We start from the raw sequence: 115,343 nt of genomic DNA on the forward strand, positions 1-115,343 counted from the left end.
ACTCGAAACTGGGATATCTGCCACCGACCGTCTATGAGCGGGCGATGGCGTCAAAACCACCTATCGAGGTGTCCGGAATTAGTTGACCACTGCAATCAAGGCGATGCGGGCGAGTAATCGGCGGGAGATGGCGTTGAGGAGTGGGGAGACGTCTTCCTGGTGATTGTGGTTTAACCATCAAAAGCCCCTCACCCTAACCCTCTCCCGGAGGGAGAGGGGACTGATTGGGGGATATTGAGGAAGTGCGCCGACTTGCAAGATTGTCTTTGAATCCATAATCGACGCGGTATTTCAGGTCGATGAACCTCGCCCGACAACTCGGTCAGTCCCCTCTCCCTCGGGAGAGGGCTAGGGTGAGGGGACGACATTTTCCAGCCAATCACTTAAGCGCCGGATCCCCCATATTCATCTTCTTCCACCCCTGCAACAACACCTGCGCCTTAGGCTCCTGGCCGCTGTCGAGGTAGTACTGGATCAACGACAGCCGCGCATTACGATTCGCCGGTTGCACTTTGAGCAAGCCTTCAAGAATCGCGCACGCTTCATCGACCTTGCCGCCCTCGTGCAACGCCACCGCCAGCACATAACCGTACTGGGCGTTCTGCGGCTCCAGTTGCGCAGCTTTGTGCAGCGCAACCATCGCTTCAGTCGTCTTGCCGGCGCGGATCAATGACAAGCCCCGAGTGTGCTGCAACAGCGCCGCGTCCGGGTGTTCCTTGATGCTGTCTGCGAGCAGTGTCTGCGCTTTCTGACTGCGGCCGCTGGCCTCCAGCCATTGCACCAGTGTCACCAGCGCCGGGTAGAAGTCCGGATCACGTTTGAGCGCATCTCGCAGCAACGCTTCAACTTCCGAACTGCGCCCACTGGCCTGATAGAGCATGGCCAGATTGAGGTTCGCTTCGGCGCGTTCCAGCAGACTCTTCTGCACCGCCTCGTACTCGCCAATCGCGGCTTCCCAATTGGCTTGCGCCGCACCGAGACCGCTGCTGCGAGCGACGCTGAGCAAATCCCGCGCGACCACAATGCGCACGGCTTTCACAGGATCGCTTAATAGCGGCGACAGCAACGGTGCACGTTCAGGCGGAGGCAGAAACGCACTGATTGCCCGCGCTGCGCTTTCACGCACTTGCGGCTCAGGATTTTTCAGATCCTGCGTGGCCAGTTTCAACGCCTGTTCGCTTGGATACAGCGGCAGTTCCGCCAGCAGGGTGGCGCGCTGGATTGCCGGCAGATTGCTGCGTTGCAGTTGCGTAAACAGCACGTCGGCGGCGCCCGGTTGACCATTGCGGATCAGCCACAGGCTTTCGTCATAACGCGGTGCTTGCGGCGCGGTGGAAGCGCTCCACAGCTTGAACTGCGCGGTGACTTTATCGCCAGCCTTGCCTTGATGGCAGGTCAGACACGCGTCCGGCGTGCCGAGCTTCTGCGCCCGTTCCGGGTTGGGAATGCTGAAGCTGTGGTCATGACGGAAGTCGTTGCCCATGTAGAATTTGCCGGGCATGTGGCAATCCACGCACTGCGAACCCGGCTGACCCATGGTGTGGCGCGTGTGTTCGATGGAGTCGTAATTCTTCGCTTGCAGGCCTTTGCCGTCGACCCCTTCAACCGAGGTCTTGCCGGCGGTGTTGTGGCATTGCAGGCACACCGCGTTGCCCGGCGCTTTCAGTTCGTTGCTGTGCGGGTTGTGGCAATTGCTGCAGCGCACACCTTTGTCGAACATTTTGCTTTGCAGGAACGAGCCGTGTTCGAACACCTCGTCCTTGATCTTGCCGTCCAGCGCATACAGCTCGCGGGTGAGGGTGCTCGGCAGGTAATCGTCCATCAGCCGTTTGCCGACGGTATAGCCATCGCCCAGCGGCGCACGACGCGCATGGCAACGGGCGCAGGTTTCGATCTCGACCGTGGCGTTCTTGTCCTTGAGGTCGACGTCGAAACCTTGATGGATCAGGTCGCCCTTTTTCTGCGTCCATTCCAGGTGATTGGAGGCCGGGCCATGGCAGGCCTGACAACCGACGCCGAGGCTGTTCCACTGACTGTTGAAGGTATTGCTGGCCGCATCGAAGTTGCGCTTGAAACCGGTGGTGTGGCACTCGACGCACATGAAGTTGGCGTTCTGGCTCGGCTTGCTCCAATGCAGCGGATTCTTGAAGTTCACGCCTTGGCCGGGATAGAGATGAAACCAGCGGTTTTTCTGGGTATCCCAAGCCACGCCAAGCGCCTGCAAACGGCCTTCGCCAACCTCGATCAGGTACTGCTGCAGCGGCGCGATGCCGAAGGTGTAGGCCACTTTGAAATCGGCGTTCTTGCCGTCGATGCCCGGCGTATTGACCCAGAACTCGTCGCCGTTGCGGGTGAACTTCGTGGTCTCTTTTTCAGCCTTGAACGTGACGTTATTGAAGTCACCGAGCATGGTCTCGGCGTTCGCCGGTTGCATCGCCAACTGGTGGTGCGAGCCTTGCCAGTCTTTGACTTGCTCGGTGTGGCAGCCTTGGCATTGTTGCTCGTCGACCATGCTCGCCGGTTTCAGCGCGACCGCTTGCGGCTTGGGCGCGGCAGGCGCGGGCGCCGGCGCACTGATCGGTGGCACCGTGAGCGGCGCGGTAACGGGCGCAGGGCTGAACAGAAACCAGCCGATCCCCGCCACGGCTGCCAGCAGCACGCCGATGGAGACAGGGAACAGGTAACGTGAAAGTGAAGATTGAGACGAATCAGGGTCAGGTTGTACCGCTTTATTTTTATGCTTGGGCATTACGACTTCCGTGGTCCAGGTGCATTTACCGTCTGGTGTGCATTCAAGCTCGGTGCAGCTTTGCCGGATGGCCGGCGTCTGTCAAATGACCATTGTGATCGGGCGCGCAGCCTTGTGTGAATTTTCTGCTTTTACATCGCAAAAGTTGAGGTTTTAGCTATACCTGTAACTCCCCTTATGCAAATCTTTCGGCTTTCTGACAGGAGTTACAGCATGAAGCTAGCAGTAATGATGGGCACGCTGTGCATCGCCACCCTTGGCGTGGTGGGTTGCTCGAGCAAAACCGTCGCTCCAGATGAGTACTCCGGGTTTCTCAAGGATTACAGTCAGCTCAAGGAAGCCAAGTCACCGTCGGGTGCCGAGGTGATGCGCTGGATGGATCCGAAACTCGACATCAATAAATTCACCAGCGTTTATGTCGAGCCAAGCCAGCTCTATCCGAAGCCGCAACCGACCGCAAAAATCTCTCAGCAAACCCTCAATGGCATCACCAGCTATTACGATCAGGCGCTCAAGCGTGAGCTGGGCAAATCGCTGCCACTGGCCACCGGGCCTGGGCCGGGTGTGATCGTACTGCGTCCGGCCATCACCGCCGTCAGCAGCAAAACCGAAGGGCTGCACGCGTATGAAGTGATCCCCATTGCTTTGGTAGCAGCGGCGGTCAGCACGGCCACCGGCATCCGTGATCAGGAAACCACCCTGGCCACTGAAGCGGTGTTCATGGACGGCGGCAGCAATAAGGTCGTGGCGCAAGTTGTGCGCAAAGGCACCGGCAAACCGCTGGAAAATGATTCCCAGGCGCTGAAAGCCGAGGACGTTAAAGCCGTGATCGATGGCTGGGCGTCTGATATGCACCAGACCTATCTGAAACTGAAATCCGAATCCAAGTAACCGCAAAACCTTGTAGGAGCTGCCGAAGGCTGCGATCTTTTGATCTTATAAACAGCAAGATCAAAAGATCGCAGCCTTCGGCAGCTCCTACATTCGGCAGCATTACTGCCCGGTAAACCAGCGGTAATACGGATTCGCGCCATCCCACTGCATCACCTCGCGCATGTCCCGCCCCCACGCATCCCGATCGCCGTCATACGCATGCAGGCTGGCACGATAAAACTGCATCAGCCGTTGACGATGGGTTTCCATGCGCTCAGTGAAAGCGGCATCGGCATTCACCAGTGGCGGTGGCTGATACAGATCCAGCAGCGCCGGCAACACGCGAGTGATTTCCTTGCTGCGCACCCATGGCGCGTATTCAATGCGCGGCTGATCATCGGTCACCGCCGGTGCATCGGCGGCAAAGCGCTCAAGGCCGGCGCGATCGGTCACCCACGTCGCCAGCAACGCCGCCGCTGAACCGATGCCGACATCCTGTAAGGTGCTGCGCACACTGTCCTGCTGGAAACGTTCGGTGATTTTCGCGGCGTCCAGTTCCATCGGCTCCATGGAGCCCACCAGCAGCATCTCGTGGAATTCGCTGGTCCATAGCGAGGCATACGGGAACACATCAAGGAAGCTGCGCACCAGCGAGCGCGAGTCATCGATGTTTTGCGTCGGCAGCGGCAGCCATTGCGCGACGATGCCGTTTTTCTGCAGACGACTCGCGGCCAATTGGTAGAAGTCGCGCGAATACAGATTGACCACGCCGGCCGCGGAGGGCGGTGGCGGCTCCAGTGTGACCAGGTCGTAGGTCTGCGCACTGCGCAGCAATTCCTGACGACCATCACGCAGACGCACTTCCACACCCGGATCACTGGCAGCATTGAAGTTGCCCTTGAACAACGGCGCCGCTTTCACCACCGACGGCAGCAACTCGGCGACCACGCGGTGCTCCAACCCCGGATAGCGCAGCATAGCGCCCGCAGTGATGCCGGTGCCGAAACCGATCACCAGGGTCGAGCGCGGTTCGCCGTTGTGGATCAACAGCGGTAGCAGCGCCTGAATGCGCATGTAGCGCAGCGACGGCATGGCATCGCCGGTGTTCGAGACGCCCTGAATGTACAGACGATGGAAATTGTTCTCGCCGCGACCTTGGGCGACCACCGCGACCGTGCCGCCGCGACCTTCTTCATAAAACGCCAACGTACCGTTGCGTGCACCGGGCAGTAGGCCGGCGATTTTGTCGACCGGCGTCAGCACCGCCAATGCGACCGAGACCAGACTCAGTGCGACCACTGCCTGACGCCGGCCTTTCTTCACACCATGGCCCTTGCGCACGGCGAGGTAGCCGATGCCTGCCGCGATGATCGCCAGCAGGCCCAGCGTGCGCACCAGCCCCAGCAGCGGGATCAGCAGGAAGCCGCAGAGCATCACCCCGACAATCCCGCCCAAGGTGTTGAATGCCACCACTGCGCCGACATCGCGGCCGACGCGCTCATGGCCGACACTCAAACGCAGCGCCAAGGGAAACGCCGCCCCCAGCAGCAATGTCGGCAAAAACACAATGCTCAACGCCGCGACGGCAAAGCGAGCACTCATGCCGACCAGCTCACTGGCGCCCAGACTCAGCAACCACATCTCGGTCTGGGTCTGGGCGTAAATCAGCCAACGACCGAGCAGGGCGATTTCCAGCAGCGCGATCAGGCCGGCGCCGGCAATCAACAAACCGAACATACCCCACGGATCACGAATGCGATCAACGCGACGGGCGAGCAGGGCACTGCCGATAAACAGGCCGGTCAGGTACGTCGCCAATACCACGGCAAACGCATAGGTGCGGGTGCTCATAAACTGCACGATCGATTGCGACCAGACCACTTCATAACCCAGCGCCACACCGCCGGCGATGGAATACAGCCACAGCGCCGTGCGATCCGCAGCTTTTTCCGGGTGGTGATGGATCGGGGTAACAACAGGGGCCGGATGCTGACGGGCGAACCACAAGGCGCCAGCCGCCGCCAACAGATTGAGCATCGCTGCTGCCAGCGAGCTGCCTCGTACACCGAGGGTGGCGATCAAAAAGAACGCGGCGAGCAACGTGCCGACAATCGCGCCCAAGGTGTTCGCGGCGTACAACTGACCGCCAGCCTTGCCCGGATCAGCCGCGAGCGAACGCACCAGCACCGGCAGCGTGCCGCCCATCAACACCGCCGGAATGCCCACGAGGGCGAACGGCAGCAACCATGCGAACACACCGACGTGATCTTGCAGCCAGGCGAACGGACTGGCCGCCATGCTCATGGCCACGGTCGCGCCAACGCCCAATATCGCCACCAATACTTCCAGCCCGGCATACAGCAGCACCGGTTGCTGCAAGCGATCCGCCCAGCGTCCGAACAGCCAGCCACCGATGGCCAGACCGGCGAAGAATGCGCTGATGCCCGTGGTGATCGCGTACACCTCAACGCCGACCACCAGCGACAGTTGCTTGATCCACAGCACCTGATAGACCAGTGCTGCGGCGCCGGAGATGCACAGCAGCAGGGCGGGGATCAGCAGTGAAGGGGAGGCGGTGTGCGAGGCGGGTATGGCCGACGGCTTGCTGGCGATACGTGAGGACATGCGGATTGCCTTATTTCAATTCAATAAAAACGGCGACTGTGCTGATCGTTCCCACGCTCTGCGTGGGAATGCCTCACTGGACGCTCCGCGTCCGCTTTGGCATGGGACGCAGAGCATCCCGGGATGCGTTACCACGCAGAGCGTGGGAACGATCAACACAAATGATCGGCCGTGCTCCCTGTAGGAGCTGCCGAAGGCTGCGATCTTTTGATCTTTATGTTTATCAATGGAGATCAAAAGATCGCAGCCTTCGGCAGCTCCTACAAGGGGGATATCCGACTAAAAATAAGTCCGCCCGCCGGTGAAGGCGGGCGGCAGTCTTGCGGTCTTACTGTGCAGCTTTCATTTTTTCAGCGATTTTCGCATCTACCGCAGCACGGATCTGGTCAACACTGAAGCTGGCCGGTTTCTGGCTTGGTGGATACTCGATGAAGGTCTGCAGGAACGCAGCGGACTTCATCACCGCCATTTCGGTCAGATAAACGTTTTTGGTCGTCCAGTCGTAGTACTGGTCGGAAACGATATCGGCACGTTCATACGGATCCATGCGCAGGTTGAAAATTTTCGGTACGCGCAGGCACACGAACGGTTCGCTCCAGACTTTGAAACCACCCGGTGCACGCTGTTCGCAGAACACGGCTTTCCAGTTGCCGAAACGCATTGACACCAGCACGCCATCGTCGTTGAAGTAGTAGAACTCCTTACGCTCGCTCTTCGGGGTCTGGCCGGTCAGGTACGGCAGTTGGTTGAAACCGTCCAGGTGCACTTTGAAGCTGGTGCCGCCGGAAGTCGGCGCCCAGCCTTTGAGCAGCTTGTTGGCGACATCGGTATCACCTGCGGCGGCGAGCAGTGTCGGGAACCAGTCAAGACCCGAGAACAGCTCGTTGGAAACTTCACCCGGTTTGATCTTGCCCGGCCAGCGGATCATCGCAGGCACACGGTACGCGCCTTCCCAGTTGGAGTTCTTCTCGTTGCGGAACGGCGTGGTCGCCGCGTCCGGCCAGGAGAACTGGTTAGGGCCGTTGTCGGTGGTGTAGACGACGATGGTGTTGTCGGTGATTTTCAGGTCATCGAGGGTTTTCAGCAGTTTGCCGACATCGCCGTCGTGCTCGATCATGCCGTCCGCATATTCGTTGCCGGGCATGCCGCTCTGGCCCTTCATCGAATCACGCACGTGAGTGAACAAGTGCATGCGCGTAGTGTTCATCCAGACGAAGAACGGTTTGTCCGCTTTGGCCTGTTTCTCGATGAACGCTTGCGCCGCCGCGGTGGTTTCGTCGTCGATGGTTTCCATGCGCTTGGTGGTCAGCGCGCCGGTGTCTTCGATCTTGCCGTCGGCGAAGCTGTGGATCACACCACGAGGGGAAACAGCCTTGACGAAATCGGCATCTTCTTTTGGCCAGTACGGACGTTCGGGTTCTTCTTCAGCATTGAGGTGATACAGGTTGCCGAAGAACTCGTCGAAACCGTGGTTGGTCGGCAGGTATTCATCCTTGTCGCCCAAGTGGTTCTTGCCGAATTGACCGGTCGCATAACCCTGAGATTTGAGTGCCTGAGCAATGGTGATGTCACGCTTTTGCAGGCCTACCGGAGCGCCGGGGATGCCGACTTTCGACAGACCGGTACGCAGTGGCGTCTGACCGGTGATGAACGAGGATCGACCCGCAGTGCAGCTGTTCTCCGCGTAGTAATCGGTGAACATCATGCCTTCTTTGGCAATCCGGTCGATGTTCGGCGTTTTGTAACCGACAACACCCATTGAATAGGCACTGATGTTGGTCTGGCCGATGTCGTCGCCGAAGATCACCAGGATGTTGGGTTTTTCAGCCGCTGTGGCGGTTGCCGACAGCGCCATCACCGAGGTCGCAACCAAGGCGAATTTCGGTAGCCACTTGCGTATGCGAGTCATCTGACTTGCTCCTTTTCGCGGGGGGTCATTTATTGCTGATAACGTTTATTGCAGTCCTGCAGCACGCTTTTTTTATTGCACCTGCTCGTTTACCGGCGGATCGAACGGGTAGATCCGGCGCCATTCGGTCGCCATGTCCACCACGGTCCAGCCGCGGGAATTTGCTTCATCGAGAGCTTTGTCGAGCTTGCCGATGTCTGATTTGCGGTCGTAGGCCCACTCGCGCTTGGCGTCGGTGTGGTGCACCAAACCCATGAAACGTTTGCCGGTACCGGCGGCCGTCCACTGCAGCATTTGCAGGTCGCCGTCGGAGTTGCCGAAGGCGAGAATCGGCCGCTTGCCGATCACCGCATCAATGCTTTCCGGTTTGCCCGGGCCGTCGTCGTTGTGCGCCAGTTTTGGCGTGCGCACGATCGAGGCCTTGCCATCCTTGTATTCGAAAGAAGTGACAAATGTGGTGCCGATCACCTGTTCCGGTGGAATGCCGTAAACCTTCTCGGCGAAGGCGCGCATGAAACCGGTGTCGCCGCCGGAGACGATGTAGGTCTTGAAGTCCTGGCTGCGCAGGTAGTCGAGCATTTCCAGCATCGGCTGGAAGATCATCTCGCTGTACGGCTTGCCGGTTTTCGGATGACGGGCCTGGCTCAGCCAGGTTTTCGCGTAATCATCAAACGCTTCGGTGGTCATGCCGCTGTGGGTGGCGCCGACGATTTTCAGCAGGCCTTCCATGCCTGACGCCGCGAGGGCCTTGTGGTCGTTTTCGATCACCGCTTTGAAAGGCTGCGTGGTTTTCCATTCCGGGTGCTGATCGGCGGTGCGCTTGACCTCGTCGAAAGCGAACAGCAATTCGAAGTACGCCGGTTGCTCGCTCCACAGCGTGCCGTCGTTATCGAACACGGCGATGCGGTCGGCGGGTTTGACGAAGTCCTTGCTCGTCTGATCGGTCACGGTCTGCACGAATTCGATGATGCTTTTCTTCGCCGGGCCGTCGTTCCACGAAGGCAGCGGCTCATTGGCCTGGGCCAGCAGCGGCAGGGCCAGACCGAACAGCAGAGCCAGGCCAAAACGTTGGCGGTGCAGCAACGGGTGCGTCATGGGAAATCCTTCTCGTGTACAGGGTTGAGCGGGCGCAGCGCCGAGGCCGGTTTCGCGTGCTGCTGTTCGGCCTGACTGTGAAGCGTAGTCAAGGATTGGCGCAGTTGGACAAGTGTCTGCTCGGTGGCCGGTTCGCGACCGTAAAGCCCACGCAACAGGCCTTGCAGGCGCGGGCCGGCATCGACGAGCTTCAGACCCATTCGACTGCGGCGCAGCCACAGATACAGCGCACTGAGTTGCGCTGGTTTGGCTTCAAGTTGCGGATTGATTTGTTGCCAGGCGTAATCGGCTGACTGCAACCACGCTGCGTGCCGCGCTTGTTTGCGCGCTTGCAGGGTGCGGTAGCCGCGAGTCAGGGCCGGGCGGCTCAAATAGCCGAGGCCGATAATCGCGATGAGCGCCACGAGCCAGATCAGCCATTGTGTGGAAAACCGCAGGCGATTCTGGCCGAGTTGCTTGAGGTCTTCGGCGATGGAGAACACAGGTTTGTAGGCGCTGTTGGCGGCGGCAGCGAACGTCACTGCCGGCACTTGCGCGGTGCGCGTTTGATTGCTGCTCGCGTCCCACCATTTCACTTCGATGGCCGGCAGTGTGTGCGAACCGGCGCGGTCGATGCGATAGGTGACGCTGTCGATACGCTGGCCGCCGAGAATGTCGCCACGGCCGTCATCGAGGCTGGTGACTTGCGGGGTTTTCGCATAGCGGCTGAGGCCGTCGATATCGCCCAGTGCCGGGATCGGCAGGGACATGGCCAGTGCGCCATCGGCCTTCAAGGTGAGTTGCCGGGTAATGCTGTCGCCGACTTTGAGCGGTGTGGCCGAGTTGATCACGTTCTGGCTGAAGGTCAGTCCGGTGGCAACCAGTGGCGTTTCCCCGGGATTGAAACCGGGCGGCCGGGCGGCGCTGAATTGCAGCGGTTCGCTGTGTGCGCTGATTTCGCTTTCAGCCTGACCGGGGGTGGCGCTGACGGTGAGGGCCGGGATATCGAACGATCGCGCGACGTTGGGTGTGATCAGGTAGGTGTAGCGCAAACCGTTGAAGGATTGTCCGTCGATGGTCTGGTTCAGGTGCTGGGCCTGACCGTCCGGGGGCATGACCAGAGCGCCGTCGAGTTTCAGATCGGGCAGGGTGGCGGCGCTGGTGAACCAGGTGTCGGTGAGGACGTCGACTTGCAGCTCGATCAGGCCACCGACCATGGCGCCTTCGGCGGGTTGCAGATGAGCCTGGACTTTGAGTTGTGGGGCGGCTGCGAGGGCATTGAGGCTCAGCAGGCCTGTCAGGAACAAAATGCTGAGTTTGGTAGTGATTGCTCTGGCCTCATCGCGAGCAGGCTCACTCCTACAGGGGATCTTTGCCGTACACAAAATCAATGTAGGAGTGAGCCTGCTCGCGATGGCCGCAACTCGGTTCCGGAGATTCATGGCTTAACCCCCGCCTGATCCTGCAAGCTGAATTTCTGCTTGAGAAACTTCGCCGGCGATGTCGTCAGGTTCTGCAACCACAGCGCATCCGAAGCCGCCTGCTCCGACTCGACCTTCTTGCTCTGACCCTTGCCCTTCGCCTTGTCGAATTTCACTTCATCCGGTTTGGTCTCAGGCGCGTTTTTCTCGGCACTTTCGGTGTCTTTGAGCAACGCCTGCGCCAACGCCAGATTGGCCGTGGCCTCCGGGAATTGCGGCTGCAGTTTCAAGGCTTGGGTGTACGCGGCAATCGCCTCATCAAACTTGAAACGGCGCACGTAAATATTGCCCAGATAGAAGTACGCCTGTGGCGTGTCCAGCCGCGCGAAAGTCGCCAGCGCCAAGTCATAGTCAGACGCGTGATACGCCGCGACCCCTTTCCAGTACGGATCGACAAACAGCGCTGCTGCCTGAGGCAGGTGCCCGTGCTCAAAGGCCCAGCGACCTTGCTGATCGCGAGTGAAGAAGGCGTCGGTCAGTGCATTCGCTTGCGCCGGAGCCGGCATGCCACCCAGTCCCACGGCCAGCACCAACGCCGCCATCCAGTTCACGCTCCAGCCTTTGCGCACGCCGAAAAATGCCAGCAACAGCAACGGCCAGCACAGCCAATAACCGGCGTCTTTCCAGTGCAATTCACGCTGTTCGGCGCTGGCGCTTTGGAAGTGCTGTTGCGCGTGCAGTTCGATCCAGTCCAGATCATCGTCATTCAGGGTCAGGCTGCCGAGGGGCGCGTCGACAGCAGAAGCCAATTGTTTGATTGCCGCTTGATCAAAACTGCCCAGTTCCGGGCGCCCGTTGGCATCGGTGCGCGGCTGCCCGCTGGCGTCGTGGATCATGCCGCCGTCCTCGCTGCCCACCGCCAGCACTAACACTTGCAACTGACTGCCGCTCAGCTGCTTGTCGAGGCCATCAAGTTGCGCGGTATCGGCGCCATCGGTGATCAGCAGCAGGCTGCCCGGCGTCTTTTCTGCGCTGAGCAAGCGTTTCGCCTGCTCAATCACCGCGGCGACGTTTTTCCCCGGTTTGTCGATCAACCCGGTGCCCAACGCCTGAATAAATGAGTCGAGCAGGGCGGGGTCGTCGGTCGGCGGCAACACCAGGTGCGCGCTGCCGGCGTAGGCGATCAGTGCCGTACGGGCACCGGCGCGACGCTGAATCAGGTCATGCAGTTTGTGCTTGGCCGCTTCCAGTCGCGTCGGTTGCACATCGCTGGCGTCCATCGACGGTGACAGATCGACAGCGACGATCAGCGGTGCACGGTTTTCGAGAAAGTCCGGACGATCTTGTTCCCAGGTCGGCCCGGCCGCCGCGATGGCGCCGAGAATCAACAGCGCACAGAGCAGATGCACCGGGCGCAGGCGTTGATTGTCTTGTGGCGTGATCAACAGGTGCGGCAGCAAATGCTCGGCGATGTTGCCGCGCAGCTGTCGTTGCAGATCACGGCTGCGGCGCCAGATCAACGGCAACAACGCGCCGAACAGCGCGAGCAGGAGCCAGAACGGGCGCAGGAAATGGAAGTCGCTGAGGTTGATGTCCATCTCAGACCTCCTGCCGCTGACGGGCGAATGACAACCGTGGCAGCAGCATCGCGGCAAGGTGATACAGGCCCAGCAACAACATCGCCGCCCCCAGCGGCCAATAGAACAACTCGCGTTGCGGCTGATGACTGAGGGTTTTCACCTGATGCGGCGTGAGACGGTCGAGGGTGCTGTAAACCTGATCGAGCGCGGTGCGGTCTTCAGCGCGGAAGAACTGGCCGCCGGTGGTTTTCGCGATCTGCTCCAGACCCGGCAGATTGACTTTGGCCTCGCCCGAAGCACTCGGGTCGCCGATGCCGATGGTGTGGATGATCACGCCTTTGTTGGCGGCCATTTCGGCGGCGTGATCGGGAGTGATCGCGCTGCTGGTGTCGTTGCCATCGGTGAGCAGAATCAGCACTTTTTCCTGCTCATGGGCTTTATCCAACAGCTTCAGGCTGAGGCCGATGGCATCGCCGATCGCGGTGTTCGGCCCGGCCATGCCGATGCCGGTGTCGGCCAGTAACAGCGACAGACTCGCATGATCGAGGGTCAGCGGTGCCTGCGGATAAGCGCCGCTGCCGAAGACGATCAGGCCGAGGCGGTCGTCCTTGCGCTTGTCGATAAAGCCTTGCACCACGTCTTTGACGGCGGCGAGGCGATTGATTTTTTCGCCGTTGGCGTTGGTGAAATCTTCGGTTTCCATCGACTGCGAAATATCGATGGCGAGCATCAGGTCGCGCACCGGTTGCTGACGTTCGATGGGTTTTTCAACGAACACCGGACGTGCCACGGCGAGCAAAATCAGCGCCCAGACCAACAGGTTCAAGACTAATTGCCAGACGTTGCGCCGAGTGCCGGCATGGGTGGGCGCTTCGCCGACAGCGCGGCTCATCGCCGCAAAAAACGGTACGCGCACGGCGCTGCGCGCTTCGTTGTAGGCCGGCAGGTAGCGGTACGCCAGCCACGGCAGCGGCAGCAGAAGCAACAACCATGGGTAATCAAGCTGCCACATGATGATGCTCCACCCAGTCCTGGCACGTGTCGAACAACGCCTGACGCTGCGGCGCGGGGAGGGCGCGCAGGGTGTCGTCGGGGGCGTAGGCGAGTTGCGCGAGTTGTGCGCTGAAATCCGCCGGGAGCGGCTTCTTGCTGTGCGCTTGCAAGAAGCGCTGCCAATCCTCCCTCCCCAACGCCGCAACCCCCTGTAGGAGTGAGCCTGCTCGCGATGGCGTCGCATCAGTCGATGAAACTGTTGAATGTACTGGCCCCTTCGCGAGCAGGCTCACTCCTACAGGAATCGCAGTGCGTTTGAGAGATTGGCCAGGCATTGAAAGCGCCACTCGCTTGAGCAGCTCGGGCAGTTCGCGCAGCGCATTGAGGTCGTCACTGCGGCTACGCAGTTGCGCCAGTCGCGCCAAGCCTTCACGGCGGTATTCATCGCGGCGCCATTGCAGGTAACGGCGCACGCCAATCACGATTGCCAATACGATCAGCAGCCCAAGCAACACCCACCAACCCCACGTCTGCGGCGCATAACTGACCGGCGCGGGCGGGGCCAACTCTTTGAGTTGATCGATGCTCGGGATATTCGGATTCATCGCCGTGCCCCGGCGCTTTTGCCCAGTTCGGCACGCAGTTGCGCGTGGGCTTCTTCGGCGGTGCTGAACATCATCAGCGGCACCTGACTGCGGCGCAGCAGGGTGGCGACGTCTTTCAAGCGACCACCGAGAAAATCCCCCAGCGGTTGATGCACATTGCGTTTTTCGATGGCCAGTTCGACCTGCAACTGGCCTTGGGTAATCAGCAGGCGGCCATTGTTCGGCAGCTTCAGTGCCAGCGGATCGTAGACTTGCAGGGCGATCACGTCGTTGTGCGCCGACAGTTGACGCATCAGTTGCAACGTACGTTCACCGGCCCCGGCGAAGTCGCTGACGATACAGATCAAATGGTCGTGACCGGCCAGCGCCAGGCAACGCTGCAAGACTTTGTCGAGCTGGTCTTCACCTTCGGCATCCGGGTTAGCCGCGTCGAGCGCCTGATTCTGTTCGGCGATACGGCTGAGCAGCGCTTCAACGCGTTTACGGCTGCGCAACGGCGCGATGCTGTCGATACGTTGATCGTTGAACACCAGCCCACCAACCCGGTCGCCGGCGTTGAACACCATCCACGCGGCCAATGCGCCGAGTTCGGCGGCTATCGCGGATTTGAAGCTGCGTTGCGAACCGAAAAACATCGACATGCGCTGATCAACCACGATCAACGCCGGACGATCACGCTCTTCAGTAAAGGTGCGCACCACCGGTTTGCCGGTGAGCAGCGAAGCACGCCAGTCGAGGTGACGCAGGTCGTCGCCCGGCTGGTAACGGCGCAGTTCATCGAAATTCAAGCCACGGCCACGCAGGCGCGAGGCATGGTTGCCGGCAAGGATGCTGCCTTGCGGCTGACGCGCGAGAAAACTCAGGTCACGGGCCTTGAACTCCAGCGCCATCAACTGCGCGAGAGAAACATAGACCAGGCCGTCGCTGCTCTTCGTATTTGACATCAGGCCGGAATCGCTACTTTATCGAGAATCCGATCGAGCACTTGATCGGCATTGACGCCGTCAGCCACCGCGTCATAGCTCAATTGCAAACGATGACGCAGCACCGGGTGCACCACCGCGCGCACATTGTCCGGCGAAACAAAATCCTGCCCCTGCAGCCATGCATCGGCGCGGGCGCAACGATCCAGACCAATGCCGCCACGCGGGCTGGCACCAATCGAAATCCAGCGCGCGAGGTCTTCGTCGTAGTCGGCGGGATGGCGCGTGGCGTTGATGATGTCGATCAGATAACTGTCGATGGCCGGTGACACATGCACCGCGCTGACTTCCTTGCGTGCCGCGAAAATCACCTCCTGCGACAGGCTGAAACCCTTGCTCGGCGCGGTGTTGGCGCCTTGTGCGAATTCTTCGGCGCGCAGCAGGCGCAGCACCTGGCTTTCGTTATCGGCGCTCGGATAATCGAGCAGCACTTTCATCAGGAAACGATCCATCTGTGCTTCCGGCAGCGGATACGTGCCTTCCTGTTCAATCGGGTTTTGTGTGGCGACCACAATGAACAAATCCGGCAACGGATGGCTGGTGCCGGCCACGGTGATCTGGCGTTCTTCCATCGCTTCCAGCAGCGCCGCCTGAACCTTGGCCGGAGCGCGGTTGATCTCGTCAGCGAGAATCAGATTGCCGAACAGCGGGCCGGGCTGGAAACGGATCTCGTTTTTGCCTTCAACCTGATGCAGCACTTCGGCACCGGTGATGTCCGAAGGCAGCAAATCCGGGGTGAACTGGATACGGCTCATCTTCGCGTCGAGGTGTTTGGCCAGAGCCTTGACCGTGCGCGTCTTGGCCAGTCCCGGCAGACTTTCCAACAGTAAATGGCCGTTGGCCAACAGGCCCAGCAGGATCTGCCGAATCACTTGATCCTGACCGAGCACCGATTCGGCGATGCTGGCTTGCAGGGCATTGAGGTCGGTAAGTGCAGTCATGGGGCAGTCCTTTGTGTCCGGGTCTAGAAAAATGCCAGGGTCATGTTGACGCTGAAGCCGTTGCCTTCAGGACGATTTTTGGTGTCGAACTCCGGTACCCAACGGGCGCTGATATTGGCTTGGGCGTCGGCAAATTTACCCGACCAGCCAACCACCGGGCCGGCGCCAACGGAACGGCCGCGATAACCGTTGAACGTATCGGCAGTCTGGCCTTTGTCGTCGGTCAGTTGCTGGATATAACCCGCCGCAACGCCGGCGCTCCAGCCATTGCCGAAACCGTGGGTCCACAGGGCATCGAGGGTGAAGATGTTGCCGTTGCGATAATCGGTGGCGTCGTTCTCGGTGTAGAACTCCAGACCGCTGGACAGCGTCAGCTCGCCGCCCTTGCCGTCGAGGTGGGTGAACGCCACGGTCGGCATGAACGTGTAATTGTTCTGCCCCGGGTTGGCCAGTCGATCGTCGTTATAGGCACCGGTCGGCACGTAGATCGGCAGGGACAACGAGATGTGGTTCAACTCGTCGAAGTGGTAACCGGCGGCGATGGGCGTGATCAGGGCGTCGGCGAATTGGGTGCCGGAGTCGCTGTCACCCAGCGTGCGCCCGCGCGGGCCGGTGATGCTGGCTTTGATGTCGGTGTACTGCACGGGAATGCCAACGGCCGAGGCGTAGTTCCAGCGACCTTTGCCGGTGTCCCAGACGTGGGTGAAGTTGGCCATGGTGTACGACACTTTCATGTCGATCCCGCCGCTGACCGCGCCAGAAATCGGCGCCCCGTTGCTGCCTTTTAGTGAGCCGTCGTACCAAATGCTGGTCAACGACATGACCCAGCCCGGCTCAGGCGGCACGATACCGGCGTTGGAAAACACCTGCTGACCGGTAATTGGCCGGCCAACACCGCCCTCGGCGGCGTACAGCAGCGGACTGCCGATCATGCACAGCGCCAGTAACGGGCGCACAACGTAAGGCTTGACCATCAACGACTCCGCTTAAAGTTCTGGCTGTATAAATATTCGAATAATGGCGCCGCCGGGCGCTCGGTCGCTGCGTAGACAGCGCTCCGATCAGTTTGCGGGCTGGCGATGAATTCCTGGGCGCCGACGCCACAGCTGACAAACATCGTCATCAAGCTGTAGCCGACGGCCTTGAGGGTAACCTGCATAGCGTCTTCCTTACTTGCCGAAGGTCAAGTTAATGCCGGTATACACAACGAATTGCGGCAGGCCGTCGCCTTTGCGGTCGACGGTCCACTGCGGTTCGATGAAGGCGTTGACGATGTTGCTGCCGGACTTCCAGGCTTTGCCCACACCCAGGCCGAGCGGGATGTAGTGGGTGTCGTTTTTCAGGTCGAACGTCCAGGTGCCGGTGGAGCGCAGGTACCAGCCTTTTTCCAGGTTATGGATGATGAACGGCTGCATGGTCGCGCTTTCAACGTGGGCGCGGTCGCTGTCGCCAGCGAAGGAACTTTGATACTGCACCAGTGCGCCGAGCAATCCGCGCGGGGAGGCGTCGATCGCGACAGCCGCGAGGCCTCCTTGCCATTTGCCGGTGCCGAGCTCGTCCTGTTCGGCGGTCGGCGCGGTGATCAACGGGCCAATGCCCAACTGAACGCCTTCGGTTTTTAGAATAAAGATGTCGAACAGGTTCAGATCGCCCATCCCGGTGCTGTAGCCGTTATGCGGATCGGGGCGGGTGCTGATGGGCAGCGTCGCGCGTACCAGTTGTGGCACACCGATAAAATCGTTCGGGGCGATCGGCAACGTGCCGCGCAGCAGGACGTCATTGGTATGAGCGTTGCTGTCGTAGAGTTTGGGGGTGTAGTAGTCCTGCAGGTTGGCGCCCGGCGCCACGTTCAGCGGGTTGTTACTTTTATTGGAGTCTTCGGCGTTGTCTGCTTGCGCGAACGGCATAGCCGCCAGCGCACTTGCCAGAAAAAGAGTCTTCCCCACTCGATTGAACTTCATCCCCGATTCCCTGGTGGCTCAATGGACAACTCGGCACTTGTCGGCCGTACGGCGTAATCCCTTTCTTTTCAAGCCTCTAGGACACGTCTTGTTTACGCTAGCAGCTTATCCAAAGTCTGCCAGTCGAATGTATTAATTCTTTGGTTTTGTGTACTTGTTCACCATTCGGTTGTGTACTAATTGGATAGTAACGAAATGTTTTCATGGCGAGGGAGCTAGCTTCCGCTGGGGCGCGAAGCGGCCATTTGCTTGATCAAAAGAGCGGCCAGCTGCGCAGTCCAGCGTAGTAAGTTGTCAGGGTTTTTTGGCTTGCTTGCGAAAGTGGCGAGTCAATCAACACGCACGTGGGAGATGATGAGAAACCTGTGAATGTGTTCCTTGATCATTTCCAAGCTCCGCTTGGGTATGCAGCCCTCGACGTTCTGCGTCAATTCAATAGTTCGAATGCAGAGCGTCCCCTGAGGGGAGCAGTCGATCAAAATCCAAGCCTCTGCATTCCGCGTGAACAGGTATTGGCAGAGATCAAGCCTCTAATGAAAGCAATGCACGGCAAGCGCGAAGCAATCAAGGTGTTTGGCAATGATGGGGGCCGGTCGTTCAGGAGGCATTAAAGATCAGGTAACATCCGTAGATCGTGATATTCAAAGGAGAGAAACGATGGCAGGAAAGCCGGTCGCAAGACTTGGAGATCCAGGGAGTCACGGCGGAAATATCACCACTGGATCCAGTCCTATTTTTGTTAATTCAATGCCCGTGGCTTTGGTAGGAGATATTTATTCCTGCCCAGTTCACGGGAGCAATCCCATAACGACGGGGGCTCCTCATGTTTTCGGGTTGGGTAAAGACGTTGCCCACGTCGGCTCCCAAACGGCATGCGGAGCGACGATTACTGCTGGATCCCCCGACACCTTTGTTGGTGCGTCTGGCGGTGGCGCCCCCACCAGCTTCTTTTCGCAGTTTTTGAAAGAAAAAACCTTTGTCGAGTTTCAGTTGCTGAACGAAAGAGATGAGCCTATCGCTTACGAGGCATATGAATTGACCCTGCCCGATGGAGCCTTGATGACTGGCGTCCTTGACGAAAATGGCTTTGTGCATGTTGCAAATATTCCTAGAGGAAGCTGCAGCATAAAGTTTCCGAAACTTGAAGATACGGAACATCTTTAATGGTTCAGTCGATTAAAACTACCAGCACAACACAGGCAGCAAAGAGTACAGGCACATCAGGGAAAACCACAAAGAGCAACCGGGTAGTCGTGTCCGGTGCTTACATGGAAGTACTAGTGGGTGGTCCCTACGTCCGCGATAAAGAAGAGCATCCTTTCGGTCACGCAGCTTTACATGTGGTAGTGGGGAGCAAAGACATTACCTATGACTTTGGCCGCTATGGGAAGACATGGGGCACATTCGATAGCGAGGGCGAAGGCGTGCTGAACGTTTGGTTATCCTTCAAAGCATATATCTCGGGTGAGAACAGTTTGGGGCGTACAACAACAGGGTTTGTTTATTTTTTGGATAATGCAAAAGCTGAGGCTGTGATCGCTCATTTTGACGGTATTGTCGCTCAGCAAAAAGAGCAGAGAAAAAAGACGGCATCATCAGCAAGGTATGTGTTGCCATCCAACTATCATCCGACCACGAATAACTGCACAACCGTGACAATTGCAGGAGCAAAGATTTCGGGTAAGTCCATTGTGCAGAATCCAGCGAAATTTAATGAGATGCGAGGTCTCTCTTTCATCGAGAGACAGGCAGCGCGCACGCAAAGTAGCCCGCAGGACGGGATCTTCATGCCAGCGGATTTACAAGCCATGCTCGAAGCGAATACTGAGGCCCCCTATGATAAGAAAAATGTTTACAAATAGGCGACTGGGCCTATGGCTGGTGGTAATTCTATCCGTCAATGCGATTTTTTTGGCTTCTCTGATTTTTGGCGATATTACGAAGGGACATGATATGAAGATGATCAAAACTAAAGAACCGTTGTTGATTGAGGGGCCAGAGGGTGATGAAAACTACTATGTCCTGCCTATAGGGGCTACGCTATATCACGATAAAAGTTTTCCTGAAGGGCATGATCGTTATGTGGTGTATCTTAATCATAAAGGTGCTATTGCTCACGAAGAAGTACCCATGAAGCCTGAATACGGCGGTTCCTTTATCGATCCTCTTTGGTTGGCCAATGTCGATCCGGAAGCATTGAAAGAAATTTTCAAACGCTTCCCTCTTTCAAAAAAGGATGTCGCCGCAGCAATTAAAGCCAATGAAATAACCAAGGACGATCTGGCTGACATAATCCGCTCAATGCCCGACTGACCGATTGTCAGTATTCGAGTGAAACAAGGCTGCGGACTTTTTTGCTTCTAAAGCAATCGATGGTCGCAGCCTTCAGCAGTTCTTAATCCAGTTTTTCGGTTATGCGTTTTTCTTTGCTTGCTCGCGGATTCGCTCTTCTTGCTCACGCGCTTGCGGCGTCAATTCCGGGCCAAAGTCTTCAGCGGAAAATATTTGGCGAATCTCGATGTCGGAATCGGTGCCCGGCATAGGGTTCGGGCAGCGTTTGACCCATTCGATGGCTTCTTCCTTGGATTTAACGTCCCAGATCCAGTACCCGGCGACCAATTCCTTGGTTTCGATGAAAGGGCCATCAGTCACCGTACGTTTGTCGCCGGAGAAGCGCACACGGGCGCCTTTGCTACTCGGGTGTAAACCGTCTGCTTCGACGAGGATGCCGGCCTTGGCCAGCTCCTCGTTGAAATTGCCCATCGCGGTGAGCAGTTCTTCACTGGGCATGACGCCGGCTTCCGAATCGGCGCTGGCTTTTACGAGGATCATGAATCGCATGGCGGTTACTCCGAAAAGTGTGGGGTTCACTGCTTAATCGAACGGGCCGAACATGAATCGACAGCATGGTTGAAAAAATCAGGATCGCCCGCATCCCCGTGTAGGAGCTGCGGCACGCTGCGATCTTTTGATTTTGTTTCGAGGATCAAAAGATCGCAGCCTTCGGCAGCTCCTACCGGGATCTCGGGTTGTATACAATTTCGTGCACCGGCACCTGACAATTTCATTTTGGGCATAGGTCGTCGGACAATTTCGTGGTTAACTTCCGCTTCTTGCATGCTCTCCAACCACAACGTTAGAAGGACTCAAGTCATGGCTCAAGTCACCCTTAAAGGCAATCCGGTTCAAGTCAACGGCCAGTTGCCACAAGCCGGTTCCAAGGCGCCAGCCTTTTCCCTGGTTGCCGGCAATCTGTCCGACGTCACCCTGAAAGACTTCGCCGGCAAGCGCAAAGTCCTCAACATCTTCCCAAGCGTTGACACCCCGACCTGCGCCACTTCCGTGCGCAAATTCAACGCTCAGGCCAACGAAGTCGCCAACACTGTCGTGCTGTGCATCTCCGCTGACCTGCCGTTCGCTCAAGCACGCTTCTGCGGCGCCGAAGGTCTGGAAAACGTTCAGAACCTGTCGACCCTGCGCGGTGCCGAGTTCATCGAAAACTACGGCGTGGCTATTGCTGACGGCCCGTTGAAAGGCCTGACCGCCCGTGCCGTCGTGGTGCTGGACGAGAACGACAACGTGCTGCACAGCGAACTGGTCAAGGAAATCGCTGAAGAGCCGAACTACGACGCTGCTCTGGCCGTCCTGAAGTAAGCTCTGCCACAGCGCTTTACAATTGTTAACGGCCTGGCCCTGTCCAGGCCGTTTTCATTTGTGTATCAGTGTTTTGCCTCACACCTTGAAACGTAAGATGAAGGTAAATTGCCGGTAAAGCTGCTTTGCTTAATCGTCACCAGTGCTTATCGTTCAGCCTCCCGTAAAAGAAGCCCACGCGCCCAATGGTTAATCACTCCATGCAATCGTCCCCCCGCAACACCCGTCGCTGGCTGATCAGCCTGCTTGTCTTGTTGGTTATCGCTGTCCTGTGCTGGAAATTCTGGCCGGCCGGTTCAGCCCACAAGGAGGGCGGTGATAAGGCGGCGGCCGGTCATGCCGGGCGTTCGGGGATGATGAGGCCAGGCTTCGGCGGCGGTACCGGGCCGATTCCGGTGCGCGTGGCGCCGGCGGTCACCGGTGACTTTCCGCTGTATTACAAAGCGCTGGGCACGGTAACGGCGCTCAACACCATCAATGTGCGCAGCCGGGTGGGCGGCGAATTGGTGAAGATCAATTTCGAAGAAGGGCAGAGGGTCAAGGCGGGCGACTTGCTGGCAGAGATCGATCCGCGTCCTTACCAAAATGCCTTGCTGCAGGCCGAAGGCACTTTGCTGCAGAATCAGGCGCAATTGAAGAACGCTCAGGTCGACGTCGAGCGTTATCGCGGTCTGTTCAAGGAAGACAGTATTGCCAAGCAGACACTGGACACCGCCGAAGCGCTGGTCGGCCAGTATCTGGGCACGGTAAAAACCAATCAGGCGGCGGTCAACGACGCCAAGCTCAATCTTGAATTCACCAAGATCCGTGCACCGATTGCCGGTCGCGTCGGTCTGCGTCAGGTCGACGTCGGCAACCTTGTGGCGGCCAACGACACCACATTCCTCGCGGTGATCACCCAGACCCAACCGATCAGCGTCGCCTTCACGCTGCCGGAAAACAGCCTCGAAACCGTCCTCGCCCGCTACCGCAGCGGCGCCAAACTGCCGGCCGAAGCGTGGGATCGTGGCGACACCAAACTGCAAGCCACTGGCGTATTGCAAAGCCTCGACAACCAGATCGACGTCGCTACCGGCACCCTGAAATTCAAGGCCCGTTACGACAACCGCGATCAAGCGCTGTTTCCGAATCAGTTCGTCAACGTGCACTTGCTGGCCGACACCCTCAAAGGCGTGGTACTGGCGCCTTCTGCCGCTATCCAGTTCGGCACCAACGGCACCTTTGTTTATGCACTCGACGGTGACAAGAAAGTCACCATCCGCCAACTGAAAATCGGTGCCAGTGATGGTAATAACACCGTGATCACCGAAGGCCTGGCCGCCGGCGACCGTGTGGTGCTGGAAGGCACCGACCGCCTGAAAGAGGGCAGTGAGGTGGAAGTGGTCAACGACAGCAATGCCGTGCCGACCACCCCAACCGAACACTTGCAGGGCAAATCCGCTGCCGCCGCGCCAGACGCTGCTGTGACTGACAAGGCCAAGAAGGGCGCATGAACATTTCGCGGCTGTTCATCCTCCGTCCGGTAGCCACCACCCTGAGCATGCTGGCCATTGTTCTGGCCGGCCTGATCGCATATCGCCTGCTGCCGGTCTCGGCGTTGCCGCAGGTCGATTACCCGACCATCCGCGTCATGACCCTGTATCCCGGCGCCAGCCCGGACGTAATGACCAGCGCCGTGACCGCGCCACTTGAACGTCAGTTCGGGCAGATGCCAGGTCTGACGCAAATGGCCTCGACCAGCTCCGGCGGCGCGTCGGTGCTGACCCTGCGTTTCAGCCTCGACATCAACATGGATGTTGCCGAACAACAGGTGCAGGCCGCGATCAACGCTGCGACCAATCTGCTGCCAACCGACTTGCCGGCACCGCCGGTGTACAACAAGGTCAACCCGGCAGACACCCCGGTGCTGACCCTGGCCATTACCTCGAAAACCATGTTGCTGCCCAAACTCAATGATCTGGTCGATACGCGCATGGCGCAGAAAATCGCCCAGATCAGCGGCGTCGGCATGGTCAGCATCGCCGGCGGTCAGCGTCAGGCGGTGCGGATCAAGGTCAACCCGGAAGCCTTGGCGGCCAACAGTCTCAATCTGTCTGACGTGCGCACCTTGATCGGTGCCTCCAACGTCAACCAGCCGAAAGGTAACTTCGACGGCCCGACCCGGGTGTCGATGCTCGACGCCAACGATCAACTGACGTCGCCCAAGGATTACGCCAACCTGATCCTCGCCTACAAAAACGGCGCGCCGTTGCGACTCAAGGATGTTGCGGAAATCGTCGATGGTGCCGAGAACGAACGTCTCGCCGCGTGGGCCAACCAGAATCAGGCAGTGTTGCTGAACATTCAGCGTCAGCCGGGCGCCAACGTCATTGAAGTGGTCGACCGGATCAAGGCGCTGCTGCCAAGCATCACCGACAACCTGCCGGCCGGCCTCGATGTCACGGTACTGACCGACCGTACGCAAACCATTCGCGCCTCGGTAACCGATGTTCAGCACGAACTGCTGATCGCCATCGCGCTGGTGGTCATGGTCACGTTCCTGTTCTTGCGTCGTGCCAGCGCCACGATCATTCCATCGGTGGCGGTGCCGTTGTCGCTGATCGGCACCTTTGGCGTGATGTACCTCGCCGGTTTCTCGGTGAACAACCTGACGCTGATGGCGTTGACCATCGCCACCGGTTTTGTGGTCGACGATGCCATCGTCATGCTGGAAAACATCTCTCGATTTATCGAAGAGGGCGACAGCCCCATGCAGGCAGCGCTCAAGGGCGCCAAGCAAATTGGCTTCACCTTGATTTCCCTGACCCTGTCGTTGATCGCCGTACTGATTCCGCTGCTGTTCATGGCGGATGTGGTCGGGCGCTTGTTCCGTGAATTTGCCATCACCCTCGCGGTAGCGATCCTGATTTCCCTGGTGGTCTCGCTGACCCTGACGCCAATGATGTGCGCACGTTTGCTCAAGCGTGAACCGGAGGCGCATGAGCAAGGCCGCTTCTACCGCGCCAGTGGCGCGGTGATCGACTGGATGATCGCCGAGTACGGGCGGATGCTGCGTTGGGTGCTCAAGCACCAACCGCTGACCTTGCTGGTCGCTATCGGCACTTTGGCGTTGACCGTGTTCCTTTACATGATCGTGCCGAAGGGCTTCTTTCCGGTGCAGGACACCGGGGTGATTCAGGGCATTTCCGAGGCGCCGCAGTCGATTTCCTTCGCCGCCATGGGCGAGCGCCAGCAAGAACTGGCGAAGATCATTCTTGAAGACCCGGCGGTACAAAGCCTGTCGTCCTACATCGGTGTCGACGGCGATAACTCGACACTGAATAGCGGCCGCTTGCTGATCAACCTCAAACCGCACAATCAACGGGATCTCACCGCCACGGAAGTGATTGCCCGTCTGCAACCAAACCTGGACAAACTGGTCGGCATCCGTCTGTTTATGCAGCCGGTGCAGGATCTGACTATCGAAGACCGCGTCAGCCGCACGCAATACCAGTTCAGCATGTCGTCGCCAGACTCGGAGTTGCTCAGTGAATGGAGCGGGCGTTTGGTCGAGGCATTGGCGCAACGCCCGGAACTGACCGACGTCGCCAGTGATTTGCAGGACAAAGGCTTGCAGGTGTACCTGGTGATTGACCGCGATGCGGCCTCGCGCCTGGGTGTGTCGGTGGCGAATATCACCGATGCACTGTACGACGCGTTCGGTCAGCGGCAGATTTCGACCATCTACACCCAGGCCAGCCAATACCGCGTGGTGCTGCAAGCGCAGTCCGGCGAGAAAATCGGCCCGCAGGCACTGGACCAGATCCACGTGAAAACCACGGATGGCGCGCAGGTGCGCCTGTCGAGTCTGGCCCACGTCGAGGAGCGTCAGGCACAACTGGCGATCACCCACATCGGCCAGTTCCCGGCGGTGATGATGTCGTTCAACCTTGCCCCGGGCGTGGCGCTGGGGCATGCGGTGGACATCATCGATCAGGTGCAGAAAGACATCGGTATGCCGGTCGGCGTGCAGACGCAGTTCCAGGGCGCGGCCGAAGCATTCCAGGCGTCGCTGTCGAGCACCTTGCTGCTGATTCTGGCGGCGGTGGTGACCATGTACATCGTGCTCGGCGTGCTCTACGAGAGCTACATCCACCCGATCACCATTCTCTCGACCTTGCCGTCGGCGGCGGTCGGTGCCTTGCTGGCACTGCTGCTCAGCGGCAATGATCTGGGGATGATCGCGATCATCGGCATCATTTTGCTGATCGGTATCGTGAAGAAAAACGCGATCATGATGATCGACTTCGCCCTTGATGCTGAACGCAATCAGGGCATGGCGCCCGAGCAGGCGATCTATCAAGCCGCGCTGTTGCGTTTCCGGCCGATCCTGATGACCACGCTGGCGGCGCTGTTCGGCGCGGTGCCGCTGATGCTCGCCACCGGCTCTGGCGCGGAATTGCGTCAGCCGCTGGGTCTGGTGATGGTTGGCGGGTTGCTGGTGAGCCAGGTACTGACGTTGTTCACCACGCCCGTGATCTACCTGTACTTCGACCGCCTCGGTCGCCGGTTTGGCAAAACCAATGCCGACAGCGCAGAGGTGCCGGTATGACTGTCTGCACGCATTCCCGATGTAGGAGTGAGCCTGCTCGCGATGAGGCCGGCACATCCAACATTTATGTGAGCAGACAAATTGCTATCGCGAGCAGGCTCACTCCTACAGGGGTGTGCGGTGAAGCTGGGGATTGCGGTCAATGAATCTGTCCGGCCCTTTCATCAAGCGCCCGGTCGCGACCATGTTGCTGAGCCTGGCGATCATGCTGCTGGGCGGTGTCAGCTTCGGCCTGCTGCCGGTGGCGCCGTTGCCGCAAATGGATTTCCCGGTGATTGTCGTACAGGCCAGCCTGCCCGGTGCCAGTCCGGAGGTCATGGCGTCCACCGTGGCCACGCCGCTGGAGCGCTCATTTGGCGCCATCGCCGGCGTCAACACCATGAGCAGCCGCTCCAGCCAGGGTTCGACGCGGGTCATTCTGCAATTTGACCTCGACCGCGACATCAACGGTGCGGCGCGGGAAGTGCAGGCGGCGATCAACGCCTCGCGCAATCTGTTGCCGAGCGGGATGCGCAGCATGCCGACCTATAAAAAGGTCAACCCGTCGCAGGCGCCGATCATGGTGCTGTCGCTGACCTCGGATGTGCTGGAAAAAGGCCAGCTCTACGATTTGGCCTCGACGATTCTGTCGCAGAGCCTGTCGCAGGTGCAGGGCGTCGGCGAAGTGCAGATCGGCGGCAGTTCGTTGCCGGCAGTGCGCATCGAACTCGAACCGCAGGCGCTGAATCAGTACGGCGTGGCGCTGGATGACGTGCGTAAAACCATTGCTGACGCCAACGTACGCCGGCCCAAAGGTTCGGTCGAGGACGGCCAGCGGTTGTGGCAGATTCAGGCCAACGATCAACTGGAGAAAGCCAAGGATTACGAGTCGCTGATCATCCACTACGCCGATGGCGCCGCATTGCGCCTCAAAGACGTGGCCAAAGTCAGCGACGGTGTCGAAGACCGCTACAACAGCGGTTTCTTCAACGATGACGCCGCGGTGTTGCTGGTGATCAACCGTCAGGCAGGCGCCAACATCATCGAGACGGTAAACGAAATCAAGGCGCAACTGCCGGCACTGCAAGCGGTATTGCCAGCCAGCGTGAAGCTTAATCTGGCGATGGATCGCTCGCCGGTCATTAAGGCGACGTTGCACGAAGCGGAAATGACCCTGCTGATCGCCGTGGCGCTGGTGATTCTGGTGGTGTTCCTGTTCCTCGGTAACTTCCGCGCCTCGCTGATCCCGACGTTGGCGGTACCGGTGTCGCTGGTCGGCACCTTTGCGGTGATGTACCTCTATGGATTCTCGCTGAACAACCTGTCGCTGATGGCGCTGATTCTGGCCACCGGTCTGGTGGTGGACGACGCCATCGTGGTGCTGGAGAACATTTCCCGGCACATCGACGAAGGCGTCAAACCGATGGAGGCTGCTTACCTCGGGGCCAAGGAAGTCGGTTTTACCTTGCTGTCGATGAACGTCTCGCTGGTGGCGGTGTTCCTGTCGATCCTGTTTATGGGCGGGATCATCGAGAGCCTGTTCCGCGAATTCTCCATCACCCTGGCGGCGTCGATTGTGGTATCGCTGGTGGTGTCCCTGACGCTGACGCCGATGCTCTGCGCGCGCTGGCTCAAACCGCACACGCCGGGGCAGGAAAACCGTCTGCAACGTTTCAGCCGCCGCACCAACGACTGGATGGTTGGCAAATACGCTACCAGCCTCGATTGGGTGCTGCGTCATCGCCGCCTGACCTTGCTCAGTCTGTTGATCACGGTCGGCGTTAACGTTGCCTTGTATGTGGTCGTGCCGAAAACCTTCATGCCGCAGCAGGACACCGGCCAGTTGATCGGTTTCGTGCGCGGCGACGATGGTCTGTCGTTCAGCGTTATGCAGCCGAAAATGGAGACCTTCCGTCGTGCTGTGCTCAAGGACGAAGCGGTGGAAAGCGTCGCCGGGTTTATCGGCGGTACCAACGGCACCAACAACGCCTTCATGCTCGTGCGTTTGAAACCGATCAAGGATCGTCAGATATCGGCGCAAAAAGTCATCGAGCGGCTGCGCAAGGAAATGCCCAAGGTGGCTGGCGCGCAATTGATGCTGATGGCGGATCAGGATCTGCAGTTCGGCGGTGGCCGTGAACAGACCACCTCGCAGTACAGTTACATCCTGCAAAGTGCAGACCTCGGTTCGCTGCGCGAGTGGTACCCGAAAGTGGTGACCGCGTTGCGTGCGCTGCCAGAGTTGACCGCAATTGATGCCCGCGAAGGCCGAGGCGCGCAACAGGTGACGCTGATTGTCGACCGTGATCAGGCCAAGCGTCTGGGCATCGATATGGACATGGTCACTTCGGTGCTGAACAACGCCTACAGCCAGCGGCAGATTTCGACGATCTACGACAGCCTCAACCAGTATCAGGTGGTGATGGAGGTCAGCCCGAAATATGCGCAGGATCCGGTGACGCTCAAGCAAGTACAGGTAATTACCGCCGACGGTGCGCGCGTGCCGTTGTCGACCTTTGCTCACTATGAAAGCAGTCTGGAAGACGACCGCGTCAGCCACGAAGGGCAGTTCGCCTCCGAGGACATTTCCTTCGATATGGCCGAAGGCGTGACGGTGGAGCAGGGCAGTGCCGCCATCGAACGGGCGATTGCCAAACTTGGCTTGCCAGAAGACGTGATCGCAAAAATGGCCGGTACCGCCGATGCTTTCGCCGCCACGCAGAAGAGCCAGCCGTTCATGATTCTTGGCGCGTTGCTCGCGGTGTATCTGGTGTTGGGTGTGCTGTATGAAAGCTACATTCACCCGCTGACGATTCTGTCGACGTTGCCGTCGGCCGGGGTCGGCGCGTTGCTGTCGATCTATGCGCTGGGTGGCGAGTTCAGCCTGATCTCGCTGCTCGGCCTGTTCCTGTTGATTGGCGTGGTAAAGAAAAACGCGATTCTGATGATCGACCTGGCGCTGCAACTTGAACGCCACCAAGGCATGACTCCGCTGGAGTCGATCCGCAGTGCTTGCCTGCAACGTCTGCGGCCGATTCTGATGACCACGCTGGCAGCGATTCTCGGCGCCTTGCCGTTGCTGCTCAGCCGCGCGGAAGGTGCGGAAATGCGCCAGCCACTGGGCCTGACCATCATCGGCGGGCTGGTTTTCAGCCAGGTGCTGACGCTTTACACCACACCTGTGGTTTACCTCTATCTCGACAAGCTGCGCCATCGTTTCAACAAATGGCGTGGCGTGCGTACTGACGCCGCTCTGGAAACTCCGCTATGACTGATCGTTCGCTTATCCATATGGCCACTGTGCGCGGATCGCGTCTGTTAAGCCTGTCGCTGTGCGTGGCGATGCTCAGTGCCTGCGCTGTCGGCCCGGACTACCAGCGCCCGCAGACCGCCGAAATCGCTCAGTACAAAGAAGCCGAGGGCTGGCGTCAGGCCAATCCGAGCGACTCGCTGGCCCGTGGCGCCTGGTGGGAGCTGTACGGTGATCAGCAGCTCAATGGCCTGATCGAAAAACTCAACAGCTCCAACCAGACCGTCGCGCAATCGGAAGCGCAGTTCCGTCAGGCGCAGGCCCTGGTACGCAGTGCGCGCGGCGCGTTCTATCCGAGCGTTGACCTGAGCGTGGGCAAAACCCGCTCCAGCCAGGGCACCGGCAGCAGCAGTTCGAGTTTGAGCAGTTCTTCCAGCGGTATTCGCGACACCTATAACGCGCAGTTGGGCGTCAGTTGGGAAGCCGATATCTGGGGCAAACTGCGCCGTGGCCTTGAGGCCGATCAGGCCAGCGCTCAGGCGAGTTACGCCGATCTGGCGGCGATGCGCCTGAGCCAGCAGTCGGAACTGGTGCAGAACTACCTGCAATTACGGGTGATCGATCAGCAGAAACGTTTGCTCGAAGCCACGGTGGCGGCGTACGAGCGTTCGCTGAAAATGACTCAGAACCAATATCGCGCCGGTGTGTCCGGACGTGACGCGGTAGCGCAGGCGCAAACCCAGCTGAAAAGCACTCAGGCCGATCTTGTCGATCTGATCTGGCAACGCGCGCAATTCGAAAACGCCATTGCCGTGCTGACCGGGCAGGCGCCGGCCGAATTCAATATTGCCGAAACCCAGAACATCCCGAACCTGCCGCAAGTGCCGTTGAGCTTGCCGTCGCAACTGCTGGAACGTCGCCCGGACATCGCCTCGGCCGAACGCTCGGTGATTGCGGCCAACGCGAATATTGGCGTGGCGAAAGCGGCGTATTACCCGGATCTGTCGCTGAGTCTGAGCGGTGGTTACAGCAGCAGTACCTCGCAAGACCTGGTCAGCTTGCCGAACCGCTTCTGGTCGGTCGGGCCGAAACTGGATCTGCCACTGTTTGACGGCGGCATCCGTTCCGCCGAAGTCGATCGCACTGAAGCTGTGTACGATCAGACTGTGGCCAAATACCGCCAGACCGTGCTCGACGGTTTCCGCGAAGTGGAAAACTATCTGGTGCAGCTCAAGGTGTATCAGGACGAAGCCGCCGTGCGCCAGGAAGCGCTGGATGCGGCGCGCGACTCTCTGCGCCTGACGGAAAACCAGTACAAGGCCGGGCTGATCGCCTATATCGACGTCGTGGTGGTGCAAGCCACGGCACTGAGCAACGAGCGCAGCGTGCTGAACATCCTGCAAAGCCGCCTGATCGCCAGCGTGCAACTGATCGCCGCGCTGGGTGGTGGCTGGGATGGCCAACTGGATGTAACCGACAGCAAATAAGCCCGCTCCCCCCTGTAGGAGCTGCCGAAGGCTGCGATCTTTTGATCTTGAAAACCAAATCAAAAGATCGCAGCCTGCGGCAGCTCCTACAGGGGGAAAGGCGCTTTCCAGAGCCTTGTAGGACGATCAAACAAGCGTTTCATCGGCTTGATGGCAATTTGCTTACTTTGTCAGTGCGTTCTTCCGCGCAATCAGTACAATCGCCGCATTTGCCCAGCCGAGAATGGACGCAGTACGGTTTGGGTGGTCACGAGAACTTTCATGCTCACTGGTAGCTATTCCTCCACCCTCGTACTCATCTCGTTGTGCGTGGCGATTCTCGCCTCGTACACCGCGCTCGATCTCAGCGGGCGCATTGCCACCGCCAGGGGCCGCGCCGTGTATTTCTGGACGGCGGGTGGCGCATTGGCCATGGGGGTCGGCGTCTGGTCGATGCACTTCATTGGCATGCTCGCCTTCAAACTGCCGATTGATCTGGGTTACGACATTGGCATCACCGCGCTGTCGCTGCTGATCGCCGTGCTGTCGTGCGGCTTTGCGCTATGGCTGGTCAGTCAGCCGAAGCTACCAATCTGGCAACTGGCCTTCGGTGCGCTGATCATGGGCGCCGGTATCAGCACCATGCATTACACCGGCATGGCCGCGATGCGCATGACCCCAGGCATCGATTACGACCCGACACTGTTCAGCGCATCGTTGCTGATCGCGGTCGGCGCCTCGGCCGCCGCGCTGTGGATTGCCTTTCGCCTGCGCCAGCATTCGCCGTATGTACGGCTGATTCGCGGCGGTGCGGCGGTGATCATGGGCATCGCCATTGTCGGCATGCATTACACCGGCATGGCCGCTGCGAAGTTTCCTGACGGCAGCTTCTGCGGCGCGACCATCGATGGCCTGAAGGGCAATGGCCTCGACAGTCTGGTGCTGATCACCACGTTGGCGGTGCTGTCGATCGCCTTGCTCACCTCGATTCTTGATGCCCGCCTCGAAGCGCGCACCGCTGATCTGGCGCACTCGCTGACCGCAGCCAACCGCGAACTGACGCAACTGGCCCTGCACGACACGCTGACCGGTTTGCCGAACCGCATGTTGCTCGATGACCGCATCAATCAGGCGATGAAAAAGGTGCATGAACAGGGCGGCTGTTTCGCCTTGATGTTCATCGATCTGGATGGCTTCAAACCAGTCAACGATGCGTTCGGCCATCACATGGGCGACCAGTTGCTGCGCGAAGTGGCGCAACGCCTGCGCGAAGATCTGCGCAGCCAGGACACGCTCGCGCGCATCGGCGGCGACGAATTTGTTTTGCTGGTGCGCCTCGCCGAAACGAACGATGCATTGAGTCTGGCGGCGCGTCAGGTTGGCCTGATCGCACGCTCGTTCCGCGTGGCTGAACACGATTTGCAGATCTCTGCCAGCGTCGGCATCGCCCTGTATCCGGGCAATGGCCAGACCACGCAGGAACTGCTGATGAACGCCGACGCGGCGATGTACCACGCCAAAGGTGGCGGCAAAAACGGTTACAGCTTCTTCGACGCGTCGATGAACAGCAATGCGCGCAAGCAACTGCAACTGCTGCAGGATTTGCGTGCGGCGCTGGAGCACAGCCAGTTCAGCCTGCATTACCAACCTAAATTCGACGCAGCCAACGGTCGCCCGGTCGGTGCCGAGGCGCTGCTGCGCTGGGAGCATCCGCTGCACGGCATGCTGATGCCGGACAAGTTTATTGATCTGGCGGAAAAAACTGGCTTGATCATTCCGATCGGCGAGTGGGTGCTCAATGAAGCCTGCCGCCAGATGCGCGAATGGTACGTGCTCGGTTACACCGACTGGCGCATCGCCGTGAACCTGTCGGCGTTGCAGTTCTGTCATGCCGGGTTGGTGCAGAGCGTGGCCAAAGCTTTGGCGACTCATCGTCTGCCGGCCAACAGCCTGACCCTGGAAATCACCGAAACCACCGCCATGAGCGACGCTGATGCGAGCATGACGGTGTTGCAGGAGTTGTCAGACATGGGCGTCGATTTATCGATCGACGACTTTGGTACCGGTTATTCGAGCCTGATGTACCTCAAGCGTCTGCCGGCCAATGAACTGAAGATTGATCGTGGGTTTGTGCGTGATCTGGAGCATGACAGCGATGATGCGGCGATCGTTTCGGCGATTGTCGCGCTGGGCCAGGCGCTGGGTTTGCGCATTGTTGCTGAAGGCGTGGAGACCGGCGTGCAGCAGGATTTTCTGACTCAGTTGGGTTGTGATTCGTTGCAAGGGTATCTGCTCGGGCATCCGATGCCGGCGGAGCGGTTTATGCAGGACATCGTGCGCGGCGAACAACTCGCTCAAGTCTGAGATTCCTTGTGGTGAGGGGATTTATCCCCGATGGGCTGCGAAGCGGCCCCTCATACCTGCACCCAGTTCTTGCTGACACACCGCACTGGCTGATTTTGGGGCTGCTTCGCAACCCATCGGGGATAAATCCCCTCACCACAAGGGATGTGTGTTTTCAGGATGACTGTGTTCACTGTTAATTGTGTTCACAGGGGTGAAGGGTCTGCCCCCAACACAACCCATGCAAAACCCGGCAATGGCGGTTATTCTTTCCCCCGACTGTTATGGGTGCATTCGGGGGAAGGGCCAGCATGGATAAAGTCATTGTGATCACCGGTGGCGGGCGCGGGATTGGCGCTGCTACGGCGTTGTTGGCGGCCGAACAAGGCTATCGGATCTGCATCAACTATCAGTCGGATGAACAGGCCGCGCATAGCGTGCTGGAGCAAGTCCGTGCATTGGGCGCACAAGCCATCGCGGTTCGCGCTGACGTCAGCATCGAGGACGAAGTGGTCGCGCTGTTTCAGCGCGTCGACACCGAACTGGGCCGTGTCACCGCCTTGGTGAACAACGCCGGCACCGTCGGGCACAAATCGCGGGTCGACGAAATGTCCGAATTTCGCATCCTCAAAATCATGAAAACCAATGTTTTGGCACCGATTCTCTGTGCCAAGCACGCGATCCTGCGCATGTCGCCCAAGCATGGCGGGCAGGGCGGCAGCATCGTCAACGTCTCATCGGTGGCTTCGCGATTGGGTTCCCCGAATGAATACGTCGATTACGCCGCCTCCAAAGGCGCGCTCGATACGTTCACCATCGGCCTGTCCAAGGAAGTCGCGGGCGAGGGCATTCGTGTCAACGCGGTGCGCCCGGGTTACATCTACACCGATTTCCACGCGCTGAGCGGCGATCCGGATCGGGTCAGCAAGCTTGAGTCAGCGATTCCGATGGCTCGTGGGGGGCGACCGGATGAAGTGGCGGAGGCGATTGTCTGGCTGTTGTCGGACAAGGCTTCGTATGCGACGGGGACGTTTGTTGATTTGGGTGGTGGGCGTTAAACCAGAAAATTGAGTTGTCTGGTTGGGCCTCATCGCTAGCAGGCTAGCTCCCACAGGGTTTGTGGTTGTTCACACAAATGTGTTTCAACGCAATCCACTGTGGGAGCTAGCCTGCTGGCGATAGCAAAAATCGCGGCAACATCAACCTGTCAGAACGACCGCACAATCCGCCCCAACGTCTCCATCGCCTTCTCCGAATCCTCCGTCCACGGGCTGCCATAGTTCAGGCGGATGCAATTTCTGAAGCGTTGCGTCGGCGAAAAAATCGGCCCTGGGGCGATGCTGATGCCTTGTGCCAGCGCCATCTGAAACAACTTCAACGAATCCATCTGCTCTGGCAGTTCCAGCCACAAAAAGTAGCCGCCGGCGGGTTGGCTGACGCGTGTCTGGGCCGGGAAGTAACGGGCGATGGCGGCGAGCATGGCGCTTTGCTGCTCTTCCAGGGCATAGCGCAACTTGCGCAGGTGGCGGTCGTAGCCGCCGTGTTGCAGGTAGTCGGCAATCGCTGCTTGCGCGGGCATCGAGGCGCACAGCGAGGTCATCAGCTTGAGCCGCTCGATTTTCTGCGCGTAGCGCCCGGCAGCGACCCAGCCGATGCGGTAGCCGGGGGCCAGACTCTTGGCGAACGAGCCGCAATGCATGACCAGACCTTCCGTGTCGAAGGCTTTCGCCGGTTTCGGTGCTTGCTGGCCGTAATAGAGTTCGGCGTAGACGTCGTCTTCGATCAGCGGCACTTGGTGACGGCGCAGCAGTTCGACCAGTTCCTGTTTTTTCGCCTCGGGCATGGTTGCGCCCATCGGGTTCTGGAAACTGGTCATGCACCAGCAGGCTTTGATCGGGTGACGTTCGAGCGTCTGCGCGAGCACGTTGAGGTCGATGCCGTCGCGCGGGTGCACGGGGATTTCCACGGCTTTGAGTTTCAGGCGTTCAAGTACTTGCAGGCTCGCATAGAACGCCGGGGCTTCGATGGCCACCAGATCGCCGGGTTCGGTCACCGCTTGCAGGCACAGGTTCAGCGCTTCGAGGGCGCCGTTGGTGATCAGCAACTCTTCCATTGGCAGCATCAGGCCGCCGACCATGTAACGCAGGGCGATCTGGCGGCGCAGTTGCGGGTTGCCTGGCGACATATCGGTGACGACCATGCGCGGATCCATCTCTCGCGCGGCGCTGGCCAGCGACCGGGACAGGCGTTGCAGCGGGAACAGGGTCGGGCTGGGGAAGGCTGAGCCGAAGGGCACGGTGTTTGGATCTTTGATCGAATCGAGTACCGAGAACACCAGTTCACTGACGTCGACTTCGGTGGATTCGTTGACCTGATGGCTGATCACCGGCTCCGAGAACGGGCTCGGCGCATGCGTGTTAACGAAGTAGCCGGAGCGCGGCCGGGCGCGGATCAGGCCACGGCGTTCGAGCAGGTAGTAGGCCTGGAACACGGTGGAGGGGCTGACGCCGTAGGTCTGGCTGGCGTAGCGCACCGAAGGCACGCGCTGGCCGGGGCCGAGGACGCCGGAGCGGATCAGTTCAGCGATGTCGTCGGCGAATTTTTCGTAGCGTTTCATCGAGGAGCCTTGGTGCTTGTTGATTGATGGGTGTCTGGGGGAAAGCCCCTCACCCTAGCCCTCTCCCGGAGGGAGAGGGGACTGATTGGGGGATGCTGGCGAATTGCACCGACCTGGAATTGCTTTGCTGAATCCATAATCGACCAGGTCTTTCAGGTCGATGTGTAACGCCAGACACCTCGGTCGGCTCCCTCTACCTCCGGGAGAGGGCTGGGGTGAGGGGCCGAAATTGCAAAGGCTTAGCGATTCATCGGCGCCACAAACCGGCTCTTCGCCACGCTGTAAACCTCAGGCTCATCGCTATCGCCCACTTTGAAATTCAACGTCTGCGAACTACTCGCGGGCCGTTCCGTGGTCATCGCCACCGACACCGGCACATCGACAATCTCGCCCGGTGCAAGACTCAACTCAGTCTTACCCTGCAACTGAAAGCCGTCGCCATCCAAAAGGCTCAGATTGTAAACCTGACGCTGCTGGGTTTTGTTGATGACTTTGAGACTGTAGATGTTTTCGATCTGGCCCTGAGCGTTCTCCCGGAACAGCCCGCGATCCTTTGTGATGTCCAGCGAGACCATCGGCCGTTCAACCAACGCGAGGGCGAGTGCGCCGATCATCAGCAGCAACACCACCGTGTAACCGATCAGCCGAGGTCGCAGCAGGTGGGTTTTACCGCCCTGCAGTTCGCGTTCAGAGCTATAGCGAATCAGCCCGCGCGGGTAATTCATTTTGTCCATGATCGAATCACAGGCGTCGATACACGCCGCGCAACCGATGCATTCCATCTGCAAGCCGTCGCGGATGTCGATGCCGGTCGGACATACCTGCACACACAGTTGGCAGTCGATGCAGTCGCCCAAACCGGCTTCGGCGGGTTTCACATCGCGTTTGCGCGGGCCACGGTTTTCGCCGCGCGCCACGTCGTAGGCAATCGTCAGGGTGTCTTTGTCGAACATCACGCTCTGGAATCGCGCATACGGGCACATGTGCATGCACACCGCTTCGCGCAGCCAGCCGGCGTTGATGTAGGTGGCGGCGGTAAAGAACAGCACCCAGAACAGACTGACCCCGCCGATTTGCAACGTCAGCAACTCTTCAGCGAGCGGACGAATCGGCGTGAAGTAGCCGACAAAAGTCAGCCCGGTCAGCACGCTGATCGCCAGCCACAAAGTGTGTTTGGCGGCACGGCGCGCCAGTTTGTTCAGGCTCCACGGCGCCGCTTGCAGTTTGATCCGCTGGTTGCGTTCGCCTTCAGTGAGCTTCTCGCACCACATGAAAATCCACGTCCACGAACTCTGCGGGCAGGTGTAACCGCACCAGACCCGGCCGGCAAACACGGTGATGGCGAACAGGCCGAACGCGGCGATGATCAGTAGTGCCGACAGCAAGATGAAATCCTGTGGCCAGAAGGTCGCGCCGAAGATGTGGAATTTGCTTTCCGACAGATCCCAGAGCACGGCCTGACGCCCGCCCCAGTTCAGCCACACCGTGCCGAAAAACAACAAAAACAGAAACCCCGCGCCGCTCATACGCAAGGTGCGGAACAGGCCGGTGAAGCTGCGGGTGTGGATTTGATTGTCGCTGGATTTTGCCGTCGCCTTCATTGGGCGTGCGGGAATGCTTTTTATGGTTGGAGATGCTTCTACGGTTCGGACGGGGATTTGTTCGCTCATGGTCGTTCGCTCATCAGCCTCCATCAGGCCAGCGAACTATGGGCGTCGATCTGTTTGCATAACAGACTCAGGTATTTCAATAAAAAGCGTATCAGATACGCTTTCGGAGTTGTCCTGCGACAACTTGAAGCAGCCCGCAGGCAAAGGCGCAAACGCCTATCTCAGGCGTCTGCGCCGAGTGTTGACCAAGGTCAGTCAAATCACCGAATCACTCTCGTCAGCCTTGAGATGCTTACGACCGTCCTTGGCACCTGCTACGGTCAAGGCGTCGGCTTCTGCTTCGGTGATGTACACGCGCTTGCCTTCTATCTCAACGAAAGACATGGCTTTTTCACTGTCCGTTTTGACTTCCAGGGTGTCGCAGATGCGAATTTCTTCGCCATGTTCGACGGTAAAGAAACACACTTTTTGCTCGGGATTGGATTCATCGACGCGCAGGGGCATGGGGCTGTCCTTTTTCCGGGGGTGTCTGAAACGTTAGGGCGCATGCTTTGCCGATCGTTCGGCGCAACCGATTAATGGTCGCCGCTGTCCATCATCTATCGACTCATAAAAAGGACGACACGATGAACGCCTGGTGGCATGAAGTGTGGGTGACGCTGCAAGCGGAATTTGCCGATATCGGCGATGCGTCGCAGCTGACGCGAATCACCGTACGGCTGGTGATGGCGGCGGTATTGGGCGGGATTCTCGGGTTCGAACGCGAGCACAAAGGCAAGGCGGCCGGGGTGCGCACGCACATGTTGGTAGCGTTGGGGGCGGCGCTGTTTGTGCTGGTGCCGCAGACGTCAGGGGCGGAGTCCGATGCGATGAGCCGGGTGCTGCAGGGGGTTATTGCCGGGATCGGCTTCCTTGGTGCGGGCACTATTTTGAAGAACAAGGAAGGTGATGAAGGTCACGTCCAAGGCCTGACCACGGCAGCGGGGCTGTGGATGACGGCGGCGATTGGGGTGGCGGCGGGGTTGGGCAAGGAGGCGACGGCGCTGTTGAGTACCTTGTTGGCGTTGGGGATTTTCAGCGTGATGCCACGGATCGTGCGTTTGTTTGAGAAGGATGAACAGAAAAACGATCTCCTCTAATTCATCGCTTCCCGCGTGCAATGGGACGCGGAGCGTCCCCGGCGGCATTCCCACGCAGAGCGTGGGAACGATCGGTGGCCGGGTCAGACGATCACGGGCGGCATCGTCGTTGGTGGTTCTTCTTTCGGTGGAGGCGTGGTGCCTGGCGGCTCTTGCTCTGGAATCGGTTGCGGTTCGGTTTCCGGAAGAGTGGGTTTGTCGATGTTCGGATCAGGTGTTTCGGCCGGGATCGGGATGTTCATCTGTAGACCTCCGTGTGGCACATGGCGTGAGAAGTGCTTAAGTGGATTGACCACCTCGTGGCGAATTCGATCCGCTTTTCTGTAACGGCAATTTCATCTGAACTTTTCCCGGCACCGGTCGCTCGGAACCTAAGTGAGTTCATTCCGGACGGGCGCTCGATTGCGAGCGCTGAACCGGCACAAGAGCGTCCTTTGGGCGTTAAGGAGAGATGCTCAATGACTGCTGAAAACCCCTCAGAACTAAGCTACAACCCGCACATTCCGCTGTCGCAGGCTTTGTTGCTGCCACGCATCGCCATTGAAGACACCATGCCGACCCTCGATGGCGGGCAGTTCGCCGTGAAGTCGATTGCCGGCCGTGAAGTGGTGGTCACCAGCAAAGTCTTCGCCGACGGTCACGACAAGTTGGCGGTGCGCATTCGCTGGCGCGAGGAAGGCGAGGAGACCTGGCAAAGCGAGGTCATGTCCGACCAGGGCAATAATGGCTGGAAGGGTCAGTTCCGCCCCGAGCATCAGGGCCGTTTCCTCTATTGCATCGAAGCGTGGATCGATCATTTCGCCAGTTTCCAGTACGAACTGGAAAAGAAACACACTGCCGCCGTGCCGGTCTCGCTGGAGTTGCAGGAAGGCCGGACGATGGTGCAACAAGCTGCCGAACGCAGCGAAGGTCAGCTCAGCGAACAGCTCGCTGCGCTGCACCATGAACTGTCCGGGCTGCTCGAAACCGAGCAGGTCGCGCTGTTTCTGCACTCGCGCAGTGCGCAATTGATGGCCGAGGCCGATCACCGCGCCTACCTGAGCGTCAGTGCTGAATTCCCGATGGACGTCGAACGCGAGCTGGCCGAGTTCGCCAGTTGGTACGAGCTGTTTCCGCGCTCGATCACCGACAACCCCAAACGTCACGGCACCTTTAATGACGTGCACTCGCGCTTGCCGATGATTCAGGACATGGGTTTCGACGTGTTGTACTTCACGCCGATCCACCCGATTGGCCGCGCGCATCGCAAGGGCCGCAATAACTCGCTGACGGCGGGGCCGGACGATCCGGGCAGTCCGTACGCGATTGGCAGCGAGGATGGCGGTCACGAGGCGATTCACTCGCAGCTTGGCACTCGTGAAGATTTCCGTCGACTGGTCGCAGCCGCTGCTGATCATGGTTTGGAAATTGCCCTCGATTTCGCTATTCAGTGCTCACAGGATCACCCGTGGCTCAAGCAGCATCCGGGCTGGTTCAACTGGCGCCCGGACGGCACGATCAAATACGCTGAAAACCCGCCGAAGAAATATCAGGACATCGTCAACGTCGATTTCTACGCGCCGGATGCGATTCCGAGTCTGTGGGTCGAGTTGCGTGACATCGTCGTCGGTTGGGTCAATGAAGGCGTGAAGATTTTCCGCGTCGACAACCCGCACACCAAACCGCTGCCGTTCTGGCAGTGGCTGATTGCCGATGTGCGCGCGCTGCACCCGGAAGTGATCTTCCTCGCCGAGGCGTTTACCACGCCGGCGATGATGGCGCGGCTGGGCAAGGTTGGGTACACGCAGAGTTACACCTATTTCACCTGGCGCAACACCAAGGCTGAGTTGGCGACGTACCTCACCGAGCTGAATGAATCGCCGTGGCGCGAGTGCTACCGGCCGAATTTCTTCGTCAACACGCCCGACATCAATCCGGCGTTCCTGCATGAGTCCGGGCGTCCGGGGTTCTTGATCCGCGCCGCGCTGGCCACCATGGGCTCGGGCCTGTGGGGCATGTATTCGGGGTATGAACTGTGCGAAGCGGCGCCGGTGCCGGGCAAGGAGGAATACCTTGATTCGGAGAAGTACGAGATCCGCGTCCGCGACTTCACCGCGCCCGGCAACATCATTGCCGAGATCGCCCAGCTCAACCGCATCCGCCGGCAGAACCCGGCGCTGCACACGCATTTGGGGCTGAAGGTCTACAACGCCTGGAACGACAACATTCTCTATTTCGGCAAGCGCAGCGCCGATGGCAGCAATTTCATTCTGGTCGCGGTCAGCCTCGATCCGCATAACGTGCAGGAAGCGAATTTCGAACTGCCGTTGTGGGAAATGGGCCTGCCGGACGACGCGACGACCCACGGTGAGGATTTGATGAACGGGCATCGCTGGGACTGGCATGGCAAATACCAGTTCATGCGGATTGACCCGGCATATCAGCCGTTCGGGATTTGGCGGATTACCGCTAGTTGATACGTAATGATCGTTCCCACGCTCTGCGTGGGAATGTATCCCGGGACGCTCCGCGTCCCAAAATCGGACGCAGAGCGTCCATGGCGGCGTTCCCACGCAGAGCGTGGGAACGATCATTGTGGGGCGTTGCTAAAGAATTCAGCAGGAGTTTCACATGGCGAAGAAACCCAATGCAGCCACCTTCATCAAAGACCCGCTCTGGTACAAGGATGCGGTGATTTACCAGGTTCACGTCAAATCGTTTTTCGACTCCAACAACGACGGGATCGGCGACTTTCCCGGCCTGATCGCCAAACTCGATTACATCGCCGAACTCGGCGTCAACACCATCTGGCTGCTGCCGTTCTACCCGTCGCCACGTCGCGATGATGGCTACGACATTGCCGAATACCGTGGCGTGCACAGCGACTACGGCACCATGGCCGACGCCAAGCGCTTTATCGCCGAGGCGCACAAACGCGGCTTGCGGGTGATCACTGAGCTGGTCATCAACCACACCTCCGACCAACACCCGTGGTTCCAGCGTGCCCGCAAAGCCAAACCCGGCTCGGCAGCGCGCGACTTTTACGTGTGGTCGGATGACGATCAGAAATACGACGGCACTCGGATCATTTTCCTCGACACCGAAAAGTCCAACTGGACGTGGGATCCGGTCGCCGGCCAGTACTTCTGGCACCGCTTCTATTCGCACCAGCCCGACCTGAATTTTGATAACCCGCAAGTGATGAAAGCCGTGCTCTCGGTGATGCGTTACTGGCTGGACATGGGTATCGACGGTCTGCGCCTCGACGCCATTCCGTACCTGATCGAGCGCGACGGCACCAACAACGAAAACCTCCCTGAGACCCATGACGTTCTCAAGCAGATTCGCGCAGAGATCGACGCCAATTACCCCGACCGAATGCTGCTCGCCGAAGCCAATCAGTGGCCGGAAGACACCCAGCTGTATTTCGGCGATACCGACGCCAAAGGCCTGAATGGCGACGAATGCCACATGGCCTTTCATTTTCCGCTGATGCCGCGCATGTACATGGCGCTGGCTCAGGAAGACCGTTTCCCGATCACCGATATTTTGCGTCAGACCCCGGAAATTCCGGCGAACTGCCAATGGGCGATTTTCCTGCGCAACCACGATGAACTGACGCTGGAAATGGTCACCGACAAAGAACGTGACTACCTGTGGAATTACTACGCCGCTGACCGTCGCGCGCGGATCAACCTTGGTATTCGTCGACGTCTGGCGCCGTTGATGGAACGCGATCGTCGTCGCGTTGAATTGCTCAACAGCCTGCTGCTGTCGATGCCGGGCACGCCGACTCTGTATTACGGCGATGAAATCGGCATGGGCGACAACATCTATCTGGGCGACCGCGACGGCGTGCGTACGCCGATGCAATGGTCGATCGACCGCAACGGCGGTTTTTCCCGCGCCGCCCCGGCCAGTCTGGTGCTGCCGCCGATCATGGATCCGCAGTACGGTTATCTGTCGGTCAACGTCGAAACCCAGGCGGGCGATCCGCATTCGTTGCTCAACTGGACGCGGCGCATGCTTGCCGTGCGCAAACAGTCGAAAGCCTTTGGTCGCGGCACGTTGAAAATGCTCTCGCCAAGCAACCGCCGCATTCTCGCTTACACCCGTGAATTCACCGACGCCGACGGCAAACACGAGATCATTCTTTGCGTGGCGAACGTCTCGCGCAGTGCGCAAGCGGCGGAGCTGGATTTGTCGGCCTACGTCGGCATGGTGCCGGTGGAAATGTTGGGCGGTAATGCCTTCCCACCGATTGGCCAACTGAATTTCCTCCTGACCCTCGCGCCGTACGGCTTCTACTGGTTTGCCTTGGCCTCGGAAAACCAGATGCCGAGCTGGCACGTCGAGCCCGCGCAGAGCCTGCCGGACTTCACCACGCTGGTGCTGAAAAAGCGCATGGAAGAGCTGCTGGAAGCGCCGTCCCGCGCGACGCTGGAGCAAAACATCCTGCCGAACTGGCTGCAAAACCGTCGCTGGTTCGCCGGCAAAGGTGCGGCCATCGACAACGTGCAAATGGCTTACGGCGTGCGCTTCGGCGATGCCCAGCACCCGGTGTTGCTCAGCGAAATCGAGGTCACCAGCGCTGGCCACACCAGCCGTTATCAACTGCCGTTCGGTTTCATTGCTGAAGATCAGGTCGGCCCGGCACTGCCGCAGCAACTGGCGTTGGCTCGGGTTCGACGCGTGCGTCAGGTCGGCTTGATCACCGATGCGTTCAGCCTCGAAGCGTTTATTCGCGCCGTGCTGCAAGGCATGCAGAACAACACCGTGCTCGAGTCGAGCGAGGGCGAAATTCGCTTCGCACCAACCGCGCAACTGGAAAAACTCGGCCTCGGTGCCGAGTCGGAAGTGCGCTACCTGTCGGCGGAGCAATCGAACAGTTCAGTGGTGATCGGCAACAGCCTGGTGTTGAAACTGATCCGCAAAGTCGCCTCGGGCGTGCACCCGGAACTGGAGATGAGCGCGTACCTGACCGAGGCCGGTTTTGAAAATATCTCGCCGCTGCTTGGTTCGGTGATTCGCCGCGACGCCAAGGGTCAAGACAATCTGTTGATGATCGCCCAAGGCTATCTGAGCAATCAGGGCGATGCCTGGGAATGGACGCAGAACAACCTCGAACGGGCGCTGCGCGACGAACTCGCCGATGCCATGTCCGAGCAGGAACAGCATTACAACGCACTCGGCGAGTTGAAGGACTTCGCCGGCATGCTCGGTCAGCGTTTGGGCGAGATGCACAAAGTGCTCGCCGCGCCGACTGACAACGTCGATTTTGCGCCGCAGGTGTCGACGGCCAAGGATGCGCAGGCCACGGGCAAAGATATCGCCGCGCAAGTCGAGCACGCGCTGAAACTGCTCAAGCAGCATCAGGGCGAACTCAGTGCGGAGGATCAGCAACTGGTCAAACGCTTGCTCGACGAGAAGAAAACCATTCTGGCCCACGTCCAGGATCTGGCGAAAAAAGCTGTCGGCGGTTTGCAGATTCGTGTTCACGGCGACCTGCATTTGGGTCAGGTGCTGGTGATCAAGGGCGATGCCTATCTGATCGACTTCGAAGGCGAACCGGCGCGGCCATTGAGCGAACGCCGCGGCAAACACAGTCCGTACAAAGATGTCAGCGGCGTGCTGCGTTCGTTCGATTACGCCGCGGCGATGACCATCAATGTGCAGAACGTTGATCACAGCGCGGAGTCTGAAGACGCACGTCGTCGTGTCGCGCAACGTTATTTGAATGAAGCGCGAGCGGCATTTGTTCAGGCATATCGCCGAGCGGCAGCTAGTCTTGATCATGCTTGGCAAGATCCTGAAGGGGCCGACGCTGCGCTGGCATTGTTCGGTCTGGAGAAGGCGGCCTATGAAGTGGCCTATGAAGCCGAAAATCGCCCGACGTGGCTGCCCGTGCCGTTGCACGGTTTGTATGGGTTATTGACAGGGCTTAAACCCTTTTCCGATCTTGGTGGAGAGTAGTCATGAGTTTCTCGAACAAGGAACAGGGTCAGAAAGAAGCATTGTTGCCGGCGGCGAAGGACATCGACGCGCTGGTACGTGCTGAACATCACGATCCGTTTTCGATTCTGGGGCCCCACGGCGATGGCGCCGGCGGGCAGTTTATCCGTGCGTATTTACCCGGTGCGTTGAGCGTTGTCGTGCTGGACAAGGACTCCGGCGAAGAACGCGGGCCGCTGGAACAGACCGAAACACCGGGGCTGTTTGTCGGCCATTTCGATCAGGCGCGACCGTATCAGTTGCGCACGCGTTGGGCCGGTGGCGAGCAAGTGGCGGAAGATCCGTACAGCTTCGGCCAGTTACTCGGTGAAATGGATTTGTATCTGTTTGCCGAGGGCAATCATCGTGATCTCAGTAGCTGCCTCGGCGCGCAACTGACAAGCGTTGATGGTGTCGACGGCGTGCGCTTTGCCGTGTGGGCGCCGAATGCCCGACGTGTTTCGGTGGTCGGTGATTTCAACGTCTGGGACGGCCGTCGTCATCCGATGCGTTTGCGCCATCCGTCCGGGGTCTGGGAGTTGTTCATTCCGCGCCTGCAAGCGGGCGAGTTGTACAAATACGAGATTCTCGGCGCGCACGGGATTCTGCCGCTCAAGGCTGACCCGATGGCGCTGGCCACCAGCCTGCCGCCGGACACCGCGTCGAAAGTCGCCGCGCCGCTGCAAGTCAATTGGCAGGATCAGGACTGGATGAACAGCCGTCATGATCGGCAAAAACATTCAGCGCCACTGTCGATTTACGAGCTGCACGCCGGTTCGTGGCAATGTGAACTGGATGATCTTGGCGAAGTCGCGCGCCAGTACACCTGGCCGGAACTGGCTGAGCGGCTGATTCCGTACGTGAAAGAACTTGGCTTCACCCACATCGAATTGATGCCGATCATGGAGCACCCGTTCGGCGGTTCCTGGGGCTATCAGTTGCTCTCGCAATTCGCCCCGAGTGCGCGCTACGGCACGCCGGAACAGTTCGGCGACTTCGTCAACGCCTGCCACCAGGCGGATATCGGCGTGATCCTCGACTGGGTGCCGGCGCATTTCCCTACCGATACCCACGGTCTGGCGCAGTTCGACGGCACCGCGCTGTACGAATACGGCAATCCGCTGGAAGGTTTCCATCAGGATTGGGACACGCTGATTTACAACCTCGGGCGCACTGAAGTGCATGGCTACATGCTCGCTTCGGCGTTGCATTGGCTGAAGCATTTCCATATTGACGGTCTGCGCGTCGATGCCGTGGCTTCGATGTTGTATCGCGACTATTCGCGCAAGGCTGGCGAATGGGTGCCGAACCGCCATGGCGGTCGCGAGAATCTGGAAGCCATCGACTTCCTCCGTCATTTGAACGACGTGGTTGAGCTGGAAGCACCGGGCGCGCTGGTAATCGCCGAAGAATCGACCGCGTGGCCGGGCGTCAGCCAGAGCACGCAGCAGGGCGGTTTGGGCTTTGCCTACAAATGGAACATGGGCTGGATGCACGATTCGCTGCATTACATTCAGCAGGATCCGGTGTACCGCGCCCATCATCACAATGAGCTGAGTTTCGGTCTGGTTTACGCGTGGTCCGAACGTTTTATCCTGCCGATTTCCCACGATGAAGTGGTGCACGGCAAACATTCGCTGATCGACAAGATGCCCGGCGATCGCTGGCAGAAATTTGCGAATCTGCGTGCTTATCTGAGTTTCATGTGGACGCACCCGGGCAAGAAGCTGCTGTTCATGGGCTGCGAGTTTGGTCAGTGGCGCGAGTGGAATCACGATCAGCAGCTGGATTGGTATCTGCTGCAGTATTCCGAGCACAAAGGTGTGCAGAAACTGGTTGGCGACCTTAATCGGCTGTACCGCGAAGAACCGGCGCTGCACGATCAGGACGACGCGCCACAGGGTTTCCAGTGGTTGATTGGTGATGATGCGATCAACAGCGTTTATGCCTGGTTGCGCTGGAGCAAGGACGGTAAACCGGTGCTGGTGGTGGCGAACTTCACGCCGGTGCCGCGTCAGGCGTATCGGGTCGGCGTGCCGTTTGCCGGGCGCTGGACGGAGTTGCTCAACAGTGATGCTGACACTTACGCGGGTTCCAACTATGGCAATGGTGGCGGGGCGTTTACCGAAGAAGTGCCGAGCCATGGGCAGTCGATGTCGCTGGAATTGAACCTGCCGCCGTTGGCGGTGTTGATCCTTAAACCTGAGGGTTGATCCGGAACCGCGTCGCGGCCTTCGCGAGCAGGCTCACTCCTACATTTGGAACGCGTTCCCCTGTAGGAGTGAGCCTGCTCGCGAAGACGTCGGCGCAAACACCATCACTCTCAACCCGAACACTCACCCACGCGTCTGATCCTGCCGCCGTTGGCGGTGTTGATCCTTAAACCGGAGGGTTGATCCGGAGCCGCGTCGCGGCCTTCGCGAGCAGGCTCGCTCCCACATTTGGAACGCGTTCCCCTGTAGGAGTGAGCCTGCTCGCGATGGCGCCAGTTCAGGCGCCCCCAAAATTCGGTATTACCACCGCATCCGCACCCCCAAGCTACCAATAATCCCGTTCAGATCATTGTCATCCACATCACTGCTGTAATCCGCGCTCACGTACAAACTCACCGACGGCGTCACCCGCGCCACCAGGCCCAAGCCCAACTCGACAAACGACGAGTTGCGGCTGCTGCTGATCTTGTCGACCTGATCCAGCGTCACCGTGTTGCCGGTGTACACCGTGTGCCAGAGGTTGGTGCGCACATAAGGCTCGACTGGCAGACCGCTCAAATCGTAGCTGCCTTTCAACCGTGCGCCGACCCGGCCGCTCCACGAAGTGATGTCGCTGGACGAGGCGTTGCCATTGCCGGCATACGGCGTGTCGAGGGTGATGCGCTGGTTGATCAGTTGTGCCTGCGGTTCGACCACCCAGTTTTCGCTCAGACCAATCGGGTAGCCACCCTCAACGGAAAAGGTCATCGCGCTGCCCTCGGTCAACTGCCGCGCGCCTTGTTCGTTACGGCTAAAGCCGTTGACCCGGCCACCGCTGGCCGTCAGATCAACGTGCCAGCCTTGCGGCCCGGTCAGGCTGTAATAGGCGCCGAGGCTCTGGCCTTGCAGGTTGAGGGTGTCAGTAGCCGGGTCGGCGAGGGCGCGGCTGGTGATTAAACCATTGCCGTTGCCTTGAATCTGGTTGACCCCGCCGATCAGTCCGATGGTTTGCGTATGGCCGCTGCCGCTTTGCAGGGTCAGAACCGCCGGGCCTTTCAGATCGCCGCTGCCGGGCATCGCGAAACCTGCCGATTGCACATCGATTTGCGCCTGTCGGGCGCTTTTGCCGTAGAGCTGATCCCAGGCAGAAGGGGAAATGTCTTCGGTGATCAGCTTGGCGCCCTGCACATCCGGGTGTGGACTGAAATACTGTTGATCCGGGGTGATCACCGTTGCGGGCAAGGTCATCACCGGAACATCCTGGCGATACCACGCCGCCGTCTCATCCGCCGCAGGTCCGGCCTGCGCCTCCATGGATGAACACAGCAAGATAGAACTCGACACTGTGCAAAAAGTAACTTTGATCTCTGCTGAGGTGAATGAAGTTTTCATGGAGGTCTACCTTGCTATCGCATGCGCTGTCTCTACGTGGCGTCTCTCCTACCCCGAACGAGGGGCGACCGAATGGAGCGGGGCGAACCGTGGCCGCTCGATTTCGCGAGTGTCCGAAGGCTCGCCCCGGACAGTGTTTCCGGGGGTAGTAAGGTTGAGCTAAGAAGACTGAGGGGCTTGCGTCAAGAAACCGTGCGATGAGTGGTAGGAGAGATATCAGACGACGCAACTGTCTGTTTTTCAGAACATATCTAAGGTGTTGTTTATTGGGAAGAACGCCGCAAAACCTGCGGCGTGGATGTTTTACGCCTCAGGCATAGGATTACAAATGCACTTCAACGGCGAGCGGCAAGTGATCGGACAGATGTGTCCACGGCTTGTTGCCGAGGATTCGCGGGTCATGGCTGCTGGCATTGCGCAGGTAGATCCGGTCAAGGCGCAGCAACGGGAATCGCGCCGGATAGGTCTTGGCCGGGCGGCCGTGATGACGTTCGAAGGCCTCGTGCAAGTAATCGCGGCGGGCGAGGGCGGCGTTGCCCTGGAGCTGCCAGTCATTGAAATCGCCGGCGATAATCACCGGTGCATCTTCGGGCAACGATTCGAGCAACTGACAGAGGAGTTGCAGCTGTAATTGGCGATGGCTTTCGAGCAGGCTCAAATGCACGCAGATCGCGTGTACTTCTGCATGGCCCGGGACATCCAGCACGCAGTGCAACAACCCTCGGCGTTCGGGGCCGGTAATCGAAACGTCGAGATTGCGGTATTCGCGGATCGGGTATTTCGACAGCAGCGCATTGCCGTGGTGGCCATCGGGATAAACCGCGTTGCGCCCGTAGGCAAAGTCACTCCACATGCTGTCGGCGAGAAATTCATACTGCGAGGTCTGCGGCCATTCGTTGTAGCGACTGGAATGCCGCTCGTGTTCGCCGACCACTTCCTGCAAAAACACCAGATCCGCCGAGGTGCTGCGCACCGCTTCACGCAGTTCCGGCAGAATGAAGCGCCGATTCAGCGCGGTAAAACCCTTGTGCGTATTCACCGTCAGCACGCGCAAGCGATGAATGACTGGCGCGTCGACCACATGACGCTTGAGATCGCTGGACACGTTTACTCCTCTGAATCCTGACTGCCTATTCATGCGACTGATGCGTGGGGGCGGCAGTTCCTTTGAACACCCATCAATATCTGCGTTGCCTGGCATACCGCTTTCGCGAGCAAGCTTTGCTCCTACAGGGCGTGCAGGTTTTGAATCAGGTGGAGATCAAAATGTAGGAGCAAAGCTTGCGCGCGAAAGCGTCGGCCCGTTCTGCATGGTCGTGGCAGGCACACCGCGTGCGCGTTAGACAAACACGATTTCATACGGCAGGCGCATCCGCTCAAGGATCACTGGCGGGAGCATTGGCGCGATGCCGATTGCCGGTTCGCCCTTGAGTTGGCTGGCATAGGCGTGGGTGGCGTGGCTTTTTCGCGCGACTGTCCAGGTGTCGAGCCTTAACTTGCGCGCGCGCTCCCAAGGAATCAGTTTCTGTTCGCGCTCGGGCCAGTGCCAGGCCCAGACCGGCACGTCGTGAAAGGTCGCCCCGGCCTGTTCTGCCGCTTCAGCGGCGGCACGGCCAACCGCTTCATGGTCGTCAATGCCATCGCCGCGCCAGGTGCTGAACACCACATCGCCAGGGCGCAGGTAGCGGCTGATGAACTCCGTCAGTTGGCGTTCCTGGTCGAGCAGGGCGTTGTGGGTAAACCCGCCGCGCACCCACTTCAGGCTGTGCATCGGCAGGCCGAGGCGGCGCAGGGCTTCAACGCTTTCTTGCGGACGAAACACGCTCAAGCGCTTTTCCGACCACTGTCGCGAGCCAGGGTGACTGGCGCTGCCGTCGGTAATCGAGAGCAATTGCAATGGATGACCCAGACCGGAAAACAATTGCAGCAGGCCGCCGCACATCACCACTTCATCCCCCGGATGCGGGGCGATGATCACAGCGCGCGCACCAGCGGGCACCAGGCTTCGGGTATTAATGACGGGAATATTGTCGAGTTGCGGGGCGCTGTTCCAGATCTGTGCGGTCGAACTGCTTTCACTGAGGGATAACGGTTTCATGTGGCGACGTCCTTGTTGGTTTCGCCCTCAGTCGTGCGCCTGGCAACGTTGCTCAACGTGTCCGACGCTTGAAGGCTGGTTGATTGCTACACGACGCTCCGAACCCTGGATTGCCGCGCAACAGAGTATTGCTCATGAACAACGATTCGTCTCGAAACCTCGCAAACTGATACGCTTTTTTTTAGCCTATCTGTACCAAATTCCGCAAATAGTCACCAAACCCGCCGCGTGCTCGGCTGTCGAGCCGCGCGCTGGTGTGCACCAACGGCCGATGACTCCACGCAATATTGGCGCCGGTCAGCTCCAGTTGCCGCACCAGTTGTACATCTTCATCACAGGCCAGCGGTTCGAAACCACCGGCCAAAAGGTATGCGTCAGCACTGATGCCGAGGTTAGCGCCATGGATATGCCGATGGCCCTCACACGCCCGATAGTGGCTGTGATAACGAATCTGCGCCGCCTCGTCGAGCGACTCGTGCCAGCGCTCAACCGTCACCGTGCCGCACACAGCATCGGCGCCTAATCCCAGTTGCGACACCAGCCAGTCGTCGGCGACCCGACTGTCGGCATCGGAGCAGGATATCCACCGCGCCCCTCGCTCCAGCAACATCCGCGCGCCGGTCGCTCGCGCCTGACCTACATTGCGCGCTTTTATATTCAAGCTCAAAACTGGATATTTGCTGACAATCTGTTCCGAGCGGTCGGTGCAACTGTCGAGTACCACCAATACGTCGACCCGTTCGCCGGCGAGCAGTCCGTGCTTGCTGGCGCGTAAGGCGGCACTCAGGCACTCGTCGAGCAAGTCTTCCTCGTTGTGCGCCGGAATCAGGATGCCAATCATCGCAAGCCCTCCAGCGTTGCCACCGAGCGCGGTTCGCGGCTCCACACTTCCAGAATGAAGTCCGCTTCCTGATGCAAAACCAGACGTGGCAGGTGCAAATGTTCGTGGAGCAAATCGTGCACCTGCCGCGCATTCAACGGGCAGTCGTCAATCGGCGGGCGCCAGTGACAGGCGAGCACTTGCCCGTCTGCAGCCAAGGACTGGCCCATGCGTTGGGCAACGGCTGTCAGATCATCGCGGTCGAGGTAGTAGCCGATTTCGCTAAATACAATCAGGTCGAATTTTTCCTCCGGCCAGTCCCCCGGCAGACGACTTTGGCGAACTTCGGCGTGGTCGAACAGACTTAATCGGGTTCGCGCCAGACGCACCGCTGCGTCGGCGGTGTCGCAGCACAACAGACGATCACAACGACTGGCCAACTCGGCGCTCAGCTCACCGTTGGCGCAGCCCGGTTCGAAGATCGCCCGGTAGTGCGGACGCGGCAGGGCGGCGAGGGTGATCGCGCGTTTGCGCTGCTCGTACCAGCGTTCGCGAAACGCCCAAGGGTCGTCACTGCCGGCGAACAGGCCGTCGAAATAGCGATCATCGACACTCATAAAAACACCACTTCAAAAGGCTGCAGCAGGCGATCGATCACGTATGGCGCCAACACCGGTGCAAGCCCGGCTTGAGCGTCGCCTTCCAATTGACTGGCAAAAGCGTGCACCGCGTGACGTTTGCGCGCGACTTGCGCCGGCGTCAGGAGAATCTTGCGCGCACGTTGCCACGGCACGAAGGCGTCTTCGGGGGTTGCCCAGTGCCACGTCCACACCGGCAGCTCATGGCAGGTCGCGCCGACCTGACGCGCGGCCTCGGCACTGGCACGGCCGACGGCTTCGTGATCGCAATGGCCGTCTTCGCGCCACGTGGTAAACACCACATCGTTGGGGCGCAGATGGCTTTCGATGAAGGCGCGCAATTGCTGTTCCTGAGCGGCCACTTGAGTATCGGTGAACCCACCGCGCAGCCATTTCAACCGATGCATTGGCAGGCCGAGGCGGCGCAACGCTTCAGCGGATTCTTGCGGCCGAATCACGCTCAAGCGTTCAACCGGCCAGCGTTCGGAACCGGGATGACTGGCGCTGCCGTCGGTGACCGAAATCAGTTGCAACGGGCGCCCGGCAGCGGCGAGCAGTTGCAGCAAACCGCCGCAACCCAGCACTTCATCGTCCGGGTGCGGTGCAATAATCACCGCGCGCGATCCGGGTGGTACCAGGCTCAGCACGTCGATGCTTTGCAGCTCCGCCAAATGCCGCGAGCCTTGCCATTGATGCAGGGTCGTTCCTTGGCCGACGATTGGATTGGCTCTCATAGCGACCAGACCTCATCGGGTTGTTGGGCAATCAGTTGGCCGAGGGCGGCGAGGTCGCGCTCGGCATGGCTTTGCCGGAGGAACACCGGCAGGTCAGCGATCAGTCGGGCGAAGTGGCGATCCTTGCAGTAAGGCCCGGCGCCCAATGCGCGGCCGACTTCACGGATCACCTGTTCGGCAGACTGCTCGACCACTGCGCGGGCGCGACGGGCGAGCAGTTCGGCGTTGTCGTCAGGATTTGCATCAATATGCAAAGCGCTGAAGCGCAAAACATCCGCCGCCGCTTGCAAGGCACTGTCAACGGCGCCGAGATGGGCGAGGGCATGTGGTTCTTCACGCTGACCACACTGCTTGCGCAACCGCTCGGCAATCTGCTGCGCCGCGCCGTACCAACAGGCGGCAATACCAATGCCGCCCTGCCAGAAACCCGGCCGTTGCAAGTAGTCGCCGGGATTGCCGATGGCCTGACCTTCAGCGCCATCGAACAACACTTCGACGCTGCCAGTCGCGCCCATGCCCACGGCGCGCCAGCCTTCATCAGTGACCGTCACACCCGGTTGATCGAGCGCCACCGCGACCAATTGCTGTTGATCATCGGCGTCCCACGCCGTCAGTAGCGCATGACTGAGTACCGCCGCGCCGGAACACCAGGCTTTGCGTCCATTCAATGCGACCATATGCCCGGCCGGACTGACCTTCACCCGGGCTTGCGGCGGTTCCGCTGCCCACATGCCCCACGTGCTGCCGGGCGTTGGCGTACCACCGAGTTGTTCGATGATCGCCAGTGCATCGGTGTGCCCCTCATAGAGCTTGCATAAACCCAGATCATGCCCGCCGACAGCGGCTAAATGCTGAAAGCGCTCCAGCGTCAGACCGCTGCCGGGTAACGGCAAGCGGTCAAGCCCGGCCTCGACCATCGCTCGCAGGCACTGGCCGAGGGCGTGGGTGTCGGCATAATCCGGCGGTTTGCGGGCGAGATAACAGTGCAGATCCATATCAATCTTCTTCTTCGTGTTGCAGTTCAAACAGCAGCAACGAACGGCCGGTCACTGAATATTCATGGCCGAAATCGAAGCGCTCCTGGCCACGAATCGAAGGCTGATTGGTATCGATCATGCACGTCCAGAAACCGCCATCTGGCACTTCCGGCAAGGTGAAGTTGACGATGTCGTGGTGCGCGTTGACCACAAGCAACAAAGTCGCATCGGCACCTTTGCGGCGGATCCCGGTTTCCTGTGCGCGGCCGTCAAGCAGCATGCCGAGGCAACGATTGTGTGCATCGTGCCAGTGCTCGGTGGTCATCTCGGTGGCGTCCGGCGCCAGCCAAGTGACGTCTTTGACGCCGATGTCCTCGTTGTACTCGCCGACCAGGAAACGTCCGCGACGCAAAATCGGATAAGCCAGGCGCAGCTTGATCAGGCGTTTGACGAATTTAAGCAAGCCTTTGCCGTCTTCGCTCAGATCCCAATTGACCCAACCGATCTCGCTGTCCTGGCAATACGCGTTGTTGTTGCCATCTTGCGTGCGGGCGAATTCGTCGCCGGCGACGATCATCGGCGTGCCTTGCGACAGCAGCAGCGTGGCGAAGAAATTGCGCATCTGCCGATGGCGCAGTTCATTGATTTCCGGGTCGTCGGTCGGACCTTCAACGCCGTGGTTCCACGACAGGTTGTTGTTGCTGCCGTCCTGATTGTTCTCGTCGTTGGCTTCGTTGTGCTTGTCGTTGTACGAGACCAGATCGTTGAGGGTGAAGCCGTCGTGCGCGGTAATGAAGTTCACCGACGAATACGGCCGACGTCCGCGCTGGTTGAACATCTCGCCGGACGCGGTCATGCGACTGGCGAAATCGGCAACCTGGCCGTCATCACCTTTCCAGAAGGCCCGCACGGTGTCGCGGAACTTGTCGTTCCACTCGACCCAGCCCGGCGGGAAGTTGCCGACCTGATAGCCACCGGGGCCGCAGTCCCACGGCTCGGCGATCATTTTCACCTGACGCAGCACCGGATCCTGACGGCAGGCCACGAGGAAGCTGTGACGTTCGTCGAAACCATCGTGATAACGGCCAAGAATCGTCGCCAGGTCGAAGCGGAAACCGTCGACGTGCATTTCCGTGGCCCAGTAACGCAGCGAATCGGTGACCATTTGCAAAACGCACGGATGACTCAAATCCAGTGTGTTGCCGGTGCCGGAATCGTTGATGTAGTAGCGTTTGTCATCGGGCATCAAGCGGTAGTACGAGGCGTTGTCGATCCCGCGCATCGACAGGGTCGGGCCCTGTTCGTTGCCTTCAGCAGTGTGGTTGTAGACCACATCGAGAATCACTTCGAGATTGGCCTCGTGCAGGTGCGCGACCATCTCTTTGAATTCGGCGATCTTGCCGCTGGCCAGATAACGCGGATCCGGGGCGAAAAACGCGATGCTGTTGTAGCCCCAATAATTGGTCATGCCCTTGTGCAGCAAGTGCTGGTCGTTGACGAAGGCGTGGATCGGCAACAGCTCGACCGACGAAACCCCGACGCTGCGAATGTGTTTGAGCACATCGTCATTCATCAGACCGGCGAAGGTGCCTCGCACGTTTTCCGGCACCGAGGGGTGACGCATGCTGATGCCGCGCACGTGGGTTTCGTAAATGATGGTTTTGTCCCACGGCACACTGACACGCTGGTCGTTGCCCCAGGTGTGTGCCGGGTCGATGACCTTGCACTTGGGCACGAACGGCGCGCTGTCGCGTTCATCGAAACTGAGGTCGGCGTCGGGGTGGCCGATGGTGTAGCCGAACAGCGCTTCCGACCATTTCAGTTCGCCAACCAGTTGCTTGGCGTACGGGTCGATAAGCAGTTTGTTGTGGTTGAAACGGTGGCCGTTGGCTGGATCGTAAGGGCCGTACACGCGGTAGCCGTAGATCAGCCCCGGGTGCGCATCGGGCAAGTAGCCGTGGTAAATCTCGTCGGTGTATTCCGGCAGTTCGATGCGTTCGAGTTCGACTTCGCCGGCATCGTCGAAGATGCACAGTTCCACTTTGGTGGCATTGGCGGAGAACAGCGCAAAGTTCACCCCCAGACCATCCCAGGTCGCACCGAGCGGGAAGGGCAGGCCTTCACGAATTCTCGAAGGCTCAGCGTGCGCGGCGGGCTCGGCTTTTTTTGGACGGGTCATGATTGCTCCTGCAAAAAACGGGGACAGTTCAGTTGAAACCGGTTCCCGGTAGGAGCGAGATTTTGTGGTGAGGGGATTTATCCCCGTTCGGCTGCGCAGCAGTCGCAAAACCATTGCACGCGGTATGTCTGACACTCCGCAAGTGCAGCATTTGGGGCTGCTTCGCAACCCAACGGGGATAAATCCCCTCGCCACAAAAATCCATTCACCACAGAAGCCGGTTTAAACAAGGGATTTGTGTATTTCTTGAGGACGAACGCGTCCTCGGTGGCGAGCAAGCCCGCCACACGGTCATTCAGTTCAATTCAATCGTCGGTAAAGCGTTAGATCGCTGAAGGCTTGCGCGGCGCTCGTGGCTTTTTCTCGGCGGGTTTTTCGCCGGGTGGAATCACCTTGGCGGCGCTGTTTGGCTTGGCCTTGGCCGCTGCCTTCGGTTTGGCAGCAGGTGCTTTCACTTCAGCGTCCTTGCCAGCGGTTTTGCTGCCCGCCGCTTTCGGGGCTTTCTTCGGTGCCAAGGCTTCAGCTTCAGCCAGTTTGCGCGCCATCTCCCAGTGGCGCTCCTCATGACCTTCAGGTTTCCCTTCCGATTCCCAGATTTGATAGGCGAATTCGCGAATGCGTTTATCGTCGGTACTCATCGCAATGCTCCTGAACTGAACTCATGCTTACGTTAAGTGTTGGATAAAGAGATTGACCGGGACATCCCCCAGCGCGTCGCTGATTTTCAGCTCCCTGTTTTTTGTGACTGCGCTGCTTTGAAAAAGTCCCTTCAGGTTTGTGTCAGAGGCGTCGAACGGTAAAACCACCCGGGTATCGCCCCAGTGCAGCGCATCGACCTGAGGTACAGCACTGTTTTCCAGCAGCGTCGCGCAACGGATCGGAACGATCACGATGGCGTGTTTCCCCTCGTGTTCGCGGGCAAACGCGAGCACGTTGTGCGCCTGCTCGCCCAGCACCTCCAAGGCCTGGTACGAGCCATGCCGAAACAGTTCGGCATGCTCGGCGCGCAAGTTCAGCACCTGCGCAATCAAGGCTTGCTTGATGCGCCCGTCACGCCAGTGCGTCAGCAGTTGCACAGGTGGCAGAGTCCCCTGCAAGGACTGCTCGCGAGCGGCGTAATCCACCGGCCGGCGATTGTCCGGATCGACCAGGCTGAAGTCCCAGAACTCGTTGCCTTGATACAGATCCGGCACCCCCGGCACGGTCATGCGCAGCAAGGTTTGCGCCAAACCATTGAGCGCGCCGGCAGCAGCGATACTGCTGACCGTCTTGGCCAGCGCCGCACGCAGCAACTCGCCGTCTTCACCGGTCAGGAGTTTTTCGGTGAAGGCCTGGGTCGCATTTTCATAGGCTTCGTTCGGCGCGCTCCAACTGCTTTGCAGCTTGGCTTCGCGCAAGGCTTTTTGTTGCCACTGCCAGATGCGCTTGGCGTAGTCGGCGAACCCGGCGTGATCGTCGTCGCGCAAATCCAGCGGCCAGCTACCGAGCAAGGCTTGATAGAGGATCAGCTCATCACCGGCCGACGGCACTTGGTCGTCAACCCGAACCGGGCGGGCGAGGGCGCGCCACAATTCGATCTGCTCGGCGTACCAGTGACTGCGCTCGCTGAGCACGGCCAGACGCGCGCGGGTGTCTTCGCCGCGTTTGTGATCGTGGGTCGCGGTGGCGAGCAGGTTGTCCGGAAATTCCGCCAGGCGCCGCTGATTGACCTCGTGGAAATCACTGACCGGGGCGCTGAATTGTTCGGTGTTGTAGCCGACGTCATTGCGCGACAGCAGCACCGCCGAGCGATACAGCGCGGTATCTTCCACGGCTTTCGCCGCTGCCGGCGAAGTCAGTTGTTGAAAGCGTACGCAGGCGTGCTTGAGGATTTTCCGCGAGCGGCCAAGCGGTTTGCGCCGCCACGGTGTGCCACCGAGCCATGCCGCCACGCAATCGAGCACCGGCCAGTCAGCTTCGCTGAGCGTTGGCCGCGCACCGTCCATGGCTTGCTGGAAAAACACATCGTCCTGCGCCGAGCGGCCCGTCGCGCTGATGTAAGTGCGGTACACCGGGAAATGTATGATCAGCGCCTGCAATACGCGGCGGATGGCGCCGAGGGTCAGGTCGCGGGTCATCAGGTCGTCGCGGGCGACTTGCAGCAAGGCCTGCGCAACGCTTTCGCAATCGCTGGCCAGTGAACCGTTGAGGATCTGCTGACGCGCCAATTGCGCCTCTTCAATAAACGCGGCGGGGCGTTCCGTGCGGCGTTGCCAGAGCTCACCGAGCACATGTTCGCCGTCCGGATCGTGTTGCAGCAGCGACAGTTGATTCATGAATTCGTAGCCGGTGGTGCCGTCCACTGCCCAATCGCGATGCAGGGTTTCGCCGGCGCCGAGGATCTTCTCGACGTAGATCGGCAGGTGTCGATCCGGCGCGATCAGGTCAAGACGCCGACGCAATTTGCGGCAGTAACCCCTTGGATCGGCGAGGCCGTCGATGTGGTCGATACGCAAGCCGTCGACCAGACCTTCAGCGACCAACTGGAAGATTTTGCCGTGAGTCGCTTCAAACACCGCCGGACGCTCGACGCGCAAACCACCGAGTTCATTGATGTCGAAGAAGCGCCGCCAATTGATGTCATCCGCGGCGGTGCGCCAACTGGCCAGGCGATAGCTCTGCCGCTCGAGCAATTGATGTAGTGCGTGGAAACCATCCTCGGTGGTCGAGTCGTAATGCTTGAGGTTGTTTTCAATCGCTTGCAGCACCTGCGGATCGCTCGCCAGTTGCCGCAATTCTTCCTTCAAAGGAACCGCCAGCGAATGCGCATCGGTCTGGTAGCTGAGGGCACTGAACCGATCAGCGAGGGGCTTCAGCGTTTCTTCGTGCTTGAGAATCTCGCCGTAATCATTCGGGCAGATCGGGAAGTGATGGTCGTAATGCTCGACGAAAAAGCTGCCGGTCTGCGCGTTGAAATGCAGCTTCAACGTGCCGTCCTGCAAGGCCACGCCGTAGTCACTGCCGAGGAACGGCAGCAACAACTGGCCTTCCATCAGCGGATCGGGCGAATGCCATTGGATATCGAAAAACTCGCCATACGGGCTCAGCCGGCCCCATTCCAGCAAGTCCAGCCACCACGGGTTGTCGTTACCGCCGACGGCCATGTGGTTGGAAACGATGTCGAGGATCAGCCCCATGTTGTGTTCGCGCAGGGTGCTGACCAGACGCCGCAATGCCGGTTCGCCACCGAGTTCCGGGTTGACTTGCGTCGGGTCGACCACGTCGTAGCCGTGCATCGAACCGGCGCGGGCGGCGAGCAATGGCGAGGCGTAAATGTGGCTGATGCCCAGTTGAGCGAAGTACGGCACCAGTGGCACCGCTTGTTCGAGGGTAAAACCTTTATGGAATTGCAGGCGCAACGTCGCGCGCAGTGGCTGGATAAGCGTTTGGTTCATTGGTCACGCTCGGCAGCCTGAAGACGCGCGCAAGCCAGCAGTTCCAGACGTCGTGCGGCATCGACGCCGTCGAGCAACGCTTCGCTGGGGCCGGGCAAGCGACGCGACCAGTTAGGGTGGGTATCGATGGTGCCGGGCAGGTTCGCCTGTTCGTTGATGCCCAGCGCATCTTCCAGTGGCAGCAATACCAGCGGCGCACGGGTGTGGCCGAGGAAGCGTACGGCGGCATCAACGACTTGATCGGCCTCGTGGGACTCTTCGCGGAAGTTCTGCGGATCCTGGCTCAGTGCACTGCGCAAGCCTTCGCGCTCACGCTGACGATGCTGGCGCCATTCGATTTCGCCGTTGGCATCGACAAAACCCAGGCGTGCATTCCAGTCGATGTCGCGGCCGTGCCACCAGCCATTCAGGGTGGGCAGATCGTGGGTGCTGGTGGTCGCCAGTGCGTTATCCGGCCAGTCGAGAATTGGTTTGAAATGCGTGTTGTCTTGTTCGAACAACAGCACGCGCATGCCGAGCATCGAGCGGGCGATGAGTTTTTCGCGCAGGCCGTCCGGCACGGTGCCAAGGTCTTCGCCAAGAACGATGGCTTGATGACGATGGGACTCCAGTGTCAGCAAACGCAGCAGGTCATCCACCGGGTAATACAGGTAAGCGCCATCCGCCGGTGCCGAGCCGTTAGGGATCACCCATAAACGTTGCAGGCCCATGACGTGGTCGATGCGCAAACCGCCGGCATGGGCGAAGTTGGCGCGGAGCATGTCGATAAAGGCGCGGAAGCCGTTGCGAATCAGACCTTCCGGCGAAAACGCGGAAATCCCCCAGCCTTGTCCGGAGCGATTGAGAATGTCCGGCGGCGCCCCAACGGTCAGCGAGGCGAGCAACTCATCCTGAAAACTCCAGGCCTGACTGCCGGCGCCATCGGCACCCACCGCCAAATCAGCAATCAGACCAATGCCCATGCCGGCGCTGCGAGCAGCGGTTTGCGCACGCTCGAGGCAGCGGTGGATCAGCCATTGGCAGAAGGCGAAGTAGCCGATGCGATCGACATATTCTTCGGCGAACGCTTCGAGCGCAGCGCCGCGTGGGTCGTGCCAGTGTTCCGGCCATTGCCGCCAGTCGAGGTTCTCGCCACGGGCGGCGCGCATTTCCTGAATCGCTTCGAAGCGGCAGTGATTTTCCAGCGCTTCGCCGCCGGCGTGACGGAAACTGGCGAAGTCCGGGTGCAACGGGTGATCGCCAGCGACGAAGCCTTCGTACAACGCTTGCAGCAGTTTCTGCTTGGCATCTGCGGCGGCGGGCCAGTCGACCAGTTTCAAGTCTTCCAGTTGCGCAAACTGCTCGGCCAGGCCGGTGGCGTCGATGGCATCACGCAGGGCACGTTCGCCGAGAATCGCGCCCGGTGCCGCGTACAGCGAATTAAGGAACAAGCGACTGGACGGCGAATAAGGGCTATAGCGGCCGGTGTCGGCGCTGAACATCGCGTGCAACGGGCTGATCGCCAAGGCTTCGGCACCGCGTTCGCCAGCGACTCGGGCCAGTTCTTCCAGCGCTTGAGTATCACCGAAACCGCCATCGCCGGAGCGCCGCAACGAATATAGCTGCACGCTCAGGCCCCAGGCGCGGGGGATCGGATTATCCACCGCATCACCGACGCTGAAGCAGCGTTCCGGCGCGACGGCGAGGGTGAAAAATTGATCGGCGATGTGCACCTGCTGATAACCGACCGGCACCAGACCGGGCAGCACTGCCTCGGAGTCAAGTTTCAGGTTCAGTCGCGAGCCGTCTTCAAGAACGATTTCACACGGGGTCTCCGGCGCGAAGTAACGCGCCAGATCGACGCCGACGCCGACATCGCTGGTCAGCAGCGGCGGCAAATGACGGTCTTGTTGCACGGCTTGCAATTCCAGCAGGCTGGCGTCGATTTCCTGTGCGGTGCTGGCGGGGTGGCCGAGGCCGATCAGGACATTACGCAGTACCGCCGGGGCGACTTTCTGCGGGCGGCCGTTCGCGTCGATCCAGTCGACAGCAAGGCCGGCTCGGCTGGCGAGAATTTCCAGTTGCGCATCGCTCATAGGCGCTCTCCATCCAGAGGTTGCAAAGGGGTTGCGGCCGTGAGGCTGACAAGCGCGCAATACGCGGGCAGTTGGCCCGATTCCGATAGATCGACGGTGGGTGGCTGTTGAAACAACCACACGGCCTCGGTCTGTGGAGGGTTGACCACTGGCGTGTCGCTGAGGTTCAGGTCAATTCGCAGCTCACTGCCATTGCCCAATCGCCAGCGTGCACTGACCGCCGCGTGACCGAGCATGTGCGCGCCGAGTGCCTGGGTGCCGGACAGATGCGGAATGATGTATTGATGGCGAAATTGCAGCAGCTTTTGGTACAGCGCGAGGGTTTCCTGCTGTTTGACGCTGCCATTGCCGATCAACCTTGGCTGTGAATCGTGGAAGGTTTTTTCGGCATTCGGGTCGGGGATTTGCTCGCGTTTGTGCGGATCGGCGAAGGCGCTGAACGCGGCGAATTCATTGCGTCGGCCTTCGCGCACCAGTTCGGCCAGTTCGCCATGGTGGCTGGTGAAAAACTGGAAGGGCTGTTCGGCGGCGAATTCATCGCCCATGAACATCAGCGGAATCATCGGTGACAGCAGCAACAGCACGGTCGCTGCCTGCACGGCGCGCGGGTCGGCCAGATGATGCAGGCGTTCGCCGAATGCGCGGTTACCGATCTGATCGTGGTTTTGCAGGAACAGCACGAACGCGGTGGACGGCAGGTGTTCGCTGGGTTCGCCGCGCGGCTCGCCATGGCGGGTGATGTGGCCCTGGAAGACAAAACCCTGACTCAGGCACCGCACCAATTGCTCGGTGGGTTGCGCGGCGTAGTCGGCGTAATAGGCGTCGGTTTCACCGGTGAGCAAAACATGCAGGGCGTTGTGGCCGTCGTCATTCCACTGCGCGTCGTAGTCGTATTCGAGCAGGCTTGATTGGTTGAGTTCGTTTTCAACGGTCAGCCAGACATGGCGGGTCGGGTCGATCTGCGCGCGGATGCGCTGGGCCATTTCCGTGAGGAAATCCGGGTCTTCGATGGCATGCACTGCATCGAGGCGTAAACCGTCGAAGTGGTATTCGAGCAACCACATCAGGGCGTTTTCGATAAAGAACTCGCGCACTTCGCTGCGTCGAAAATCGATCGCCGCGCCCCATGGCGTGTGTTTGTCTTCGCGGAAAAAGCCTTTAGCGTAACGGTGCAGGTAATTGCCGTCAGGGCCGAAGTGGTTGTAGACCACGTCGAGAATCACCGCCAGCCCGTGGCCGTGGGCGCTGTCGATCAAATGTTTGAGTTGTTCCGGGGTGCCGTAGGAGGCTTGCGGGGCGTAGGGCAAAACCCCGTCGTAACCCCAATTGCGCTCGCCGGGGAATTGCGCCAGCGGCATCAGTTCGATGGCGGTAATGCCCAAACCTGCGAGGCGCGCCAGATGTTGTTCGACTTCAGCAAAACCACCGAGCGCACCGACATGCAACTCGTAGATCACTGCTTCACTCCACGGGCGACCGTGCCAGGCACTGTGTCGCCATTGATAGGCCAGCGGATCGACCACCACGCTGTGGCGGTCGAGGCCACCGTCCTGCGCGCGGGAGGCCGGGTCGGGCACCTCCAGTTCGCCGTCGATGTTGTAGCGGTAGCGGGTACCCGCCGCACAGCGTGCCTTGATCACAAACCAGCCGTCTGCCTGAGGCAGCATTGGCAGGGACTGGCCGTCTTCGAGTTCGACACTGACGTAAAAAGCATCCGGCGCCCACAGCGCAAATTGCGTGTGTTCGGCATCCAGCATGATCGCGCCGTGGGGCCAGGTTTCAATAGACCGGAACGGCATCGTTTACAACCTCCTTGTTCCTTGTGGATCGGTTACTTGTGGATTGCTTTACCCAAGGCCTTGGCCACCAGTTGTTCGTAGAGTTCGGCGTACGGTTCAACCGCTTTGCACCAGTTGAACGGTGCCGCCATTGCCCGGCAACGCATGGCATTGAGCAAATCAGGATAGGCGAAGACTTTGAACGCACGGCTCAAGGCTTCTTGATAGCTTTCAACAGTGGATTCGTCGAAGAGGAAACCGGTAATGCCATTTTCAATGGTGTCGGCCAGCCCGCCGGTGTTGCGCGCAACCGGCAATGAGCCGAAGCGCTGGGCGTACATCTGGCTCAGACCGCAGGGTTCATAACGCGAAGGCATCAACAGGAAATCGCTGCCGGCGAACATGCGACGGGCGTCGGTTTCGTTGAAGCCGATGCGCACACCGATCTGGCCCGGGAAGCGCAAGGCCAGTTCGCGCATGGCTTGCTCTTCTTCCGGCTCGCCACGACCGATGATTGCGATCTGGCCGCCGTTCTGCACGATGTACTCGGACACCGCTTCAGTCAGATCCAGACCTTTCTGATACACCAGCCGCGACACCACGGCGAACAGCGGGCCTTCAGAGTCATTCAGTTCAAACAGCTCGCGGACATGGGCGGCGTTGACGGCTTTGCCTTCCCAGTCACCAATGGCGAACGGCGCGAACAGGTGCGGATCCGTGGCGGCGTCCCAGCTTTCATCGATACCGTTAGGGATACCGCTGAGCAAGCCTTGCTGGGTCTTGGCGGCAAGAAAGCCGTCGAGGCCGCAGCCGAAATCCGGGGTGGTGATTTCCTGCGCGTAGGTGGCGCTGACCGTGGTGATGTGGCTCGAGTAGGCCATGCCGGCCTTGAGAAACGACATCTTGCCGTAGAACTCCATACCTTCCTGTTGCAGGGCATGGTTGGGAATGCCCAGTTCAGGGCACGAGCCGAGGCTGGTCACGCCTTGATACGCGAGGTTGTGAATGGTGAACAGGGTCGGCGTGCGCTGCCCGCGCCAGTGCATATAAGCAGGGGCCAGACCAGCCGGCCAGTCGTGGGCGTGCACTAGATCCGGGCACCAGTGAATTTGTGCGAGGTTGGCGGCGATGTCGGCAGCGGCCAGACCGAGACGGGCGAAGCGGATATGGTTGTCCGGCCAGTCGCGACCGTTGTTGGCGCCATACGGCGAGCCTTCGCGCTCGTACAGTTCCGGGCAGATCAACACGTAGATCACCAGACCGTCAGGCATGTCCATGCGCCCGATCTTGCACGGAGGCAGCGCAGCATGACCGCCGAGTTCGCCGATGATGTGGATCGGGTTCTCGCTGTGCATGACTTGCGGGTAACCGGGGATCAACACGCGCACATCGTGCAAATGGGCCATGGCACGGGGCAGGGCGGCAGACACGTCACCCAGACCGCCGGTTTTCACCAGGTCGGCGATTTCCGAGGTCACAAACAACACTTTCTTCTTGTTGGGATTCTGACTTGCTACTGGCGTCAGCGTTTTGGTGCCGGGGACGTTGATCTGTCGGCTGCCGGGAACGCTGATGGTGCTCGATTCACCCATGGATTGGTGAGCACGCTCTCCCTGAATATCCAATGCCGCACTGATCATATGAATCTCCCGTGTTGTTGATCTGATTCTTGTGTTCTCTCTGTAGGGGCTGCCGAAGGCTGCGATCATTGGCTTTTAAAGGATCAAAAGATCGCAGCCTTTGGCAGCTCCTACGTACGGCAAGCGCAAACGCGCCACGCATCGGTGAGCAAACGCTACCCAACACGCGCAAGCAGAATGGGTGTTTGGGCTATTGCAAGGATTGCACCAGCCGCTTCGGCCCTACCTTTGTGATGACCCGCCGCGTCGTGCAAAAGTTTCGACTTTTTTTCCGGAATGTGACCAACCGGTTTCGTGCCCCGAAAACCAGTCTAGGCCAGATCCTAGAGCGGGCGAGGGCAAATGGGTAAATTGTTCGACAATCGGTTTGCATTAATCGGTAACCGGAGTTTTCAGGGGTAAACGCACCGACGAATTGCAGGTTTTTTTGAGGCGGGGGGCTAAAACGGTGACTGAACAGTCACAATTTTGTGCTGGGGAAGGAGAGGGTTGCACTGTTGTGGTGCGGGCAGTTTGTTGTTGGACTGCACAGAAACCAAGTGTAGGAGCTGCCGAAGGCTGCGATCTTTTGATGTTGTCGTTTGAGATCAAGATCGAAAGATCGCAGCCTTCGGCAGCTCCTACATGGGGAGGTTAATTCAGCGGGCGGATGGGATTGCCCGCAGCCCAGCCCTGAATATCCTCGATCATCTGCGAAAAGAACTGCTCATAATTCTGCCGACTCACGTACCCGACATGCGGCGTCGCCAGCACATTGTCCAACGTGCGAAACGGGTGCATGTCCGGCAACGGCTCCTGTTCGTACACGTCCAGCGCCGCTCCGGCGATCTGCTGTTTCTGCAACGCCTTGATCAGCGCCGCTTCATCAACAATCGGCCCGCGCGCGGTATTCACCAGCAACGCGGTCGGTTTCATCCAGCCCAGCGCCTGCGCATCGACCAAGCCGCGACTGCGCTCACTGAGCACCAGATGCACCGACAACACATCGGCCTGCTCGAACAGCGCTTGCTTGCTGACGTACGTCACGCCGACCTGTTCCGCCCGCTCAGCCGTGAGATTCTCGCTCCAGGCAATCACGCGCATGCCAAACACCTGACCAAACTGCGCGACACGCTGGCCAATGCTGCCGAGGCCGAGAATGCCCAGCGTCTTGCCATGAAGATCGCCACCCAAACCCTGCTGCCATTGCCCGGCGCGCAGGGAATTGGCTTCGTTCACCAGATTGCGTGTGGCCGCCATGATCAGCGCCCAGGCCAATTCCGGCGCTGCATGTTTGTAGCTATCAGTGCCGCAGACCTTGATCCCGAGTTTGGCTGCGGCTGGCATGTCCAGCGCCGCATTGCGCATGCCGCCGGTGACCAGCAGCTTCAGATTGGGCAGACGCTTGAGTAAATCCTCATCGAAACGCGTGCGCTCGCGCATCACGCAAATCACCTGATAGCGGCCCAGACGTTGCGCCAAAGTGGCGTTGTCCGCCGGGTAATCATGTTCAAACGTGACTTCGCCGATGCCGTCCAGCACAGACCAGTCGACCACGTCGCGGGCCACGTCTTGCCAGTCATCGATTACCGCAATCTGCACCGCCATCAGCCTTACCTCATCAATGAACGGGATTGGTTTTGCTCAGCCAGCCCAGCAGCGCTTTGTGGAACTGCTCGGGTTCTTCCATTTGTGGCGCGTGGCCCATGCCGGGGAATTCCACCAGCGTCGACTGCGGGATCAGTTTCGCCACTTGTTTGCCGAGCACGTCGTAGTGACCGATCTTCGCCTTCACTTCCGGTGGCGCAATGTCCTTGCCGATGGCCGTGGTGTCGGAGGTACCGATCAACAACAGCGTCGGCATTTTCAGGTTCTTGAACTCGTAGTACACCGGCTGGGTGAAAATCATGTCGTAGATCAGCGCCGAGTTCCAGGCGACTTGGGTCTTGCCCGGGCCTTTGCTGAGGCCGGCGAGCATGTCGACCCAGCGATCGAATTCAGGCTTCCAGCGGCCATCGTAATAAGTCGTGCGTTCGTAGTCGCGAATGCCTTGGGCGGTGACTTTCAGTTCGCGCTCATACCACTGATCGACGCTGCGGTAGGGCACGCCAAGGGCTTTCCAGTCTTCCAGACCGATCGGGTTGACCAGCGCCAGTTGATCGACTTGTTCCGGGTACAACAACGCATAGCGGGTGGCCAGCATGCCGCCGGTGGAGTGGCCGAGCAGGGTGGCTTTCTGGATGCCCAGCGCTTTCAGCAGTTGCTGGGTGTTGGTCGCCAGTTGCTGGAAGCTGTACTGATAGTTGTCGGGTTTGCTGGAGGAGCAGAAACCAATCTGATCCGGCGCGATCACCCGGTAACCGGCCTCGCTCAGGGCTTTGATCGAACTGTCCCAGGTCGCGCCGCAAAAATTCTTGCCGTGCATCAACACCACGGTGCGGCCATTGGCCTTGCCGTGAGCGGCGACGTCCATGTAACCCATTTGCAGGGATTTGCCTTGGGACTGGAAAGCGAAGTGTTTAAGCGTGTAAGGGTATTCGAAGCCCTGCAGTTCCGGGCCATACGCCGGGCCTTCGGCGGGCGCGGTTTCAGTGGCGGCATGGGCAAACAGGGGCAGGGCGGCGCTGAGGAACAGGCCGGGCAACCAGCGGTTTAACGAGTTGGACATAGGGACAAACTCCATGGAAATCGGCCGATGCTGGAATGGCCGCATTACGGCGACGTTAAACACACAGGCAATGTCGGAGGCTGATGGTTCAACCGAGCCAGCCGAGGGTTAACAGGGCCAGCACGCCATAGCGCGCGCCTTTGGCGAGTGTGACGATCAGCAGAAAGCGTCCGAGGGGTTCGCGCATGACGCCGGCGATCAGGGTCAGTGGGTCACCGATAATCGGCAACCAACTGAGCAGCAACGACCAATGGCCGTAACGCTCATAGTGCTTGCGCGCCGTGGCCATGTGTTTGGCGCTGACCGGAAACCAGCGGCGTTCCTGAAATTGCTCGATCCCGCACCCCAGCCACCAGTTGACCAGCGAGCCGAGCACATTGCCCAGCGTCGCTACCGCCAACAACCCCCACAGCCAGTAACGTTCGCTGACGATCAACCCGACCAGTAACGCTTCGGACTGCAACGGCAATAACGTTGCCGCCCCGAACGCGGCAAAGAACAGCCCGACGTATGCTGCACCCATCAATGAGCCGGGTAGTCCGCCACCACGACGTCAGCGCCGTTCTTTTTCAAACCGATCACTTGATAAGCATCGCTCATGCCATCCATTTCCATGCCCGGCGAGCCCATCGGCATGCCCGGCGCGGCGACACCGAGCAGATCATCGCGCTTGGTCAGGGCCAGCACTTGATCGGCCGGCACATGGCCTTCGACGAATTTGCCATTGATGATCGCGGTGTGGCACGACGCCAGACGCGGTGGCACGCCGTGTTGTTGTTTGAAGCTGCTCATGTCGCTCTCGACATGGTCTTCAACTTTAAAGCCGTTGGCTTCGAGGTGGCTGATCCACTTCTTGCAGCAGCCGCAATTGGCGTCGCGGTGAACTTCGATCGGGATCAGATCGGCGGCTTGCGCCAGGGAAGAAATGAACAGAGCGCTCAGGGTGAGCAGACGCAGAGAGGTTCGCATGACGGGTTCTCGAGTCGAGTGGCGGTCAAAAAAGAACGTATTTTGACCGGTTTTTCCTGCCCGGCTTCAACGGAGTGTTTCCAGTTGCTACAAGACCGGAACGCCTCGCTCCCTGTAGGAGCTGCCGCAGGCTGCGATCTTTTGATCTTGCCCCTTAAAAGCCAAATCAAAAGATCGCAGCCTGCGGCAGCTCCTACAGGGGTGTCACTTTGGTGGTTCAGCTGACTTTAAAGCGCCCCATGATCGCACTCACCCGGCTATTAGCCTCCAGCAATTGCTGCGTATTCAACTCGCTGGCCTGGCCGCTGTGTACCAGTTCCTCAACCATGTGGCGGATTTGCACCATGCTGCGGTTGATCTCTTCGGTCACGGCGCTTTGCTGTTCGGCGGCGGTGGCGATTTGTGTGCTCAGGCTGTTGATGTGGCTGACCGAACCGGCCATTTCATCAAGACCGGTGTTGACCCGCGCCGTGGCGTCGGCCGCCGACTGGCAACTGGCCTGGGTGTTTTCCATCGCCGCCACCGACGAGCTCACGCCTTGTGTAAGGCGGGTCAACATTTCGTTGATTTCCGAGGTGCTGGCTTGAGTGCGAGCAGCGAGGGCGCGGACTTCGTCAGCTACCACGGCAAAACCACGGCCCTGTTCACCGGCGCGAGCGGCCTCGATGGCAGCGTTAAGCGCCAACAGGTTGGTCTGGCCGGCAATCGCGCCAATCACCCCGAGAATCTCGGTGATGCGCTGAGCGTCCTGCTGCATGTTTTCAACTTTGTGCGTGGCGCTGGCCACTTCGTCGATCAGCGCTACAACGCTGTTGGTCGCTTCACCGACCACCACCCGCGAGCGGTCGGCGTTTTCGTTGGCTTTTTGGGTGAACGCGGCGGTTTCAGCGGCATTTTGCGCGACGCTTTCGGCGGTCGAGCTCATTTCGGTGATCGCGGTAACCGTCTGATCGGTTTCCGAGGCATGGCGCAAGAGAATCTGACTGGTATGCGCCGAGGTGCGTTGCAGGTTGTCGAGGCTCGAGGCCATGGCACCAGTGGCGTGAGTCACTTCGCCGATCATGTTTTGCAGATACGCGATAAACGCGTTGATCGAATGGCCGATCGCGCCCAGTTCATCTTCGGCGCGAATGGTGATGCGCTTGGTCAGGTCGGCATCGCCGCTGGAAAGCAAATCAATGTTGGCCTTCAACGCCTTCATGCGCGCGATCAACTGACGAATCGCGTAGACCTGCAGCAGCACCAACAGAATCACCAACGGAATCTGCAACAGGCTCAAGGTGCTGAGCACGTCATCACGCTGGGCGGTAAGCATTTTGGTCGGCAGGGCGGTGGCGAGGAACCACGGCGTGCCTTCGATCGGACGCATAAAGAAGGTGCTGTCCTGACCGTTGTTGTCGAACTCGATGCGTTGCGATTGCTCGCGGTTTTGCAGACCAGCGTTGACCTGCTTGGCGAACGGCAGGTTGCCCGCCAGCTCGCTGATGTTCTTCAGCACGATCGGGCCGCTGATCCGCGAGCTGTTGCTGATGATCTTGCCGTCTGCCTCGACGATGAGCATTTCGGCGTTGAGGTCTTTTTCCTTGCGCGCCACCAGATCATTGAAAAAGCCGAGGGTCACGTCGATGGTCGACACGCCCCACGCTACGCCGTTTTTCTGGATGGCCATGGCGCAGTTGGTGCGCGGTTCGGCACTGGCGTCGTCTTTATAGGCAGCGGCCCAGGCACATTGGCCGCGCGGGGTTTGCATGCCGCCCTTGTACCAGCTCTGGTCGTAGTAATTGGGCGCGGCGTCGCTGTTCCAGAAGGTGTTTACCGCCAGTTTTCCCGAGGCGTCGCGGTGCCAGAAAGTGCTGAACTTGTTGCGTCCGGCTTCACGTTGGCCGGGCAGCGGCCAGATACCGCCGCCGAACACTTTCAATTCGCCGTACTGGTCAACCAGTCCCGGCAACACGGTGTCGATTGCCGCGCTGTCGAGCAGTGGGATGGTTTGAGTGATGCTGCGTTGCTGTGCCTGAACCTTGTTCAATTCGCCCTGAATCTGTTCAGCAACTTCGGCGATGCGGTTGAGCACGACTTGCTCTTCGGTATGGCGCAATTTGGGCGCGACCAATTGGCTGATGCCGACCACGGTCAGCACTGACAACAGCAGAATGAACAGAACCAGAAACAGCGTGTAGCGAGCCTGAATGGTGCGGAATGCGGGCATGGAAACCGGTCCTTGAGCTGCGATTGTAGTTATGGCGCGGGGATTCGAAACAGTGCGGGTATCCCTACGTATCGTCGCGGCAAAGGGAAGCTTTAGGTACTTTCGTACTGGATTTCGAATTGTCGATCAAAGGCACGTATCGGCATTGATACATTCAAACTAACCAGTCTGTTCATTAGTGCTATAAATCTATTCTCGGCGCTCTAACAATATCGCTGTAAGCCTTTATTTAGGAGGCTTTGCAGATTTGTATCTGAAATGTACGAAATGTGTAAAAAGACCATAAATAAGTTGGAGTCACTGGTGTGCCGGCCGATACTCTCGGGCATACAAGTCGCTCAACAAGGACATTTCATGGCCATTTTTCAAGGAGTTTTCGCATGACTATCGGCATTACCGGTACCTGGCAGAGCAAGGCCGGCATTCTGGTTCGCGACACGGGTGCGAAGAAACAAGTGGCTCAGAGCGTCAAGGTGCAGCAGATGCTCACTTTGGTCGGCAACGATCCCAACGCTTTGAATGTGGCCGAAATGGACAAGCAAGGCCTGCGCAAACAGATCAAGGGTTTTGACCCGGCCAACGTGTCGGTCAAGCAATTGGGCAACCTGAGTGAGTTCTTGCGTGGCCGGGGACTGATTTCTGAAGTCACCTCCATCACACTGCTCAATGCTGGCGATAAGTTCGACCGTTTCGGCGTGCAGAAAGACCCTGACGCGCGCTTCAATGCGCTGGAGTATTTCGCGACCCAACTGGACACCATCCAGAGCAACAGCCTTAACGGCAATTTCTACGGGAAGAGCTTGATCCCCGAATTCAAGAAAGCCATCTACGTGCTGCAGAATCTGAAGACCTATGGTGACGGTAACGCCCCTTTGCCGCCTTCGGACAAGGGTGTTAAAGCCAAGGCCTAAACGCCGCAATCCTGTGGTCTGCTGAGTTTTCATCAGACCACAGGCCATCGCTCCCGCTAACGATCAATCTGTGTGGCTGCCTGCGTTTGCGTCAGTTCGTGCAAGCGTTGCATGTGCGGACAGTGGAGATGCAGCGTCCGCTGACACATTCCCCGATGAAACAACGCCAACCATCCCTCGTATTTGCCGTGCCCCGGCGCCAGTCCCGTAAAGACAAAACCGATATCGGCGAGCCGGCTCAGATCCACGGCAAAGTGCCTGGACAGTCTGAGCTTTATCGACACCAGCCAATGCGCTGGCAATTCTCGCAACTGCCTGATCAAGCCCGGACCGATCTTTTTCACAAGCATGTCGTAACGGTTCGCCTGCTTTTCCAGCTGAACCGGTACGCCGCTCCAACGAGACGTTTGATCATCGACACCGAACACGTTGCTGAGGTGGAGCATGAATGCCGCGCAACGGGTCGGCCAGCGTTGGCTCGGCAACGGTTGTTGATAGCCTGGAATGACCCGGCAACCAATGACAATCGATTCCGGCGTGCTGGCGCCGAACGGCGAGGGTACGTAGTCCGGCAGCAGCCCTGTGTTATGAAAGCCAAGGCTGGCGGCCATCCGCTGCGTGTAGGGGTGATGGGTGACTTGCTTGATTGTGACATTGCGACACCCCAACGCCTGCGCATGAGTCAGTAACTGCTCGCCCAGACGCGTGGCGATTTGTTGGCCACGGGTTTGCGGGTGGACGACGCTCAGCGCCAGTTCGGCACTGTGCGAGGCGGTTTCGCGAAACAGTGTGGCGTGGCCGAGGATCTGTTCATCGACTTCGGCAACCAGCGAATGCCATCGATGATCCGCGTGGTTCTGGCTAATCATGTGCGGCAGGTACACATGCGGTTGCACATAGTGATCACCGTAGACCTGCCTGAACAGTTGGCTGACCGCCGTTGCGTCGGAATTGCGGTAGTTGCGTAAAATCAGTGTTTCCATCACGTAAGCCCCGCAGCAGGGGGCGAGTACACGCGCCGATCGAGTACGCGCAAGCATTTTCCGGAGCGCGGATGACGTTGCAGGTCTTCGGATGTGCAACGCTGAATGCGCAGTTCCAGCAATTGGTCAGCCTGCAGTTTTTTGATCAGCGGATAGCACTCGACCAAGCGCGATTCAAGTTGCCGGCAAGCGTTCTCATCGGACGGCGGCGGGGTGGTCGCTCGCCACTTCAGACTCAATACATCCTTGTGCGCTGTCTGTTCGATCATCAGTTGCCAGTCGTCACTGCCAACGGTGTGCTGGACGATGGCGCCGATTTCGCTCGGAATCAGCGAAAGCAGGCCCACGCGCACCCGTTGGCTGCTGGCGCTGCGTCCTTTTAGGGCAAATTTACGCCGGGCGGTGCCGGCGGGCTCACGCCAGCAGGCGCGATCGCCGACCGGGTAGCGAATCAGCGGCATCAAGGTTCGATTCAGGTTGGTCAGCACTACCAGTCCCGGCTGATCACAGTCATCGATCACCGCTCCGGACACCTCGTCAATGATCTCGATAATGGCGTGCTCATCCTGCATTCGATGCTCGCCGTCATCACAGTCCAGTGTACTGGCGCCGATAAAACCGGCATCGACGCTGGCGTAGCCAATGGAGGTGATGCGGGCGTTGGGGAAAACTTGGCCGAGTACCTGCCGCTGCGAAGCAAACAAGCTTTCGCCGCCGTAAAGGATTGTCTCGACGCCCTGCAGAATCTGCCCATGACGGCTCAGCCAGGCGGCAAATGCCAACAAGTGCGCAGGCACTCCTGCCAGAACATTGATCCGATGCTGAACGATCGCTTCCGCCAATACACTGGAATCGACGTCGCCGGTGAAAGGGAATTCGGTAATCGACGTATCGACATGCGCGAGCGCGTCATGAATAAACAGAAAGCTGGCATACAAGTCGCCGGCGAAAAACAGATTGGCCACGCGATCGTCGGGCTTGAACTGCATTGTCAGACTATGACCGAAGTCTCTGACGAGCGCGTGCCATTCACTGCGGCTGTAAACGGACAACTTGCCTGCGCTGGTCGAGCCGCCTGTTTTGAACACCAGCGCCTGACTCGGTGAACCTGTCAGCACAGGCCAACGATCAAGGTCATGACTTTGATTCCAGTAGTCGACTGGATCGGTCAGTGGCAGTTGGGCCAAAGCCGTGATCGGTTGATTAACAGGGCCCAGCGTTTCTGTGTAAAAACCCGAGTGTTGACGAGCGTAGGTGATCAGCTCGTTGAGTTGATGAATAGTTTTCACGGTGTTTTCTCTTGTAATAAGTCGGCTGTTAACGCCGTGAGTCGATGAATATCGGCGTCTTGCCGCTGTGTTTGTGGCGAGTGAAGTGTTCGACGGAACAGGCTTCAACTTCGAGCACCAACAATCCGCTCTGCACGACGGTCGCGAGCGTCAAATAGCTGGCCAGGCGGGTCAGGGCCTCCTCTGATGAGAGTTCCGAGCGCAGGTGCATGCGTTCGACGCCGTCGGGTGCGTGGTCAAGCAACAGTTGGAAAGGGCTTTGCAGGCGCTCGGCCAGTTCGCTCAGGGAAATGAAATCGGTGCCGATACGAATCAGTTTTCCGTGGCGTTGCATCAGTTCGAAACGCGGCGAGAGCAGCCCGCAAGCACAATGCCCGGGCACCCAGCGACCACTGTCGCCGATGTCATAACGCTCGACGAACTGGCCCTCCCGGGCGGTTGAGGTAAAGATCAGTCGGCCGACGCCATCACCGCTCACCGCGACGTCGTCATCGAACCCGATAATTTCCAGGTGCTGGATATCGCTTAGCAGATGGAACACGCCATCGCCGGTCGCCTGGCATGCGTGGCCCAGCGGGCCCGCGTCAACGCTGCCATAGATGGCCGAACGGATGTGGGAAACGCCGCAACTTTGCAGCAGATCGCGACTTTGCTCACTGACGTGCTCACCTCCGAGAAAGACTTTTTCGATGTTGCCGTACGCTTGCAGTCGCTCTTTCTCTTTAAGGAACAAGCGGTGCAGGGTGCTCGGCATGCCAATCAGCACGTTGACGCGTTGATCGACGATCAGTTGCGCGATTTCAGCGTATTCATCATCGGCGGGGGCACCCATCGGCAGGTGGCTAACGTCGAGCAGCTCAAGCACTTTGGCGAAGCTGAAGAACCCCCCGTACAACCCGCCACTGAAGAACAGATTCATGACCCGGTCACGGCGCGGATCCAGACCAGCCGCAAATAGTCCATCGGCCGTTGCACGCATCTGCCGCTCGAAGTCGCGGTAGCTGAAACCCGCCAACGCCGGCAGGCCGCTGCTGCCGCCGGAGCGAAAATACAGTTGCGCTGCCGGATTGATGGGCTGCGAGACGAAGGCGTCTTTACTCATGATCGGCTGACCGTTGCGGACGGGCGCCAGTGGCAGTGGGTCAAGGGTTGCGTGGGTCGGCAGTGTGGTTGCGGACAGGCTGACCGACACTCGACGGCTAAGCCGTTGCAGCGCATAGACGCCGTCGTGGGGTTCGCCGTCATAGCCGTCGTGAATGACATTGACCGGCGCCAGACGGGTGACGCCGGCGCTGATCAGCGTTTGCGTCAGCTCACTGATTTGGCTGTCCTCGCACACCAGCGCGCAGCTTTGCAGGACGTTTCGCCAATTCAGCAAGGTTTCACTGATTCGCGCGCGAGGCACCGGGAAGAGCAGCAAGCTGCGAAACAACGGTGAGGGGCTCAATTGGCGGGTATGCGCCCAAATTACACGCCAGCCTGATCCGCTCCAGACGTGCCCCATCTGCCCGGCAAAACTCTGCGCCAAGCGGGTCATCTGCGTTTGGGTGGTGATTTGCGAGGCTTCTTGCAGCGTGGGTTGCAACGCTGGCCATTGCCCGGCGCGACGTTCAAAGGCCTCGGCCACTTTGTCAGCGATGTCGCGCAGAGCCGCAGGGTCATCGCTGTCCACCAGCAGCCATTGCGGGCTGGAGCACGCCTGCTGATCCAGACGACAGACCTCATCGACCACGGCATCCAGCGCCTGCGCTGATGCCGCCTCCGGTGTCATGTAAACGAAGCTGATGCGATGGCCCCAATCGATCCAGCGGCAACCGGGCGGCAGCTGTTGGCGGATGGCCCGCAACGCGGACTCTCCACCCCAGGCGGCGACGCCGTTGGCCTTTTTGCACAGCTGACCGATGTGCGCAGTGGTCACCGGTAATACGGCGATGTAGCCGGCGAGTTGTCCGCTGGCATCGCATTGCACCAGCGCTTGAAGCAGACGCGCGGTCAATCCTTGATCGCTGCTGCTGGGGCGCAGCCAATTGACGTTGCCGGCCAGCAAACCTTCAAGCACCGCGCAGAATGCCAGCAACGGCGCGTTGCCCGGCGTGATGTGCACGACCAGTCCCAATGCGCGCCAGCTTTCGAAACGTGGCTGACGGTAATCAATACGCCGCAGTGAGGTTGGTTGATCGCCGAGTTCGCGCGCAAGTTTGTGGCGTAAAACATCGTCCTGGCAGAAGTTGATCAACGCTTGGCATTGCTCGGCGTCGAGCGCGAGTGTGCTGCCGTCGCGCAATTGTTCGGCGAACCGGATTGCTGCGCTGATCACCGTTTCTGCGCGCAAGGGCATGCTCAAGCGCTGTGGCAGATCCGCATAAAGAGTGTGCAGTGCGTCATCGAGGCTACGTTGGGGATTCAGCTGTCCATTAATCAAAAACATGTCAGTGATCCCCCAGCAGTTCGGCGGCGGCCATGGCGCAACTGCGTCCGGCACTGGTGCCGGCGCGGCCATGCAGTTCAAACCAGTCACTTTCCAGGCCGCAGTTGCAGCTTTCGCCGGGGTGTAACGTGGCCAGGTCACTCATCACTACCGCATGCGCAGGACTCGACGAGATGTAGGGCGAGACGAATCCCAACAAGCCTTGCCTGCCATAGGGCAACACGCGAAAGTCACCGGGATCGCGTATGTAGACGCGTGAATACACCGGCACATGAAAGTGATGCTCAGCGCATTCGACGTAAGGCACTGCGTGCTCGACGGCTCCATAACCATCGCGACAATTCGACGGCTCAATCCCCAGTTGCCGGTGGATTTGCGCATATAACTGCGCTTTTGGGATTTCCTGCTCGGCCTGGGTTTTCCAGCCACCACCGAAAAACACCAGCGAATTCGGCGGTAACTGTAAATCCGCTACACCGGTCGCCTGCATTCGCTGCAGGGCCTGCCAGAGAAATGCGGGAAAGCCGAATATCCTCACCGGCAGGCCTTTTTCAGCGAAGGATTGCAGAGCAGCGATCACGCCAAATACATCGAACTGATGACCGTCGCCCGTATTGCGAAGGGCGTAGATCACGCGATTTTTTGGCGCAAAACGGCAGAGAAACTGATCGGTATACGCGGTTCCCAAGGTAATGCGATCTTTTGGCTCGTAGCTCAGAAGCAAGTAGTTGCATGGGGTTTCGGGAGTGTTCCAGCCGTAATGATCGAATATTCGTTCGACCATGAACTGGGCGCCAGCCAGGCTGCGTGTGTCATAGCGCATACGGCTTTGTTCGCCGCTGGTGCCCGAAGACGTCAGTTCCAGTGCGTGCTCACCGGTGCTGCTGAGCAGCAGGTGACGCTTGAAAAAACTGGCGAAGATCGGCGGCAATGTTGACCAGTCGTCCAGGCTGTCGAGGTCATGCACATTTATTCCATGACTGTTCAGCCAGTGCTCGTAACCGGGGGTGTGCCGGCAATGAAAACGACTGGTCTCGGCCATGGCTTGATCGAACAGTCCTGCGGGGGCCGAGGTCCGACAATAGGGCTGCGGCAACGCGCACAGCGCGTCGCTATAGGGCAGATGAGTCATCAATAATCCTTTATTGAGGTGGAGGTGGCGCGGTTTTCGCGCCTTGTAAAAAGCCGTAGAGAAAAGGCAAACACAGCAGGCCGCCGAAGGCTGACCAGAGTGCGAAGAATTCAACGCGTGAGCCACCGCCGCCAGCAGCAATCAGCGAGCCGCCGATGCCCATCACGGTGATCGAAATCATGCCGATCATGGCGGACACCAGCCCCTTGCTGTCATCACTGGCAAACAGTGCCATTCGATACAAAGCGGCATTGCTCATGCCCAACCCGATGGCGTACAGCGCCAGGCTGGCAATCACCGGGGTGATGGTTGTGCCAATCACTGCGCACACGCCCAGAGCCAGCAATCCAAGACTGAAAGGCCAGAGTGCCAGGCCTATCAATTCGGGTATCGAGTGCGTCAGTAATAAACGATCAAGCATCAGGTTGCCGACGATAACTGCTGAGAAAATCGGGATTTGCCAAAGGCCATATTCAACCGAAGTCAGGCCCAGCAGCTGGATCAGTAACAAGGGGGCAAGGCCAATCCAGGCAATCAACGGCAGGCTCATCAGGCCTAGCGCCAGACTTGCAGCGAGGAAACTGCGATTGGCCAGCAGGGCCAGATAACGCTGACGGGTCTGTCGCCAAGAGAAGGCCACCGGGTGTAGCGCCCGTCCGTCCCGGCGCACAGTGCCCACGGTTTCAGGCATGCAGATAAATAGCCCGACCCAGACCACGCCAGCCGCCAGCGCGAGTCCCAGAAACAGCTCGCGCCAGTTCACCCATTCCAGCAGCAGGCTGCCCAGCAGCGGCCCGAGTAAGGGCGACAACAGCGCCACATTGCCGAGTAATGCCATCAGGCGCACGGCGTCCGCCTCGCAGAAAACTTCCTGAAGGGCCGGATAACTGACGGCCACCACAAACCCCAAACCCATGCCCTGCAGCAAGCGCAGCAGATTGAACATTTCGATGCTGTCGGTTATGAAGGCAACCGCGCAGGAAATACCAAACAGTGCGCAACCCAGCAGCAGCATCGGTCGCCGCCCGCATTGATCCGACAATGGCCCGATCAGCCATTGCAGGCAGACACCGCCAATCAGGTACAGATTGAAAGCGTTTGGCACGTGACGCACATCGGCATCCAGCTCCGTCACTACCGTCAGCATGGCCGGCATGATCATGTCGCTGGCCATGTAGGTCAGCAATTCAAACGCCATTATGGCCAGACAAAATCCGATGGCCTGTCGACGGTGGATCCTGATAAGTGTCCTCTGCATAAACATCCTTGTTTGCGAGTCGAAAAAGATTCTCAAATCCTAGGCGCGCGCCATCCGGTGGCCTAACGGTTTGCTGCGACATTAGATTTCAAATGCTTGCGGCTTGTTTAAGCGCTGGACTGGCGGATCGGCGCACACAAAAATGCCCGCTTGAATGCGGGCATTGTGTGCAGTGGATCGGCTGGGTGATTTCCCTGTCGCGTTCATTCAGAGAAGAGCGGGCAGGGCGAACAATCCTGTTCTAGCGATGTTGATAATAACCAGGGCCACCCTGGTAGTAACGATGGTGATCGTCGTGCCAGCCGCCGTGGGGGAAGATGATGCAGCCACTCAGGGTCAGCACGGCAAGAACGGGAATCAGCCAGGTGATTCGACGCAGCATTTCAAAAATCCTCATGGTTACGCCGTCATGAAGCCAAAACTCTTCATCGGCTGTAACATGAGACCCAGATTGCAGCGGCGCATCCCCGTGAAACGGTAAGCGCATGGCATGCAAACAGATACAAACCGGATACATTTCAAAGTTTCAGGAAACCGCAATGACCCATAAGCAACGTTTGATTTATTCGATTCTGATTGCCGTGTCGGTACTGGCGATCATGCTCGGCCTGTCCTGGGCGCAAAACGCCGGGATGATCACTGAAAAGATGTTTCAGTACATTGCCATCGCCGTGGCGGTGATCGTGGTGATTATCAACGCCGTGATGCGCCGCAAGGTCAAATCCTGACGGCGATCGCTGTACGGATTACTCGTTGAGAACGGCCGCAGCTTGTGGATGCAGGCTGTAACTCTTGTCGGCGTTGAAGGTGATGACACCTTCGGCGCACAGTCGTTTGAGGACTTCGCGGACGCTGAGAAATGACAGCGGAATGTCCAGATCCAGCAATTGGCTGTGGACACCGCGAACGCCCAGACGACGTTCGCTTTGTGCCGCGACCAGCAGGGCGTCGATGACTTTCAGGCGGATCAGACTGGTGCGCAGACCAAAACTTTTCAGTAGCAGGCGGATCCGTTCGTTGCCGTGACGGTCGGCACGCTGCCCGAAATCGCTCGCCAGGGAGCTCATGGAAGCCCCTTGTGGCGCCTGGCTACCGTCCGATGGTAGTTGCGAGTTGTACATGCGATTACTCCTTTGCAGGGCCAGATCGGGAAAGGTTTTTGTGCTCTCTCTAAACAAGACGAATCAGCACGAGAAATCATGAAAGAAAAAATGTAGAAATTTTGTCGGAAATTCGTCTTTTCTCCGTAATTACGGCTTCAGATCGCTGTTCGGCGGCCTAAATTTTTTTTCTCGGCTTCGTTACTTGCAAAGGCTCATTGCGCGTGGACGCGTGGGTGTTTTCAGAGCGGAGCCGATGCCCGTCCTTTCAGGCCAGGCACGCCTGCGCTCTTCGGCATTTCGATCAGGAGCGAGCGTGATTATTTCCAGGCAGTTAATTGGGCTGACCCTTGCCGGTATGGCCTTCGGGCTAAGTTTTTCCGCCCATGCACTCAGTCCCGCCACTGAGGCCAGCGCCGATATTCGGCGTACCGCTTTTGGCGTGCCGCACATTCGCGCTGACAACGAACGCGGTTTGGGTTTTGGCATCGGCTACGCCTACGCGCAAGACAACCTCTGTCTGCTGGCCAACGAGATCGTCACGGTCAACGGTCAGCGCTCACGCTATTTCGGCCCGGATCAGTTCACCGTGGAAGAGCGCGAAAATCGCGTCAGCGATGTGTTTTTCAATTGGCTGAACACGCCTGAAGCGGTCAATGGTTTTTGGCAGGCACAGACTTCCCAAGTGCAGGATCTGGTCGAAGGTTATGCCGCCGGCTACAACAAATATCTTGCCGAACGTCGCCAGCAAGGCCTGCCGCAGCAATGCCAAGGCGAATGGGTGCGCGACATTTCCACTGAAGATTTGGTCAAGTTGACGCGGCGTCTGCTGGTTGAAGGTGGTGTTGGTCAATTCGCCGAAGCATTGGCGGGTGCGACACCGCCACAGTCCACTGCCCGGATCGAGCACGATCATCACGCTTATCAAATGGCCGACCTGCGCCAGCAACGTTTCGCCCTGGATCGCGGCAGTAACGCGGTGGCCGTTGGCAGCGAGCGTTCATTTAATGGTCGCGGCATGTTGCTGGCCAATCCGCATTTTCCTTGGGTCGGCGGCATGCGTTTCTATCAGATGCACCTGACCATCCCCGGCAAGCTCGACGTTATGGGGGCTGCGCTGCCGGGCCTGCCAATGATCAACATCGGTTTCAACCAGCACTTGGCGTGGACGCACACGGTCGACTCGTCGAAACACTTCACGCTCTACCGCCTGCAACTCGATCCAAAAGATCCGACGCACTACATGCTTGATGGCAAATCACTGCCAATGAGCAAGCAGACCGTAACGGTGCAGGTCAAGCAGGCGGACGGCCAAGTCGTGCCGGTATCGCGAGACATTTATAGCTCGCAGTTCGGCCCGGTGGTGCAGTGGCCGGGCAAGCTCGATTGGGATAATCAATACGCGTACAGTTTGCGCGACGCCAACCTTGAGAACGATCGCGTACTCAAACAGTGGTACGCAATGAATCAGGCTGCCAGCCTCAAGGATTTGCAGGATTCGGTGCACAAAATTCAAGGCATTCCCTGGGTGAATACCCTCGCCGTGGATGACAAGGGACAGACGCTGTATATGAACCTGTCGGTGGTGCCCAACGTCAGTGCCGACAAACTGGCCAAGTGCAGCGATCCGCGTATCGGTTTGCAGATGATCATTCTGGACGGCTCGAACAGCGCTTGCGCCTGGGACATTGATCCGGCAGCCGCGCAGAAAGGTATTTTTGCCTCCAGCCAGCTGCCGCAATTACTGCGCAAGGATTTCGTACAGCATTCCAATGATTCCGCCTGGCTGGCGAATCCGGCGCAACCCTTGACCGGGTTCTCGCCGCTGATCAGTCAGGAGGGTCAACCGTTGGGGCTGCGCTCGCGTTTTGCCCTGAATCGTCTCGCCAGCCTGAGCAAAAACGCTACCCTGGCGGTGAAGGATCTCCAGCACATGGTGATGGACGACCAGGTGTATCTGGCGGGTCAGGTTGTGCCGGATCTGCTGAAATTCTGCGCCAATGAAACAGGTACTGACACTGCTGCGCTGAAACCGCTGTGTGCCAGCCTGAGAGCGTGGGACGGCCGGGCCAATCTGGATTCGGGTCTGGGCCTGGTGCACTTCCAGAACATCATGCAAGCCTTGCAAGAATCTCCGGATATCTGGCGGGTGGCGTTCGATCCAAAGGATGCGCAAAACACGCCACGTGGTCTGGCTATTGAGCAGCCAGCGGTGGCCAAAGCGCTTCGCGAGGCCATGTTGGCGTCGGTCGCATTGAGCGCAAAAATGGGCCTCAAGTCTGACGCTCGCTGGGGCGATATTCAGGTGGTCAGCAGTGGCGGGCAACAGACGCCGATTCATGGCGGGCCGGGTACTTTGGGGATCTATAACGCGATTCAGAGCGTACCGCGTGAGGACGGCAAACTGGAAGTGGTCAGCGGCACCAGCTACCTGCAAGTGGTCACGTTCGATGAAAAGGGCCCGCACGCGCAAGGACTGTTGGCGTTCTCGTTGTCCAGTGATCCGACATCGAAGTATTCGCGGGATCAGACTGAAGCGTTCTCGAAGAAACAATGGAGCGTCCTGCCGTTTACCGAACAGCAGATTCAGGCGGATCCGCAGTATCAGATACAGACAATCCGCGAAGCACTGGATAAGACTGGAAAAGTGGCAGCGCAGTAAAAACGGCTATTGCCGACTTTAAAAATGGGGGCCGCATCCCGCAAGGGGCGCGGCCTTCAGCTTTTTGGCGGTTGTTGTGGCAGCGCGTTGATCACCGGGTCGCCATCCTTGTTGCGCGACAGATAGACCGGCAGCACTTTAGGCAGGGTGCTTGGCAGATTGTGCATCTCTTTGATGTTGTAAATGCCCCCCACGCGAATCGCACCGGTCGCGTTATCGTTGAGCATCAACGGTTTGTCCAGATAGCGATTGATCAGCGGCAGTGCGTCGTTGAGCGACAGATTGTCGAGCACCAGTTTGCCGCTACGCCAGGCCAAAGCGCTGTCGTTGGGGTAGGTCTGGCTGATCTGCGGCATGTAATCACCATGCTTGTAGCGAGCTTGCATCGACGGCCCGAGACGCAAACCATCACCCGACAATGCGGTGTTGCTGGTCACCAGCACTGAACCCTCGATCAGGTTGACCCGCACCTGGTCTTCATACATCCAGACGTTGAAACGTGTGCCCGTTACACGAATCCTGCCTTCGCCTGCACGCACGACAAACGGGTGGCTCATGTCATGGCTGACGGTGAAGAACGCTTCACCTTTTTCCAGGGTGACGCGGCGCTCGTCCTTGTAATTACTGAAGGTCAGCTCGGTGTTCAGATTCAGTTCGAGCTGGCTGCCATCACCCAGCGTGACCTGACGTACGTTGTCGGTGGCGGCGAAATGCTGATAGCTGTTGGGCAACCAGCCAAGGTTCCAGCCAGCGACTGCAGCCAGCGGTAATGCGATGGCGCAAACACCAGCGGCTACCGCGTAATGTCGCCACGAGCGTGACGGCGCGCGGCTGATCGGCACGACAATGTCAACTTCGGGGCGCGGCAGATGTTCGGCAACGTCCCAGATTTCCAGCATCGCTTCATATTCGAACGCATGCAGCGGGTGAGCATCGAGCCATTGTTCGAACGCGCGTCGCTCTTCGTCCGTGCAATCAGCCGCGTGCACACGCATGCACCAATGCGCGGCGGCATCGGTGATCGCATCGTATTCGGCTTCCGAGAGAGTGTCTTGGGTCATTGACTCGTCCTGATTTCGCACATTCTAACCTTGACGATCAGTTGCCGAGAACATCCGTCATGGCAATTACCCATCAAAGTGGAACTTATTTTTCCCTTGGGCGCCCAAAAAAACAGGACACCCTCGCGCACTATCCACAAATGGATTGAAAAAATGATCAAAAGAACTTTTGCCGCCCTGATTGCCACCGCCAGCTTGCTCAGCGCTGGCGCCGCGCTGGCAGACAAGCCCGGTGCAGGCTGGATCACCATTGAGAAAGCCATCGAAATCGTCAAAACCAAAGCCGGTTACGTAGAGGTTTACGAAATCGAAGCCGACAACAACGGTTACTGGAAAGGCGAAGGGCGTAAAGCCGACGGCGTTGTGTACGAGTTCCGCATCGACGGTGCTTCGGGCAATGTCTTGCGGGATCAGAAAGACTGACGTCACAGTTCCTTGTCTCAATCATGCGCAGGCCTGGCCTGCGCATTTTTTTGCCTGATTACGGCGAAATGACTGGTGCCGGATCCAATTGCCGGCCCATCTCGCCGATCAGGAAAGCAATCGAGTCGGCATTGCGCAAAATAGTATCAATGCGCGGATGTGGCGTTTGTTGATCGAGGAAGGCATTGCGTGCGTCGTTCAGCGTGGGGCTCAGCGTGGCGTCGAGTATCTGTCGGCTGACGTGGGTCATGTCAGGCAGTTGATCGAAGCCAATCCAGGCTTGTTGCTTATTGCTCCAGCGCGAAAACAGCTCTTGTCGCGGAGTGGCCAACGACAGCGCTTCACGCTGGAACGTCTGCTGAGTGTTTTTCATCGCGATGCCTTGGCCGGTAAGGGTCTCGATCAAATCGCTGAAGGGCCGGCGGGCTTCCAGCGAGGCAATGTCTACGGCGTTGCAGATTTGATGGGCGAATTCATGAATCAGCACGGACGCCTGGGCATGCCCGTCGACATTAAAGGGTTCGGTCAGAGAAGATTTGTACCAGTCCAGTTGCTGGGAGAAGAATTTTTCGGTGAAGTGCACCTTGCGTTGCTCATCCTCATCCAGGACGAAGGCAATCAGGTTGGCGCCGGGGTATTTGTTCGAACCAATGACGAAGCGGTCGGTGTTCATCAAGTCCTCACTCGGATCTACCAGCGCCGTGCACACCGGGACGATCGCCTGTTTTATTTTGTTGATCAGCGTGTCGTCGATCTGACTCACATCAAAGAACTGTTTGAGGAAGCGATCGAGTCGGGTGCCGACCGGTGCACTGCGCAGTTGTGCCAGATTATGCAAGCTGTTGAATGCGTAATAGCGGGCCATATCGATGGCCTGCACCAGCATCCGCGCTTTGTCCGGGTGTTTGCGGCGGATGGCCTCCATGCCGAGTGCCTCGATGTTCAATACCAGCCGGCGTTCGCGGTCGGCGGCGAAGCGGTTGTACATCTTGGACATCGCCTTGCCGTAATGGACGGTGTGCCGGTCAGGGTCGAGAATCAGCTGAGTGCCGATTTTTATGAGCGATGGCCCGTGGGTCTGCTCATTCAGCAACTGCCAAACCGGGCCGGGTTTTTCGACGCGATAAACCTTACCCGCGACAGCCGCGTAGGTGCGCTTGTCCGTGGTGTTGAAGTAAGTACCGGTGTCGAGTTGGTGGCTGAGGTCTTTCAGGGCAACTGCGTTGCTTTCAAAAGGGTGCAGTTCGGTGCGCGATGGTGCGGTGGGTTTAATCCGATCAAGGTGCGGTGCCGCCGGCACTGATTCCTCGGGCACGGCCGTCGATTCTGCAGACGCCTCGATCGACAAGCGTCCCATGCTGACCATTTGCAGTGCGCCTGCAATAAATGCGTGTAGCGCGCGATTCCAATGGTGATCCTGTAAATCCTCTGCCGATTCCTTGAAGTCCTTGTAGCTTCGCCACAGAAAGGAGAGGTAGGCGAGCTTGCCCGGGAGGATGGTGGATATCAGTTTGATACCCCCACTGAAGAGTTTTTTTGCAGCTTCCCAATCAGACTGCGCGGTACTTTTCAATTGGCTCGCGAGCAGGTGGGGCAGCAGCGAAGTGTTGTCGTCGTAGAGATGGTGCAGAATATTGCCGGTGAGCGGACTCATCGCCAATGTCATTTCACTGACTTCGCCAATGCTCGAGTGCAGCAGTCCGTGCAGGGACGCTTGCTGGTTTTCGGGTGCGCGTCGAATAAGCTGATTTTGCAGGCTACCCGGTGTATTCAGCGCGGCGATCAGGTCGCTGTCTGTTGCAAACTCTCGAAACACCTCCTCGTCATAGGGTGCATAGAGCACTCGCAGACTATCGTTTGCGCCGATGACATACATGCCTGGTATTTCAACGGGTATAGCTCGTGGCGTCTTGATCAGCGACAACGGGGAAATAGTTGCGTGTGCGCCTTCTACGGTTGCGCGGGCCTTGCCGTCCGGCATGTCCAGAACTTGCGTTACCAGGTTGAAAGCTTTGTCAGACAAGCGTTGCTGCAGCTTCAGAGCATGCGCGTGTTGCAACAATTGCCAAGGTAGCTGGCGGTGAAAACGCTGTTTGCGAACGTCTTGCGCGAGGGCATCAGTAACGGTTTTTGCGTAGGCGCTCGGAATCTTCAGCGACGCCAGCATTTTTTTGACGACGGATTGATCGAGTCCTGGCGGTAGGGCTCGACTGGTTTTCGAGGCCACGCTGAAGCCGGTGCCCTGGGCGATATTGATGTGATTGAGGGCAAACTCGGGAAGGCTTTGCGCAGGTCCGGCGAGCGCCAGACTGGGCGTGATTTCTATTCGTTGCGGCTCAAGGTGGCTGCCGGGGAATTGCGCGTCGAGCAAAGTTTTCAGCGTTGCCTCTACGTAGTTCGACAGAGAAGGAATGCCGTGCAGATAATCCTTGTCGTCCGTCACGCTATTGCGCCACTGCTCCAATAACTCGAAGTGCAGCTGTTGCTCGGCAAGCGGCGCCATGCCTAGCCAGGCCGGCAGCAATTGCTGCTGCCTGATGGCTTGGGCAACATCCGCGGCGCGTTGCAAGTTGGTTTCCAGCGGTGCTTTGCTGAGCAAAGACAGAGCCTTTGTCAGTCGAGCGGAATCCTTCAGGCGTACACGTAATTGTTCGCAACGAGCCAGATAGTGATCAATGGCCGATTGCATGCAGGTCTCCAGCACATTGCCCTCGATCAGTTGCAACGAGCCTAACGAATACCGGCGGTGGAGCAGTTGTTGTGACGGCCGAAGGTTTTCCAACAGAGGAAGCCGTTGAACGCTGTCGAGAAGCCGGAAGTTCAGCGCTTGTCGGGCGCGGAGGATGTCGTCAAACGCTTCCAGTCCCCAGGCAGGTGTCCACAAGATCACGCGTCCGGAGTGTTCTGTATCGAGACCGCCGCGTTCCGTCAGCAACACACATTGATCGAGGGGCAGTGGTTTTGTCTCTCCGGAGCAATTCACTGTCAGCGACCATGCATCGGGGCGAAAGCCATTCAGTGGACGACGGTTGCTGCGTGTCGGCTGGTCGGCATCAAAAACGTTATCGACTATCGCCCTCTGTGCTTTCTGGAGCGTGCCGTAAATCACCCGCATGCGCGCTTCGCCACAAATACCTACGAACAGGGCATGGGCCAGCCTCGGTTTCATTTGCTCAAGGTAATTGCGCTGCGACGTTGCTGGCGTGAGTGGTTGCGCCGCGAACTCGACAACGATGGGCGCTTTGACGTCGGCGAATGACTTGATTGCCAGTCTGGTTTTGTCGGCTAATACCCACGAAGGCTGTTCGCGCCCGAACAATGCCGGGCGGGTACTCCAGCGCTCGTCGGCGTCGAAGTTCAGTAACTGCTCGTGGAGCATCGTGCGAATGTCCAGCGCCTTGTCGGCCAGCGCATGTATGTCAACGGCACCATCGCTGTGGCGAAACACCTGCAAGGCGTAATCAATGTTCTGCCGTTGTTTGGTGATGATCAACTCGAACAGCACTTTGAAGATCTCGCCGGAAACGATTTCCCCTGTCACTTGCGGGCGGTCGTAGCCGATGAAACGGTTGCGTTCCTCCAGATTCAACAGGCCGTACAGTTCATCTTCGTGTCCGACGCTCCTGAATTTCCTCAGCAAGGTCTCCTTGAGATCGAGGTAGTCCTTGAGCACCTGCAAGCCCTGTGTAGGGGTGTAGAGATAAGCGTGGTCGTGGCTGATCATCAACGAGCCCGCCAGCTCCACGTAATTGGCCTGGTATTCCCACATCCGCACCGTTTCGATGGTCGGCAGCCGAGAGGCGGAAGGCAGCGGCTCGATCATTTGGTGCAGCGTGACGAATTGCGCGGCACCGATAATATTGGTTTCGCGTTTGAGCAGCAGTTCGGCCCGTGCCTGATCATCCAGCGCTTGAGCGAAAAAGTCGCGACGGGTAGAGCCGTCGGCGCAAGGGGCCTGCCAGTAAGCTTCGAGTTGCGCAAACAACAACGCGGCCAATTTTCTTGAAGCGCTGAGTACGGCGTTCTCCCAGAGCGCTTCATCCCCGGATCGCGGCGTCATGGCCGGGTTGGAAAATTCGTGCAACTGGCCGGCCGGCCAGCATTGATTGCGGTAATACATCAACACGGCGTCGTTCAGGCTCATGGAGTCCAGCCAGTGTCGGGTTTGATCGTTGTCGGGATTGAGATAAAAACTCACACGTGTAAGGCGATGTTGCAGGCCGGGAAAAGCGTTTCCAAGCAATCCATCCATGACCTGTTCAAGCAATGCGTTGAGTGAGGGTAACTGTTGCAACTCGACAAGCATGGCTTCAGCGTTCACGCGTTGCGCCTGTCGAATCAAGGCCTGCTGATCATCGAATACATCGCCAGAAATGGTTTCGAAGGTGACCCGGATGGCCGCTGAATCCAGTAGGCGTTTGCGCCGGGATATCGGTAAAAAAGCCAACAACCGTTCGGCGTCGCCGGAGGAATTCAGGCGTTTTTCCAATTGCTCGACGAGATCGACGCGACTGTAGTGTTTTTTGATGCCTTCGTAAGGGGTGTAGAGAATCTCGCCGCGGTCGTTCGGTGTGGCGCCAAGAAGAAAACTGCCCACCAAGGGTTCGGCGGGGGATTCGTCAGTGTTGAGTAAGATGCGCTGGGCCAGCATCGGCGGCACTTGTTCACTGCGCAACGCCTGAGTAGCCAGTTCAATATGGGCCAGCCAGTCGAAATCCTTGCTCGACAAACCGTGGGTTCGGCCCAACTCAGCCCAGAGGCCGGGAGACTTCAAGGTTTCTGGAAACAACAACGGGGAAAAAGGTGCGGACATGCGCGAGTCTCGACAGGGCGCATCGGTAGCGCCGGAAGATAGAGTCGCTAGGTTATGGGGCGAAAGAGAGATGCGTGCGGTACATAGTTACCGCACCCAGTGCCCGAGAGTGTGCCAGTCTGTGACGCCGTTGCCCTCGGCAAGGGTTGACACGCTGCCTTACAGGCGTGATTAATCGATTCGCGAATTCGTACGCTGTTGTTCCCTCCAATAATTAATCTGGAGCTTCAGATGTCTGCGCCATCCGATCATGTGTCTGCTGCTGTTTTATCCACGCTGTCGCTCGAAGAACTGACGCAACTGCTTGAAACGATTTTTTTGCGCCACGGCACCTCTGCGCAGGTCGCTCGATCACTGGCCGCTAACTGTGCCGGCGCAGAGCGTGACGGGGCGCACAGTCACGGCGTGTTCCGTATCCCCGGTTATGTGTCGACCCTGCAAAGTGGCTGGGTCAACGGGCAGGCTGTGCCGCTGGTGGAGGATGTCGCTGCCGGATTTGTGCGGGTTGATGCCGGTAACGGGTTTGCCCAGCCAGCGTTGGCGGCGGCCCGTCCGTTACTGATTGAGAAAGCACGCAGCGCCGGGATCGCGGCGCTGGCGATCCGCAATTCCCATCACTTCGCGGCACTGTGGCCGGACGTTGAGCCGTTCGCCGAGGAGGGCCTGGTCGCCCTGAGCGTGGTTAACAGCATGACGTGCGTGGTGCCGCACGGCGCCGATCGGCCATTGTTCGGTACCAATCCGATTGCTTTCGCCGCGCCACAAGCCGGGGCGGCGCCGATCGTTTTCGATCTGGCCACCAGTGCCATTGCGCACGGCGACGTGCAGATTGCCGCGCGCAACGGCGAGCGCCTGCCGCCGGGAATGGGCGTCGATAGCCTTGGTCAGCCGACGCAAGATCCGAAAGCCATTCTGGAAGGTGGCGCGCTGTTGCCGTTTGGCGGGCACAAGGGCTCGGCGCTGTCGATGATGGTCGAGTTGCTCGCGGCGGCACTCACCGGTGGAAACTTCTCGTTCGAGTTCGACTGGAAGAATCATCCCGGCGCGAAAACGCCATGGACCGGTCAGTTGCTGATCGTGATTGATCCCTCTAAGGCGTCGGGCCAAAGTTTTGCCGAGCGCAGCCATGAACTGGTGCGGCAAATGCACGGCGTCGGGCTCAAGCGTCTGCCGGGTGATCGTCGGCATTTGCAACGTGAGAAGTCGCTCAAGTACGGCATTGCCCTGGAGACAGACACTTTGGAACAGCTGCAGCGGCTGGCCGGACACTAGGTTTATCAGTGGACTCCATCGGCTGCCGGAGAGGCTTCGGCAGCCCATCAAAGCTGTGCTTTACAGATTTTGAAATAATTTGCGACTGGGGAAAGGCCCGCTTCTGCCTGTACGCTTCAAGGCCTTTTTCCTTTCAGGATTTGCATGAACACCCTCTCGGAGCCTCCCAGTTATCCGTTTCCCATGCGCCACGGCGCGGTCTTGACGCACTCGCAGCATCCGGTTTTCCGACACCCGACTATCGTAGACAACGCAGCTTCAGAGCTATCGCGTTGCACTTCGCCGTGTCCGGCAGCCTGAATTTACTGAAGAGAGATCGAGATATTTTATGGAATGGTTAGCGGATCCCACGGCCTGGTTAGGCTTGTTGACTTTGATCGTGCTGGAACTGGTGCTCGGCATCGACAACCTGGTGTTCATCGCGATTCTGGCGGACAAACTGCCGCCGCATCAGCGTGACCGCGCGCGAATCATCGGCCTGTCGCTGGCGTTGATCATGCGCCTGGGCCTGTTGGCGAGTATTTCCTGGCTGGTGACCCTGACGCAGCCGCTGTTCGAGGTATTCGACAAGAGTTTCTCCGGTCGCGACCTGATCATGTTGTTTGGTGGTGTGTTCCTGTTGTTCAAGGCAACCATGGAGTTGCACGAACGGCTGGAAGGTCATGTCGGCGAGCGCACCTCTAACACCGCGTATGCGCTGTTCTGGCCGATCGTCGCGCAGATCGTGGTGCTCGACGCCGTGTTCTCGCTGGACGCGGTGATTACCGCTGTCGGCATGGTCGATGAACTGGCGGTGATGATGATCGCGGTGATCATCTCCATCGGCCTGATGATTGTTGCGAGCAAGCCGCTGACACGCTTCGTCAATGCGCACCCGACGGTGATCATGTTGTGTCTGGGCTTCTTGATGATGATCGGCTTCGCCCTGACCGCCGAAGGCCTGGGTTTCCACATCCCGAAAGGCTATCTGTACGCAGCCATCGGCTTCTCGATTCTGATTGAAGTGTTCAACCAGATTGCCCGTGCCCGTCGCAAACGCTCGATGCAGGGTTTGCGTCCGATGCGTGAGCGCACGGCCCACGCGGTCATGCGTCTGCTGGGCGGACGCAAACTGGCAGTGGAGGAAGTGGGCGAGGAGATTTCCGACCTGCTCGACAACGGCGAAGCGCCGAGTACGGAACTGTTCGACCGCCGCGAGCGCGTGATGATCAGCGGCGTTCTGCAATTGGCTGAACGTCCGATTCGTGTCCTGATGACTGTGCGCGCCGATGTCGACTACATCGACCTGGCCGACGACGCCGAAGCGATTCGTACACGATTGATGCATTCGTCCTACTCGCGATTGCCGTTGATTCGCGATGGCGCGGTGGATGAACCACTGGGCTTCGTGCACAAGAAAGAATTGCTCAAAGAGTATCTGGCCGGTGAGGAGCCGAATCTGGAGCACTTGGCGCGCAAGTCGATCAATCTGCTCGAGAGCTATTCGATTCTCAACGCATTGGAGCAAATGCGTGCCGCGTCGACCCACATCGCGTTTGTGGTCAATGAATTCGGTGATTTTGTCGGTATCTTGACCATGACCGACATCCTTGAGTCGATTGCCGGTGAATTACCCGACGCCAGTGAAGTTGAAGGCCCCGATGTGGCTGAGGAGCAGGGCGGGTTTATGGTCAGCGGTGCGCTGAACCTGACACGGGTGCGGCAGCGCACAGGGTTTGGCGCTGAGCCCAACGAGGATTATCAAACGCTGGCCGGTCTGGTGATGAGTTTGCTGGATCGCTTGCCGATGGTGGGCGATCGTCTGGAATACGAAGGCTGGCAGATGACGGTGGTGGCGGTTGAAGAGCGGCGGGTGACGCGGGTGTTGCTGATAAAAAATGACTGATTGATTTGCTGATCTTACTGGCCCCTTCGCGCTCCCACATTTGGAATGCATTTCAAATGTGGGAGCGGGCTTGCTCGCGAAGTCGGTCTTAGAGATAACGCACATATCAGCGATGAAATGTGTAGCGATCCTTCCCCGAATTCTTTGATTCGTACAACGCATCATCCGCCTTGATCAACGCCTGAGTCAGGGTGTCGTGTTCTTCGACCTGGGTTACGCCGATGCTGATGGTCACCGGATACTTCGTCGGTTGTTCGCGCACGAGTCTGCACAATTCCCCGGCCAGTGCTTCGGCATTCTCGCGGCTAACATCGGTCAGATAAATCGCAAACTCCTCGCCACCCAATCGAGCAAAGTCATGCGCGCTCATCACCATTTTGATGTCGGCGGCAACGCGCTTGAGCACATCATCACCGATGTCGTGCCCATAGGTGTCATTCACTTTCTTGAAGTTATCGATGTCGATCATCAATAAGTAATGATCGTGTTCGCGCGGAACCGTTTGCAGGTGTTTCTCCGCGAGGGTCATGAAGGAACGGCGGTTGGGGATTTCAGTGAGGGTATCGTTGTAGGCCTGATCCAGCAGCAACCGCGACATGATGTAGTTGTAGAGCTTGGCCTCGCGCAGTTTGAGAAAGGTGTAGATGGTCAGTGCACACAGAAACACGCTGTAGCAAGCCGTCATGACCCCTCGCAATTCGAAGAGGCTGATGCTGGTATTGATAAACGGGTTGAGCAACGACCAGATGATCAGTTGCACGACGAAAAACGCCACGCGACTTAAGGGCAGTACCGAGATGCTGTAGAGCATGCTGGCGGCGGCAAGCACCAGCCAGGAACTCTGCACAATGTCCGGTACACCGTAGACAATGAGCCGGACGCCAACAGTAAGACCGAGTACGAAGAGCACGGTCAGCACATCAAAATGACGCGCCTTGCGGGTGAACCCCAGCACGACGGTCAGAATCGAAAACAGCAATAGAAAAACCATTGAACGCCAAGTGAAGCCCTGGCCGCCGAGGAAGCTGACGATCAGATCAAACACCAGCCACATGAACGTGCTGGTGAGGAAGATCAACACGCTGAACCGGTGGAGGCGCTCGAATTCGTGCTGGACGAACTCGGTGCGCACTGCCGCCGGCGCGGTTTTTTTCAGCACTTCGTCTTCAATGATTTTGTACATCGATACCCTGATGTTTGCGCTGGTTGTCGAGGATCACCTGGCCCCATGGGCGGTAACGCAGGGAAAATACGGCGTTTGGATGACAACCGGTAGATGTCACGTCAGGTGCGCTGGGCTCGGCAAGAAATGGCTGGCCATCGCGGCTGACCTGCCGGAACGCCTCACGCACGATACCCACCGAGCAGGGTAGTTCGCCGGCATAACCGGTGCGTACCAACGGGGCCAGGCGCCCGGTACCCGCACCGTCTTGCCACCAGACCTGAATTCCGGCAGCCGCCAGATCGCCCAACCACTTTCCATTGACCGACGGGGCGAGTTTGCCGGCACTGAATGCGCTGATGTGCAGCGGAGCATCCAGTTTGCCCGCCAGATCCGTCAGTTGGCGTTGCAACGTCGCCCGGCGTTCTGCGGCGAGAAAATGCAAGTCGTCGAGTTCCAGTGGCAGGTACCAACCCGTTACCGGCAACTTCCAGTCCTTGCGCAGCTTTTGCTGCTGCGCCAGTGTCTGGCCCAATTGCGCCTGCCAATAAGTGGCGAGGCCGGCGCTGTCGAGTTCATCGATGCGCTGGTAGTAGGCCGGGTCCATTTTCAATCCGAGTACCAGCTGCAAGCCTTGCCGCTGCGCCAGTTTCAAACTGTTGGCGAGCCAGCCATTGGCACCACCGAAGTCCGAGTCACCATACGCAGTCCATTGCACGATCAGCGTCCGCGTGCCTTGCTTTGCGCTGTCTTGCCAGATTTTTTGCCATTGCGTCTGGCTGAGACTGGCATCGACATTAAGCGGTTGATAGAACACACGCTCATCAGCACGCACAGTGACGGCGCTAAGCAACAAGCAGAAAAACATTATCCAGCGAGCCATCAGAAATTCCACTCCACGCCCAGCAGCACACCGTTGCCGCCTTCATACAAATTGCCGCCCAGCGACTGTTGATATTCGGTACGTACCGTCAGTTTCGAGCGGTAGGCGTTGTAGCGGTCATCGTCGTACCACCATTGCCAGCGCAAACCGACGCCGGTGCGCAAATCCTGACGCCAGTCGTTGCTCGGATCCTGGCTGGCGAATTCAAGAAATCCGTACGGCATGATCGTTTGTGCGCCATTGAACGGCAGTTTCCACGTATGACCTTGCTGGAAACGCGATAACCATTGGTGATCGCCGGCCTTGGTCCACCAGGCGGCGTCGAGGTAGAGGAAGCGTTCATCCCATTCACTTTCGTCGACGCGCCAATCGTTGCGGTACTTGCCCTGATCAAGGAACGAGGCGGTGGCGCGTAGCAGGTAGTCGGTGCTGGTTCGACCATAGCGGTCGTAGTCATGCCCTTGATCCCAGACTTTACCGGGATTGAACAATTCGCCCAGACGCATGCCGTTGCTGCCGTCATCGCTGACACCGGTCTGCTTGTAGATTTCGGCGTAGAAGTTGATGTTGGCCGTGCCCCACGGCTTGTAGCGCAAGCCCACGCCGGTTGCGAAGGACTCCGCGTAACTGGAGCGACCGATGCCGCCCAGTAAAGCACGGCCATAAACCGACAACGTACTGCCGGCGCGGCTTGGTTCCTCACCGAGCGCGTGATCCCACATGGCGACCTGCACGTTTTGCGACTGCGCAACACGTTTGCTGCCTTCGTTATCGTCGGCGCGTAAAAAGTCGTTGGTCGATACCCCGGCCGGCGACCAGGTGCTGGCAATCGTGAAGTTATCCCGCCGGGACAAGGCCTCATGAGCACGGCGTTGACGATAGCGACGAGCCTCCATGCTGCCGTCTTCGTCGTCCGCCGCAACCGGGTTCTGTTCGAGGTCGATCACGCGACGCAGTTCTTTACGCGCGGAGGCGCTGTCCTCGACTTCGTCGTAGCGCCAGGCCAGGGTTTCGCCCAGACGATAATCCTCTGGGAAGTCGCGGGTCGCCTGTTGCAGATAAGGGATTGCCCTGGCGCGCTCTTCGCGGGTTTGTGCGCCCGACAAACGCATGCCGTAATCGGCGCGGTAGCGTGGGTTTTCCGGATCGCGGCGCACGGCTTCGGCCAGCCATGCGGTGCTTTGTGACAAATCACCAGCCTTTTGTGCGGTGACCGAGGCGGCATAAAAGTGCCCGGCATCCGGTGCTTTTAATAAGGCCTGGCGTTGGCGTTCCAGCGCCTGTACATGCGCGCCGCGAGCATCGGCAATCGCCGCGCCTAGCGACCATTCGTTAGCCCCGCGAGTGTTGCTCTGTTGCCAGAAACGCTCGGCGGTTTGCGCATCGCCGGCATTCAGAGCACTGCGGCTGGCGGTCAGACGTGCGTTGTCTGTGAGCTCCGCAGCGGGGATGCTGCGCCAGATCGCCAAGGCACCCGCGGAATCGCCGGCAGCTTCGAGCGCATAGGCCAAAGGCAAACGACTGCTGCGGTCTCCAAGTTTCTCGGCTTGCTGGTAATAAACGACGGCTTCGCCGGGTCGATCGGGCATCGCACAACGGCCGAGGGCGCGGAAGTCGCCAATTGCTTGGGGGTGACGGCCGATGGCCTGCTGCACGACATCGCACTGACCTTTTTCTGCCAGTTGTGCGAGCAATTGCCCGCGAGTGGCGCCGTCGACACGACCGATCAACGAAGCCATGCGTTGCTGTTGGGCCGGCGTGATCTCTGTCAAAGAGGCGTAGATCCCGGCGAGACGCTGCAGCGCGGTGGCTGGCAGACGTCCGCCATGACGGTCGTAAGCGTTTTCCAGCAATTGCTGTGCGTGCGCGCGATCGCCGCTATTGAACGCGAGAAAACTGGCCTGATTCAGCGAGGCCAGATCGCCGGTCTGGCGGTAATGGTATTCCCACAAGGTCTGTTCTTCAGTGCGGCGCCCCATGCGCTGCGCTAGCTCTGCGCGGCGTTTGACCACCGCAGGGGTTTGCGTCTGACCGGCGAGCCAGACCATGACCTTGCTGCTCTCACCCTGTTCCTGCCAGACATTGAGCAATTGCGCTTGCCGCTGGCTGTCCCAGGGCTGCGGCAGTTGTGTACTTTGCAACAGGTCGGTGGCTTGCAGACGTTGCGCCAGAACCAGCCAGGCCTGGGGATCATCTGTTGGCTGACAACCACGCAGTTGCACCCGTGCAGCTTCCGGATCGTGCCGCGACAGCCAGTCGACGGTTTCCAGGCAAGGGCGCTGCAAGTCGTTGCTGAGACGCTGGACAGTCGGCACATCATCAGTCTGCCGCGCCAGCTCCCACAGCCGCTGACGTTGTACCGGATCGGCCAGATCCGACGCCGGCAATGATTGCAGCCAGCGCTGAGCCTGCTGATCGTGACCCATGGCGATGGCGCGATCGACCATCGCCAGTCGAACTTTGCGCGCCGCTTCAGGGCTTGGCGCCTGTTGCAGCAGTTGTTGCAGCGGTTGCTCATCAAGGCGTTGCACGTAGGCATTGGCCAGCCGTTGCCAGCCTTCGCCATCGAGTTGTTGACGCGCCGCCAGCGGCGCGAGTTCTTCGATGGTGCCGCTCCAGTCACGCAATTGCTCGGACCAGTTCGAGCGCGCCAGACGCAGAATATTGTCGTCACCCTTGGGCGCCAAGTGTGCCAGCCAGTCGTGGGCTTTGGCGGCACCGCCGAATTTGGCCAGACTCAAGCTGTAGGCCTGCCACAACCGCACACGGTCGTTGAGGCTGCTGGTGGCCATCCAGTGTTCGACTTGAGTGCTGGTCGGTGGATCCTGTTCGATCCAGGTCAGGCGCAAATCGAGAACTGCCTCGCTGTTATCGTTCGGCAACGCTTGAACGGCGTCCTGATAGCGCCGCTGTTTGGCCAGCGACTCAACCAGCATGGCACGCGCCTCATCGTTTTTCGGCACCTTTTCCAGCAGGTGTCGCATCAGCCGTTCGACTTCTTTCCAGTTACCTTTTTTCGCCTCGCGGTAACTGCGATCCATATAGGGATAGCTGCGGAACTGTTCGAACTCGCTCAATGGTGCGGCTTGCAGTGGGTACGCGGTACTCAAACCAAGCAACAGGCTGCCCATCATCAGGGAATGACGGTAAACAGGCTTCATGCGACCTCCCGGACAATGCGGTAAGCAGCTTGCTGTTCACTCGTCTGATCCGCCAGCGCCTGTTCGAGTACTTCGCGGGTGATCATGCCGCGGTCGATCAGGTGCTCGCCGAGCGACATGTTTTCCGCATCGAAATCAATCAGCGCTTGATTGAACAGAGTGGGCGGCACCATGCCGCGAACTTGCAACAGGTTGCCCAGCAACACCTGATGGCGGCTGACGCGTTCCAGCAAGGCTTCATCGTCCTGATGACGTTCAAGCACTTGGAGCATATGACGCACTTCCTCATTCTGACGGGGGCTGGCGTACCAGTAACGAATCCCCAGAGTCACACGGCCTTGCGGTGCCAGACGGCTACGCACCGGACGCTTTAATTGTCGGCTGATGGCGCCGAGGGAGACCTGACTGACCGGGCCTTCGGAGGCGAGCACCAGTGTTTCGCCTTCCTCGGCCACGGGCAGAACGCCGTAGTGCGAGGCGATGCGGCGCGGCAAGGCATCAATCAGGCGCTTATCGAGTTTGAAAGGGTTGAGTGGCGCCCACTCCAGATCAAGCTGCTCGGCCAGTGCCTGCACCAGTTGCGTGCTGTCGATATACCCACGCAGTAACAATTCCCGACCGAGTCGGCGACGAACCGGACTGGTGATGGCGGCTTCCAGTTGCTCTTCGGTGATCAAGCCTTTCTCGACCAGACGATGGCCCAGCGGTACGCGTTGTGCCTTGGTCAGCGCAGGGAATTCGTGGGTGGTCTTGTCCCAGGCCACGCGCCGCGAATCGCCCATTTCCATGACTTGACGCAGCGCGCGCAAGTTGGCGAAGAAGTTGACGAAGTTGCTCCACATCATCCGTGGCGCCGACAGCAGGCCTTCAACCAGACCGTAATAGCGGGTCACGAACCAGCCGCGCTGGAACAGACGATTGAGCAGCATGAAACCGTTAAGCCAGAGCAGCACCGGCAGTAATGAACTGTCGGAAAGAATCGACGGGTAGCGCCAGGAATCCGGAGAAATCACCGTCACCAACCACATGACCAGCAGCACTGCGAACAGCAGATTGACCAGAAAGCTGAGCATGTAGGCGATCAACCCGCGGCGATCGCGCCACAGGAAATAGTTGAGCAGGCCGGTGCTCCAGCCGAGGTTTTTGGTGCCTTGAAACACGATGCCGACTATCCAGCGCGATTTCTGCCGGATCGCGTGCTGCAAGTCGCGAGGAAAATGCTCACGCACGCAGATCACTTGGGAAAATTCGCGGTTCATGCCGAACGCCCACGGCTGCTCCAGCGCCAGTTTCGGATCACTCACCGAGTAACGGGCGAAAATGCACTTCATGCCTTTTTGTTTGAGGCGGAAGCCGATGTCATAGTCCTCGGTGAGACTCTGAACATCGAAGGCAATGCCGTCGCCGTCTTCGAGCAGGGCGCTGATCGCTTTGCGGCTGAAGCACGTACCGACACCGGCGCTCGGCACCTGACCGGTCAGGGCTTCGCGAACGATAACGTCCTTGCCGTGGTTTTCGGCGAACTCGTCGACATAGTGGCCGGCGGTGAACCCTTTCCATTCCGGCGCGTACGGATAAACCGGGATCTGGATCAGATCCTTGTTGGGCAGCAGATAGTTGTAGAGACGCAACTCCATCGGTGAAATCACGTCTTCGGCGTCATGCAGGATGAACCCGGCGAACTGGATTTTCGCCTCGCTCTCGAAACGCAGAATGGCGTCGATGATGTTGTTCAGACAGTCGGCCTTGCTGGTCGGGCCGGGGCGGGCGCAGACCACTTTGTGTACGTTGGGATAGTGCTGGCAGACCGCGTCGACGTCCGCTTGGGTCTCGGCGTCGTTGGGGTAGGTGCCGACAAAAATCTGGTAGTTCTCGTAATCGATGGTCGAGGCCGCCAGGCGGGCCATTTCGCCGACCACACCGACTTCATTCCACGCCGGCACCATGATCGCCAGCGGTTTTTCGGCAATCGCGTACAGCCGCTGCTCGTCGGCGCGTTCGAATTTATCGTAGATCCGCCAGCGCCGGATCAGCTTGCGACTCCAGTACACAAGGTCGATGAACAGGTCATCGAGACCGAGGAAGAACATCAGCAGGGCGAGGGCAATCGCCACATATTTGAGACCAAACAGCACATACGCAAAAAAATCGACCCAACCCAGACTCATACCCCGTCACCCGCCGTCGAGCGAGCGCTCAACCAGGCGTGGAGGCGGGTGGCGATCAATTCGCTGGCGTGACCATCGCCGTAGGGAAAGTGTACGCGGCTCATGCGCGTGTAGGTCTCTTCGTCATCAAGCAACCGCGAAGCTTCGTTGATGATGCGTGCCTTGTCGGTGCCGACCAACAGCATCGTGCCGCTTTCCAGTACGGAAGGGCGCTCAGTGACATCGCGCAGTACCAGCAATGGCTTGCCAATCGCCGGCGCTTCTTCCTGTACGCCGCCGGAATCCGTGAGGATGAAATGTGCGTGGCCCATCAGCCAGACGAAGTTCGGGTAGTCCTGTGGAGGAACCAGATAGATGTTGGGTTTGTTGGCGAGCATGCCGTACACCACTTCTTGTACGAGCGGGTTGAGGTGTACTGGGTAGACAAATTGCACGTCCGGGTAGCGATCGGCCAACTCAGCCAAGGCCAGACAGATGTTGTTGAAACCACCACCGAGATTTTCCCGACGGTGGCTGGTGACCAGGATCATCCGGCGCTGATCATCGAGTACGGCCAGCGGCGAATCGGCGGCGGGATGCCACTGAGTTTGCTCTTGGTGTTTGCGCATCCACAGCAAGGCATCGATGACGGTGTTGCCGGTGATTTCGATGTTTTCCTCAGGCACGCCTTCGCGCAGCAGATTGGCCGCAGATTTGGACGTTGGCGGAAAATGCAGATCGGCAATGACGCCGGTCAAGCGGCGGTTGGCCTCTTCCGGCCACGGCGCGCGCAGATTGCCGGTACGCAGGCCCGCTTCGACGTGGCCGATCGGCAGTTGTCGATTGAACGCGGCGAGGGCGGCGATGAAGCTCGTGGTGGTGTCGCCGTGTACCAATACGATGTCAGGTTTGACCCGCTCGTAAGCTTGATCGAGCTGAGCTAATAGATGTTGGGACAAGCCGTTGAGGGTTTGGCCTTGCGTCATCACTTGCAGGTCTTCATCGACCGTCAGCTCAAAGGCGTCCAGCACCTGCGTGAGCATCTCGCGATGCTGGCCGGTGGAGCAGATGTTCAGTTGGATGTCTGGCCACCGGCGCAAAACCCGAGCGAGTGGGGCCATTTTTATGGCCTCCGGGCGCGTACCGAAAACCATCATGACTTTAAAAGACATTGACCCCTCCTGGGACATGGCAACGCTGTGACCAGATAGTCTGCAGCGTGTGTTCTCTTACTGAGAAATAAAGGAAAGCAGCCGGATGGGAGCTTGTCCAATCCGGTTCGATGCTTGATTGATACCGATCATGTAGAACGAAAGTGCCATCGGTTGATGGCTCTTAGGTGGCACTTTCGGGAAAAGTTCCCGGGGTGTGCACAGAATTGGTGCGCTGGGTGGCGGCGGCTGCCACTCCAGTCGGAGAACTGTCTGACAAACCACCCAGAAATGTCTGAGAAAAACGCGTGATACCTTCAAGAGTCAATGGAGGGACGCAGCCCCGCGATTGTCGCGACACATCGTTGTTTTTAACTTTCATGTGGACGTTTCTGAATTGAAGAAAAATTCTGGCGATACTGGAGTTGCTTGCGGGGACGATCAATCTGCAAGTCACATTCGAAATATCGAGGCCGCGCGAGAGTTCGAGGAAGCAATGACAAATCTAGAGGATCGGAAGCTCTTGGCGCTTTGCATGGAGCGAGAAACAGACCCGACCATAAAGGTTTCAATTGATGATCTTTAAAGATGGATCCCCGCGCGAATAGACTTACTGCATGGACTGGGCGCAACAACGCACCAATTGGGAACCTGCTACCCGCACTTCGTAGCCAACGGTAGCGTCGATGATCTAACCCTCCACGTAACACCTCCCCCCCCACACTTCACCCATCCCTTTGATTCAAAAAACATTTCAATCCATTGCAGATTCCTCGTGATTCCTGTGGCACACTTCCTGCTGTCTATTCCGTAGTAACAAACCGTATTCCGGTATAGCGGAATAAACACAAATCTGGAGTGCTTGCCATGCATCGCCGTCCTTCCTTGTTTAAAGCGTGTGTTTTTGTTCTTGCAGCTTCATCCACCGTCATGGGGCTGGCCCAGGCGGCCGACAGTAAGCTCGACAGTGTTCTCGCCCGGGGCAAGTTGATCGTGGGCACCGGCAGCACTAATGCGCCGTGGCACTTTCAGGGCGCGGACGGCAAGTTGCAGGGATTTGATATCGACATCGCCAGGATGGTGGCCAAAGGTCTTTTCAACGACCCGAGTAAAGTCGAGTTCGTGGTGCAGTCGTCCGATGCGCGGATTCCCAATCTGCTCACCGACAAGGTCGACATGAGCTGCCAGTTCATCACCGTGACTGCCAGCCGCGCGCAGCAAGTGGCGTTCACGCTGCCGTACTACCGCGAAGGCGTCGGCCTGTTGTTGCCGAACAACAGCAAGTACAAGGAAATTGAAGACCTGCAAGGCGCTGGCGACAGCGTGACCGTGGCCGTGCTGCAAAACGTCTACGCCGAAGAATTGGTGCACCAGGCGCTGCCCAAAGCCAAGGTCGATCAGTACGACAGCGTCGATCTGATGTATCAGGCAGTGAACTCCGGCCGCGCCGATGCCGCCGCCACCGACCAGTCTTCGGTCAAATACCTGATGGTGCAGAACCCTGGCCGCTACCGCAGCCCGACCTACGCGTGGAGCCCGCAAACCTACGCCTGCGCCGTCAAACGTGGCGATCAGGACTGGCTGAACTTCGTCAACACCACGTTGCATGAAGCGATGACCGGCGTTGAATTCCCGACTTACGCCGCGTCGTTCAAGCAGTGGTTCGGTGTCGATCTGCCTTCCCCAGCGATCGGTTTCCCCGTCGAATTCAAATGAAAACTGCTGCGCTCGAAAATACTGCGTTGAAAACAGCCTCAAAATGCTCATTGACTGACGTCAACTCCGCTTTTTCGCCTGTTTTCGCCTTGTCTTTTCTTCGCTCGCGACGTTTCCAAATTGCTGAAGGAAGAGTGGGGCGATGCATGTCGCCCCGCTCAAGGTACTGCTGACCATGAACTATCAGTTGAACTTTGCCGCCGTGTGGCGCGATTTCGACACCTTGCTCGCGGGGCTCGGTCTGGGCCTCGAACTGGCGCTGGTGTCGATCGCCATCGGCTGCGTGATCGGCCTGCTGATGGCGTTCGCGCTGCTGTCAAAGCATCGCGCCTTGCGGGTGCTGGCTTCGGTGTACGTCACGGTGGTGCGTAACACGCCGATTCTGGTGTTGATTCTGTTGATCTACTTCGCACTGCCGAGCCTCGGGATTCGTCTGGACAAGATCCCGTCGTTCATCATCACTCTGTCGCTGTACGCCGGGGCCTATCTGACCGAAGTGTTCCGTGGTGGCTTGCTGAGCATTCCCAAGGGGCAGCGCGAAGCGGGGTTGGCGATTGGTCTCGGTGAGTGGCAGGTCAAGGCTTACGTCACCGTGCCGGTCATGCTGCGCAATGTCTTGCCGGCACTGTCGAACAACTTTATTTCGCTGTTCAAGGACACTTCGCTGGCCGCTGCGATTGCGGTGCCGGAGCTGACCTATTACGCGCGCAAGATCAACGTCGAAAGCTACCGGGTGATCGAAACCTGGCTGGTGACCACGGCGTTGTACGTCGCGGCCTGTTACCTCATTGCCATGCTGCTGCGTTACCTCGAGCAGCGTCTGGCGATCCGCCGATAGGAGGCTGCGATGTACGAATCTCCCACTTGGTTACACGAGTTGTGGATTGCCCGCGAGACGTTGCTGCAGGGCTTTCTGACCAGCGTGCAGGTGTCGGCACTGGCGATTTTGTTCGGCACGATGCTCGGCGTTGTCACCGGTCTGGTGCTGACCTACGGCAAGTTCTGGATGCGCGCACCGTTCCGTTTCTACGTCGATCTGATTCGCGGCACGCCGGTGTTTGTGCTGGTGCTGGCCTGCTTCTATATGGCGCCGGCGCTGGGTTGGCAGATCAGTGCATTTCAGGCTGGTGCGTTGGGCCTGACGCTGTTTTGCGGCTCGCACGTTGCCGAAATCGTTCGCGGTGCGCTGCAAGCGTTGCCCCGTGGGCAGATGGAAGCGAGTCAGGCGATTGGTCTGACGTTTTATCAGTCCCTTGCCTACGTATTGTTGCCTCAGGCATTGCGGCAGATCCTGCCGACCTGGGTCAACTCGTCCACGGAAATCGTCAAGGCGTCGACCTTGCTCTCGGTGATCGGCGTCGCTGAGTTGCTGCTCAGCACGCAACAGGTCATCGCCCGGACGTTCATGACCCTGGAGTTTTACCTGTTCGCCGGTTTTCTGTTCTTCGTCATCAACTACGGCATCGAGTTACTCGGCCGGCACATTGAAAAGCGGGTGGCCTTGCCATGATTGAAGCTCCAGTTTCCAACCTTCAGAACGGCCAGCCGCTGCTGGATATTCGTGGCCTGCACAAACAATACGGCGCGGTCGAAGTGCTCAAGGGTGTCGACCTGAGCATGCAGCGCGGCAACGTGGTCACGTTGATCGGCTCCAGCGGCTCGGGCAAGACCACGCTGCTGCGTTGCGTGAACATGCTCGAAGAGTTTCAGGGCGGGCAGATCCTGCTCGACGGCGAATCGATCGGCTACGACGAAAGCAACGGCAAACGCGTGCGGCATGCGGAAAAAGTCATCGCTCGTCATCGTGCGATGACCGGCATGGCGTTCCAGCAATTCAACCTGTTTCCGCATTTGACTGCACTGCAGAACGTCACCCTTGGCCTGCTCAAGGTCAAGAAGATGCACAAGGACGAAGCCGTGGTACTCGCCGAGAAATGGCTTGAGCGCGTTGGCTTGCTGGAGCGGCGCAATCACTTTCCCGGCCAGTTGTCCGGCGGACAGCAACAGCGTGTGGCGATCGCCCGGGCCATTGCGATGAACCCGAGTCTGATGCTGTTTGACGAAGTCACCTCAGCCCTCGACCCGGAACTGGTCGGCGAAGTGCTCAACGTGATCAAGGGCCTGGCCGAGGACGGCATGACCATGTTGTTGGTGACCCACGAAATGCGTTTCGCCTTCGAGGTTTCGGACAAAATCGTATTCATGAATCAGGGGCGAATCGAAGAACAGGGGCCTCCCAAGGAGCTGTTCGAACGCCCGCAATCGCCGCGTCTGGCTGAGTTTCTGAAAAGCACGCGGTTTTAAATATTCACTTTTGTAACCAGGAGAAACACCCATGAGCATTACTCGATACGGCACCGGCAGCACCGCCGCTGGTGGCCAGCCACGCCCATTCGCCCGCGCCGTTGAAGCCGATGGCTGGCTGCACGTGTCCGGCCAGGTGCCGGCGGTGGATGGCGAGATTATTGTTGGCGGCATCGTCGAGCAGACTCACCAGACCATGAAGAACCTGATCGCGATTCTCGAAGAGGCCGGTTATGGCCTGGAAGATGTCGTGCGCGCCGGCGTGTGGCTGGACGATCCACGGGATTTCAGCAGTTTCAACAAGGTCTTTGGTGAGTACTTCAAGCCTGAGCACGCACCAGCGCGGGCCTGTGTGCAGGCGAGCATGATGGTTGATTGCAAGGTCGAGATCGACTGCATTGCGTACAAGAAGAAGGCCTGATCAACGCCATGATCGTTCCCACGCTTTGCGTGGGAATGCCTCACGGAACGCTCCGCGTTCCAAGGGACGCAGAGCGTCCGGGGCTTCATTCCCACGCGGAGCATGGGAACGATCATTAGCGGTAAACTCCCGGCGACTTTGAATGGGAACCCACTGAAATGACCGAAGACACCATCAAACGCCGGGCCCGCGGTCTGGATCGGGCGTTCGATATCCTCGATTTCCTCAAGGAAATCGGCCAGCCGCTGCGCCCGAATGATATCGCCAACGGCATCGGCAGCCCGAAATCCACGGTCTACGAACTGGTTGCCTCGTTACTCGAGCGACGGATTCTGGAACCGGTGGGCAAGGACGGTCACGTCTATCTCGGCCGGCAGCTGTACTTCCTCGGCCAGGCGCATTTGCGTCATTTCGACCTCAGTCGCGAGGCCGATCACGCCTTGCAGGAGATCGTCAGCCAGACCCATGAAACCGCGCAGATGTGCCTGCTCAATGGGCGCAAATACACCGTGGCATTGATGAAGGAGGGCGAGCGACATTTCCGCATTTCTTCCGATATCGGCGAAAACGCGCCCATCCCATGGACCGCTTCCGGCCGTCTGCTGCTCGCGCATTTAAGCGATCAGCAAATCCGCGACCTGATCGACGAAGACGATTACATCCTGCCCGACGGCGAGCGTTTGCCGATGGAGCTGTTTCTGGCGCAGATCCGTCAGGCCGGCATCGACGGATTCTTTTCGTTCGACAGCGTTGCCGACACCTTCACCCATTGCTTCGCCGCGCCCGTCAAAGACCCGCAAGGCGTGGCGATTTGTACGCTGTGCATCGTCGCCCCTCGGGCCGATGCGAAAAACAATTACAACGACTATCGCCGGGTGCTGATCGAGAGCGCTAACAGCCTCGCCCGACGAATCAACGAATAAACGCGGCCGCGTGCGGCCGCGAATGTGAGGAGTTCGACCATGACGACTGTCATCAATTCTGCTGTAGATAAAGGTGATGCGGCCATCGGTGCCCATCTGGCGCGTGACGTCAGCCTGCCCGCGCTGGTGCTGCACCGCGAAGCGCTGGAACACAACATTCGCTGGATGCAGAAATTCGTCAGCGACAGCGGCGCCGAACTCGCGCCCCACGGCAAAACCAGCATGACCCCGGCGCTGTTCAAGCGTCAGCTCGACGCCGGCGCATGGGGCATTACCCTCGCCAGCGCGACCCAGACCCGTGCCGCTTACACCCACGGCGTGCGCCGGGTGCTGATGGCCAACCAGTTGGTCGGCACGCCAAACATGGCGTTGATTGCCGATCTGCTGGCCGATCCGTCGTTCGATTTCTACTGCATGGTCGATCATCCGGACAACGTCGCCGATCTCGGCGCTTACTTCGCCTCGCGCGGCGTGAAGTTGAACGTGATGATCGAGTACGGCGTGGTCGGTGGCCGTTGCGGTTGCCGCAGCGAGCAGGAAGTGATTGAGCTGGCCAAGGCGATCAATGCGCAACCGGCACTGGCCCTGACTGGCATCGAAGGTTACGAAGGGGTGATTCACGGTGATCACGCGGTCAGCGGCATTCGTGAGTTCGCCGCGTCGCTGGTGCGTTTGGCCGTACAGTTGCAGGACAGCGGCGCGTTCGCGATTCCGCAGCCGATCATCACTGCCTCGGGTTCGGCGTGGTACGACTTGATCGCTGAGTCGTTCGAAGCGCAGAACGCTGCCGGACGTTTCCTAAGCGTGTTGCGCCCGGGCAGTTACGTCGCGCATGACCACGGCATCTATAAAGAAGCGCAGTGCTGCGTGCTGGATCGTCGCAGTGATTTGCACGAAGGCTTGCGCCCGGCGCTGGAAGTCTGGGCGCATGTGCAATCGCTGCCGGAGCCGGGTTTTGCGGTGATCGCGCTGGGCAAGCGTGATGTGGCTTATGACGCCGGTTTGCCGGTGCCGTTGTTGCGTTACAAGGCTGGAGTTGTACCAGCGGTGGGCGACGATGTCGGTGCGTGCAAGGTGACGGCGGTGATGGATCAGCACGCCTTCATGACCGTAGCGCCGGGCGTTGAACTGCGCGTTGGCGACATCATTTCTTTCGGCACCTCGCACCCGTGCCTGACGTTCGACAAGTGGCGCACGGGTTTGCTGGTGGATGAGCAGTTGACGGTGATCGAGAGCATGGAGACCTGTTTCTAAGGCTCAAGACCGCGTCGCGGCCATTCGCGAGCAGGCTCGCTCCCACTTTTTGGAATGCATTCAAACTGTGGGAGCGAGCCTGCTCGCGAAGAGGCCCGCCCAAACACCATCGAACGACCAGAGACACCGCCAACATGAACACCCTAAGCCCCCTGGGCCCCAACACCCCTCGCATCGCCCTCATCGGCGAATGCATGATCGAGCTCCAGCAGCGCGCCGACGGCAGCCTCCAGCAAAGCTTCGGCGGCGACACGCTGAACACGGCGGTGTATCTGTCCCGAGCCCTGGGCGACAAGTCGCAAGTCGACTACGTCACCGCGCTAGGCGATGACAGCTTCAGCGACGCCATGTGCCAGATCTGGACAGAAGAAGGCATCGGCCTGGGCATGGTGCAACGCCTGCCAGGTCGCCTGCCGGGTCTGTATTGCATCCAGACCGACGCCAATGGCGAACGTCGTTTCCTCTACTGGCGCAACGAAGCGGCCGTCCGCGATTGCTTCACCACGCCGGCCGCCGAGCCGATTCTGGCCGCGCTGCCGGATTACGACGTGTTGTATTTCAGCGGCATCACCCTGGCCGTGCTCGGTGCGCAAGGGCGCGAGAAACTCATCCAGACCCTGATCGAAGCCCGCCAACGTGATGTGCGGATCGTTTTCGACAACAACTACCGTCCACGTTTATGGGCGTCGGTGGACGCTGCACGCCTGGCGTATCGCAGTGTCCTGCCGTACGTTGACCTGGCCTTGCTGACGGTGGATGACGAACAGGCGCTGTTTGGTTTTGCTGATTGCGATGAGGTGTTCGCCACGTACGCGCAAATCGGTACGCCGGAAGTGGTGCTCAAACGGGGCGCTGAGGCGTGTCTGATTCGCTGCGAGGGTGAGGTGTTTGAAGTGCCGGCGCAGAAAGTTGAGAAAGTCGTGGATACGACGGCGGCGGGGGATTCGTTCAGTGCGGCGTATCTCGCGGCGCGGTTGATGGGCGACAGTCCTGAAGAGGCCGCGCGGGCCGGGCATCAATTGGCCAGCCGAGTCATTCAAGTTCCTGGTGCACTGATCCCCAAAGATTGAAACACATCCCCTGTAGGAGCTGCCGAAGGCTGCGATCTTTTGATTTTGACTGGCAAGCAAGATCAACAGATCGCAGCCTTCGGCAGCTCCTACGGGAGTTGATCAATCGCGGTAAAAAACCTGCACCAAGTGATACCCGAACTTGCTCTTGATCGGCCCATGCACCGTGCGCAACGGCTTCTTGAAGATCACCGCATCAATCGCGCCGACCATCTGTCCCGGCCGTACTTCCCCCAGATCCCCGCCGCGCTTGCCGGACGGACAGGTCGAGAATTTTTTCGCCAGCACATCAAACGCTTCACCCTTGGCGATGCGTTGTTTGAGCTGTTCGGCCTCTTCGGCGGTTTTCACCAGAATGTGGCGGGCTTGGGCTTTCATCGTGCGGTACCTGATAACGGGGTGACGGCGGGGCGCGGATTATGCCTCAAGTCACGGAGTTTGGCTGAGCATCGTGCGGATCTTGCTGGCCAGCAGTTCCAACGCAAACGGTTTGGCGACCATGTCCATACCGTCCTCAAGAAAGCCCTGACGTTCAGCGGCTTTTTGCGCGTAACCGGTCATGAACAACACCTTCAGCCCGGGGCGATGCTGACGGGCAATCTCCGCCAGTTGTCGACCGTTCATGCCCGGCAGGCCGACATCGGTCACCAGCAGGTCAATGCGCGAGCCGGATTCCAGCAAGGGCAGGGCGGACGTCGCGTCTTGCGCTTCATACCCGCGATAACCCAACTCTTTCAACAGATCGAGCACCAGCATGCGCACCGCCGGGTCATCCTCGACCACCATCACGGTCTCGCCGCTGGCCGTGGGGGGCGTAACGCTCACCGGTTCAACCTCGGCGGCTTGCAGTTCAGGCGTTTTCAGTCGCGGCAGATACAAACGCACACACGTGCCTTGACCCGGCACGCTGTCGAGGCTGACATGGCCGCCCGATTGCTGGGCAAACCCGTAAATCATCGACAGCCCCAACCCCGTGCCCTGACCAATCGGTTTGGTGGTGAAAAACGGATCGAACGCTTTTGAGCGCACGGATGGCGTCATGCCGGTGCCGTTGTCGCTGACCGCGAGCATCAAATAATCGCCAGCCTTGACCGGTTCCAGCGTGGTGATGTCGCTGCCATCAAGGTAAACGTTGGCCGTCTCGATCAGCAGTTTGCCGCCCTCGGGCATCGCATCGCGAGCGTTGATCACCAGATTGAGCAGGGCGTTTTCCAATTGGCTGACATCGGTGCTGACCGGCCAGGCATTGTCGGTCAGACGCAGTTCGAGCTCGATCGGATCGCCTTTGGTGCGGCGAATCAGGTCTTCAAGTGAATGCACCAGTTCGTTGACATCCAGTTTCTTGCGATCCAGCGACTGACGCCGGGAGAACGCCAGCAACCGATGGGTCAGCGCTGCCGCCCGATTCGCCGAGGACACGGCCGCTTCGGTAAAACGACCAATCTCGTCGGCACGACCGTTGGCGATGTAGCGCTGCATCAGGTCGAGACTGCCGATGATCCCTGTCAACATGTTGTTGAAGTCGTGGGCGATACCGCCGGTGAGCTGGCCGACCGCTTCCATTTTCTGCGCGTGACGCAATGCATCTTCGGCACGCTCACGCTCGAACATCTCGTTTTGCAAACGCTGGTTGGCCTGCGCCAATTGCTCGGTGCGGGCGCTGACCCGTTCCTCGAGCGTTTCGTTGAGATTGCGCAGCGCTTCTTCGGTCTTTTTCCGCTCGGTTTCATCAATCACAAAAATATAGAAACCGTTGACCGCGCCATCCGGCCCGTGGCGCGGCACGTAATTCATCAGCGCGTGGCGCGTGCTGCCGTCGCGATGGGAGGTGTACAGGCTGAACGAGCACGACCGGCCCGCCAGTGCTTCAGCAATGTACGGCGCCCGCAGGAAATAGGCTTCTTCACCGATGACATCACGAATGGTGCGCCCGAACAGCTCCTGCGGGGTTAAGCCGTACCAGTCCAGATAAGCGGCGTTGTTCAGGCGAAAACGTTCTTCCTGATCGACATAGCTGATCAGGATCGGCATCGCGTTCATGATCAGTTGCAGTTCGGTCTGGCTCTGACGCAGCGCCTGTTCGGTGTGTTTGCGTTCGGTCAGATCCAGCGCGGCCCCGAGAAAACGCATGGGCCGGCCATGGTGATCCTTGTAGCAACGGCCTCGGGCAAACACCCAGCGCAACTCGCCGTTGGGTTGCAACAGGCGGTATTCCTCGGCGTATTCGGTGCCGTGGGTGATGCAATGTTTGATGCTGCGGGCAACCATCGCGCGGTCTTCGGGGTGCACGCCTTGCAGGTATTCGCTGATCGGCAACTGACTGGCACGTACCGGGTCGACGCCATGCAACTGCGCGAAATGCGCGTCGGCAATAAAGCGGTCCTCGCCAATGTCCCAATCCCACGTGCCAACCGCATCGGTGGCAGCGAGGGCCAATTGCAGGCGTTCTTCGGTTTCCTGCTGGGCCTTCAAACTTTGTTCGGAGCGTTGCTGCAGTTCCAGGGCAATGCGTCGACGTTCATTGGTTTCGATGGCCGTGACCAGAATCCCGGCGACCTGCGCATTTTCATCGCGGATAGGGCTGTACGTCAGATCGAGCCAGAAGTCGGATTCCTGACCGTCGCGCTGCAAGGTAAAACGCCTTTCACTGTAGGTGCGCACCTGGCCTTGTAGGACGGCGCTGTAAATCGGGTCAGTGAATTCTCTAAGTTCTGGCCATATCTGGTGTGCAGGCTGTCCGAAAGCGTGCGGATGCTTGTGGCCGGCGAGCAACGCGAAGCCGTTGTTGTAGATCTGCGTCAGTTGCGAGCCCCACAGCAGCAACATCGGCATGGGCGAGTGCATCACGATGTCCACCGCAGTACGCAGGCTCTGCGGCCAAGTGCCAGCGGCGCCCAACGGGCTGCGACTCCAGTCGGTGCGGGCAATCAGAGCCTGGGCGTCATCAGTGTTCGGTACAGCGTTCATCGTTGGATCCTGAGGTTCTGTCGGTGAGGCGGCGTCTACTATGCTTGCAGAACGGTAGACGCTATGGGGCCGGGCGCGTCACGCAGCGGCTCATTTCGATCATTCAATGCTTCGCGGGTGTTTTTTGCCATGGAAATCGATGCACTGTTAACTCAACTGGCCAGCAAACACGGCTCGGATCTGTTTCTGTCGACGGGCGCGCCACCCAGCGCACGCTTCGACGGCGTACTCACCGCGTTGAGCGATCAGCCGTTCAAACCCGGTGAAGTGGCTGCCATCGCCACCTCTCTGATGGACGCCGAGCAGCGCCGCGAGTTCGAACGGGATCTGGAAATGAACCTGGCGATCTCGCGTACCGGCGTCGGACGCTTCCGGGTGAACATCTTTAAACAGCGTAACGACGTCTCGCTGGTAATCCGAAACGTGAAGCTGGACATTCCACGCTTTGAAGATCTGAAGTTACCGGCGGTGTTACTCGAGACGGCGATGCTCAAGCAAGGCCTGATATTGATTGTCGGGGCGACCGACTCTGGAAAATCCACCACGCTTGCGGCGCTGATCGATCACCGAAACCGTCACAGCACCGGGCATATCGTCACCATTGAGGATCCGATCGAGTACATCCACCGCCACCAGCGCTCGATCATCAATCAGCGTGAGGTCGGGGTCGACACGCGCAGTTTTCACGCGGCGCTGAAAAACACCCTGCGTCAGGCCCCGGATGTCGTGCTCATCGGCGAAATACGTGATCGCGAAACCATGGAGCATGCGCTGACGTTCGCCGAGACCGGGCATCTGGTGCTGTCGACGTTGCATGCGCACAACGCCAATCAGGCGCTGGAGCGGATTCTGAACATGTTTCCCGAAGAGCGCAGGCCGCAACTATTACAGGCGCTGGCAAATAATCTGAAGGCGTCGGTTTCGCAGCGTTTGGTGAATACGTCAGAGGGGCAGCGGCGGGCGGCGGTTGAAGTAATGATTGGCACGCCGACGGTCGCTGATCTGATTCGGCGCAATGAACTGGGTGAACTTAAAACTATCATGGAGCGATCCGCTGATTCAGGGATGCAAACGTTCGATGATGCAATCTATCAGTTAGTTGTTGAAGGTGTTCTGGGTGAAGTGCAGGCGTTGGAATATGCGGATTCAAATAATAATCTGAGGTTGAAGTTGAAACTCAAGAGTGGTTCGCCAATTGAGGGTGACGCTTCGCCCGAAGGGTGGGGACTGGTCTAAAGGCTGGCGTCGATGCCGTAATGGTTGAAATATTATTTAATTTATTGTTTCTTGATGGTTGTTATATTTTACGTAGGATGAACTTCCGTTAATAGATATCTGTGATTGGAAGTTTGTATGGAAATTAGAGTTGGCAAGGACGGCGTCGCCGAGGATTTTTTATTGTCAGTGAGGGCTGATGAGAGAGAACGCAGTAAGTTGGCGGCCGAACTGATGAGTGTCATTGAGGGGCGAAGTGAAAATGATTCTGTAAATCTCAAAAAACTGACGTTCTGGTTAGAAGCAGGGTCGTCACTCGAGTACGTGCACTCGCCAGTCAGCAAGATGTTAACCGAGATCATTTACTCGGTTGAGTTTCAGTCTTTGTTTTCTACTCCTACGTTGTTTGATCGAGTGAAAGTGGATGGCAAAGGCGACTTGATAGGTATCATCGGTGCGGATGATTTTAATCTAAAGGATTATTACGACAAGACGTCGACCTTTTCAGAGGCACTGGACGCTCTTGTTGAAATAATTGAAGCGATAGGCGGTGAGGCCAGTTTCAATGGTAGGGTTGGTTTTGAGCATTGGATCAGATTTCATGGCCACGTCCTTCCGGAGAATGTGGCGCAGGTAAAAAAACTTTTATTCTTCTTGAAGTGGAAGTGGCCCGAGGCTGATGGGCTAGGCAACTATTGGGAGCCTATTACCGGGGATGATGAGAATTCAGTAGTGCTGACGACTCAGCAGTACGCAGACATTCGCGCACTGACAGCGCATTTGTTGCCGGACGGCCTCGGCGTACTGGAAACCTTGTATCGTAATGGCCGACCTAATCCCCCTATGCACATTAATGAGGACAGTGCGAACGAAGTCCTTACGTGTGTGTTGAACCAGCCGTTCTCGAAAAAACTCGCACAGCAATACATAGATGCGTTGGGCTGGTACGGTTCGGATGACGGCGAAACAGTTCATGACGCCGATTTGGCTCAGATGCTCGTCACGGCCATTCTCGTTGATCTGGATCCTCTGATTGGCGGCCACGAACGGCGCAATCACGTCGGCACCCACAATCTTTATGCACCCGCGATCGCTGCTGATCAGCCAATGGAGCTTGTACGCGAAGGTTTCGAAAATTACCTCATCAAGAGTGGTCGGGTTTCTCAAGATCTGAGCCCGTTAGCCGCCCATCTACTGCTCGGTTTTATAGCTCCTGGCTTTGTGGTGAAGTTTCTGCCACGTGATCTGACGGTAGGTTCGATTAACTGGCTGACATTTGTTCAGGCCGTCGCACTGATAGAACTCAACTGCAAGGGCGCGTCGCGGTTCATGACCTATGAGCAAGTGATGATGTTCTCGGACATGGACGCAATCAGTCTGCAATTCGGCCAGTTGCAGGGCATCGCTGCGATGGATTCGATATTCGACTGGGCTTTGATCAATGAGGTTATCAGCGTTGAGGAACTGGAAGAATTTCCCGAAGAAGCGCAGCAACGCGCTTTAACCGCTTACGAAGATTTCATGGAAGCACTGACTCACACTGCCAGAACGTTCTCCACATCCTTGCCGAGTCGACGCAAGCTCGCGTTGGCCGCTTTGGAAAAAGCCGCGCCCGGTTGTTACTTTCTGGACCATAAAGTACTGCGTCACGAAACGGATAAGTTTTCCTCGTCCTACAAAATGTCAATACTCGATCTGCATATCGAGGGCGAGTTGACCGGCAGGGAATGGGAATGGCGCGAAGCCGGCAGCCTATACGACACCTATCCAGACTTGAAATGGCTGGAGCCCAATCAGCCTGTGTTTGAACGCGCCGTTATTGAGTATGAGAGCAATCTTCGCAAGGCGATGATCGGTAATATAAAACTCGCCGTATCAAAAATTCCCATAGAACATCGTGGCGTTTTTGAGGCGAGCGAGATTACTTTTTTTACAGTGCGAGTATCTGTCAGCGAAAAGATATTTGAAAAAAGTAACGGCCTGATTGGTGGTAACGTCAGCAAGCCCAAGTGGATGGAGAAGCAGATCAAAAGAGATGAGGCGACAGGTAGATACGCCGTCGTCATGTGCGCGCCTTTTGGTGATGGCGAATTACTTTGCTATGAAATGTATTATTTGAAGGGGACATGTCGCCTTAATAAGGAGTTGGGATCGCTGATATTGCGCAGTGGGTTGATGAATATCCCATCTCGAATTGATTTCAAGGGAGACTTGAAAGCTTACTTGCCCGCCGCCGGTTTCTACAAGAACCCGATCGATTTAGATTGCTATACAAAGGGCACGGCTCCCGTGGCCAAACCTTACGTTGACACTATTCTTGATAAGCTGGGTGTGCTTGCGGCGCCCGTTAATCCAGGCAAGACAAAAGCCAGTAACTTTCAATGCTTCATCAATCCGCATATTCATGAGATTGCAGAGTTTCTCACCCGCCACCATCCGATTGCCAGTATTACCGAGATTGGCATCGCAGCAACCGAGCTTACTGAACGCGAGCAAATGCGCGATAAAAGCGAGAAAGCGCTGGCGTACATTATTGACTTAGCCATTCCGTTTAAAAAGTGTATAGAAGATATCAGGTCGGGTGATAAAGACAGACTGGAAGAGGGGCTGTGGGGGTGCGCGCTTGATCTCGTCGGGATTGTCGCGGTTTTAATGGGGGTACCGGGAAAAGCGGTGCACATCGGTACTAAAGTTGTACCTCTAAGTTTAAAAATTGCCAGGCTTGCTCGGCTTGCGATGAAATTGACGATCTCGGTCTTCAACCCTATCGATGGTCTGCCCACGGCGGCATACAAAGGCATGAGATTTGCGCTCAAGGGAGTACAGCGTCTCGGAACGCCAGGGCTGAAATTGATCGAAGGTGCAACCTTTCAAATGCGCCGATTAACAGGCAAAGCCCGTTCTGTGGACTTGATCCAGGCTTCCCGCAGGGCCGATTTTCATGTGGGGACTTGGCGTCCGATTGAAGGTGGCTCGCATACATTGAGCGTCTGTGCCGTTCGCCAGAATGGTGGTTGGTACGCCATCAATCAGTCCGGTAGAGCCTGGGGCAAGCGTTTGGCTGATTTTGCGGTAACACAAGTACGCGCACTACCCAAACTGCGCAGGTCGCTACCTAAAGGTTTTTCCCGGCAGATCATTCAGCGAAGTTTGCCGGTAGCCAATCGCAAGGTTGACCATGCGCTCAGGGCATTGGCGATACCTTATTTCAATCGGGAAACCGAACTGACGATCAACCTGTTAATAGGCGGCTCAGGATCAACACGAGAGAAAATGGAGGTTGTACTGCAAGCTGCCAAACTGAATTTCGGCGTTACGATAGTTGAGAACTTCATTTTGAAAAACGACGCCACCGGCAGAAGCATCATTGAGTTGAGTCGCGATGATTATCGAAAGTGGAAGAGCGCTGATCGTCCAAGGACTCAAGCGTTCTTCACGGTCGATACACAGAATCTGGTCGAGCGATTCACTTCGGCCAAGTCACGTTTCGGCGAAGTAGCCGATGATCTGATACACGAAATGTTCAAAACAGAACTGACCATGCCCGATGCCGCTTGGGCATTGACGGGCGCTTCGAATCAGCAAACAGTCGATGTCGCCCCCTTGCTGAATCTCGCCAAGGGTTTCCTGATAAAAA

At 58.6% G+C, this 115,343-nt stretch carries 84 protein-coding genes (1 of these 84 running past the window's edge); 31 read left to right on the top strand and 53 right to left on the bottom strand.

Annotated features, from left to right (window positions below; genetic code table 11):
- Positions 1–379 precede the first annotated feature (379 nt).
- On the bottom strand, positions 380–2,749 hold the full coding sequence (locus ACIP66_RS01615) for a tetratricopeptide repeat protein (RefSeq protein ID WP_400644721.1): 2,370 nt from the start codon (positions 2,747–2,749) through the stop codon (positions 380–382).
- Positions 2,750–2,962: 213 nt separating this feature from the next.
- Between ACIP66_RS01615 and ACIP66_RS01620 the strand changes: the two genes are divergently transcribed.
- Complete coding sequence (locus ACIP66_RS01620; RefSeq protein WP_212550695.1) at positions 2,963–3,640, top strand: DUF3313 domain-containing protein; 678 nt, start codon at positions 2,963–2,965, stop codon at positions 3,638–3,640.
- Positions 3,641–3,742: 102 nt separating this feature from the next.
- Here ACIP66_RS01620 and ACIP66_RS01625 read toward each other — a convergent pair whose 3' ends face one another.
- The 12 genes from ACIP66_RS01625 to ACIP66_RS01680 form a co-directional block, all read right to left on the bottom strand.
- The gene (locus ACIP66_RS01625) at positions 3,743–6,247 is read right to left on the bottom strand and encodes a fused MFS/spermidine synthase (protein WP_400644724.1); all 2,505 of its coding nucleotides are present in this window, start codon (positions 6,245–6,247) and stop codon (positions 3,743–3,745) included.
- Between the two features lie 328 nt (positions 6,248–6,575).
- Positions 6,576–8,156 (bottom strand): arylsulfatase, encoded by a 1,581-nt coding sequence (locus ACIP66_RS01630; protein WP_053120641.1) that lies wholly within the window; start codon positions 8,154–8,156, stop codon positions 6,576–6,578.
- 72 nt (positions 8,157–8,228) lie between these two features.
- Positions 8,229–9,251, bottom strand: a complete 1,023-nt coding sequence (locus ACIP66_RS01635) for an HAD family phosphatase (protein WP_053120639.1) — start codon at positions 9,249–9,251, stop codon at positions 8,229–8,231.
- Complete coding sequence (locus tag ACIP66_RS01640) at positions 9,248–10,672, bottom strand: hypothetical protein (protein WP_400644729.1); 1,425 nt, start codon at positions 10,670–10,672, stop codon at positions 9,248–9,250. Before ACIP66_RS01640 ends, ACIP66_RS01635 begins: the two co-directional genes overlap by 4 nt.
- A complete protein-coding gene (locus ACIP66_RS01645) occupies positions 10,669–12,249 on the bottom strand; it encodes a VWA domain-containing protein (RefSeq protein WP_400644732.1) in 1,581 nt (526 codons plus the stop codon). Before ACIP66_RS01645 ends, ACIP66_RS01640 begins: the two co-directional genes overlap by 4 nt.
- 1 nt (position 12,250) lies before the next feature.
- Positions 12,251–13,243 (bottom strand): vWA domain-containing protein, encoded by a 993-nt coding sequence (locus ACIP66_RS01650; protein WP_400644735.1) that lies wholly within the window; start codon positions 13,241–13,243, stop codon positions 12,251–12,253.
- Positions 13,230–13,829: a DUF4381 domain-containing protein gene (locus ACIP66_RS01655; protein WP_400644738.1), complete on the bottom strand. Its 600-nt coding sequence runs from the start codon at positions 13,827–13,829 to the stop codon at positions 13,230–13,232. Before ACIP66_RS01655 ends, ACIP66_RS01650 begins: the two co-directional genes overlap by 14 nt.
- A complete protein-coding gene (locus ACIP66_RS01660) occupies positions 13,826–14,773 on the bottom strand; it encodes a DUF58 domain-containing protein (protein WP_400644741.1) in 948 nt (315 codons plus the stop codon). Before ACIP66_RS01660 ends, ACIP66_RS01655 begins: the two co-directional genes overlap by 4 nt.
- Positions 14,773–15,753 carry a MoxR family ATPase gene (locus ACIP66_RS01665; protein ID WP_159812048.1) on the bottom strand — a complete coding sequence of 327 codons (981 nt, stop codon included), beginning with the start codon at positions 15,751–15,753 and terminating at the stop codon, positions 14,773–14,775. The genes ACIP66_RS01660 and ACIP66_RS01665 overlap by 1 nt, the downstream gene beginning before the upstream one ends.
- 23 nt (positions 15,754–15,776) lie before the next feature.
- Complete coding sequence (locus ACIP66_RS01670; RefSeq protein WP_053120626.1) at positions 15,777–16,727, bottom strand: transporter; 951 nt, start codon at positions 16,725–16,727, stop codon at positions 15,777–15,779.
- A complete protein-coding gene (locus tag ACIP66_RS01675; RefSeq protein ID WP_400644744.1) occupies positions 16,727–16,912 on the bottom strand; it encodes a hypothetical protein in 186 nt (61 codons plus the stop codon). Before ACIP66_RS01675 ends, ACIP66_RS01670 begins: the two co-directional genes overlap by 1 nt.
- A gap of 10 nt (positions 16,913–16,922) precedes the next feature.
- A complete protein-coding gene (locus ACIP66_RS01680; RefSeq protein WP_282358903.1) occupies positions 16,923–17,660 on the bottom strand; it encodes a hypothetical protein in 738 nt (245 codons plus the stop codon).
- A 633-nt stretch (positions 17,661–18,293) separates the two neighbouring features.
- Here ACIP66_RS01680 and ACIP66_RS01685 point away from each other — a divergent pair.
- From ACIP66_RS01685 to ACIP66_RS01695, 3 genes are all read left to right on the top strand, one after another.
- A complete protein-coding gene (locus tag ACIP66_RS01685; protein ID WP_400644746.1) occupies positions 18,294–18,878 on the top strand; it encodes a PAAR domain-containing protein in 585 nt (194 codons plus the stop codon).
- Positions 18,878–19,576, top strand: a complete 699-nt coding sequence (locus ACIP66_RS01690; protein ID WP_400644749.1) for a hypothetical protein — start codon at positions 18,878–18,880, stop codon at positions 19,574–19,576. Before ACIP66_RS01685 ends, ACIP66_RS01690 begins: the two co-directional genes overlap by 1 nt.
- A gap of 91 nt (positions 19,577–19,667) precedes the next feature.
- A complete protein-coding gene (locus ACIP66_RS01695; RefSeq protein WP_400644751.1) occupies positions 19,668–20,027 on the top strand; it encodes a hypothetical protein in 360 nt (119 codons plus the stop codon).
- 99 nt (positions 20,028–20,126) lie between these two features.
- Here ACIP66_RS01695 and ACIP66_RS01700 read toward each other — a convergent pair whose 3' ends face one another.
- Complete coding sequence (locus ACIP66_RS01700) at positions 20,127–20,555, bottom strand: YciI family protein (protein ID WP_400644753.1); 429 nt, start codon at positions 20,553–20,555, stop codon at positions 20,127–20,129.
- 26 nt (positions 20,556–20,581) lie between these two features.
- Entirely contained in the window at positions 20,582–20,833 is a 252-nt protein-coding gene (locus ACIP66_RS01705) for a hypothetical protein (protein WP_212550707.1), read from the bottom strand.
- A 34-nt stretch (positions 20,834–20,867) separates the two neighbouring features.
- Between ACIP66_RS01705 and tpx the strand changes: the two genes are divergently transcribed.
- The 7 genes from tpx (at position 20,868) to ACIP66_RS01740 (ending at position 34,055) form a co-directional block, all read left to right on the top strand.
- Positions 20,868–21,368, top strand: a complete 501-nt coding sequence (gene tpx, locus ACIP66_RS01710; RefSeq protein ID WP_008086450.1) for a thiol peroxidase — start codon at positions 20,868–20,870, stop codon at positions 21,366–21,368.
- 185 nt (positions 21,369–21,553) lie between these two features.
- Positions 21,554–22,861: an MdtA/MuxA family multidrug efflux RND transporter periplasmic adaptor subunit gene (locus tag ACIP66_RS01715; RefSeq protein ID WP_400644757.1), complete on the top strand. Its 1,308-nt coding sequence runs from the start codon at positions 21,554–21,556 to the stop codon at positions 22,859–22,861.
- Complete coding sequence (locus ACIP66_RS01720) at positions 22,858–25,959, top strand: MdtB/MuxB family multidrug efflux RND transporter permease subunit (RefSeq protein WP_400644760.1); 3,102 nt, start codon at positions 22,858–22,860, stop codon at positions 25,957–25,959. The genes ACIP66_RS01715 and ACIP66_RS01720 overlap by 4 nt, the downstream gene beginning before the upstream one ends.
- 142 nt (positions 25,960–26,101) lie before the next feature.
- Positions 26,102–29,209 carry an efflux RND transporter permease subunit gene (locus ACIP66_RS01725; RefSeq protein WP_400644763.1) on the top strand — a complete coding sequence of 1,036 codons (3,108 nt, stop codon included), beginning with the start codon at positions 26,102–26,104 and terminating at the stop codon, positions 29,207–29,209.
- Positions 29,206–30,675, top strand: coding sequence for an efflux transporter outer membrane subunit (locus ACIP66_RS01730; protein ID WP_053120609.1), 1,470 nt, complete (start codon positions 29,206–29,208; stop codon positions 30,673–30,675). Before ACIP66_RS01725 ends, ACIP66_RS01730 begins: the two co-directional genes overlap by 4 nt.
- A gap of 261 nt (positions 30,676–30,936) precedes the next feature.
- Positions 30,937–33,018, top strand: coding sequence for a putative bifunctional diguanylate cyclase/phosphodiesterase (locus ACIP66_RS01735; protein ID WP_400644766.1), 2,082 nt, complete (start codon positions 30,937–30,939; stop codon positions 33,016–33,018).
- Between the two features lie 290 nt (positions 33,019–33,308).
- On the top strand, positions 33,309–34,055 hold the full coding sequence (locus tag ACIP66_RS01740; protein ID WP_159812040.1) for an SDR family oxidoreductase: 747 nt from the start codon (positions 33,309–33,311) through the stop codon (positions 34,053–34,055).
- Positions 34,056–34,204: 149 nt separating this feature from the next.
- On the opposite strand, the gene mapR is transcribed toward ACIP66_RS01740, so the two are convergent.
- The 3 genes from mapR to ACIP66_RS01755 all read right to left on the bottom strand — a co-directional run bounded on the left by mapR (position 34,205) and on the right by ACIP66_RS01755 (position 37,728).
- Entirely contained in the window at positions 34,205–35,614 is a 1,410-nt protein-coding gene (gene mapR, locus ACIP66_RS01745; RefSeq protein WP_400644769.1) for a GntR family transcriptional regulator MpaR, read from the bottom strand.
- A 239-nt stretch (positions 35,615–35,853) separates the two neighbouring features.
- Positions 35,854–37,284 carry a cytochrome c oxidase accessory protein CcoG gene (ccoG, locus tag ACIP66_RS01750; protein ID WP_400644771.1) on the bottom strand — a complete coding sequence of 477 codons (1,431 nt, stop codon included), beginning with the start codon at positions 37,282–37,284 and terminating at the stop codon, positions 35,854–35,856.
- A 195-nt stretch (positions 37,285–37,479) separates the two neighbouring features.
- Entirely contained in the window at positions 37,480–37,728 is a 249-nt protein-coding gene (locus ACIP66_RS01755; RefSeq protein WP_053120599.1) for a DUF3203 family protein, read from the bottom strand.
- 122 nt (positions 37,729–37,850) lie between these two features.
- On the opposite strand from ACIP66_RS01755, the gene ACIP66_RS01760 reads away from it, so the two are divergent.
- Positions 37,851–38,363 carry an MgtC/SapB family protein gene (locus tag ACIP66_RS01760; protein ID WP_400644774.1) on the top strand — a complete coding sequence of 171 codons (513 nt, stop codon included), beginning with the start codon at positions 37,851–37,853 and terminating at the stop codon, positions 38,361–38,363.
- 83 nt (positions 38,364–38,446) lie between these two features.
- Here ACIP66_RS01760 and ACIP66_RS01765 read toward each other — a convergent pair whose 3' ends face one another.
- On the bottom strand, positions 38,447–38,605 hold the full coding sequence (locus tag ACIP66_RS01765; RefSeq protein ID WP_003224520.1) for a hypothetical protein: 159 nt from the start codon (positions 38,603–38,605) through the stop codon (positions 38,447–38,449).
- A gap of 216 nt (positions 38,606–38,821) precedes the next feature.
- Here ACIP66_RS01765 and ACIP66_RS01770 point away from each other — a divergent pair, with 216 nt between their 5' ends.
- From ACIP66_RS01770 to glgB, 3 genes are all read left to right on the top strand, one after another.
- Positions 38,822–40,819, top strand: a complete 1,998-nt coding sequence (locus ACIP66_RS01770; RefSeq protein ID WP_400644776.1) for an alpha-1,4-glucan--maltose-1-phosphate maltosyltransferase — start codon at positions 38,822–38,824, stop codon at positions 40,817–40,819.
- A gap of 154 nt (positions 40,820–40,973) precedes the next feature.
- A complete protein-coding gene (gene treS, locus ACIP66_RS01775) occupies positions 40,974–44,315 on the top strand; it encodes a maltose alpha-D-glucosyltransferase (protein ID WP_400644778.1) in 3,342 nt (1,113 codons plus the stop codon).
- A gap of 2 nt (positions 44,316–44,317) precedes the next feature.
- The gene (gene glgB / locus ACIP66_RS01780; RefSeq protein ID WP_053120591.1) at positions 44,318–46,546 is read left to right on the top strand and encodes a 1,4-alpha-glucan branching protein GlgB; all 2,229 of its coding nucleotides are present in this window, start codon (positions 44,318–44,320) and stop codon (positions 46,544–46,546) included.
- A gap of 300 nt (positions 46,547–46,846) precedes the next feature.
- Here the strand turns inward: glgB and ACIP66_RS01785 are convergent, their stop codons facing one another.
- The 18 genes from ACIP66_RS01785 to ACIP66_RS01870 all read right to left on the bottom strand — a co-directional run bounded on the left by ACIP66_RS01785 (position 46,847) and on the right by ACIP66_RS01870 (position 70,115).
- Entirely contained in the window at positions 46,847–47,917 is a 1,071-nt protein-coding gene (locus ACIP66_RS01785) for an autotransporter domain-containing protein (protein WP_400644782.1), read from the bottom strand.
- 322 nt (positions 47,918–48,239) lie between these two features.
- Positions 48,240–49,022, bottom strand: coding sequence for an endonuclease/exonuclease/phosphatase family protein (locus ACIP66_RS01790; protein WP_053120620.1), 783 nt, complete (start codon positions 49,020–49,022; stop codon positions 48,240–48,242).
- 234 nt (positions 49,023–49,256) lie between these two features.
- Positions 49,257–50,015, bottom strand: a complete 759-nt coding sequence (locus ACIP66_RS01795; RefSeq protein ID WP_053120587.1) for a PIG-L deacetylase family protein — start codon at positions 50,013–50,015, stop codon at positions 49,257–49,259.
- 181 nt (positions 50,016–50,196) lie between these two features.
- A complete protein-coding gene (locus tag ACIP66_RS01800; RefSeq protein WP_400644785.1) occupies positions 50,197–50,856 on the bottom strand; it encodes a glycosyltransferase in 660 nt (219 codons plus the stop codon).
- Positions 50,853–51,452 (bottom strand): SAM-dependent methyltransferase, encoded by a 600-nt coding sequence (locus ACIP66_RS01805; protein WP_400644787.1) that lies wholly within the window; start codon positions 51,450–51,452, stop codon positions 50,853–50,855. The genes ACIP66_RS01800 and ACIP66_RS01805 overlap by 4 nt, the downstream gene beginning before the upstream one ends.
- On the bottom strand, positions 51,449–52,207 hold the full coding sequence (locus tag ACIP66_RS01810; protein WP_053120580.1) for a PIG-L deacetylase family protein: 759 nt from the start codon (positions 52,205–52,207) through the stop codon (positions 51,449–51,451). Before ACIP66_RS01810 ends, ACIP66_RS01805 begins: the two co-directional genes overlap by 4 nt.
- On the bottom strand, positions 52,204–53,202 hold the full coding sequence (locus ACIP66_RS01815) for an acyl-CoA dehydrogenase (protein WP_400644789.1): 999 nt from the start codon (positions 53,200–53,202) through the stop codon (positions 52,204–52,206). The genes ACIP66_RS01810 and ACIP66_RS01815 overlap by 4 nt, the downstream gene beginning before the upstream one ends.
- 1 nt (position 53,203) lies before the next feature.
- Positions 53,204–55,363, bottom strand: a complete 2,160-nt coding sequence (glgX, locus tag ACIP66_RS01820; protein ID WP_053120576.1) for a glycogen debranching protein GlgX — start codon at positions 55,361–55,363, stop codon at positions 53,204–53,206.
- Positions 55,364–55,686: 323 nt separating this feature from the next.
- Positions 55,687–56,001 carry a DUF2934 domain-containing protein gene (locus tag ACIP66_RS01825; RefSeq protein WP_400644792.1) on the bottom strand — a complete coding sequence of 105 codons (315 nt, stop codon included), beginning with the start codon at positions 55,999–56,001 and terminating at the stop codon, positions 55,687–55,689.
- Between the two features lie 27 nt (positions 56,002–56,028).
- Positions 56,029–58,797, bottom strand: coding sequence for a malto-oligosyltrehalose synthase (locus tag ACIP66_RS01830; protein WP_400644794.1), 2,769 nt, complete (start codon positions 58,795–58,797; stop codon positions 56,029–56,031).
- Positions 58,794–60,872 carry a 4-alpha-glucanotransferase gene (malQ, locus tag ACIP66_RS01835; RefSeq protein WP_400644797.1) on the bottom strand — a complete coding sequence of 693 codons (2,079 nt, stop codon included), beginning with the start codon at positions 60,870–60,872 and terminating at the stop codon, positions 58,794–58,796. The genes ACIP66_RS01830 and malQ overlap by 4 nt, the downstream gene beginning before the upstream one ends.
- A complete protein-coding gene (treZ, locus tag ACIP66_RS01840; protein ID WP_400644800.1) occupies positions 60,869–62,671 on the bottom strand; it encodes a malto-oligosyltrehalose trehalohydrolase in 1,803 nt (600 codons plus the stop codon). The genes malQ and treZ overlap by 4 nt, the downstream gene beginning before the upstream one ends.
- A 32-nt stretch (positions 62,672–62,703) precedes the next feature.
- Complete coding sequence (glgA, locus tag ACIP66_RS01845; RefSeq protein WP_212550726.1) at positions 62,704–64,290, bottom strand: glycogen synthase GlgA; 1,587 nt, start codon at positions 64,288–64,290, stop codon at positions 62,704–62,706.
- 633 nt (positions 64,291–64,923) lie between these two features.
- Complete coding sequence (locus ACIP66_RS01850; protein ID WP_400644803.1) at positions 64,924–65,877, bottom strand: D-2-hydroxyacid dehydrogenase family protein; 954 nt, start codon at positions 65,875–65,877, stop codon at positions 64,924–64,926.
- 13 nt (positions 65,878–65,890) lie between these two features.
- Positions 65,891–66,937, bottom strand: a complete 1,047-nt coding sequence (locus tag ACIP66_RS01855; RefSeq protein ID WP_400644806.1) for an alpha/beta fold hydrolase — start codon at positions 66,935–66,937, stop codon at positions 65,891–65,893.
- Between the two features lie 88 nt (positions 66,938–67,025).
- A complete protein-coding gene (locus ACIP66_RS01860) occupies positions 67,026–67,460 on the bottom strand; it encodes a YqaA family protein (protein WP_400644808.1) in 435 nt (144 codons plus the stop codon).
- Positions 67,460–67,906, bottom strand: a complete 447-nt coding sequence (locus ACIP66_RS01865) for a DUF411 domain-containing protein (protein ID WP_053120558.1) — start codon at positions 67,904–67,906, stop codon at positions 67,460–67,462. Before ACIP66_RS01865 ends, ACIP66_RS01860 begins: the two co-directional genes overlap by 1 nt.
- 217 nt (positions 67,907–68,123) lie before the next feature.
- The gene (locus ACIP66_RS01870; protein WP_400644811.1) at positions 68,124–70,115 is read right to left on the bottom strand and encodes a methyl-accepting chemotaxis protein; all 1,992 of its coding nucleotides are present in this window, start codon (positions 70,113–70,115) and stop codon (positions 68,124–68,126) included.
- A gap of 380 nt (positions 70,116–70,495) precedes the next feature.
- On the opposite strand from ACIP66_RS01870, the gene ACIP66_RS01875 reads away from it, so the two are divergent.
- Entirely contained in the window at positions 70,496–71,026 is a 531-nt protein-coding gene (locus ACIP66_RS01875; protein ID WP_159812401.1) for a hypothetical protein, read from the top strand.
- A 56-nt stretch (positions 71,027–71,082) separates the two neighbouring features.
- On the opposite strand, the gene ACIP66_RS01880 is transcribed toward ACIP66_RS01875, so the two are convergent.
- The 6 genes from ACIP66_RS01880 to ACIP66_RS01905 all read right to left on the bottom strand — a co-directional run bounded on the left by ACIP66_RS01880 (position 71,083) and on the right by ACIP66_RS01905 (position 78,498).
- Positions 71,083–72,009 (bottom strand): GNAT family N-acetyltransferase, encoded by a 927-nt coding sequence (locus ACIP66_RS01880; protein ID WP_400644814.1) that lies wholly within the window; start codon positions 72,007–72,009, stop codon positions 71,083–71,085.
- Positions 72,009–73,298, bottom strand: a complete 1,290-nt coding sequence (locus tag ACIP66_RS01885) for a phenylacetate--CoA ligase family protein (protein WP_400644817.1) — start codon at positions 73,296–73,298, stop codon at positions 72,009–72,011. The genes ACIP66_RS01880 and ACIP66_RS01885 overlap by 1 nt, the downstream gene beginning before the upstream one ends.
- 28 nt (positions 73,299–73,326) lie before the next feature.
- Entirely contained in the window at positions 73,327–75,726 is a 2,400-nt protein-coding gene (locus ACIP66_RS01890; RefSeq protein ID WP_400644819.1) for an aldehyde dehydrogenase family protein, read from the bottom strand.
- 1 nt (position 75,727) lies between these two features.
- On the bottom strand, positions 75,728–76,858 hold the full coding sequence (locus tag ACIP66_RS01895) for an acyl-protein synthase (protein ID WP_400644821.1): 1,131 nt from the start codon (positions 76,856–76,858) through the stop codon (positions 75,728–75,730).
- 10 nt (positions 76,859–76,868) lie between these two features.
- Positions 76,869–78,116 (bottom strand): MFS transporter, encoded by a 1,248-nt coding sequence (locus ACIP66_RS01900; RefSeq protein ID WP_400644823.1) that lies wholly within the window; start codon positions 78,114–78,116, stop codon positions 76,869–76,871.
- A 241-nt stretch (positions 78,117–78,357) separates the two neighbouring features.
- The gene (locus ACIP66_RS01905) at positions 78,358–78,498 is read right to left on the bottom strand and encodes a hypothetical protein (RefSeq protein ID WP_400644826.1); all 141 of its coding nucleotides are present in this window, start codon (positions 78,496–78,498) and stop codon (positions 78,358–78,360) included.
- Positions 78,499–78,655: 157 nt separating this feature from the next.
- Here ACIP66_RS01905 and ACIP66_RS01910 point away from each other — a divergent pair, with 157 nt between their 5' ends.
- A complete protein-coding gene (locus ACIP66_RS01910) occupies positions 78,656–78,844 on the top strand; it encodes a hypothetical protein (protein WP_053120542.1) in 189 nt (62 codons plus the stop codon).
- 18 nt (positions 78,845–78,862) lie between these two features.
- On the opposite strand, the gene ACIP66_RS01915 is transcribed toward ACIP66_RS01910, so the two are convergent.
- A complete protein-coding gene (locus ACIP66_RS01915) occupies positions 78,863–79,237 on the bottom strand; it encodes a fe2+ zn2+ uptake regulation protein (RefSeq protein WP_053120540.1) in 375 nt (124 codons plus the stop codon).
- 295 nt (positions 79,238–79,532) lie between these two features.
- On the opposite strand from ACIP66_RS01915, the gene ACIP66_RS01920 reads away from it, so the two are divergent.
- On the top strand, positions 79,533–81,878 hold the full coding sequence (locus ACIP66_RS01920; protein WP_400644830.1) for an acylase: 2,346 nt from the start codon (positions 79,533–79,535) through the stop codon (positions 81,876–81,878).
- A gap of 56 nt (positions 81,879–81,934) precedes the next feature.
- Here ACIP66_RS01920 and ACIP66_RS01925 read toward each other — a convergent pair whose 3' ends face one another.
- A complete protein-coding gene (locus ACIP66_RS01925) occupies positions 81,935–82,939 on the bottom strand; it encodes a FecR family protein (RefSeq protein WP_400644832.1) in 1,005 nt (334 codons plus the stop codon).
- A gap of 153 nt (positions 82,940–83,092) precedes the next feature.
- Here ACIP66_RS01925 and ACIP66_RS01930 point away from each other — a divergent pair, with 153 nt between their 5' ends.
- A complete protein-coding gene (locus ACIP66_RS01930) occupies positions 83,093–83,362 on the top strand; it encodes a PepSY domain-containing protein (protein WP_053120534.1) in 270 nt (89 codons plus the stop codon).
- A 58-nt stretch (positions 83,363–83,420) separates the two neighbouring features.
- On the opposite strand, the gene ACIP66_RS01935 is transcribed toward ACIP66_RS01930, so the two are convergent.
- Positions 83,421–88,175: a dermonecrotic toxin domain-containing protein gene (locus ACIP66_RS01935; protein WP_400644835.1), complete on the bottom strand. Its 4,755-nt coding sequence runs from the start codon at positions 88,173–88,175 to the stop codon at positions 83,421–83,423.
- 231 nt (positions 88,176–88,406) lie between these two features.
- On the opposite strand from ACIP66_RS01935, the gene ACIP66_RS01940 reads away from it, so the two are divergent.
- Positions 88,407–89,447, top strand: coding sequence for an Ldh family oxidoreductase (locus ACIP66_RS01940; RefSeq protein ID WP_400644838.1), 1,041 nt, complete (start codon positions 88,407–88,409; stop codon positions 89,445–89,447).
- Between the two features lie 328 nt (positions 89,448–89,775).
- Entirely contained in the window at positions 89,776–91,332 is a 1,557-nt protein-coding gene (locus tag ACIP66_RS01945; protein ID WP_400644840.1) for a transporter associated domain-containing protein, read from the top strand.
- A gap of 106 nt (positions 91,333–91,438) precedes the next feature.
- On the opposite strand, the gene ACIP66_RS01950 is transcribed toward ACIP66_RS01945, so the two are convergent.
- Genes ACIP66_RS01950 through wecB form a run of 5 tightly spaced genes read right to left on the bottom strand, consistent with a single transcriptional unit; the run spans position 91,439 to position 99,857 of the window.
- The gene (locus ACIP66_RS01950) at positions 91,439–92,515 is read right to left on the bottom strand and encodes a GGDEF domain-containing protein (RefSeq protein WP_400644843.1); all 1,077 of its coding nucleotides are present in this window, start codon (positions 92,513–92,515) and stop codon (positions 91,439–91,441) included.
- Positions 92,499–93,377, bottom strand: coding sequence for a DUF4434 family protein (locus ACIP66_RS01955; protein WP_400644845.1), 879 nt, complete (start codon positions 93,375–93,377; stop codon positions 92,499–92,501). The genes ACIP66_RS01950 and ACIP66_RS01955 overlap by 17 nt, the downstream gene beginning before the upstream one ends.
- Positions 93,377–96,538 (bottom strand): phage receptor, encoded by a 3,162-nt coding sequence (locus ACIP66_RS01960; RefSeq protein WP_400644847.1) that lies wholly within the window; start codon positions 96,536–96,538, stop codon positions 93,377–93,379. The genes ACIP66_RS01955 and ACIP66_RS01960 overlap by 1 nt, the downstream gene beginning before the upstream one ends.
- Positions 96,535–98,706 (bottom strand): cyclic di-3',5'-guanylate-activated glycosyltransferase NrfB, encoded by a 2,172-nt coding sequence (gene nrfB / locus ACIP66_RS01965; RefSeq protein WP_400644850.1) that lies wholly within the window; start codon positions 98,704–98,706, stop codon positions 96,535–96,537. The genes ACIP66_RS01960 and nrfB overlap by 4 nt, the downstream gene beginning before the upstream one ends.
- Positions 98,703–99,857: a non-hydrolyzing UDP-N-acetylglucosamine 2-epimerase gene (wecB, locus tag ACIP66_RS01970; RefSeq protein WP_400644853.1), complete on the bottom strand. Its 1,155-nt coding sequence runs from the start codon at positions 99,855–99,857 to the stop codon at positions 98,703–98,705. The genes nrfB and wecB overlap by 4 nt, the downstream gene beginning before the upstream one ends.
- Before the next feature lie 846 nt (positions 99,858–100,703).
- On the opposite strand from wecB, the gene ACIP66_RS01975 reads away from it, so the two are divergent.
- The 8 genes from ACIP66_RS01975 (at position 100,704) to ACIP66_RS02010 (ending at position 107,524) form a co-directional block, all read left to right on the top strand.
- A complete protein-coding gene (locus tag ACIP66_RS01975) occupies positions 100,704–101,552 on the top strand; it encodes a transporter substrate-binding domain-containing protein (RefSeq protein WP_053120514.1) in 849 nt (282 codons plus the stop codon).
- Positions 101,553–101,727: 175 nt separating this feature from the next.
- Positions 101,728–102,390, top strand: coding sequence for an amino acid ABC transporter permease (locus tag ACIP66_RS01980; protein WP_003225455.1), 663 nt, complete (start codon positions 101,728–101,730; stop codon positions 102,388–102,390).
- A 9-nt stretch (positions 102,391–102,399) separates the two neighbouring features.
- The gene (locus ACIP66_RS01985; protein ID WP_400644856.1) at positions 102,400–103,062 is read left to right on the top strand and encodes an amino acid ABC transporter permease; all 663 of its coding nucleotides are present in this window, start codon (positions 102,400–102,402) and stop codon (positions 103,060–103,062) included.
- Positions 103,059–103,856, top strand: coding sequence for an amino acid ABC transporter ATP-binding protein (locus ACIP66_RS01990; protein WP_053120511.1), 798 nt, complete (start codon positions 103,059–103,061; stop codon positions 103,854–103,856). Before ACIP66_RS01985 ends, ACIP66_RS01990 begins: the two co-directional genes overlap by 4 nt.
- A gap of 31 nt (positions 103,857–103,887) precedes the next feature.
- The gene (locus ACIP66_RS01995; protein ID WP_007912330.1) at positions 103,888–104,277 is read left to right on the top strand and encodes a RidA family protein; all 390 of its coding nucleotides are present in this window, start codon (positions 103,888–103,890) and stop codon (positions 104,275–104,277) included.
- A 158-nt stretch (positions 104,278–104,435) separates the two neighbouring features.
- A complete protein-coding gene (locus tag ACIP66_RS02000; RefSeq protein ID WP_400644860.1) occupies positions 104,436–105,200 on the top strand; it encodes an IclR family transcriptional regulator in 765 nt (254 codons plus the stop codon).
- A 39-nt stretch (positions 105,201–105,239) separates the two neighbouring features.
- A complete protein-coding gene (locus tag ACIP66_RS02005) occupies positions 105,240–106,454 on the top strand; it encodes an amino acid deaminase (RefSeq protein WP_053120507.1) in 1,215 nt (404 codons plus the stop codon).
- 134 nt (positions 106,455–106,588) lie between these two features.
- A complete protein-coding gene (locus ACIP66_RS02010; protein WP_400644863.1) occupies positions 106,589–107,524 on the top strand; it encodes a sugar kinase in 936 nt (311 codons plus the stop codon).
- A gap of 102 nt (positions 107,525–107,626) precedes the next feature.
- Here ACIP66_RS02010 and ACIP66_RS02015 read toward each other — a convergent pair whose 3' ends face one another.
- Together ACIP66_RS02015 and ACIP66_RS02020 are read right to left on the bottom strand one after the other, a co-directional pair.
- Positions 107,627–107,902, bottom strand: coding sequence for a peptidylprolyl isomerase (locus tag ACIP66_RS02015; protein WP_007912322.1), 276 nt, complete (start codon positions 107,900–107,902; stop codon positions 107,627–107,629).
- A gap of 51 nt (positions 107,903–107,953) precedes the next feature.
- Entirely contained in the window at positions 107,954–110,491 is a 2,538-nt protein-coding gene (locus ACIP66_RS02020) for a PAS domain S-box protein (RefSeq protein ID WP_400644866.1), read from the bottom strand.
- 129 nt (positions 110,492–110,620) lie between these two features.
- Here ACIP66_RS02020 and ACIP66_RS02025 point away from each other — a divergent pair, with 129 nt between their 5' ends.
- A complete protein-coding gene (locus ACIP66_RS02025) occupies positions 110,621–111,727 on the top strand; it encodes a PilT/PilU family type 4a pilus ATPase (protein WP_400644869.1) in 1,107 nt (368 codons plus the stop codon).
- Between the two features lie 117 nt (positions 111,728–111,844).
- Positions 111,845–115,343 carry the 5' portion of a hypothetical protein gene (locus tag ACIP66_RS02030; protein WP_400644872.1) on the top strand. Its footprint extends 203 nt past the window's final position, so only the first 3,499 of its 3,702 coding nucleotides appear in the window; its start codon is at positions 111,845–111,847; the stop codon falls past the right edge of the window.

Origin of the sequence: Pseudomonas sp. NPDC088429 (assembly GCF_044753305.1) — a bacterium.
In the GTDB taxonomy this organism is placed as follows: Bacteria; Pseudomonadota; Gammaproteobacteria; order Pseudomonadales; family Pseudomonadaceae; genus Aquipseudomonas; species Aquipseudomonas rustica.

Bases quoted from the DNA above. Each gene is read 5' to 3' on its own strand.
- ACIP66_RS01615 (WP_400644721.1), bottom strand. From the start codon at position 2,749: ATGCCCAAGCATAAAAATAAAGCGGTACAACCTGACCCTGATTCGTCT.
- ACIP66_RS01620 (WP_212550695.1), top strand. From the start codon at position 2,963: ATGAAGCTAGCAGTAATGATGGGCACGCTGTGCATCGCCACCCTTGGC.
- ACIP66_RS01625 (WP_400644724.1), bottom strand. From the start codon at position 6,247: ATGTCCTCACGTATCGCCAGCAAGCCGTCGGCCATACCCGCCTCGCAC.
- ACIP66_RS01630 (WP_053120641.1), bottom strand. From the start codon at position 8,156: ATGACTCGCATACGCAAGTGGCTACCGAAATTCGCCTTGGTTGCGACC.
- ACIP66_RS01635 (WP_053120639.1), bottom strand. From the start codon at position 9,251: ATGACGCACCCGTTGCTGCACCGCCAACGTTTTGGCCTGGCTCTGCTG.
- ACIP66_RS01640 (WP_400644729.1), bottom strand. From the start codon at position 10,672: ATGAATCTCCGGAACCGAGTTGCGGCCATCGCGAGCAGGCTCACTCCT.
- ACIP66_RS01645 (WP_400644732.1), bottom strand. From the start codon at position 12,249: ATGGACATCAACCTCAGCGACTTCCATTTCCTGCGCCCGTTCTGGCTC.
- ACIP66_RS01650 (WP_400644735.1), bottom strand. From the start codon at position 13,243: ATGTGGCAGCTTGATTACCCATGGTTGTTGCTTCTGCTGCCGCTGCCG.
- ACIP66_RS01655 (WP_400644738.1), bottom strand. From the start codon at position 13,829: ATGAATCCGAATATCCCGAGCATCGATCAACTCAAAGAGTTGGCCCCG.
- ACIP66_RS01660 (WP_400644741.1), bottom strand. From the start codon at position 14,773: ATGTCAAATACGAAGAGCAGCGACGGCCTGGTCTATGTTTCTCTCGCG.
- ACIP66_RS01665 (WP_159812048.1), bottom strand. From the start codon at position 15,753: ATGACTGCACTTACCGACCTCAATGCCCTGCAAGCCAGCATCGCCGAA.
- ACIP66_RS01670 (WP_053120626.1), bottom strand. From the start codon at position 16,727: ATGGTCAAGCCTTACGTTGTGCGCCCGTTACTGGCGCTGTGCATGATC.
- ACIP66_RS01675 (WP_400644744.1), bottom strand. From the start codon at position 16,912: ATGCAGGTTACCCTCAAGGCCGTCGGCTACAGCTTGATGACGATGTTT.
- ACIP66_RS01680 (WP_282358903.1), bottom strand. From the start codon at position 17,660: ATGCCGTTCGCGCAAGCAGACAACGCCGAAGACTCCAATAAAAGTAAC.
- ACIP66_RS01685 (WP_400644746.1), top strand. From the start codon at position 18,294: ATGATGGGGGCCGGTCGTTCAGGAGGCATTAAAGATCAGGTAACATCC.
- ACIP66_RS01690 (WP_400644749.1), top strand. From the start codon at position 18,878: ATGGTTCAGTCGATTAAAACTACCAGCACAACACAGGCAGCAAAGAGT.
- ACIP66_RS01695 (WP_400644751.1), top strand. From the start codon at position 19,668: ATGAAGATGATCAAAACTAAAGAACCGTTGTTGATTGAGGGGCCAGAG.
- ACIP66_RS01700 (WP_400644753.1), bottom strand. From the start codon at position 20,555: ATGCGATTCATGATCCTCGTAAAAGCCAGCGCCGATTCGGAAGCCGGC.
- ACIP66_RS01705 (WP_212550707.1), bottom strand. From the start codon at position 20,833: ATGCAAGAAGCGGAAGTTAACCACGAAATTGTCCGACGACCTATGCCC.
- tpx (WP_008086450.1), top strand. From the start codon at position 20,868: ATGGCTCAAGTCACCCTTAAAGGCAATCCGGTTCAAGTCAACGGCCAG.
- ACIP66_RS01715 (WP_400644757.1), top strand. From the start codon at position 21,554: ATGGTTAATCACTCCATGCAATCGTCCCCCCGCAACACCCGTCGCTGG.
- ACIP66_RS01720 (WP_400644760.1), top strand. From the start codon at position 22,858: ATGAACATTTCGCGGCTGTTCATCCTCCGTCCGGTAGCCACCACCCTG.
- ACIP66_RS01725 (WP_400644763.1), top strand. From the start codon at position 26,102: ATGAATCTGTCCGGCCCTTTCATCAAGCGCCCGGTCGCGACCATGTTG.
- ACIP66_RS01730 (WP_053120609.1), top strand. From the start codon at position 29,206: ATGACTGATCGTTCGCTTATCCATATGGCCACTGTGCGCGGATCGCGT.
- ACIP66_RS01735 (WP_400644766.1), top strand. From the start codon at position 30,937: ATGCTCACTGGTAGCTATTCCTCCACCCTCGTACTCATCTCGTTGTGC.
- ACIP66_RS01740 (WP_159812040.1), top strand. From the start codon at position 33,309: ATGGATAAAGTCATTGTGATCACCGGTGGCGGGCGCGGGATTGGCGCT.
- mapR (WP_400644769.1), bottom strand. From the start codon at position 35,614: ATGAAACGCTACGAAAAATTCGCCGACGACATCGCTGAACTGATCCGC.
- ccoG (WP_400644771.1), bottom strand. From the start codon at position 37,284: ATGAGCGAACAAATCCCCGTCCGAACCGTAGAAGCATCTCCAACCATA.
- ACIP66_RS01755 (WP_053120599.1), bottom strand. From the start codon at position 37,728: ATGCCCCTGCGCGTCGATGAATCCAATCCCGAGCAAAAAGTGTGTTTC.
- ACIP66_RS01760 (WP_400644774.1), top strand. From the start codon at position 37,851: ATGAACGCCTGGTGGCATGAAGTGTGGGTGACGCTGCAAGCGGAATTT.
- ACIP66_RS01765 (WP_003224520.1), bottom strand. From the start codon at position 38,605: ATGAACATCCCGATCCCGGCCGAAACACCTGATCCGAACATCGACAAA.
- ACIP66_RS01770 (WP_400644776.1), top strand. From the start codon at position 38,822: ATGACTGCTGAAAACCCCTCAGAACTAAGCTACAACCCGCACATTCCG.
- treS (WP_400644778.1), top strand. From the start codon at position 40,974: ATGGCGAAGAAACCCAATGCAGCCACCTTCATCAAAGACCCGCTCTGG.
- glgB (WP_053120591.1), top strand. From the start codon at position 44,318: ATGAGTTTCTCGAACAAGGAACAGGGTCAGAAAGAAGCATTGTTGCCG.
- ACIP66_RS01785 (WP_400644782.1), bottom strand. From the start codon at position 47,917: ATGAAAACTTCATTCACCTCAGCAGAGATCAAAGTTACTTTTTGCACA.
- ACIP66_RS01795 (WP_053120587.1), bottom strand. From the start codon at position 50,015: ATGAAACCGTTATCCCTCAGTGAAAGCAGTTCGACCGCACAGATCTGG.
- ACIP66_RS01800 (WP_400644785.1), bottom strand. From the start codon at position 50,856: ATGATTGGCATCCTGATTCCGGCGCACAACGAGGAAGACTTGCTCGAC.
- ACIP66_RS01805 (WP_400644787.1), bottom strand. From the start codon at position 51,452: ATGAGTGTCGATGATCGCTATTTCGACGGCCTGTTCGCCGGCAGTGAC.
- ACIP66_RS01810 (WP_053120580.1), bottom strand. From the start codon at position 52,207: ATGAGAGCCAATCCAATCGTCGGCCAAGGAACGACCCTGCATCAATGG.
- ACIP66_RS01815 (WP_400644789.1), bottom strand. From the start codon at position 53,202: ATGGATCTGCACTGTTATCTCGCCCGCAAACCGCCGGATTATGCCGAC.
- glgX (WP_053120576.1), bottom strand. From the start codon at position 55,363: ATGACCCGTCCAAAAAAAGCCGAGCCCGCCGCGCACGCTGAGCCTTCG.
- ACIP66_RS01825 (WP_400644792.1), bottom strand. From the start codon at position 56,001: ATGAGTACCGACGATAAACGCATTCGCGAATTCGCCTATCAAATCTGG.
- ACIP66_RS01830 (WP_400644794.1), bottom strand. From the start codon at position 58,797: ATGAACCAAACGCTTATCCAGCCACTGCGCGCGACGTTGCGCCTGCAA.
- malQ (WP_400644797.1), bottom strand. From the start codon at position 60,872: ATGAGCGATGCGCAACTGGAAATTCTCGCCAGCCGAGCCGGCCTTGCT.
- treZ (WP_400644800.1), bottom strand. From the start codon at position 62,671: ATGCCGTTCCGGTCTATTGAAACCTGGCCCCACGGCGCGATCATGCTG.
- glgA (WP_212550726.1), bottom strand. From the start codon at position 64,290: ATGATCAGTGCGGCATTGGATATTCAGGGAGAGCGTGCTCACCAATCC.
- ACIP66_RS01850 (WP_400644803.1), bottom strand. From the start codon at position 65,877: ATGGCGGTGCAGATTGCGGTAATCGATGACTGGCAAGACGTGGCCCGC.
- ACIP66_RS01855 (WP_400644806.1), bottom strand. From the start codon at position 66,937: ATGTCCAACTCGTTAAACCGCTGGTTGCCCGGCCTGTTCCTCAGCGCC.
- ACIP66_RS01860 (WP_400644808.1), bottom strand. From the start codon at position 67,460: ATGGGTGCAGCATACGTCGGGCTGTTCTTTGCCGCGTTCGGGGCGGCA.
- ACIP66_RS01865 (WP_053120558.1), bottom strand. From the start codon at position 67,906: ATGCGAACCTCTCTGCGTCTGCTCACCCTGAGCGCTCTGTTCATTTCT.
- ACIP66_RS01870 (WP_400644811.1), bottom strand. From the start codon at position 70,115: ATGCCCGCATTCCGCACCATTCAGGCTCGCTACACGCTGTTTCTGGTT.
- ACIP66_RS01875 (WP_159812401.1), top strand. From the start codon at position 70,496: ATGACTATCGGCATTACCGGTACCTGGCAGAGCAAGGCCGGCATTCTG.
- ACIP66_RS01880 (WP_400644814.1), bottom strand. From the start codon at position 72,009: ATGGAAACACTGATTTTACGCAACTACCGCAATTCCGACGCAACGGCG.
- ACIP66_RS01890 (WP_400644819.1), bottom strand. From the start codon at position 75,726: ATGTTTTTGATTAATGGACAGCTGAATCCCCAACGTAGCCTCGATGAC.
- ACIP66_RS01895 (WP_400644821.1), bottom strand. From the start codon at position 76,858: ATGACTCATCTGCCCTATAGCGACGCGCTGTGCGCGTTGCCGCAGCCC.
- ACIP66_RS01900 (WP_400644823.1), bottom strand. From the start codon at position 78,116: ATGCAGAGGACACTTATCAGGATCCACCGTCGACAGGCCATCGGATTT.
- ACIP66_RS01905 (WP_400644826.1), bottom strand. From the start codon at position 78,498: ATGCTGCGTCGAATCACCTGGCTGATTCCCGTTCTTGCCGTGCTGACC.
- ACIP66_RS01910 (WP_053120542.1), top strand. From the start codon at position 78,656: ATGACCCATAAGCAACGTTTGATTTATTCGATTCTGATTGCCGTGTCG.
- ACIP66_RS01915 (WP_053120540.1), bottom strand. From the start codon at position 79,237: ATGTACAACTCGCAACTACCATCGGACGGTAGCCAGGCGCCACAAGGG.
- ACIP66_RS01925 (WP_400644832.1), bottom strand. From the start codon at position 82,939: ATGACCCAAGACACTCTCTCGGAAGCCGAATACGATGCGATCACCGAT.
- ACIP66_RS01930 (WP_053120534.1), top strand. From the start codon at position 83,093: ATGATCAAAAGAACTTTTGCCGCCCTGATTGCCACCGCCAGCTTGCTC.
- ACIP66_RS01935 (WP_400644835.1), bottom strand. From the start codon at position 88,175: ATGTCCGCACCTTTTTCCCCGTTGTTGTTTCCAGAAACCTTGAAGTCT.
- ACIP66_RS01940 (WP_400644838.1), top strand. From the start codon at position 88,407: ATGTCTGCGCCATCCGATCATGTGTCTGCTGCTGTTTTATCCACGCTG.
- ACIP66_RS01945 (WP_400644840.1), top strand. From the start codon at position 89,776: ATGGAATGGTTAGCGGATCCCACGGCCTGGTTAGGCTTGTTGACTTTG.
- ACIP66_RS01950 (WP_400644843.1), bottom strand. From the start codon at position 92,515: ATGTACAAAATCATTGAAGACGAAGTGCTGAAAAAAACCGCGCCGGCG.
- ACIP66_RS01955 (WP_400644845.1), bottom strand. From the start codon at position 93,377: ATGGCTCGCTGGATAATGTTTTTCTGCTTGTTGCTTAGCGCCGTCACT.
- ACIP66_RS01960 (WP_400644847.1), bottom strand. From the start codon at position 96,538: ATGAAGCCTGTTTACCGTCATTCCCTGATGATGGGCAGCCTGTTGCTT.
- nrfB (WP_400644850.1), bottom strand. From the start codon at position 98,706: ATGAGTCTGGGTTGGGTCGATTTTTTTGCGTATGTGCTGTTTGGTCTC.
- wecB (WP_400644853.1), bottom strand. From the start codon at position 99,857: ATGTCTTTTAAAGTCATGATGGTTTTCGGTACGCGCCCGGAGGCCATA.
- ACIP66_RS01975 (WP_053120514.1), top strand. From the start codon at position 100,704: ATGCATCGCCGTCCTTCCTTGTTTAAAGCGTGTGTTTTTGTTCTTGCA.
- ACIP66_RS01980 (WP_003225455.1), top strand. From the start codon at position 101,728: ATGAACTATCAGTTGAACTTTGCCGCCGTGTGGCGCGATTTCGACACC.
- ACIP66_RS01985 (WP_400644856.1), top strand. From the start codon at position 102,400: ATGTACGAATCTCCCACTTGGTTACACGAGTTGTGGATTGCCCGCGAG.
- ACIP66_RS01990 (WP_053120511.1), top strand. From the start codon at position 103,059: ATGATTGAAGCTCCAGTTTCCAACCTTCAGAACGGCCAGCCGCTGCTG.
- ACIP66_RS01995 (WP_007912330.1), top strand. From the start codon at position 103,888: ATGAGCATTACTCGATACGGCACCGGCAGCACCGCCGCTGGTGGCCAG.
- ACIP66_RS02000 (WP_400644860.1), top strand. From the start codon at position 104,436: ATGACCGAAGACACCATCAAACGCCGGGCCCGCGGTCTGGATCGGGCG.
- ACIP66_RS02005 (WP_053120507.1), top strand. From the start codon at position 105,240: ATGACGACTGTCATCAATTCTGCTGTAGATAAAGGTGATGCGGCCATC.
- ACIP66_RS02010 (WP_400644863.1), top strand. From the start codon at position 106,589: ATGAACACCCTAAGCCCCCTGGGCCCCAACACCCCTCGCATCGCCCTC.
- ACIP66_RS02015 (WP_007912322.1), bottom strand. From the start codon at position 107,902: ATGAAAGCCCAAGCCCGCCACATTCTGGTGAAAACCGCCGAAGAGGCC.
- ACIP66_RS02020 (WP_400644866.1), bottom strand. From the start codon at position 110,491: ATGAACGCTGTACCGAACACTGATGACGCCCAGGCTCTGATTGCCCGC.
- ACIP66_RS02025 (WP_400644869.1), top strand. From the start codon at position 110,621: ATGGAAATCGATGCACTGTTAACTCAACTGGCCAGCAAACACGGCTCG.